Raw genomic sequence first — 115,343 nt, forward strand, 5'->3', positions numbered from 1 at the left:
GGAGAGTGTTTTAAAGTGTTATACCCGAAGCTTTTTCAGGGCCGCCTGCAGGCGGCCTTGTTCTTTTTCCCGGAGCTTTCAACCTTTCCAATGCATTTTTGCATGTAACCTAAACCCGTTTTTTCCGTATATAGGCATATAAAACACGCTGTTGCTTTCAAAGCAGCCGGACGCGTATAGTGAGATTGGTTTTCTTTCATTTTAAAAAATCCAATGGCATGGGAGGGAAATGATTGATTTCGACTACCGATCAGGATTGCATTCATGAACGCGCCGATCGGCGTATGGAGCCTTTTTACTGGATACTGACCTTCGAGGTCATGACGTTCGTGCTGGCGCTTGGCGCCGGGCTTGTCATCGGCCCGCTGTATTGGGCCTACAGGTACCAATCCTGGGCCTTCCTGCTGCTGATCCTGCTGGTGCCGGGGTTCTGGCTGATCCGGTTCTCCGTCCGCTACTTGCGGTCCGCGATTCGCAAAAACCGTCTTCTAAGCCGGTACAGATTGTGCCGCGACCGGATCGAATACCGGATATACCATCATCCCGATCCCGAAGTCAGCGAAGGGACGATCCCGCTGGATCGGGTTGAACGGATTTACGTTTCGTATTATGTGGCGCCGTACCATTATGCCTACCGGAAAAGCAAATTCAACGAACACCAGCCGATGTATCATATTTTGCCGATGATCAACGTCGTTTACCGGGAAGAAACGGACCGGCGCGTGCTGGGCGTTCCCTTTTTCGAATATTTCGACGCCGAGCAATGGCTGAAAGAGCTGCAAAGCCGGGACATTCCGATTTGGGCGACCGCCGTGATGCCAAATGCCCTGCCAAAAGAGGAGCAGCTGCCGCAGCTTGAAGACGAATCCAATTCAAGGCCTTTTCCTTTCCACCATCATTTGCAAAAGGAACTGGAGCAGCTTGTCAGGGAAATCGAACACGGCAGACCGGGGCAAGCCGCCAGTGCAGAGGGCCCTCCCCAACAGGAGGCCGGTGCTCGCCATCCCGCAGGGATCAAGAGATTCAAGCCGCAATGGACGACCCCGATCATTTTTGCGCTTTTATTCGCTTTCGTATACGTTTTTCTTAAAATTGCCTTCAAGGGGAGCATTGCATCGGACGGCGTCGGCATTTGCTTTGCCGTTTCACTCGTCGGCGGAATAATCTATCTGTTTTTGGCAAAACGACTGACGTACTGGGTTCCGCTGCGTTATGCCCTCCTGTTGTTTTTCGGATGGGCCCTGATCGGCGCAATGATGCCGGAAACCGATACCGGGACCGGCGAAGAGTATTACGTCTCCACGTTGACGGCCGCCATCTTCGCAGCGTTTGCCATCTGGCCGGTCTTCGGCATCCTGTACTGGATTCGCCGCAAGCGCCGGGGCCGCTCTTAACATGAAAAGCCGGTCGGACTTGAAGCACAAGCAAAGCAAGATGAAAGGAGGCGTCGGCACTGTCGCTCTTTACGGAAATGTTTTTTTCCAAGTGGCATCTGATTACCCTTGTCCTGATCGTGATCGCTTGGGTGGCGCTGATTGCGGGCGGATATGAACGGCGCGTGGTGCTCCGCAGCGGTTTCGGGGCGGTCGTCATGCTGTACATCGTTACGACGATTCCCATCGCTACGATCACGTACAACGAAAAATCGATGGAAATGAAAATGCGCGCGGAAGTCGCCCGCCACTATGAATATAAAATGGAGCAGCTCGGCGATTCCGTGCGCGATATCGACCGTTTGGCGCTGGCCGCCGGGTCGTTCCGCGATGACAAATCATTCAAAATCAAATTATATGCCGGAAATTACAACGATTCGTGCCGATTCACGGGAACCTTGATCGTCACAACCTATGATGAGCAGGACAAAGAGCTGGATCGGAGAACCTACGAAAAGGTGACCGTTGAACCCGGCGAAGTCAAGGAAATCGATACGTATTATTCCTCAACGTCGTTCGAAAGGTATAGATACGAATTTATACCGCAAAATGAATGAAGCGCTTGGATGGGTATCGATTCGTTACATGCATGACGCAAGGGGCGCCCGTCGGGTGCCCCTTGGCTTTATTCTGGTCATTCATGTGTTTCTCCCATCTTTCGCCGCAGTGTCTTGCGAAATCACACTTATTTTTTTAAAAAAATCGGCCTAACCTTAACGTAATGTTCGTAACCATCCATTCATGAAAAACAGCCCCCGCAGTAACCCGCGAGGGCTGTTTCGATTTTGCCAGATCGTAAAAAACACAAGGCTTAGTCAATCAATTTCGTGACTTTCAATAGGCGTTCCATCAAGGCCACCGTCTCGGCGCGCGTCATTGGCGATTTCGGAGCCAAATCCTTTGCGTTGCCTTGGGCAATGCCTTCGGACAGCAGCGTCGCCACGGATGGCTTCGCCCATTTGGCTACATTGGACCCATCCTGGTATCCTGCAAGCAGGCTATTGATCTCGGCCTCGCTGATGGCGTGGCCCGGACGGATCAATTGATAACCGCGGGCAATCATCGCCATGCCTTCTTCACGCGTGATATTCTGGTTGCCACGGAACGCGCCGTCGTCGTAACCGAGGACGATGCCGAATTCGCTGGCGATGGAGATGGCGCTGCGGTACCAAGCATCGGATCGTACATCGTCAAACGTATTCTTCGGTTCCTCCTGGCGCATCAATCCGAGTCCCAAAACAACGATTTCCGCAAATTCGGCGCGGGTTACGTTGCGGTTCGGCGAGAACGTATTGTCGCCATTTCCTTCCAAATCGAGCCGGGCCGCGATGTTGTTGACGTTGCGCTGTGCCCAGTGGGTTCTCACATCATCGAAATCTTGAGGATTCCAAATAACGGAGTAGGTTCCGCTGCTGCGCAGATCATGGATTTCCGCATAATAACGGTTGCCGATTTTCGTGACGACCGTCGGCAAATGGAATACAGTTCCGTCCGGGTTGACGACCACGCCGGTCGTAATCCGGTTCGGATCGATGCCCTCAGGCAGTGCGATGTATTTCGCGGCATATCCGTTTAACTGCCCGGATCTTACCGTAGAGCCGTTATGCGTAAAGGTCATGTCCAGGTCGACCGGATCGACCAACAGGTCGTATCCTTTGGTTTTCGCCTGGTTTTTGGCGTTTGCGATGACCGCGTCCGTAGAACGTTTAATGTCGATATGCACGGCGATATCGCCTGCTGCCGCGTTGCCCAGCTGCTGGACGATTTTGCTTACATCCAGCTGCCCGCCCGGAACCGGATAAATGGCGAGCTGGTTGCCGATTTCAAGGCTGGCTTTTTTGTCGGCCAATTTTTGCACATCGGCTGCCGTCAAGCCGTCGACGCTCAGGCTGCCTTCGTTCGGGGATTGGATAGCAAGTTTTTGCCCATTTCCGCCAGATAAAATATCGTTCAGTTTAGAAGAGTCGACTTGAACGGACGTCTGCTTTCCGTTATCGGTTGTGGTCGTTTTGCCCGTGGCAAATGGCGTATCGTTGCCGTTTACGGACGTATCAATCCCGGAATTGCCGGATGGCGGTGTAGGCGTTGGGTTTGTCGTGCTTCCGCCGCCGTTATTCCCGCTGTTGCCGCCGTTGCTTCCGCTGAATTCTCTATAGATCGTAATCGTATATTCTTTGACATTGTTATCCGCATCCGTTACCCGAACGACGATCGTATTCTCGCCTGCATGCAGCGGAAGCTTGTCGCTTGCCGTGCCATTAGCCGTTTTCGTGAACGGAGCGCCGTTGAGCGAGATTTCGATTTTGGAATTCGGATCAAACAACTCAGGGTTAATCGTCACGCTATAAACATCGTTCGTAACGGAAGCCTGATATTTTGTTGCGCCATTAAATGGTGGAGACAACGGGATTTTCGTTCCGTCCCAGCTGTTTACCTCCAGCCCGGCAAGCGCAGTATGATCCGTCGTGTCGACTTGAATGTCTTTTGCGGCTTTGGACACCTTGGTGTCTTTTTCGGTTGCTGCTTCTACTTTATAATTTTTTCCGTTTTCCAGCGGCTTGGATGGCGTAAAGCTCCAGTTGCCGTTCGGATCGGCCGTCACGATTTGCACATCGATCTGCGCCCCGGACTCATCGTAAACGGCAACGGTTACCGTCGCGCCCGGCTCGGCCGAACCTGTAATTTCCGGCTGCGCGGACGTTACCTTCTCGCTGGCAGGCCCATCAATGGAAAGTTCGGGCAGGACGGTATTGACGGTCAAATCTTTGCGTCCCGTCGAGGTCTCGAGCTGATCCCTTTTCGCGCTGACCTCGTAAGTGTATTTGCCGTCTTTTAATCCCGGTTCGGGAACGTAGCTCCACTCCCCGTTCGGGCCGGCCGTCACCTCGACCGGTTGTCCAACGACGTTGCCGGCTTCGTCATAGACAGCGACCGTTACCGTCGCGCCAGGAGCGGATACGCCGCTAAACACCGGTTTTTCTGTATAAACAGTGTCGCCGCCCGGTTTTGTGACCTCCAGCTTGAGCTTCAGGTTGCCTTGCGCCATTTTCACAGCTTTCGTAGCCGCGTCCACATCGGCTTGGGTTTTGCTGGTTTGGTTCAGGATGTTTTTCGCGTCTTCCAGCGCCTTCTGGTACTCCTTCCAGCTGGCTTCGTCATAATCCGCTTGTTTCAGATCATCGCCGTTTTTGATCGCCTGGTTCAATTCGGTGACATCGACGAAATTGACCGTTTTGGTGGCGCTGATTTGGATATTGTTATCGTTAGGCATGCCGCCGTACTCGACGATGTAGCCCGTAACGGACTTCGTGGGAGCATAGTCATTCCATTTCCCCGGTTTTGAACCCGGTCCGAAAATATGAGCGACGTATTCACCGCCAGTGTCATTGGGCTCGCCGTTATCCCAGTTTGTATATCTGTTCTCTACTGGGCCATGTACTGGTGTTACATAATACCCCTGATAAAATTGCAAACCTTTGCCGCCATCCTCCAGTCCTTCCGGACCCGTGACCCAGCGCCAATCTCCATTTTGCCTCGCTTCGCCGTTTTTCCGTTCAATGTCCTCCGCACCAATCCAGCCGAGACCTTGCGCCTTTTCCGTTACGAAGTTGTTTTCTTCCTTGGAGGTAATCGTCACTAGATACCCTTTACGCCCGAAGTATTCCATCTTTTCTGCGGCCGTTTTCGCATTATTCCAGGTAATGGCGGAACCATTGTTGATATATTCATAAAAATGCCCGTTCACGTCAAACGGCAGCGCGCTGCCAAGCGAAAACTTAATGGTTCTGTCCGATACCTTGCCTGAAGCAGGCGTAAACAAAACGCTGTTCAGCGCATCGATGTACTGCTGAGCGGTTGCGGCTCCCGTTAATTTAAGGATCCCGTTCTGAGCGTTATACTCGCCCTTGATTTCGTTGGTATCCGTAAATTCCAGCTTGTCCCCCGGTACAAATCCTTCAATGATTACCGTTGCCGCATCCAAAGGCTTATCGTAATCAATGGACAAATTTTTATCGATGATTACGCTTTGGGCTGACCCATTTCTGTCGTAGTTTACGCTGGTTGTCCCAACCGACGTCTTGATGGCCTCACCTGCCGCTGCCGCGTTTGCCGTTAGCGGAGCAAACCCCGCAGGCAGTCCGCCTACGGTTAGCGCGCAGGTCAACAATACTGCCGCCGGCTTTTTCCATTTCAACTTACTTTTTCGTGTAGACACGATCTCTCGTCCCCCAATCATATTTTCGGAGAAATCGCCTTGCTCTTGATGAGTGGCTCTTTCGACCGAATGCCGCAATTTCTCCCTTCTTACAGTGTAGCAACCGGGGCTATACAAAACCTATACAGGCTATTCTGTGAGCATTTAGAGAGAAAGGGATGCCCCAATTTAGTCGGAGCATCCCTTTTTTCAATTTCTATAGCTGCTTACACACATACGCACGTCACTGGGCTCCGATCTCCCGATCCCCTACTCGTCCTCGCCAAACACCGGCTGAATCGTCACCTCGAACGTAAACGACTTTTCATTCAGCCGATATTTCTCCATGAGACGCGGTCCGCAGGAGTTGGAGCCGACGCCGCTCATTTTGTAGTCGAGATGGACGATCGTTTCGTCGCGGCGCACCAGTTCGACGTTATGCCGGGCTGCCGTCAGGTCTTCCGGCGTATAATGGCTCGCATTGAAGGAAAAGCGGTCAGGCCCCGTAAATCGCAGCCCCATGCCCAGAGGATTGCTCACCACCGCCCATTCGGTATGATAACGGGAGCCGTTTTCCTGCGGCATGATGTAATCGGTATGCATCTGGTCGACGCTCGTATCATACACGTCCCGCTTCACGCTCAGCTTCTTATCGATGTAGCTCTCATGCGGCCCCAAACCGTAATAGGTGACGGCCTCGTTTCCTTTTGGCATCGTAAGCTGCAGGCCGAACCGCGGCAGGAAATCGACCGTTCCCCCGACTTCGACGTCGGTTCTAAGCGTGATGGATCCATCCGCGAAAACGGACCATTCGGCCGTGCCCCTCAGGATGTTCCGGATCGAATATCCGCCCAAGGAATAACTCACTTCGATCGTCACCCGGTCGGAAGCAGGCTGCTGCCAGCTTACGCTGTACACCTTCGTCACGACCCGGTCCAGCCCGGCGTTCGCCCAGGCATGTTTTTCGTTGCGGTCATTATCGGTGGGCGCCCGCCATACCTCGAAATGCGCCGGAGCGGCAAGCATGTTGACGCCGTGCTTCGTGATCCCCGTGAAGGTACCCAGACTCAAGTCGAACGTGTGCTTGAAATCGAACCCTTCGATGACGAGCAGCCGCCCTTCTTCAGCGGCCTGAACCGATTTTGCAGGACCCCATGCCCCGCCTTGCTCCGCTGCTGCACGAATCGTCCGCGGCCTGACTTCAAATTGCATGCTTGCAATCCCGTATCCCGCTTCCGCCCAAACCTGATCTTCGTTCAGGACCACGATAAACTCCAGATCGACGGCCGCAGCTATCGAGGCGGGAATATTCAAGTCGACCGTCACCTCCGCGCTTGCATGCGGGGCAAGCTCCGGCACGGCGAGTTCCCCCTGCCCAAGCAGCGTGCCTTCGGCTTTCAAGCGGTAGCGGATCGCAAGCTTGCCCAGCGTGCTGAAATCATAGCGGTTCGTGATGCTGAAACGCCCTTTCGCCGCATCGATCGCTTCGATCTGTACCGGAGCGTAAATCGCCTTCAGTTCCAAAAGCCCGATATTCGGCTTGCGGTCCGGGCTGACCAACCCGTCGAGGCAGAAATTGCCGTCATGCGGTTTCTCGCCGAAATCGCCGCCGTATCCATAAAACGGCCTTCCGTCCTCGGTATAGGTTTGAATGCCGTGGTCCACCCATTCCCAGACGCAGCCGCCCATCAGCTTCGGATAAGCATAAATGATCTCCCAGTAGTCTTTGAGATCGCCCGGGCCGTTGCCCATCGCATGGCTGTATTCGCAGAGAAACATCGGTTTTCGTTTGCCGCCGTCCTTCGCATAAGCCTCCAAATCGGGGACGGACATATACATGCGGCTTTCCATGTCCAGGCAGCTTTGATCGAATTCTTGCTCCGGATCATGGGCTGCGCTTTCGTAATGTACGAGCCTGGACTGATCGCGGGCATGCGTCCATTCGGCCATCGCGACATGGTTCGCCCCGTAGTAGGATTCGTTGCCAAGCGACCAGATGATGACGGAGGCATGGTTTTTGTCCCGCTCCACCATGCGGATTTGGCGATCCAGGAAGGCTTCCTTCCACTCCGGATTTTTCGGGAAGCTACGGTTGTCTTTCGTGCCGTAATAAAGCGAAAAATCGCCGTGGGACTCCAAATCGGCCTCGTCGATCACGTAAAAGCCGTACTCGTCGCAAAGATCCAGAAAACGCGGATCATTCGGATAATGGGAGGTGCGGATCGTGTTGATGTTATGCCGCTTCATCAGCTTCAAATCCTCGATCATATGCCGGAGCGGTATCGTTTGGCCGAGCTCGGGATGGGAGTCATGACGGTTGACACCTTTGAGTTTGATGTCTTGTCCGTTAATACGGAATACCCCGTCTTTGATTTCGATACGGCGGAAACCGACCTTGAAGCGCAGAACTTCCTCCCCGCTCGAAACAATAACCTCGTACAAATGCGGATGTTCGGCGTTCCAAAGCATGGGCGAATCCACCGGAAGGTCGAAGGCATGTTTTCCGTCCACGTCACCGCGCTGATTCAGCAGTTCCCGCCCGCTTGGATCCGTCAGCTGAACGTCAACGGACGCGGCGCCGGTGGTATCCACCTCCACCTGGATCCGTGCCGACTTCAGATCCTCGGCAAGCTCTGTTCGGCAGAACACGTCGCGGACATGGGCTTGATCGCGTGCCAGCAGGTACACGTCCCGGAAAATGCCGGTATAACGCCATTGATCCTGGTCCTCCAAATACGAGCCGTCGCACCACTTCAGCACCATCACGGCGATTTTATTGCTGCCTTGGCGCACGTGGGGGGCGATGTTGAACTCCGCCGGGACGCGGCTCCCTTGGCTGTATCCGACGTATGCGCCGTTTATCCACAAATAAAAGCAAGCGTTTACACCCTCGAACATAATATACGTGTCTTTGCCGGACCATTCCGGACCGATCCGAAACTCCCTGACGTATAATCCGGCGGGATTGTCGTCCGGCACGTAAGGCGGATCATAAGGGAACGGATAATTGACGTTCGTATATTGAAGCTGGTCGTAACCCTGCACCTGCCAGCAGGAAGGAACCAGCAGGTCATCCCAACCCGATGTATCGTACCGTTCCCCGGTCCAATCGGTGTCGACATCCTTTGCGCGCGGGCGATAATTGAATTTCCAGCTGCCGTTCAGCGTTTGGTACCATGGCGAGCGTGCCCGTTTGCCGGAACGCGCGCTTTCCGTGTCTCCGTAAGGAATATAGGAAGCGCGGGCCTCTTCGCGGTTCTCTTGCAATATTTTAGGATTCTCCCAATAAGGTTTTAAGGTCACTTGGATTCCGACTCCTCTCGTAAGCGAACGATGGACGCATGCATTCCCAAGGGCATCGTCCCCGCTTCAGCGTTATGTTATATTAACATTATAAAAGGGGCGTACCGCTTGATACAGAACGCGATTTTCTTATTTATTCAACGATTTTCACATCATGCCGCTATCGCCTGAGGGGTGGGAACATGGCAAACAAACTTGGATTTCTGATGCAAACCGACACGGTCATGAAGCTGCCCGTCTATATGACGGGCGCCGGACATTGGGATCACCAGGACCCGATCCACAGACCCGGCGGTTATCCCCAATTCCAATGGCTGCACTGCGTATCCGGCCAAGGAGAACTGGCGGTCCGCGGGCAAACGTACCGGGTCAGACCCGGTTCGGGCATGTTTTTGTACCCGGATGAGGAGCATGCCTATTACGGCGTTGAAAAACCTTGGGAAGTGTATTGGATGACCTTCTTGGGGCCGGAGGTGGAAGCGCTGGCACGGCTTGCCGGCATGAACGAGTCCGCGGTCTATCCGGTACACAGGCAGGAGCTGATCCTCAACCACATGAAAAATGCGCTGTCCCTAACGTTTTCCGACAAACCGCTTGCGGGGCTGGAATGCTCAAAGCTTGCCTACATGTTTTTTATCGATCTGATGATGGACATGACCATGCACGCATCCTCCACCGATCAAGGATATTTGCGTCTTCAGCCCGTGTTTGACTACATGGAGGAACATTACGCCCGGGATCTTCCGCTGCAGGAGCTTGCCCTGCAAATCGGGGTGTCCGCCCAGCATCTGTGCCTCCTGTTTCGGAAAATACTGAACAAACGCCCGATGGAGTACCTGAACCAGCTTCGCATCCATAAGAGCAAAGAACGCCTGCTGGAATTTCCCGAAGCCCGAATCGGCGAAATCGCAAGGCAGGTCGGATTCACGACGCCGGGGTACTTCAGCACGTTATTCAAACGAACCGAGGGGATGACCCCGGAGGCTTTTCGCAAGCTGAACGGAGTAAGGTAACATATGTCTTACAAAAAAAGGACGCGCCCGGGCCCCTATCGCACTTAAAGCGACAAGGGAAATTGCCCGTACGCGTCCCTATTGATTTAAGGTATGGAAACGGCCCGTGGCCGATTACAGCACGATCTCCCGTCCGCGTTCCGCGGACTCGTAGATGGCGCTCAAAATTTTGATCATGTCGACGCCCTGCTCCGGCGTGAAAATCGGCCGCTCATGGCCGAGCACGCAGTCGATGAAATGCTGAATGTTGGCCGTATGCTGCGGAATTTCGTCCTTAAAATACGGCTGCTGGTTGATCAGCGCTCCTTCGTTCTCCAAGTAGAGGTTGAGCTTGTCGTTGACTAGACTGAAGCCGCCTTCGGTGCCTCGCCACTCCAAAAATTTTTCCTCTTTTTCGATATTGGACGCCCAGCTGAATTCGATCTGCAGCGACGCTCCGTTGTCGAACCGGATGAAACCGGCCGCCAAGTCCTCGACGTCGAACGTGCCTTCCGGCACCTTGCCGGACGCATCCGGACGGTCGGCGAATTTGCGGTACGTCGAGCCCGATACGGTAACCGGCTTTGGATTGCCGCTCAGCCACATCGCGAGGTCGATCATATGTACGCCCAAGTCGATCAGCGGCCCGCCTCCCGACAGCGCCTTCGTCGTAAACCAGCCGCCGCGCCCCGGAATGCCCCGGCGCCGGACCCAACCGCAGCGGCCCATGTACAGTTCGCCCAGCTGGCCTTTTTCGACCAGCCTTTTAACGTACTGCGCCTCCTGCGAAAATCGGTTGTTGCGCATCACCATCAGCAGCTTGCCGGTTTCCCGGGCCGCATCGGCCATTTTTTGCGCTTCGACCGGATTGACCGCATCCGGCTTTTCGCAAAACACATGCTTGCCCTGCCGCAAGGCGGCGACGGCGATTTCCGAATGGAACACGTTCGGCGTGCTGATGCCGATGATGTCGATCGACGGGTCCGCCAGCACTTCGCTGAAATGGTCGTACACCTTCGCTCCCGGAAAGTTGGCGGCCAACGCCTCCGCGGAAGCGCGCAATGCGTCGCAAAAGGCGACGATCTCCACCTCGGGCCGGGAAAGCCAGCCCGGCAAATGGGCCGCTTTAAACATGCTTCCTGTCCCGATAATGCCTACCTTTAATGTCATTCTAGTCTCTCTCCTTCATATGTTCTACGGCTATGCCGGAGCCTGCATAGACCCCCCGAAAATAATAGAACTGATCCCGACGCGATGTCGCGAATGCCCCGCATTTTTTTTAAAATAACACATCTTCCCCCATTATTCACCAACGAAAAATTCAGCAAACCAAATATCGAGTAGAAGGGGGCGGCAAACCCCCGTCCTCTCACACCACCGTACATGCGGGTCCGCATACGGCGGTTCCAAAAGGTTAACGAAGTTCCAAGTAACGAGAAAGCAAACTTTTCAGCCCTTTCGCTTCCCAATAGGTTGTCGGAAGGGCGTTATTTATGTTTCGGGACATTTCCCAAGCTCCTTTGCGGGAGTTGGCCATCATAAAAGCGGCCCATTCTGGCACGCCCAGGGCGCGGAGTTCTCGAATACGTGTACGCACTCGCTTCCATTGTTTCCATAAGCACATGCGCAGTCTTCTTCGAATCCATTTGTCGAATCTCTCGCAGTGGCCCTTGGCAGAAGCTATCCGGAAGTATCCAATCCATCCCATGAGGTAGCGGTTCAATTTTAAAATTCGCTCTTCCATCGATATGGACCGGGAACGATTCGTTAGCTCCCGGACTTTCTCCTTCAATCGGGAGATCGTCTTAGGGGACAGACGAATCGTCGCCTGTCTATTCCTCAGAAAGCTAAAACCAAGAAATCTCCGATTCCACGGCCTGTCTACGGCACTTTTGTCCCGATTCACCTTCAGTTTCAACTTTCCTTCTACATAGTGAGTTATCGATCTCATGACACGTTCACCTGCCCGTTTGCTTGCGACAAAGATATTGCAGTCGTCCGCATAGCGGACGAAGCGCAAGCCTCGCTTGGTGAGTTCTTTATCCAGATCATCCAGCAGAATGTTTGCCAGCAGCGGACTCAGCGGACCGCCTTGGGGGGTTCCTTCCTCTGTCTTTTGGCAAACTCCGTTTTCCATCGCTCCGGCACTCAGGTAGGCTCGGATCAGCTTCAGTACTCGCTTGTCCTTCACCTTCCGCGCCACCCTTGCCATGAGCATGTCGTGATTCACTTGGTCAAAGAACTTCTCCAGGTCCAGATCTACGACCCATCTTCGGCCGCTTTGGATGTACCGCTGCGCTTGCTTCACCGCGTCATGCGCCCGCTTTCCGGGTCTGAAGCCGTAGCTGTACCACGAGAAGTCTGCGTCGAATATCGGATTCATCACTTGCAGAAGCGCTTGCTGGAGGAAACGGTCCATCACGGTCGGGATGCCCAGCAGCCGTACGCCGCCTCCGGGTTTGGGGATTTCCACCCGTTTGACTGGCGCCGGCCGGTAGGTTCCCGCCAGAAGTTCGGCTTTCACCGTTTCCCAGTGGGTTTTCAGGTAAGCTTGTAGCTCGGCTACCGTTACGCCGTCCACACCAGGAGCTCCCCCGTTTTGAACCACTCGTTTGTAGGCGAGCCGAAGGTTATTTCCTTCGAGCATCTTCTCCAGCAAATCGTTTTGATCTTCGCGAGGGGAAGGGGCGACTTGTGCCGGTGAAGAGCTCGGCGCTCCAACATACCCTTGCGGCTTCACCGCTCCTCTTTGTCGGCAGCTCCCTTGCGGGATATTCGGCTTTCTTTGCTCCTCACTCGAACGCATCGGTTTCCTCTCTCCTTTCGGTTCGGTCCTTCCGCTTTCCGGCGTCCCGTACTCACGTACTATGACCTCTGCTGACTCCTGCGGGTTCAGCGCAACCTCTCGGTTACGGTTACGAAGTGACTTCGCATTTTTTTTCCTCCCGCAGGCCTCCCCAGATAAGAACGTCATCTTTCCGCCCGCGACCACTGGAGTTTACAGAAATAGCTCTTGGCGGCTTGGGATTTCGCTGTGTTCGGGCAGCTCATCCGGCTATCCCTGCCTCAAATCCAGTTCGTGTACCTTGGCCCGTGCTTTTGCCTCCGGCTTCCTTCAGATTCTGCCTCGCGGCAGACACCCTTGCCCTTGGCTAACGGTAGGCGCTCGCCAGCCCCCGTTCGGGACTTTCACCCTAGAGATGACGCCCATGCTGGGCGTACCGAAAAAGGAGCATGGGGGCGATATTCCCCATGCTCCTTCCCAGCCGATCAAAAGATGTTACGATCGATCTGGTTGACGCACTTTAGTTTTTCAAGAAATTCGGTTGGGCGAAACTGGGATTCGGATATTTGTAGAAGCCTTCTCCCGTCGCTCTTCCCAGCTTCCCTTTGTCGATATATTCCGATTTCAGCAGGTCGGCTATCTTTTGGAACTCTTCGTCCCCTGTCGCCTCCGCTTTCGCGCGCCCGATATTGTATGCGGTGTTGATGCCCACCACGTCCAAAATCGCAAACGGTCCCATCGGCGCTCCCGTCGCCACCATCCAGGTTTTGTCGATCGTTTCGACGTCGGCCACTTCTTTGATCAACAGGCGCTGAGCCGCATCCAGCAGCGGAACAAGCAGAGAGTTCAAAATATACCCCGGCTGCTCTTTATGCAAAGGCAGCGCAACCATGCCGATCGCTTTCGCGAACTCGACCACGTCCTGGAACACGCCCATGTCCGTTCCCGGATGTTTCATGATTTCCGCCGTATTGTTTTTCCAAATCTCGTTGGCGAAATGCAGCGCCAGAAATTTCTCCGGACGGCCCGTAGCTTCAGCAAATTGGCTTGGCAGTAGGGTGGAGGAGTTGGTCGCGAAAATCGTCTTTTCCGGGGCTGTTTTCCCCAGATTCGCATAAAAATCGTTTTTGATCGAAACGACTTCCGGAATGGCCTCGATCACCAGATCGGCATCCGCCACCGCTTGCGACAAATCGCTGCTGAACGACATCCGGCCGTATGCCGCCTCAACCTCTTCCTGCGTTGCTCCCAGATCCGCCTGATAATGCGGTTTCAGCTGCGAGATTCTCTCTTTGGCGCGTTCCAAAGCTTCATCATTGATATCATATACCGTCACCTGAAATCCCTTAAAAGCGGTTTGGTACGCGATTTGGCTGCCTAAAACGCCGCTTCCGGCAACCGTGATGTTTTTATAGTTCATGATCGGTTCCTCCCAAGTCATAAGTCTGTTGATTCATGCGGAGACGGGCAATCCAGGTCACCCTTCCGCTTCGGGTTCGTCCTCCCGGCGGAGTTTCTCGAATCCTCCCCGCAGCTTGGCCAATCCTTGAAGCAGCGAGTCGATGTCGCTTTCCCCGAATTCCGACACGAGCTGGTTCATTAAGGAAAGAAACAACGGCGTCATTTCCTTTACCTTGCTTAAACCGGCCTCCGTAATGGAGATGACCATGCCGCGCCGGTCGCGGTCGTCCAGCTCGCGCGCCACATATCCGCCCTTTTCGAGGGCGTCGATCATGGAGCTTACCGCTGCCCGGGTTACCTTCAAATGGTCGGCCAACGCCGAAGGGTTGGACCGGCCCTCCGGTTGATAACGGAGCACGCAGAGCAGCATGTATTGCCCGTAGGAGATGCCGAATTCCCGCGCGCGGCGCTCCAGGTCCTTCTGTATTTCGGTGGTGAGGAAAAACAGGTTGGCCAACACCCTCCCCGTTTTGTATTCCGTTTCCGAAACATTCAATTTGCCCGAGTATCGTTCGATCGCATGCAAGAAATGAAACATCTGGTCCCCCCACGTATATAGTTTACTTTTTAATAATAAACCAGTTAACTAATTTTCGTCAACGTGAAGGGAACACATCCTTTTCATGAACCACGGCCGTTCCTTTTGACCTTTCGCTATCCTCAAGTCTGCAAGCCGTTTTGCCGCGACGGCTCAACCGATTATTCGTTCCCGCCGCGGTCCACCATTTGCTGCTGCGCCAGCCGGATCATTTCGCGCACCATCGAGCCGCCGATTTTGCCGCCGATCTGGCCCGCCGACTCCGTGGTTAAATTGCCGTTGTTGCCCGGCTCAAGCGGAACGCCGAGATCCTTCGCCACTTCGTATTTAACGTCGTCCGGACGGCTGGGATCCACGTTGTAGCCCTCGCGCCGCATCACTTCCGCTTTAAACGACTGCATGCCGCGCTCGGCTCCCGGGACCACGTATCTTCTGTTTCTTCTGGACATTGCGCTCACTCCTATACTCCTGTTTTTAACTAAGTTGCCCGAAACACGGAGCCGCCATCCTTGCTAGTTTCTGGCCTGGCGATCCGGATCGGGAACGAACATGAAAAAAAGGATGCCCCCAAAAGTCGCAAACGACTTTCAAGAACATCCTTTGTTGTTTTCACCCGTTTAGGCTTGCGGCTTGTTAGCCGCCCATAAAGACTCGAGGTCTTCCAGGGATTTTTCCTTCGTCTCCGGAACGACGCGCCAGCTGAACACGACGGTAATCAGCGACATGATGCCGAAAATCCAAAACGTCATCGCCGGACCCGCCGAGGACAGCATCGGAGGGAAGGCCTGCGATACCACGTAGTCGGCCGCCCACAAGGCCATCGACGAAATCGAGGTGGCAATGCCGCGCACGCGGTTCGGGAAAATTTCCGAAATGACGACCCATACGACCGGTCCAAGGGACACGGCGAAGGCAGCCACGTAGATCAAAATGAAAATAAGCACAAGCGGTCCGGACGTATGTCCCGTTTGGAAAGCGATGCCGATCACGGCCAAGCAAATCGTCATGGCGGCCGAACCTACGAGGAGCAGCGCCTTGCGTCCGACTTTATCGATCAGCCAGATGGCCAAAATCGTGAACAGCAAGTTGATCAAGCCGACCAAAATGGTCTGGATCAGCGCCGCATTCGTGCCCGCTCCGGTCTCTTTGAAAATTTCCGGCGCGTAATACATCACCGCATTGATCCCGGTAATCTGCTGCAGGATCGCAAGACCCACGCCGACGATCAAGGCCATGCGCAAGCCGGGCCCGAACAGCTGCCGGAACGATCCTTTTTCCTGTTTGAACGATTCCTTAATATCAAGCACTTCCTGCTTCGCCAGCTCTTCGCCGTGGATACGCAGCAGGATCGGAAGGGACTCGGCCGCCCGTCCCTGCTTGATCAGCCATCTTGGGCTTTCAGGCACCAAAAACAGCAGGACCAGGAACAATACGCCGGGAACAACGCCGGCTCCGAACATCCAACGCCACGCGGAGGATACGTCCCAAGCATCGTCCCCCAAACTTGCAATCCACAGATTGACGAAATACACGAGCGAAATGCCCGTAACCGTAGCCAGCTGGTTTAATGCCACAAGCCGTCCGCGGTATTTGGCGGGAGCGATTTCCGCATTGTAAAGCGGGCATAGGGTGGAGGTAATCCCGATGCCGATGCCTCCGATCATCCGGGCGACGATAAAACCGCTGAACGTGCTCGGAATCGCCGAGCCGACGGAACCGATGATAAAAAGAATGGCCGCCGTAATCAATATTTTTTTGCGTCCGAATTTCTCGCTGAGCACCCCGGTGCTCAAAGCGCCGACGACACAACCGATGATCAAGCTGGAAACGGCCCAGCCGACCTCGAATTCGCTTAAATCGAAACGTATTTGCATAAAGCCGACCGCACCCGAAACGACCGCGGTGTCAAACCCGAACAACAAACCGCCGAGAGCGGCGACGATCGAGACCAACGTGACGAACTTCATGCTGATTTGCTGTTGATCGCTTACTTGCTGTATGTTTGAGCTCATCATCCGATGTCTCCTTCTATGATGTAATAGGATTAACGAAAACTGCTGTTTCCATACTGCAGATTTCTTTAATTCCATTGTAACACCGGGGACTCTGCACTTATTTGTGTTATGACAGCATAAAATTGCCCGGGGTCCCGGTCCGTTCCGCAGGACTAGCATTATTTTTTCCCGGCCACAACAAAAAAGTCCATGCCATGCGGCATGAACTTTATCAGGATTGAAGATGCACCCGATATTCCGAGGGGGACACCCCCGTCACTTTTTTGAATACGCGGCTGAAATAATTCGGATCTTTATAGCCTACCGCGTAACAGACCTCCTTCAGGCTCAGCTCCCCGTTTTTCATCAAGTCCTTGGCCTTGTCGATGCGAAGCCTTGTCACATAGTCGATAAAGGTTTCGCCGGTCTGCTGTTTGAACACTTTGCTGAAGTAATAAGGATTCAGATGAACATGCTCCGCCGCATCCTCCAGCGACAGCTCCTCCTGGAATCTTTCGCGTATGTACGCCAGCGCCTTGTCCAGCATATTCGTGGTGTTCTGCTCCCGCTCTTCCCGGATCTGCCTGATCGCCAGCTGGACGTAGGTGCTTTCTTCGGCCGGTCCCTTCCCGTAGGGACCCTCCGCTCCGGCTCCGTCAGCGGCCTTTAGATCCTCGAAACGATAGAGGCTTCCCCATTTGTCCTCGAACTTGGAGGCAAACACGGCCTCATAATAGGACCGCCTGATCCCTGCCGCCTCGCTCTGCACGGAACCGATGCCGACGGAAATGGTGATCCCGCATTGGTTGGCAAGCGATTCGGCCAGCTTGGCACCTAATTGCGCGGCACCTTCCCGTAACGCTTCATCGCCGGCCTGCGGACCGGCAAGCAGAAATACGGCCATATGGCTGTGGACCATGGAGCTGACGACGGCGCCGCAGCGGTCTTTGGCAATGTCATGCGTTAGCGTTTTGACCGTGTCGTACACCTTTTTCTTCTGGTCGCCGATCTCCGGAAAGGCAAGCACGATGGCGCAGCCCTTGCCTGCAGGCAGTTTCAATATGTCGGCCAGCTGCGAAACCTCGGTCTCGTTGACTTGATCGGACATAAAATGGAGCGCCAATTCCGTTTCCGCAAGCGGCAGCAGCTGAAAGAACTTGTCCCGGACCGCCAGCTGCTCGTTGCGTTCCCGCCGGTCCTCCGCGATCTCATCCACCAGCCGTTTCAGGACGGCGGCAATTTGCTCCCGCTTGGCGGGTTTCACCAAATATTCGTGCACGCCAAGGGATAAGGCCTGTTTCGCATAATCGAAATATTCATAGGCGGTGATCAGGACCATTTTGACGCCGGGATTGTGGGCCTTGATTTCCTTCAGCGCCTCAAGCCCTTGAATGCCGGGCATTCTGACGTCCATCATGACGATATGGGGGTGGAACTCGGCCGCTTTCTGAATCGCAGTCCTTCCATTTTCCGCATGCATGATTTGAAACGTGTCCGGCAGCATCCGGTTCACGATCCATTCGATTCCTTCCCTCTCCAGGGCTTCATCATCCGCGATCAACAGGCGATACATGGTTTTCCTCCTTTCCCCGGACAGGTATCCTCAGAATGACCGTCGTCCCTGCTCCCGGCGCGCTTTCGATGCGGACCAGATCCTTTCTGTCGTAAAAAAGCTCCAGCCGTTTGAACACGTTGCGCGTGCCCAGGCCGGTGGAATGGCCGCTTTTGCCGTCCGCATTCTTCGGGGACGCCTCGTCGTAATGGAGCAGCGAATCCCGAATCTCTTCGCTCATTCCGGCCCCGTTATCCGATATCGACACCCATGTTTCGTCCGGCTTGCACTGAACCGCCAGTTTGATGACGGCTCCTTCCTCCATGCCCTCGATGGCATGCACAAACACGTTTTCGAGGATCGGCTGCAGCGTCAGCACGGGCACCAAAACGTCCAAGCCCGCCTCTTCGATCTCGGTTTCGAACCGGATCCGTTCCCGGAAACGGGCCTGCTGGATGATGAAATACTCCCTGGCATGCTCCACTTCATCCCGCAAAGGCACCGGACGGTCCAGCTGACGGAGGTTGTAGCGGAGCAGGTTGGACAAGGAGACCGTCAGATCGCTCGTTTTTTCGGCCCCTTCGATCAAAGCCAGCTTGGATAGCACGTTTAAGGAGTTGAACAAAAAATGGGGGTTGATCTGATTTTGCAGCACCGCAAGCTCCAGCTCCTTGACGAGCCGGTCCTTCTCAAGGCCTTCCTTTTCCTTTTGAATAAGCAGCTTCAAATTTTCCTGCATCTGCCGAAACGCTTCGGATAACGTCCGGAATTCGTCGTGGACTCCCATCGGAGGCGGGGTCGCTTCCAGATTGCCCTCTGAAATTTGCTCCGCCGTCCGGACGAGCCCCTGGATCGGTTTCGTGATCCGCAGCGAAATCCAATAAGCAAACACGAGACTGATCACGGTATTCGCCGCAAACACGGCTATCCCCCAATGATTCATCACATCGGTTTGCACGAGGATTTTCCGGTAAAACGGCTGATAGTAGCTGAGCTCCTGATCGATCAATTGATAGGCCTCTTCCCGGATGAACCCGGCCGTCGTCTCCGCGTCGGCATAGGAGGACGCATAGGCAAGCGGCGTACGGCTGTTTAACGCGTCCATCACGCTTTTTTCCTGCGATATAAACGTTGCCAGCATATGGCGGTAACTCCGGACGGCAAGCTCGACCGAAGCCACCGGCTGCTGTGCCGACAGGCTTGTCTGCAGCGCTTTCAGCTCGGCTCTTTGGTTTTCGAATTCCTTGAGGCTGCCGGGGCTGCGGTCCATGATATGGACGTTGATCGCCCGCAGGTTCTCGCGGGTCTTCTCGTCGATTTGTTTATATAATAATACCCGGTCGAGCATCATATTATAGCTTTGCTGCACGGTGCGACCGCTCTGGAATACGAAAAAGGACACCGCATTGTTCAAGATAAACAGCAGCGGGATAACGATGAACAACATTCGGCGCATATTCACGGCGCAGTCCCTCCCGTTTGCCCATGCTCCCGAACGAGAACGCTCGTCGCAATAAAATGCTGCGGCGGCAGCTTCTCCCCCCGAAACCATCGATCGAGCAGACGGATGGCTTGTGCGCCGATTTCCCGCGGCTCCTGCACGATCGAAGCTTCAATGTCTCCCGCCGCGATGCCTTTGCGGGTTGCCTCCAAATCGTCAAAACCGTATACGCGCACGTCTTCCCTGCCCGCTGCCTTCATGCCTTCGAGAATGCCTCCGGCATCAAGCGCGCTGAATCCGACGATGGTGCCGATCTCTGGATGCTGACGCAGCATGGCCTCTGCCTTTTTGGCCGCGCCGATCCGCGAGATGTTCGACGAACGGACATCGACGACTTGATAACCGGGTATCCCCGAGACATACGCCCGGAATCCTTCCAGCCGCTGCCTCTGGTTGTCCGCAAACTCGCTGCCGATGATGACGCCGATGCGTCCGCCGCCTTGGGCGCTTCCGACCACAAGCTCTCCCATCCGCTCTCCCGCCTTGCGGTTGTCCGTGCCGACGTAAGCCAGACGCCGGCTTCCCGGCTCGTCCGCATCGACCGTCAGCACCGGAATCCCCTGATCGATGGCTTTGGCGATGAGCCGGTCGTAATCGGCACTGCCGAGCCCTTGAACCAATATGCCGTCCGGTTTGGCGGCAATCGCTTTTTCCAGAAGCCTGGATTGCTCCGAAGGGTCGATCCGGATCGGTCCCGTGTAGTCGATTTTCATCCCGAGCCGCTCCGCCGCTTGATCCGCTCCCTGCTTCATTTCCCGCCAGAACGGATTATCGAGCTCCTGCGCGATCAGAACGATATGCTTTGCGGGCGGAGCCGCCGCTTTGCCGGGCTCCATGCGATGGATCAAATCATCCACCATCGTCGTCGAAGCGAAAAAACGAATCAGGACGTACCCAAAAACCAAAACGACCACGACCAGTCCGAGGGACCACTTCCTGTTTGACATGTTCTCCCTTCTTTCAGCGCAAGCGTTTCTATCGATCATTTTGCCCATTCCAATAGTATATCATCATGCGCCAAGCCGGGTGATGTTCCCGGTCGAAAATCAGGTCGGAATCGTAATGAGGAACGTCGTGCCTTTGCCCTTTTCGCTTTCTACCTCGATGAATCCCTTCAATTTGTCGACGGTGCTGTAAACCATCAGCATGCCCAGGCCCGTCCCTTCCTCCTTGGTGGAATAATACGGCTTGCCGAGCCGGGAGATTTCTTCCTTGGTCATGCCGACGCCGGTGTCCTCGATACGGATGACGATATTTTGCTTTTTCTCCGAAATGTCGATGAACAGTATTCCGCCGCCCTTATCCTTCATCGCTTCGATCCCGTTTTTGTACAGGTTGATGAGGCACTGCTGGACCTGGTTCCGGTCGTAATGTTTTTTCAGCGAATTGTTGAAACTGAACGCCACTTCAACCTTGTGGATGGACGCGTAAGGCATGATGACGCTTTTCGTGTATTCCAGCTCCTCGCTCATGTCGGAATAGACCATGTTGTCGGATTGCGGCTTGGCAAACGAAAGATAGTCGCTGACGATTTTTTCCGCGCGCCGCAGCTCCTGCAGGGACAATTCCACATATTCCTTTTCCTCCGGCCCGATCGCCTTCGATTTGCTTAACAGCTGGAGAAATCCGCTCGTAACCGTCAAGGGGTTGCGGATTTCGTGGGATACGCTGGCCGCAAGCTCGCTGACGACGTTCAGCCTCTCCGAATGCATGATGCGGTCGCGGTTTTTCATGTTGGAAATGATCTTTTCGATGAGCACCATCAGAACTCCCATAAACGCCACATACGTCGTTAAAGTGTTAAGGGCGAGCACCCCAAAGTGATTGTTTAATGCCCCCGTGGCAAAACTTAAAGTACACAGGTAAAAACCGATCGTCAAAAAAGAGGCGATCATCGCCCAAAGAATGCGCCCCCTGGAGCTTAGCTTCATAAATTTGGCGCTGTAATACGGCACGATGACCATGATTGTCGTCGAAAAAAGGAAAGACTGCATCGTCCCTTCCCCGCCCACGTAAAACCGGTACAGGTTCAAGATGATATATAAAAGGAATACGCTCCGATATCCTCCATATAACGCGACCACCAGAAAGGGAATGTATCTTAAATCCACGATAAACCCGATGCTGAGCTGAATCGGCATCGAAATGCAGAGAATCATCGACGCGGCCGACAACAAAACGAGGATCTTTCCATGGTAATCAGATGGACGGTTCTCGAAAAACACGAGAAAGACGATGACCGGAACCAATAAAAACAGGAAATTTAAAAGCAACGTTTCAAACAAAGGTTAACTTCCTTTCGGCCCTTATGCTGCATGACGTACACTGTCAGATTATATTGAATGATTACTATAAGACATTACGCCAAATCGATGTTATAAGTAAAGTCAAAAATGCCAATGAATGTCCCCCCTTATTTTGGAAAACGGATCGCAAACAAAAACCGCCCTTCGTTGGAGCGGTCTGTCGATGATTTCATAGCTTTGATGTCACATAAGTCTCAATATCATTTCCTTCGCATCATTCTTGGGCAAGTCCGGTTTTATACGCATTCTCATGGACCAGGCCACGGATGAACGCCTCGAAGTTCGGGGCCAGCTTGATCGCCTTATGGTTCCGTTCCTTATCGACGTACACCACTTCAGGCTCGCCGTCGTTGCCCGACGGGCGGTAGTCCAGCATGACGACTCCGGATCCGGAAGGACAAGGGCAGATCACGACGCCAAATTCCGGATACCCATCGGTTTCAATGATATGCCGGCTGCCTTCGGGGCCGCACAGCGAGAATCTTTTCTCCCTGCCGATGCCCATAATGCCGGAAATCATAATGTGATCCGGGTCTCCCGCTTCGGTTCCGCGGACGGGGAAACATCTGCTGCGCGGAATTCCCCCGTTATGCTGCTTCATCATCTCAATATAGGAGGCAGGCAGCTTGAATACCAGCGATTCCTCCACGGAAGCGATCAAATCGTCCGCGGGCGGACCGGATATGTAGTGTTCCGCGCCTTCCGCGCCGTCGTCCCAAAACCCGGCCGAATCGGGATCCACATCGGTTGCGGAAGCGGCGGGAGCGGCGGCAACGACCGGCTCCGCCTTGGACTCCGCCGGAACGGGTTCGCCGGCCGGTTCTTCGACGGGTTCCGATTCCGCCAGTTTCTGCCGAATGGAATCCAGGAACTCCAGCGTATCCTCATCGCCGGGATCCAGCTTGTCCGCGGCTTCAAACGCCCGCAAAGCCTCCTCGTAACGGTCCAAATAATAATAGGCAAGCCCGATGCGGTAATGCCAAAGAGGATCGTCTTGTCCTTCTTCGGCTACGGTCAGAAACTGCTCGACCGCCTCCTCGTAACGCTCCAGATTATTCATTGCCCTCCCCAGATGGCTGACCAGCTCGTAATCCCGCTCTTCCTCCGGAATGTCCGCGATCGCATCCACGATTTGCTCGAATTCATCTTCTTCATGCCATGTTTCCAGCTGTTCCAAAAGATCTTCACGCATATTTTTTTGCCTCCCACCAAAAGCCCTTTTTCAAATTATACCATTCGGAGGATGGCGTCTCCAGCATGGGAGGAAAAGCATAAATCAAGGGGGCTCAAAATAGGCCGTCCGTTGCAAAGGATTTTGGAAAAGACTATAGAATTTTATATCCAGCAGCTGGATTTCCCAATCATTTTCCAGTTTATTCCCTTATTCCATTTCCCGCCTGCCGTTACAATCCATCCTGAAGGAGATGATATCGATGAAAGCTTATAAGTGGAAATGGTTTGCTGTATTTATCGTCCTCTTTGTCGTTTACGGCTTGGGTTGGAGGGAGGACCAGGCCGAGGCGGCATCCGTCCTTACGCTTGGCAGCGAAAACCGCGAGGTCCGGGATGTGCAGTATCGGCTCAAAACTCTTGGCCTTTATGACGGAGCGCTTGACGGTACCTATGGCCCAGGCACGGCGTCCAGCGTCATGAAATTTCAAAAGGAGTACGGGGTTCATTCGGACGGGGCCGTAGGACCCGCCACATGGAGAAAACTTAAAAAATATACGCTCAGCGAAAGCGAAATGGAAATCATGGCCAAAATCATCTACAGCGAAGCCCGGGGCGAACCCTATAAAGGGCAGGTTGCCGTCGGAGCCGTCGTGATGAACCGAATCCAATCGGACGAATTCCCGGATACCATCCAAGGCGTCGTCTTCCAAAAAAATGCGTTTACGGCCGTCAGCGACGGGCAATACGGGATGAGGCCGAACCGGACGGCTTACCGTGCCGCCCTGGATGCCGTTCGCGGATGGGACCCGACCCTCAACTCGCATTACTACTATAATCCGAAGACGGCAACCGACAAATGGATCCGGACGCGCACCTCCACCCTGAAAATCGGCCGCCATTTGTTTGCGAATTAATCGAATTGCAGTCCTGGGGGCCATCCCCCGGGCTTCTGATCGCTCGGACGATCGCTGCAGGCATGGGAGCCGCCCGGCGCCCCGCCGAGATTATAAAAAAAGCACCCTCCCGGGTGCTATTGCAACGCTAGGGATTACGCTTCTTCAATTCACGGGGGTTAACGGGGTCAAGCGATTCGATATCCGCGCCCGCCTCTTCGAACGCATCCGCGATGTCCTCCCAAGCCACCAGCTTGAAGTTCTGGTTGACGACTTCCCCTTTTTCAACATTCTGATCGTCTTGCGCCACGAACAAACCTTCTTCGAACGCGTCTCCCAAATCGTAATTCAGGACGTCGATGCCGTCCGTCTCGGTCGTGCCGTCAATATCGCGGCCATCCGCGATCGTGAAGCTTCCGAGATATTCATTGTCGTCTTCCCGGTCATAAACCGCGTATCGGTTGCTTCCTTGGCTGGAAACGATGAGGTAACCATCGCCGTCCTTTCCGTAATACATCGTTAACCCTTCGACGTCGGCCGTCAGCCGCTTATTGTCAACCGCCGCGATCAATGTGCCTTGCGATCCCCCGCCGGGCTCCGCGTCAAATGCCCAAACCCCCACGTCCTCTTCGGCGATATACATGCGGCCGTATTCATCGTCCACCACGAGCCCTTCGGACTGGGAACCGAGCGTGAAGGAGCGGACAAGTTTGCCGTCGATTTTCCCGTTTCCGTTGTCATACAACTCGTATTGTTCAAATTCGCCGTTTTTCCCGAGCACAAGCGCATAAAATTTTCCGCTGCGCAGGCTGTGATACAAGCTGAAACCGTACACTTCGCTCATGGAAGACACGATCGGCTTTCCGTTGATCCCGGTCAGTTCCCCTTTTGAGGAAATCCGGAACAGATCGATGGAATTGGTGGTCCGGTTCGTCGCCCCGGCGATATCGATTTTGGCGTCTCCTAGTTTAAAATCGTATCGTACATCGACATTGTTCATGCGCCCCAGGGCGTAGGCATAATGTTGACGGCCTTCAAGATCGTAGACGAGCAGCCCCCCGGCTTTGTTGGTCGCAATGATTTTGCTGTCTTCCGGATCGGTTGGATGCAGCCAGATCGCGGGATCGTCCGCGGCATCGTCGCCATGGCTGACCGCTTCCGTCTCAACCTTCGCTTTGACGGAGACCGGTTCGTACGACGTGCCGGCATAAGCCGACGTTCCAAACATCAAACCCCCCCCCCCGATAACCGTCAGCATCGCTGATTTTGTCCATCTCAACATAAACTCACACTCCCAATGGATAGAAAATTTGGCATGCACCTCCAATGTAATGGACAAGCGTCAAACCCGCATCAAAAGATTGTAAACAACAAGTAAAAATATGAAATATTTGGATTTGTAAAACTGCTCATCCCGTGGAAAAAAAACGGGCCGCTTTTTGGCGGCCCGCTCTGACCGGGTGTTCCCGGCAGTTGCATGTTTATGCTGATTTTGATCCGTTCGCCTAATCCCGGCTCGCCAGCTTCGAAAGCAGGCGCAGAATTTCGACGTAAAGCCACACGAGCGTCACCAGCAGCCCGAAGGAGCCGTACCACTCCATGTATTTCGGAGCCCCTTGCCGGGCCCCTTCTTCGATAAAGTTAAAATCGAGCACGAAGTTCAAGGCGGCGATAATGACGATAACCACCGAAATGCCGATGCCGATCGGGGTGCTGTCATGCAAATACGGCACGGTCACGCCAAACAGCCCTAGCACGAAACTCAGCAGGTACACGAGCGCGATTCCCGCCGTAGCGGCGAAAAGGCCTTTCTGGAAGCCGGCGCTGGCTTTGACCAATCCCGTCTTGTAAACGACCAGCATAGCCAAAAATACGCACATCGTCAGCAAGGCAGCCTGCAAGGTAATGCCGTAATATAAAGATTCGTAAGCCGCCGATAAAGCCCCTAAAAAGAGACCTTCCCCAATCGCATAAATCGGCGCCAAAAACGGTGCCGTCGTCGGCTTAAAACTGATGACCAACCCAAGCACCAATGCGCCGATCGCCCCGCCGATCATGTAGGGATACATTTCGTACCCGTTAAAAAACATCACCCAGGATACGACCGCCGCCCCGATCAGGAGCGCCAGCAGCATAAACGATTTGTTGACCGTCCCGCCGATCGTCATGGTCTCTTGGCCGTTGTAATGTTCGCTTCTTTCAAACGTTTTTTTGTTAAGCGTCGGATTTCCGCTGCGACCGATCAAATTCATTTCCCCCCAACATTTTTAATGCTATTCTAGCATACGTTGGAATATTTTAGGATACCAAATCCGGATTCATCAAACGCCTTATTGCATTTCGTTTCGTTCTTTAAGGTAAGCTTCGATCACTTTCTTGTTGTTCTCGTCGATCCGCAGCGGAATTCCGGCACAATTCACGACGATGCCGTTCATGTTTTCGGACAAGGCCAACAGGTCGTCGAAACCGGCGACATTGCTGCTCCACACCGTTTTATCGTAAACCTTCTCGAATTCGGGCCAATCCGTAAATGCCGGGAGCCACGTCGTATCGTTTTCCGCGCCCAACATGCCAAACCGGATCTCCGTCCCTTCCCGGATCGTTTTGATGCCTTGTTCATCGGAAGGCGCCGGCTCTGTTTCAATCAGCTGCATCGGCAGCAAATATTTGGCCTGCAGGACTTCATCCAGCATTTGCCCCTCCAGCGCCTGAAGCAGCTGTTTATTCCCCTCGCCGCCCTGCCGCGCATGCAAGGTTTGGAAAAACCGGATCAGCGCATGCTGCAGGCGGGGATTGGTGACCGGAATATTGATTTCCGGAATGCCGGTCCAGTCCGGCGGCGGCAATAAATCGTCCCTGTCGATTTCGATATGGTATTGCCCGTTGTCCAAAAGGATTTTGGGGAGGCCAAGGGTATGAAGCTCGGCAAAGGCCCCGAGGATTTCCTCACGGCCGATTTTTTTCATCTCAAGCATCAGAAGCTGCTGCCGGAAATAATCTTCCGCGCTTGCGGCATATTCCTCTTGCGAGAACATCCATACCCTGTCATCGATATCGACGTACGGGTAGTTCGTATGCTTGTCGTAAGCGAGATATAGCGCTCCCGCCTCTTTGATCTTGTCTTTCAACACGGCGGAAAATGCTTGTATTTTCTCATCGGCATCCTGTCTGGTCAACGTCTGCTGCTGCCTGAAATGCTTGGCGGAATGAATCAAGAAAATCAATTCCTGTATCTCCAGTTCCCTGCATTCTTCCAGCGATACCCGTCCGTTCAACAAAAACCTTACCCCGACTTCATTTTTTCTTTCCTCGTTCATTGGCACGGCCGCCCCTTCCAACCTGTTTGCCTCATTATAGCTTTATATTCCAAACAAAAACAGGCGAAATACTCGCCTGCATTGTCAAGGATGCTTGCCGCATGGGGTCTAGCCGTTTACATTTCCTTGCTTTTCGTGGTTAATCAGCCACTGCTTGCGCGTCAGGCCGCATTTATAACATCAAAGAGTTAACATGATTGTTTTAAATAACTTTTATATATTAGTGCATCTATAACTAATTTTTTTAGTTGGTTCATTATATTTAAAGCTGCTTTTTCAATTACTTCATATTTCTCTTTGTCAATTCCCTCCTTTTGCACACCATGGGCAACGTTATTTCTTCTTTCTAACAAAAGATTAATCTGCCCCTCATATTCTTTAAATCCTTCATGGTTAAATCCTAATCTGTACAATATCTTCCTTAAAACTACAGGTTTTAAATTAGATTCCGTATCGACAATACTCTCTGGTATTTCTACTATTCCTTCCCATATATTATTCATTGCTTTTATGAAATCAACTTGGCGAGAAAATCGATGCAATTTTGAATCGTCTGGTAGCTCCTTATTAAAATAGGGCGACTTCTTAGATTCATTGTGGTAAGTAAGAAAGACCTCATTAAGTGAAGCAGTTGTGATATATTCATTTACTGAATCTCTAGTTAAGTTGGACTTGTTAATTGTATTCACATAAATCTGAAAGGCTGCTTTACAAAAACCTTCATAGTAAGAATACAGCATTACAACTAGTGATTTACGATATTTTTTTTTATCTTGTTCATCTGTCATATTTGAAAGTTGATTTGTTAAAAACCTTAACTCTTCAGTTCTCCAAGTTAGCTCCTCCTCAATTTGAGCAATTATATCCGCTAGATCCATTCTATTCCCCTCAACTTTTCTTCCACAAAAGATATTCTGTCATTTAGCGGTTTGGCATAGTTTTTACCTCCGCCAGTTGTAATTCTTTTAAATTCTGGATCATTTTTTATTTCAATAAATAATTCTGCTATTTGAGACATTTGGTCACTGTTATTCTCATCTATTCTATCTAAAAAGGGTTGGATTCCTATACAAAATGCCTCAAAATGATAAATTAGAAATCTTGAAACAAAGTTACCTTTAGTATTTGTTCCTGAAAAAGTTTGTTCTCCCAATGCATTATTTAAAATAGCAAAAGTTTTTTGGAAGTTCTTTTCTTCTTCTTCATAGTCAAATTTAAAGTCTTGTTTATCGGGATCTGACACATTCTCCATATACTCAGTCAAAAAATCGCTTACATCATGTACATAATAATCACGATAGTTTTTAAAAGCAAAAAATCGTAATACAAGTTCTTGATCGTACTTTTGCTCTATTTTTTCATCAGATAAATTATCAATACAATTTCTGAAGTCTGGATTTTGACTTAAATCGATGATCAGGTTATTAAATTTATCATCTAACAAACGAATTGTGCTATTCCGTATTTCCTGAGCGCTTAATTTCTCACCACCGGTGTTCAATCTCTTAAACATATAATAACGTAATCTTTTATCACTTTCTTTTCTTAGGATTTCAACTCGAATAAAATTACGCTTTAATTTAATTTCTAGGGCTTTGGGTAAACTATCGAAAGTTAAATTATTTAATTCGGGAACTATATCACAATCTGTTAGTACAAGTGAACTTGAACGACCAGGGAGTTTCCCCCTGAAGTGCAAATACGACGAAATTCTTTGCAACCCGTCTATTAATTCGTAAACACCCTCTTCAAGTTCTATAACAAAAATTGGGGGGACGGGCATTTCCAATATAAGAGATTCAATGAATCTAGATTGGCCACCTTCAGTCCATCTAAATAATCTTTGATATTCTGGAGATATTATTAGCTCTTCATTCTCATACATATCAAGAAGTTCATTGAATGATAAATCTAGGCTGCGTGTTCTTATCTTTTCAATTTTTCTTTCAACGGCTTTTATTAGATCCAAACCATCCATTTTTAATCTTCCTTTCTAAAAATAAGTGCTTCTTCTGTGGCACTCGAATTTTTTCGATATTTTAATTTTGATTTATTTATACCAGCTAACGTCTGAGATTGGTAATAAGATTCTTGATGAATTAACTTCCATCCTAATGTTTCGCCCATTTCGACAATAACTTGAGCTAAATCCAAATGAACATCTTTGTAATACGAGTCTTGAATGACTATTATCACCCTTCCCTTTTTCTTTAAGACTCTATTTATTTCAACTAATGACAAGAACATATTATGAAAATACTGGATGTAATGCTTTAAATAATACGACTGAGAAGCTTTTGAAGGGTGGTTTTTCACTCTATTCAAAAACTCGTTTGCAGTATTCCCCCAAATTACGGTATTTCCACTGACCTCCCTAGTAATCTTAGTTGTACCTATCATTCGAGTTCTTAGTTCTTCAAACTCCTTACCATTACCTATCCCTAAAACAGCTAATTCTAGTCTTGTAGCTATAACGTAATCTATTCTTGTACAATATGGAGGGGAAGTAATAACAGCATCGATACACGATTCACTTAATGGGATATTTTGTGAAGATGCAATATCTAGAAGAACACTGCTCTTCGTATGCGTATTTTCAAATGCTTTCGACGATTCAATCATTAAATCAACATATTTCCCGAAATATTCAAATATCCTAACATCATCAACCCTTACTTTTTGATTATCATCTTCTGGTTGTTTAATCCATGTTGGGTTAGAAGTTTTAAAAGTTCTTAGTAGTTCCTTTACCGTTTGAAAAAGAGCAACATAGAAAAATGCAAGTAGAGGCTGAGCGAGTACCTTTTTTAGTAAATCAGCACTCTTTGCGTATGAATATTGACTTTGTTGTAGGAGACTTTGTTGTATCGCCCGCTCTATTTTGCGTATCGTGATAACATTTTTATCACACAACCATACTAATAGAGGGTCTCCAGAAGGAATAAACTTGGATCTGTAGCGTTTAGCTTGTTTCGTAATTTTTTCCGCGTGTATTTCAATGTTCTCGAAATTATCAACTCTTCGGGAGTTGGCAATAATGGGCATTACTGGGTTAATATCAAACCCTATTGCATTGTACCCCTCTTTTTCAACAATGTGTGTCGTTGTTCCGCTACCATTCCAGGGGTCTAAAATAGACGCTCCCAATGGTAATTGTAAATAATTAAGTACATCCTCTACGAATTCTGCAGAATAACCTGCATAATAACTATACCAATTATGGGTATTCTTCGAAGCAGACTTTCGTTTGGGGCTTCGAAAACTAACCAGATTTTTATGTGGGTAATCCAAAACTAGCTCCCATCCTTTATAAACAGTATAAATTAACCTGAATTTCGAAAGTACTGCGCATTAAAAACATAAAAAGTGCTCCAAATCTTTGGTAGAATGGTGTTTGTCCAGGACAACATCACCCAAAGAGAGGAGCACCTTTTAGGTGAAGTCTACCACACCGGTCAGCAAAATCAAGAGCGAATTTTCGCTGCAGAACGCCACGAGTTTCGGCGGCGTCAAAATCTTTTTGGCCTATCTCGAAAAAATCAAGCTCGCCGAGGCCATGCAGCGCCTTTCCGGCGGCAAAGCGCACAACGCCATTTTTCCTGTTCATCGCATCCTGCTCTATCTAATGGTTGGCTGGATGCTGGGCTGCGGGCGTATTTTTCATTTCCGCAAGTTACAGCACGATGTGTTGCTTTGTCGTTTTCTGGGAGGCCGTCTGCCGCATCACAGTTTGCTGTACAAGGAGCTCGCGCGTCTGGGCAGATCCTGCCCGCAGCTCCCGACGGAACTGCGCAAGCTGAATATGGATATCATTCATCTCTGCTTGCCGTCCAAGCCAATCCTTGATCTGGACTCCTCGGTGGAGACGGTATACGGGGAGCAGGCCGGCGCGGCCAAAGGCACCAATCCGCATAAGCCCGGACGAAACAGCTACCATCCGTTGCTGGCTTTTGAAGGGCAAACCCACTTGAATCTGAATGCGAGGCTTCGCCCCGGCAACACGCATTCTTCAACCGACGCAATCGACTTTTTGCAGCAAACCTTCGCACTGCTCGGCGAGCGCCAAGTGGCGTACGCCCGGTTCGACAAAGGCTTTGGCGGCGAGGATTTCTACCAACTGTGGGAAGGCCGCAAGATCGGTTACGTCGGCAAAATGAAATGGACCAAACGCCTCGCAAGCGACGTGGCGGCTTGTCGCTACTGGACGCGCTATGTCGACGAGGACTGGATCATCGAGGGCATCACTTTGATTTACAAAGCTACGTCCTGGAAAAAGCCCCGTCGCGTAGCGGTCATTCGTAAGACGCAAGTCTGCGAAGACGGTCAAGGCCGCATCGTATTCGACGAGGACTGGCAGTATGAAGCGATTGTAACCAACCTGGAGTGGGAACCAATTGACCTATGGCGCTTTTACAACCAGCGTTGCTGCATGGAAAATTACATCAAAGAGGCGAAAGACGGTTTTTCCATGGACCGGATCGCGACCAGTGATTTTGAAGCGAATGAAGTCGATCTGCTGATCAAGTTGCTGGCCTACAATTTGTTCGAACGCTTTAAGCGCGATTGTTGCGAACCGATGCATCAGGGTTATACGATTGCAAGATTCCGACTGGAGTTCTTTCATTGCGCGGCGACGCTTGTTCGGCATAGTCGCGCGGTCGTGCTCAAGCTGATCAAGGATTTCGACGGTCGTCATGCATGGAAACGAATCGAAGCCAAAGTGGTTCAATTGGAGTGACGGCTTCCAACATTTCACATGGAAAACAACAATGCCCCTTTTCTGGGGAGGGGGGAGTTATCCCCATGTGGATATTGGTTTCAAAATTTCGCTGGTCCCACTCCCACTTATTCACAGTTGTTGATCCGCTCCTGGATGATCGCCACCGCATTCTTATGCGCTTTCGAAATTCAGGATTAATTATTATCCAATGCTTCTTCTTGGTAATTAGTCCTTATTTAATACAAAAGCTATAAGGTTATGTCCTGGACGCTTGCTTTTTCAAAAAATTTAACATAAAAAGCCGGATAAGATATTATATCGCATCTGGCTAATGAAAGACCTTTAGAATTTTGAATGTTAATGCACCAATTTCCCTGAAGTGCATTTATTACTTTTTTCCACCATCTTTGTTAAGTACAATTTCGACTAGATAACAAATAGTAGTATACCAATTCCCCATAATATATTGTAAGGTAATATTCGATATTTTGAAAATCGGAAGAAATTTATGACCAACGTTCAGATTTCCCTTGAAATTATTTGAGAGTTTACTCGAATTAAAATAAAAACAATTAAAACAAACCAATATAGGGATCCAAGACAGCTGCAAAATAGGATTGTCATGCTAGTCTTGTTTTTTATAATGTCTTCCTTGTCGATGAATTTGCTTTTCGTGGTTAATCAGCCACTGCTTGCGCGTCAGGCCGCCTCCATAACCTCCGCGGCCCCCGTTGCTGTTGATCACGCGATGACACGGCACGATGATCGCCAGCTGGTTCATCCCGTTCGCCTGGGCGACCGCGCGAAAAGCCGACGGCTTGCCGACGGAGACGGCCAATTCCGCGTAAGACCTGGTTTCGCCGGGCGGGATTTTCCGCAATTCATCCCATACCGAGGTTTGAAAAGGCGTTCCAAGATAATGAACGGGCGTCTTGAACCCTTTGAATTCCCCGTCGAAATATTGGCTCAGCTCCTGTTCGATCCTTTGGATCGGTTCCGCGGTACCCGGGATGATCGCGCATTTCGTCCGTTGTCTCAGCCGCTCCATCTCCCGCTCGAGTCCCCTCCGGTCCACGAACTCCAATAGATACAGCCCTTCGTCGTCCGCAATGGCGATCATCGGCCCCAGCCGCGTGTCAAGCCAGGCCGCTTTCAGGACTTTCCCGTTCCCCAACTGGCTCGGTGCCGAACCCACCATGCGTGAAAATGCCTCCCGAAAACCGCTGCCGGACTCGTATCCCGCCGAAAGTTGCGCATCGATCACGTGTTCACCCTCCCTGATTTGTTTTATGGCCAGTCCCATGCGCCGTGCCCGCGCGTATTCGACGAACGTCATTCCGAACCGTTTTTTGAATTGGCGGCGCGCCGTCGAAGCATCGATCGACAACGATTGAAAATCCCGCTCCCTCCAACGCTTCTCGGGGCTTTTTTCAATGGCCTCCACCAGCAGCCGCACGACTTCCGAGACCTGGTTCGGATGGGAAAGGGGACGGCATCGTTTGCAGGGGCGAAAGGAAGCAAGCAGCGCTTCTTTGGCCGTCTCGTAAAATTCGCAGTTCTCGAACTTCGGTTTCCTCGCCGGGCAAGTCGGGCGGCAAAATACGCCGGTAGTTTTGACCCCCACGTAAAACAGGCCTTCATATTCGGATTTTTTCTCGACCAACGCCTGGTAATACTCCCGTTTATGTTCGGCTGTAATCAATTTTTGCTTCCCCCGATCCGTCCAAGATTTCCTGAATGGTTTTTTTATTATAACCTCCCCTGTTCGGACTGTCCGCCGAAAATCAGGCATTTATTTTTTTGCCCCGCGGTTGCAAGCCCAAGGTTTATGCCGGCCCTTCAGACAGGCTATAATAGAAACATTCGAGAACAGGCAGGAGATGAACCCAATGTCCAAATCCATCGTAGAAAAGCTTGGCTTGCAAAAGTACAAGCATGCAGCGATATTGAATCAGCCTGATGGAACGGATTATTTTCCGGACCTGACAGGCTACGACACCGTGCTGAAGGACGGCCCTTACGACCTCATTTTTGCTTTTGTGCTGAATCTGGAATCGCTGAAGGAACTGGTTTATCGGATTATTGAGCAGAACCTTCTTCAACCCAAACGGCTATCTCTTTGCGGCTTACCCCAAAAAAGGAAATAAGACGTATCCCACGTATATTCACCGCGATGATTTGTTTCCGGGCTTAGGCAGCGACGAAGAAGGATATATCGGGGACAGCGGCATCAAATTTGCGCGCATGGTCGGGCTGGACGAAGTTTTTACGGTTGTCGGCTTCAAGCGGGACGCCAAGGGCAAAGCGAAGGAACAAACCTCTTCCCAGCCGAGTCAGCGCGTGGACGATTACATTGCGATGATTCCCCGCGTGGAAAAGGATTTGGAAGATACGCCGGAGCTGCTCGCGTTTTACCAAACGCTGACCGCCGGCTACCGCAAAGATTGGGCGCGGTATGTGTACAGTGCCAAACAAGAGGCAACCCAAGCCAAACGCCGGGAAGAAATGAAAATGATTCTGCAGGCAGGTTACAAAAGCCGCGATCTTTACCGCAAGGACCATCCGTAACCCGCGCCAACACAAGAATCCTCCATCCGCTTGGGATGGGGGTTCTTTCTTGTGGGCATTTTAACGACAAAAACACCTTCAAGATTGTTCCCCACATCGTTTGGACATGGCCGGCTCTCGAAGGTGTTTTTATGTTTCTCAATTATTGGCCCATTCTTAAACGGCTAAATGGAGCTTCCATTGCTTTTGCGGTTTAGTCGAACTTCAATTTTCCGGAACGGATGTCATCCGTCATTCCCTCATAAGGAGCTTGTGAAACGACTTTCTCATTATTCGTCCCCGGATTTCCAATATAAGTAATATCCGCAAACTCGGGCACCACGTACTTGGGATACGTCTCGTATTTTTCGCGGGATTCTTCCATCAAATCGATGAAATCGTTCTGATAACGGACCGTAATTTCGGGGTGTTCGTGCACCCATTTCGGGAAGAAGATGACCCCGTGCATTCTTTTATCATTCGGCATGAAATTCAGCGATACATCCGTGCCTGTAGGTTCCGTCCAGGAAACCTTATATACGCCGTCCACGAGTTTTACGATATTCACCTTTTGATCGCGAACCCAGCGGCCGCCGACCATTCCGCTATGAATCCGGTAATCGATCGTGTCTTCGTTTTTAATATATATTTCGTACTCCCATCCGTTTTCGTACGTGTAAATCATGTGGCTTCCCAAAAAATCCTCCAAGCTTTTCATCCATAAGTCCTCCTTCAACATGGTGCACCCATATAAACAGATGTGCATCCGAGATCATCATTAAACATACAACATGTAATATTGAACGTGTTAATGTTTACATATTTATTGTATGCCTGTGATATACTATTGTCAAATGAAGTTGCGCAAAATCGGAGTGATCATTTATGGGAAAACGAATTTTAAAACATGCGATCCTGGGGCTGTTAAGCAAAAAAGATATGAGCGGCTACGACATTACGGGAGAGTTCAAAGAGGAAATCGGACAATTCTGGAGTGCCAAGCACAGCCAGATTTATATCGAGTTAAAGAAGCTATTAAGCGAAAATTTAATCAGTCAATATATAGAGATGTCCGGGGAAAAGCTGGAGAGAAAAATGTATCGGCTGACTTCGGAGGGAAAAAAGGAACTGGAACAATGGCTGGTGGTGCCCGACGAAACGATCGAAACCGAAAAAGATGTTTTTATATTGAAATTGTATTTCATCAAGCATATTCCTAAAGATAAGGTGGAGGCTTTGTTTCGCAATCAATTTAATATAAGGTCCGCCAAATTAGCTTACTTGCGGGAGCAATATCAACAAATTTTCGGAGAGCAGCATCCCCTAGAAATCGATGCGGATCAGCTGGGTCATTATTTCGTTCTGACCAAAGCTATTTCCAGGGAAGAAAGCTATGTGAAATGGCTGGAACAAAGCCTGGAGATCATCAAAAAACGAGAGTACTGAAACAATCAAGTCAACCCATGCCCACAATAAAAAAAGCAGCGCAAGGCTGCCCTAGTTTTGATCCATGAAAGACTCACGCCATATACTCGGCCATGATAAGCTCGATATCGTACGGCGTGACCCCATGTTCCACCGAAAACACAGCCTCAGCCTGTTCCGGGGTGTCCACGAGCTCCCCTCTTGCTTTGGCATGAAGCATGAACAAATCGTACAGATCGGGTTTTCGGAGCTCAGTCATCGCTTTGCCCATCAAGACCATTCCTTTTTGGTTCCCCTCGACGTTGTTGACGTAATGCGGATATCTTGTCAGGGACAAATCGGTCCAGATCACCGTGCGCTCCACCAAATCTAAGATGACGGGGATCGCAATTTGGGTATCGGCGGTAATATCGATTTTATTGGCAACCGTCTTCGGTTCGAAAATCTCCCCGGAACCCGGTTTCTTGCGCATCATCCACCCCGCGAAGCACTCCGGCAAATCGCAATACGGTTGGCTCGTATAGGAATGGAGGGAAGCCACGATATACCGTCCGCCATAGTCAACCACGGAAGGGATATGGAGATCAATGAACTCGCACGCCCCCTGAGGGGCGGACACGATATCCCCGCTGTGCACGGCCCGGTATTTGGAGGAGCGCAGGTTCGTATACGATATATGCTCCACATAGTTCCAGTCGCGATCATACATCACCGCAGACAGGTCGATATCTACGCGGCCCGTCGGTTTGCCGTCGACCATTCCTTCTTTCCACCAGGTGAAAAAACGAACGGTGTCCCCCTCGCCCATCGGCACGCGGCTCCCCCGAACGATCGTACGCAAAGCTTTGCTTGCCGATCTTTGGGAGAACGGGACGTTGTAGCGCCGCAAGCGCTCATCGACGTAGGTTTTCCCCAGCGGAGGCAGCTCCGCGAAGCGCTTGAGCAGCGCCTTTTCGCATAAGGCCGTGATTTCCTCGCACACCGCTGCGTCGATCTCCGGGCGCGCGTCTGGAATGGCATAGGCCTTGGCCGCGTTGCCTTTCGGGAAAAAGACGCGAAGCCCGCGAGGCTCATGGCGGCAGGCAAAATGTTTTTTCACCTGCAGCAGCACGGGCGTCGATACCTGATCCGCAACCTCGCCGAACGCCAGCGCAACATAATCGGTGTATTCGGTCGACCGCAGCAAATGATCCAATCTTCTGGCCAATTCGCCCGGACGCCGCGTCAACAGATCGATCAACGTCCAGACGTTGCGATATTGAAAGGCAAGCTCGACGCTTCCCCCCCAGGTCGTCAATGGCTTGTCGTTCCGCAAAATATCAAAAGCTTCCCGGCAGCGCTTGAAACGGGCCCCGTATTCCGACGGATGCAAAATTTCGCCGAGGCGAACCCAGCGCTCCTTATACCGAAGCATATCCTCCGCAATCTGGCCGCCGCATTGTTCCAGCAGCCCCAGCAGCAGCCGTCTCTCGCGGCGTTTGAATTTACGGAAACGCGTCGCCTGCGCCAGGCTCACGTCGCCGTCCGACCAAGCCGCAGCCAGGCGAAGAACATCGGTCGCGGTTTTGAAGTATTTCCCGATGAGATGCAGGTTGGCCTTGTCATGCTTCATGAGGGAAGCCGCCACGAATCCCGCGTTTTCTTTAAACGGAATCTCGTCAGGAAGAAGGTCATCCAATTCATGCGGCTCCGCGTATTCGATCGCGGCATCGATATCTTTTTGATCCGTCTCGGAAATTGAACCCTTGGCTTGGATCACCCTGCGAATCATCGCGTGAAACTCCGCTTTGCTTCCCAGGTCGATGACTTTCAGGGCGGCCTCATCCGGCAAAGGCGGTCTGTCCGCAGGTTCGCCCTCCGGCAGGTTCAGCGTCAGGTAATGAAAGACGGCATTCAAGTACAGCTCGGCGTCCGTTTCCTCCATGACCTGCACCGGGAAGTCGGGATACATCGGGGTGTATGGGACATGAGCGCCTACCATCACTTTGAGGTCGGCCACCAGGCCGTCGTAAAACGAGGCAAACTCCTCTTGGGACATCGTACGTACGGCGTGCATCAGCGGAGGCGAAAACGCAAATCCAAGCTGCGCGATATTTTTCAAGGCCGTCGCCAAATGCGTTTTGGACACCGGCTCCGGATTTTGCCTCCGGTTTACGATCACTTTGCTTGCTCTTCTCAAATAAATGGTGTTTATCATCATCAAGACTCCAGGAAAGCCGTATCCCTAATGTGGTTTAAGTCAAAAAGAAGGAAGGAATACAATAGCCTGGATGCCTCCTTTCATGCCGGAAATCCTTCAGGAAAGCCGCGGCCCTAATTCGCCAATTTGAAAGAGAAGGAAGGACCGCAATAGCCTGAGGACCAAAGTTTCAAAGCCCGCGGCCTCGAACCTTTGATGCATCCATCATCGCATATTCCTCGGAGGGCAAACAGGGCGGAAGTATTACGACATGGAAAAGATATGTAAAAGGGCTGCAAGCAAAACAAAACGGCCTTCCTCCCCAAAATGCAGGGAAAAAGGCCGCTTGATCACGTGCCGCAATACGTCCGGTAAGGCGTGATCGTATTAGGAACGATACAGTATTCATCCTGTTCCGCAGAATACGCATACGGGTTCGACAACACCTCAAGAAGCTGTTCCATTACGCTGAAGTCTTCATCCTCCGTTGCGGCTTCCAGCGCCTCCTCCACCCGGTGATTCCTTGGAATGACGGCCGGGTTGCTGCTTCGCATCAGCTCCTTCGAGGAAACTTCCCCCTCCTGCTGTCTGCCGAGCCGCGCTTTCCAACGCTTATGCCACGCCCCAAACTCGGAAGATTGAAACAGATCCGTACCCTCTAGGGTATCCAAAGTTAACGCGCGGAAGGTGTTCGTATAATCGGCATGATACTGTTCCATGAGATCCAGAAGGTCGCCGATCAGTTCCTTATCCTCTTCTTCTTCGTTCAACAGCCCGAGCTTGGCTCTCATGCCCTGAAGCCAGTACCCTTCGTACACATCCTTAAAACCGGATATTTTGTCCTGGGCCAGCTTGACGGCCTGCTCCGGATCATCGTGCAAAAGCGGCAGCAGCGTTTCGGCGAATCGCGCCAGATTCCAGCCGGCGATCGGCGGCTGATTGCCGTAGGCGTACCGGCCTTGCGTATCGATGGAGCTGAACACCGTCGCCGGATCATAGGCATCCATGAAGGCGCAAGGGCCGTAATCGATCGTTTCGCCGCTAATGGCCATATTGTCGGTATTCATGACGCCGTGGATAAAGCCGACAAGCTGCCATTTGGCGATCAGCGAAGCCTGGCGTTTGATGACTTCCTCAAGCAGCGCAAGGTACCGGTCCCCTCCCGCTCCGATGTCCGGATAGTGGCGGCTGATGGTATAGTCGGCAAGGCTGCGCAGATCCTCGATCGTAGCGAAATGCGCCGCGTACTGAAAAGTTCCGACGCGGATATGGCTGGAAGCGACGCGCGTTAGAACCGCACCGGGCAATTCGCTTTCGCGGATGGCGGGCTGCCCCGTCGCGGCGACGGCCAGGCTGCGGGTGGTCGGAATGCCCAGCGCGTGCATGGCTTCGCTGATGATGTATTCGCGCAGCATCGGTCCAAGCGCGGCACGCCCGTCGCCTCCCCGCGAGTATGGCGTTCTGCCCGAACCCTTCAGCTGGATGTCCACCCTCTTGCCATTGGGGGAAATCTGTTCCCCAAGCAGCACGGCTCTCCCGTCCCCCAGCATGTTAAAATGTCCGAATTGATGCCCTGCGTAAGCTTGCGCAATAGGCGCGGCCCCTTCCGGTACTTGATTCCCGGCTAATACCGCTGCGCCGCCTTCGCTTTGCAGCGCCTGAACGTCGAGCCCGAGGGACTCCGCCAACGGGCGATTCAGAATGGCCAGCTGCGGCGCACGCACCGGAGTCGGCTCGATCCGCGAAAAAAAGGTTTCCGGCAGCCGGGCATAGCTATTGTCGAAGTTCCATCCTGCTTTTTTATGATTTTCCATAAACTCTCCTTATGTTTGAGGCATGTATGATCCTATTGTCCCATCGCTTTTTAAATGTCCACTTCTTCTCTTTATTATACCGTTTTCGGCAAAACCGTGCTTCGAGCAAGCGGCAGACCGGCCAAACAAAACGGCCCCCGTCCCGTGAGGCTTTGGACGAAGGCCCGTTTGAATCATCTATATATCGGCTACACGATGGTTTGCAGTTCGCTGTTCAGGCCCAGCGCCCGCGTGGTCGATTCATGAATTTCGCGGATCAGTTCAGGGTTATCCACCAGCGACAATCCGTAGGAAGGGATCATTTCCTTGATTTTCGGCTGCCATGCTTTGAGCTGGTCCGGGAAGCATTTTTCGATGACCTCAAGCATGACGGAAACGGCGGTAGACGCACCCGGAGAAGCGCCAAGCAATGCGGCGATCGATCCATCGGCGGCGCTGACTACCTCCGTACCGAACTGAAGCGTGCCTTTGCCGCCATCGACCGTATCTTTGATGACCTGCACGCGTTGGCCCGCCACCAGCAGGTCCCAGTCTTCGCTTTTGGCGTTCGGGATGAACTCCCGCAGCTCTTCCATCCGTTTTTCTTTCGACAACAACACTTGCTGGATCAGGTATTTGGTCAACGACAGGTTTTTGGCGCCTGCCGCGAGCATCGTTAAGATGTTGTCCGGTTTGACCGAGCCGATCAAATCGAACATGGAACCCGTCTTCAGGAACTTCGGCGAAAACCCTGCAAACGGTCCGAAAAGAAGCGATTTTTTATGATCGATGAATCTCGTGTCCAGATGCGGCACGGACATCGGAGGCGCGCCGACCTTGGCTTTGCCGTACACTTTGGCATGGTGCTGCGCGACGACCTCCGGATTGTTGCACACCATGAACAGGCCGCTGATCGGGAAGCCGCCGATATGTTTTCCTTCCGGAATGCCCGATTTTTGAAGCAAAGGAAGGCTTCCTCCCCCGCCGCCGATAAAAACGAATTTGGCCTTATAGCGTTCGACTTCGCCGCGGTCGTTCCGCACTTTCAGTTCCCATTTGCCGTCTCCGGCGCGTTTAATATCGTCAACGTGATGTTTGTAACGGATTTCCACGTCTTTCCTTTTCAAATGGTCGAACAGCATGCGCGTTAAAGCGCCAAAGTTCACGTCCGTTCCGGAGTCCATTTTGGTCGCCGCCATCGGTTCGTTCGATGCCCGTTCCTTCATGATCAGCGGAATCCATTCCATCAATTTTTTCGGATTATCCGAGTATTGCATGCCCTGGAACAACGGATTTTTGGACATGGCTTCAAAGCGCTTTTTCAAAAACGCTACGTTTTGCTCCCCTTGCACCAGACTCATATGAGGCAACGGCATGATAAAATCTTGCGGGTTGCGGATCAGCTTGCTGTTCACCAGATAGGACCAGAACTGCATGGAGACTTGAAACTGCTCGTTTACTTTTATGGCTTTGCTAATATCTATAGATCCGTCCGGTTTTTCGGTCGTGTAGTTCAGCTCGCACAGCGCGGCGTGCCCCGTTCCCGCATTATTCCATTCGTTGGAGCTTTCTTCTCCCGGGCTGGCCAGCTTCTCGAACACCTTAATGTCCCAGTACGGCACTAATTCCTTCAGCAATGTTCCCAAAGTCGCACTCATGATTCCGGCACCAATTAAAATAACGTCTGTTTCGGTTTGTCTGTTGCTCATGTTTACCGCCCTTATACGCTAATATTTGGAGAAAAGATGTAGGCGCTCTCACGGCAAGTCAGAGTGCGACCTGGTCAACACCTTTTCTGGATGAATGATTACCTGCTCCTAGTATATCACTATTTTATAGACTATTAAATGATTGTTATATGCCATTTACAACCCGATTACACGGAAGAAGCGTGAAACGAGGCACAAAACCTTGGGAAAACACAAAAAACCAAAGCTATAATCCGGTGCTTCGGTGAATAATAGCCTGGTTTTAAGCCAAAAATATCCATAACGCCTATTGGTATACAAAGGAGTTGAATCCATGAGGCTTTTCTTGCTGTTGTTGATGGGGACGCTCGTTTTTTCATCGCCCGCCATCGCTTTGGCGGCTTCCGAAGAGGTGCCCAGAGACGCAAATAGAGCGCTGCACAGGTTAAAAAAAGAAAGCGGGGATACGCTCACGATCCATTGGGATCCAAATGCCAACACTCCCTCCTTGCTTGCGGGAAACTTGTCAAAACCGTCGAAACATTCGCCCCAGTGGATCGCCTATGAGTTTTTGAATCATAACAAGGCCGTCTACGGCTTGAGCAACGCAAGAACCGACATGAAGGCGACCGAAGTCAACCGGCTTTCCGACGATACGATCCAAGTCAGGCTGCAACACCTTCTCTATAAAACGCCGGTCTGGAACGACGGGCTGGTTGTTCAAATGAACGAACGGGGCGTCGTTTTGCGCGTCGAGGGCAGAATCTATCGCGATCTGAAGAAAAGGACGCTGAACCGCCCCATGCACCCCTCATTTTCCGAAACAAAAGCCGTCGAACTCGCCTTGGCAGCCTCCAATATGGACAAAGCCAAGTTGGGAGGGTTTTCGGTCGAGAGGTATTATCATCCTTCGATCCCGGGTACGCCTCTGATTTATGCGGTGAATTTGCGAAGCGCGGATCCGGACGAGCCCAGGCATCAAATTTTGATTCACGCCCTTAGCAAGCGGATCATCGAACAAAAGACAATAAGAGAAAAGGGAGAGCCTTAGAGGCGCTCCCTTTTTCGAAGAGATATCCGACCTGCAACTAAACCAAGTAACGAAAGTAAACGTAGATGCTGGATAAAACGATCGAAAGCAGCATTAAAGGAAAACCGTACTTCAAAAATTGCACGAACCGGATCGGATGGCCTTCTTTCCCCGACATCCCGGCCACAATGAGGTTGGCGCTGGCGCCAATAAGCGATCCGTTGCCCCCCAAACATGCTCCAAGCGCAAGGCTCCACCAAAGCGGCTCCAAATTGCTGACACCCATATGGCCCATCTCCTGGATCATCGGAATCATCGTGGCTACGAACGGGATGTTGTCCAGAAAAGCCGATGCAATCGCGCTCAGCCATAAAATCAGCATGGACGTCGTTACCAGGTCCCCTCCGGTCAGTTCGATGGCTTGCTCGGCCAATTTGGCGATCACGCCCGTTTCAATAAGGCCGGACACCAGCACGAACAAACCGACGAAGAAAAAGATCGTCGTCCATTCTACCTTGGCGAATGCTTCTTCCATCATGTGTTCTCCGGTAAGCAGCAGCAGCAGGAAGGCCCCCGCCAATGCGACGGTCGCCGATTCCAGATGCAGCAGCTGATGGGTAAAGAACCCAAGGATCGTCAATCCCAACACGATCAGGCACTTCCGCAAAAGCCCGCGATCGGTGATCAGTTCGCTTTCGTCCATCTCCATGATGGTTTGTTTCAATTCGTTTGTCGTCTGAATTTTTTTGCGGAACAGGAAAATAAAAATCGGGATATACATGGCCATGACGAGGGCAGCAATCGGCGCCAAATTGACGATGAAATCCATAAAGGACAATTCTTTCACGGCGCTCCCGATCATAATGTTCGGAGGATCGCCAATCAAGGTGGCGGTACCCCCTGCATTAGAGGCAATGATTTGCGTTATGAGAAAAGGTACGGGATTGACGCGCAGCTGTTTGGTAATGCTGAACGTCACCGGCACCATAAGCAGAACGGTCGTCACGTTATCCAAAAAGGCCGATCCCACCGCCGTAATCAGCGCCAATGCGATCAGAATCCGGACAGGCTCCCCTTTCGCCTTTTTGGCGGCAACGACGGCAATGTACTTAAACAGTCCCGTTTCAGCCGTCACCCCTACGATAATCATCATGCCGACAAGCAGACCCAGTGTATTGAAGTCAATGTGATGCAGGGCCGTTTCTTGGTCAACGATGCCCAAGACGACCATTAACGTTCCGCCAATCATCGCGACGATGGTACGGTGGATCTTCTCCGCAATGATAAACCCGTAAATGACGAGAAAAATGCCGATTGCCAAAATTGCCTGGTTTTCCATAAACCCCTCCCGAAAGCGTTGTTTTCTTCAATATTCCCCAACATGTGGATTGTCATGAAAGAAACCTTCGGCAGGCCAAAAAAAGGCAAAAAGGAGCCTACCGATGGCAGGCTCCTCCGATAATCCGTATGAAGTTGATTATAACTAGTATAACAATACCCCGAATCAGTGTAAAGGTATCCGATGCATGACCCGAATCCGGACTGGAAACCCGTGGCTTGTATGCCGATTCATCTGTAACTTCAATACCCTTTTGGGCGTTATGTATCAATGGGAGTAAAAAGGAAAAGGAGGATGATTATAATTTTTAAGTACAAAAAAGTCACATATTCGTTATTTGCCGCTGCGATCCTCCTGATGTTGGCGCTCAGCGCCGCATGGCTGACCCAAGGGACGGAAAGCAAGGAAAGCACCGGCCAGGGTACGGGTTCCAGAACAATCTCCAAAATCGAGCCCTCCCTGTTAAAGATAAACCGACTGAATGACGACTTGTTTAAGTGGTTTCACAGCCTCGATCGGGCCCGGAAGTTTGCCGGATTTGATTTTAAAGTTCCGGATTACCTCCCGGCAGGTTACCAACTTCAAAATGTGGATTTGTATAAGTCATTTTCGAATGCCGACAGGTCAGATCTCTTAGATGCGGTCTCCATCCGATTCGTTTCCCAATTCGGCGGCAAAAACGAACAACAGATCGAAATGCTGGCGGTCAAAGGGAACGGCCATATATGGGAGCACGGTTTGCTGTGGGGAGTTCCTAGCACCCAACAAACGACAACGACACTTCCCTTCATTCAAGAGGCAGTTGCTGCCGGCCATGTCAAAGGCACGTTATTCTCGAAGACGCAGAGCTCCGATCGTAAGCGGGGAGGAGCCAGAAGCTTCGTCTGGCAGGATGGCGGCGTCACGTATGCAATCAACTATTACAGCGAAAACGATGCCTCAAAAGAACGGCGGCTGTTACGAGGCGGAATCCTCACGAATGAAGAGCTCGCGAAAGTCGTCCAATCCTTTGTATTCCCGGAGCAGACCCGGCACGTTCGCTACGATGGCGAGGGGAACTCCTTTCCCCTGTACGACGAGACGGATTTGAACGCAGCCAAAAAGATCCTGGGCATACCGTTGAAGTTCCCGACGGACTTGCCGGATACGCAGTTTACGCTGAGCAATTCGATTTTGTTGCGGACGAAGGATCACAATACCGGGTACGCGTTCAGACAGTCGGCGGATGCGCTGTGGAACACCTATAGCCCGCCGTACGATTCGACCATTTACGATCTCAACGACGAACTGTGGTTTTACCAGAGCAAAGCGCCTCTTTTTAATCCGGCCAAACTGTCGTATCTTCGCAAGCTGCAGATCCATGGCGTGGAAATTACCGCTTATGCCGACAACCATCAGGTCTATTTTGGGCCTCGTCATTCCGAACCGTCGAAATTAAAAAGCCAAACCATATATATGTGGAAGCAAGACGATGTCTATTATGCTTCGTTGTTTTTAGGCCAAGAGCAATACCAGGAAACAAACCTGGAAGCTCTGATACTCGCTCCCTACCAAAATTAAAAATCGGATCATCTCACGCCGGAAAATCAGCTCCGCTCCCTGAAAAGCGGCATCCTCGCAGATCAGCTGCTGAAAGAAGGGCAAGCCGGACCGCAAAACGGACATCGAAACTTCGCCCCTGAAAGGTTCGCTTATCTGGAGTAGATCTTTGCCGCACAAAAACAACCTTTGCCGGCCGTGCAGGGCAGCAAAGGTTGTTTTGGGTTCACCCCCAAATCAACTTGGGTGTTGATGCAACTTATGGCTTCACCTCATACAACGATGAATCCATCCCCCGAATAAACGGGGTCCATTCTCCCGTTCCGAAAAGCAAAAGCCGATGCATGGCACGCGTACACGCTGTATAAAAAAGCTTGCGTTCGCTTTCCCGATGATAGGTTTCCGAAGAGGCGTCATAAATGAGCACTGCGTCGAATTCAACGCCCTTGGCAAGGTAGACGGGAAGAATCAAAGTCCCCTTCTCAAAGGTAGGCGTGTTTTTCGTAATGAGCTTGATCCCCTCGGAGCCATGCTGCATCAAGAGGTTATAAGCTTCCTCGCTTTCGGCCGCCGTTTTCGTGATGACGCCGATGGAAGTCAAACCTTCCGCCCGCAGCGCGTCAAGCTGCTCGGCAATTTGCTCCGCCCGCTTTTCCTTGCTCTCCGCCTTAGAGAGAAGCGGTTTTCTGCCGCTTCGTTCAAACGGCACGATCTCTTGGGCGTTCGGCAGCAGCGACTTCGAGAATTCCACGATCTCCCGGGTAGACCGGTAGCTGCGAACCAGGCGGAACAAGCGCGTTTCCGTTGCTCCGTATAGCCGGGTAAGCGGCGAATCTCCACCGTACAGCTCCGTCGCTTGAGCAAAGATCGCCTGGCCGAAGTCGCCGAGAACCGTCATGCGGGCGCGGGGGAACAATCTTTTGAGGAACTCATATTGAAACATCGAATAATCCTGGCCCTCGTCGACGAAGACATGCCGGACTTCCGTATTCGTGCGGACGCCTTCGATCAACTCTTTTAAATACAGGTACGGCGTGGCATCTTCATAAAACAGTTCGCTGCGGCTTAGCTTTTCCCGGGTCTGCTCGCAGATTTCCGGCCAAAACGGGGGCGCTTCCGCTCCGCCCGTCATCTTTTTGAATGCATCTTCATTTTCGAACAACTGGACGTAGAGCCTGGCCATATCGATGAACAACATCCGCTTCACGCTTCGTCTCAGCGGCTTAAACTGCTCCTTGACGATCATCCGCCGCAGCAGCTGCTCCTCCCGATCGGCATAGTCGAAATCGCCTTCATCCGGCCTGCGCTCGCCTTGCAGCCTTTCGCGGATTTCCTCATATTGCTCGGCAAAATCGAAAACGCCCCTGTCTTTGTGCAGCTGCCGGTACGCTTCGGCGTATTGGTCCTTGTCGAGATAATCCAGCTCCTCCTGCACCCATAGCGCCTCCCGCTCTTTTCTCTCCAGCGCGGCCAGTTCGCCCAACAGCCACTCCTGCAGCATGGCCATGCGGTTGGTGATGCGGATGGAAGGATCATAGCCGTAAAACTTGGACTCCATTTGCTCCGCCGTGATCAAATCGCGGTCCCGAAAGCGAATGCTTTGGAATCGCATGCCCTCGCGCTCCAACCACCCTGCGTAATTTTGAAGGGCTTGCAGGAATGCTTCGGACGCCTTATAACGAATCCCGCTTAGCCGGGCCTCGTACCCTTGCGCGGACGGCTCCGTCAGCACGTATTCGATCTGATCAAACGGATCCTCCAACCGGAACGTCCTGCCAAGCCAGTAATCCAAATATTCCTGGAAGGTCGTTTGCTGCATGTTTTCTTCGCCAAGCTCGGGAAGAACGGTCGAGACGTAGCTGTTAAACATCGGATTCGGCGAAAACAACACGATTTGGTCGGCCTTCAGCCGCTCCCGATGTTTATACAGCAAGTACGCGACCCGCTGCAGCGCCGCCGAGGTTTTCCCGCTGCCGGCCGCCCCTTGCACGATAAGCATCCGGCTTTTATCCTCGCGGATAATGGCGTTTTGCTCTTTTTGGATCGTCGCGACGATGCTTTTCATCTGGTTGTCCGCGCCTTTTCCGAGCACCTGCTGCAGCAATTCGTCGCCGATCGTCAGGCTGGTATCGAACACGTTGTGCAATTGCCCCTCGCGGATCTGATACTGCCGTTTCAGCTTCATTTTGCCGGACACGTATCCGCCCGGCGTATCATAACCGGCTTCCCCCGGGGAGTAATCGTAGTACATGCTGGCGATCGGAGTGCGCCAATCGTAAACCAGAAACTCCATGCCGTCCGAATCGACGAAAGACGCGACGCCGATATAGACCTTTTCGGTAAAACCCAGGCCGTCTTCTTGGAAATCGATCCGTCCAAAGTAAGGGGATGACAGCAGCCGCTTCATGTTTTTCCATTGCTGCACGCGCTGCCGGTGGCTTCGCTCCCGCTCGGACAATATCGCCTCTTGCTGGCGAATGCTGTAGAAGGTTTCTTCGAAATCCTCATCCGTGCTCGTGTTGACGGTAACTTCCTCCCAAAATTGTTTGCGGATGTCCGTCACCTGACCATGCAGACCGGCCACCTCTGGCTCCAGTTCGGCGATTCTTGCCTGCAGTTTTTCCGTGACCATGTCCAGCCGCTCTTGCTCTTGCTTCCAATCCTTTGCGTTGATCAATTTCCAGCACACTCCTTCGCTCGATTTTGAAGAAAAAGAAGGTTTGACAGACTGCCATGTCCTGTGGTAAGATTAAAGTGTAAATAAGATGGGATTACTATGATGTTTGCAAAGAATGTTGACAGTTCTTTCATCATATCATAGTGTTTCTTTGTGTGCAACTTCATTTAGTCATAAGATAAACCCGGCAGAATCTGCCGGGTTTTTTTGGGTTTTTGCCATATACTACTCGCCGACGCGGGGCATAGGGCCGCGATGTTGAATGTTCGTCTCAGGGCATGAAGCGGCAGCCCTCTCCTCCCACTTCTCCCGCAATGCTTTCAAATCCTCGACAAAGAACTTTAGCAAATTGGGCCTTCTTCTTACTGCCAGTGGATGGTAGGTGAAGCCGATCGGGATCCCCTCAAACTCATGCCAGCTCCCCCGCAGCTCTTTGACGGTGGCATTTTCCATCTGCGGAAATAATCCTTCGGCCACAACATTTCCAAAACCGAACAGGACGAGCGGCTGCTTCTGAACAAGCTGCGACTGCAGATGCGGAAGGCACGCCGCTCGGGTGGCAGGCTTATCGTAAGCACGAACCGGCCGGCGTTTCAGCAAATAGGTCACGTAAACGGAGTGGATATCCATGCCCGCTTCCCTCATGCCGAGTTGAAGGGTTTCCCGGGTACCGCACAAAAACGGATTGCCTTCCCGGTCCTCCCGCGCCCCCGGATTATCCAGGATCATCATGAGCGAAGCCTGCGGATTGCCTTCCCCCCAGATGATGCGGGTCCGCTGTTTGAACAGCTCGCAACGTTCGCAATGCTGCATACCTTCGGGCGCTTGCTCTTCGGGCAGGATGATGCAGGGATGATTTGATTCCGCCGTCATGCAGCACCTTCCTTCCTCTTATATGTCATGATTCCATTATGCCCGGCTAAACCCGAAAAAACAGACCCCAAACCCAAAAAACGGTACCTGTTCATCGCAGGATGGTTTTCGATAGAATGAAGTCACTCCCGGTTGTAAGCGTTTTCCGATTCGCTCGTTAGCCGGGAATCCATTATGTTCAAGGGGGGTATTTATGAAGCGATCTTATGCTGCGAAAAGGCTGTTCAGGAGAAAGGCATGGAGCTTGTTTTTGGCAGTCCTCCTGCTGACCGGGGCCGGACTATGGCCAACTTCGCAGGTTCAAGCTGCCGAAACGGCCGGAACCACCATTTCCTCGATGACGTACTTCTCGGCGGCAGACGGGCCTGTCATCACGAAATCAGGGGTCGGCCAGGCCAGCTATGGTTTTGTGATGCCGATTTTTAACGGAGGCGCCGCCACTTGGAATGACGTGGCTCAGGATTTGGGCGTCAAGGTAAAAGTCAACGGCAGCTGGGTCGATATCGACAGCGTCGGCAGCTTTGTCTATAACCAGAATTGGGGTCACTGGAACGACGGCGGCTTTACCGGCTATTGGTTCACCCTCTCCGCAACAACGGAGATTCAGCTGTACTCCAAAGCAAACGGGGTTACGCTGGATTACAGGCTTGTGTTTCAAAACATCAACAAAACCACCATCACGGCGATGACCCCGACGCAAGGGCCGCAAATTACGGCGGGTTTTACGGGCGGTGCCGGCTTTACCTATCCGATATTCAACAACGATCCGGCCATTACCTATGAAGCGGTAGCGGATGATTTGAAGGTGTACGTGAAGCCGGTAAACGGCAGCGAATGGATCGATATCGACAACAATGCGGCCAGCGGCTGGATTTACGACCAAAACTTCGGCCAATTCACCGATGGCGGCGGCGGATACTGGTTTAACGTCACGGAATCGATCAATGTCAAACTGCAATCCAAAACCTCTTCGGCCAACCTCGTGTACACCATCACTTTTAATGAACCCGCAAGAAATGCTTATCTCCTTACGCCTTATGAAGGAACGACCTTTACGGCGGACGCGAACGGCGCCATCGGCATTCCGCTGCCCAAGATTGACGGAAGCGCCCCGATCGCCAAGGAGCTTGGCAATTTCGTTTACCAGATCAACATCAACGGACAGTGGGTGGATCTGGCTGATTCGAGCCGGAGCGGATTCGCATATTCGGCGAACGGCTACAACAACATGTCCGCAGCCAATCAGTGGGGATATTGGGCAGACCATATCTACGGCCTGTGGTTTCAGCCGATCCAAGAGAATATGCAGATCCGTATCGGCTATCCATTAAATGGTCAGGCAGGTGGGAACGTGGGCAACAACTTCGTCAACTATACTTTGATCGGCAATCCGGATGCTCCCCGCCCGGATGTCACCGGACAGGAGGATATTCCGATCGGAACGCCAAGCGACCCGGCCATCGAAGGCATGAACCTTATCTGGCAGGATGAGTTTAACGGAACGGCGCTGGATCGCAGCAAGTGGAACTACGAAACAGGGTATTATCTCAATGACGATCCCAATACCTGGGGTTGGGGCAATTCGGAGCTGCAGCACTATACCGATAGCGCGCAAAATGTTTTCGTGCAGGACGGAAAGCTAAATATCAGAGCCTTGAACGAGCCAAAATCGTTCCCGCAGGATCCCAATCGGTATGCGCAATACTCCTCCGGCAAAATCAATACCAAGGATCATTTTTCCTTCAAATACGGCAGAGTCGACTTCCGCGCCAAGTTGCCCACCGGCAACGGCATCTGGCCGGCACTCTGGATGCTTCCGCAGGATAATGTCTACGGGACATGGGCGTCCTCCGGGGAAATCGACGTCATGGAAGCTAGAGGGCGCTTGCCCGGCGCGACGAGCGGAGCCATCCACTTCGGCGGGCAATGGCCGGCGAACCGGCATCTTTCCGGCGAATACCACTTCCCTGCAGGGCAAACCTTCGCCAATGACTACCATGTCTATTCGGTCGTCTGGGAAGAGGACAACATCAAATGGTACGTGGACGGCAAGTTCTTCTTTAAAGCGACCCGGGATCAATGGGATTCCGCAGCGGCGCCGAACAATCCGAACGCTCCTTTCGACCAGCCGTTCTACCTTATTATGAACCTGGCGATCGGCGGGGCCTTTGACGGGGGCCGGACCCCGGATGCGTCGGATATCCCTGCCACGATGCAGGTGGACTATGTACGGGTGTACAAAGCAGGCCAGGGCGGGCAAAATCCAGGAAACGTACCCGTTACCGGCGTTACGGTGAATCCGAGCACGGCGCAGGTGGAAGTCGGGCAAAGCGTCCAGTTGAACGCCAATGTAGCACCGTCCAATGCAACGAATAAGCAGGTCACGTGGTGGGTTGCGGGCGGCAGTACCGCATCCGTAAGTCCGAGCGGTCTCGTGACCGGGCTCGCTCCGGGTACGACAACCGTCACGGCGACAACCGCCGACGGCAATAAAACCGCCAGCGCCACCATCACCGTTGTGCCGCCTCCTTCCACCGTCATCGTCATCGGCGATGGGGTGAAAGGGCTGAAGAAGATCGGTGATGACCTGCTGTTCTATGTGAACGGCGCCACCTTTGCCGACTTGCATTATAAGGTCAACAACGGCGTGCAGTTGAACGTTGCCATGACCCCGGCGGGGAACGGCAACTACACCTACTCCGTCCGCAACCTGAAGCAAGGGGATAAGGTCGAATATTTCTTTACCTATAATCCGGGGCAGGGGGCGCTGGACACCCCATGGCAGACGTATGTTCACGGGATAACTCAAGGAACGCCGGAATAATCCCGAGCGCATCATATGGCTTCAAATAAACCAGTTGCGTGCCAGGCATGCAAGAAAGCATAAAAAATCAGGGCGCCTTCCAACACGAAGGGCCCTGATTTATCTATTGGCTGCTTAAATTCCTACTTCCAAATCTCTTCCGCAATCTCCTTAATAAAAGCAAGCTTGCGCCACTGCTCTTCCTCGGTCAGATGGTTGCCTTCTTCGGTGGAAGCAAACCCGCATTGCGGGCTTAGGCAAATCCGGTTCAGATCGACGTATTGCGTCGCTTCTTCGATCCGCTTCAAAATATCCTCCTTGCTCTCAAGCTCGCCGAACTTGGATGAGAACAGCCCCAACACGACCTGTTGATGGTCCTTCAGGAATCGAAGCGGCTTAAAATCGCCTGCACGATCGGTATCAAACTCCAAATAGAAGCCGGAGTAGTCATCGATGCCGAGAAGCGTCTGGGCGATCGGCTCGTAACCCCCGCCTACGCCAGCATAAGTTGAAACATAATTCCCGCGGCATACATGCGTCGTGACAACGAGATCATCCGGCAGACCGGATACCACTTCCCCGTTCAATTTCGCAAATTCGTTCGCATATTCGGCGACATCCACGCCTGCCTGCTTCATGAATGCCATGAATTGCTCGTCGCACAGCGCTCCCCACGTGCAATCGTCGAATTGAAGGCTGCGGCAGCCGGCTTCATAAAAATCAAGAATCGCCGCTTTGTACGCTTTGGCAATGTCCGAAACCAGCTCTTCCCGATTCGGGTAGACAGCCTTCGTGCTTTCCTGATTTTCTGCCCGGTCCAGCTCGAACAGGAACTGCGCGGCCGCGGGAATCGATTGACGGGCCACGACGTCGTCGCCTGCCGCCTCTTTTAAAAATGCAAAGTGCGAAACAAACGGATGGCCGCTGTAACGGATTTTGCCGGTCAGGCGGGCGGTTTCGGGCCTCGACTCGGCGCCGTTGAATTGATAACCCTGATCAATGATGGTTCGTCCTACGCCGTCCAAGCCCCAAAAGAAGTCCAGATGCCACCAGGAGCGTCGGAATTCACCGTCGGTTACCGCTTGAAGGCCCACCTCTTTTTGTTTTCGCACGAGCTTGACGATTTCGGCGTCCTCGACTTCCTTCAGCTGCCCGGCTGTCATTTCGCCGCTCTGGAATTTCAATCTGGCCTCTTTTAACGCCTGGGGCCGCAGAAAGCTGCCGACGATATCATATCGAAACGGAGAAACGGTTCGCTTTTTAGGTTCGGTTTGAGTGGTCATCTGATTTATCTCCTCGAAAAAAAATATTAAAAATACTATAGCACACCCCATTGGTTATATCGTTCTACCAAAAGGTTATAGCACGTTATAGTTATTAGCTATAGCGAAATGGCTGTCCCTTTGAATTGTAAAAACCTTCAAGTTCCCGTATCCTTATTCTTGTTACGAGTCCTCTGACATCATGTACCAAGAAACGGAGACTGCACGTGCAATGAAATCATCGATATTAACCCGTCCTTTCTATTTTCTCTGGACCACCCAGACGGCTGCAAACGCCGCGGATGTGCTCTATATTATGGCGCTTACCGTCCTCGTATTGAACCAGACCGACTCGATCGTGTCGGCGGCGTTTATGCCGCTCATGCGCAGCGGCGCCCAAATGCTGAGCGGCCTGATTGCGCCGCTGCTGCTGAACCGCTTCAAACTGCCCGCGTTATTGCTTTTTTCGCAGACGGGCCAGTTTCTGCTGTTCGTAGGTTTGGCCGTCTACCTGCGGCTCAGCGGAAACGATGCGCTGTTTGCTCTTGTCTTTGCGCTGGTTTTTGCCATGTCCTTCCTGGACGGATGGACGGTTCCCGCCCGCAACGCGCTCGTACCGCGGCTCGTTGCCCAGGAGCAGGGTCTGCTCAAAGCAAACAGCCTGATCAGCGTCAGCGACCAGGTGGTGCAGTTTGCAGGCTGGGGGCTGAGCGGCGTTATCGTTGCTTTGCTGGGACCCGGCCCCACGCTGCTGTTGACGGCCGTCATCTACGGGCTGGCGGCGGCTTTTACGCTCGGGGTCAAGGAGCCGGCGGAAGCCCGGCCTGTACAGCGGCAGATCGACGTTGCGCCTGAGGGCAGCCGCGACAACCCGGGGGTACCATCTACCGGATGGCACACCCTGACCGAAGGCTGGAAAATGATCTGGCGGATGCCGAGCCTGCGGATGCTGACCTTTATGGACATGATCGACATGCTGGGCGGCTCGGTATGGGTCGGCGCCTTTACGCTGGCATTCGTTCAAACTGCGCTTGGGCAAGGCGAAGAGTGGTGGGGGTTCATCAATGCGGCGTATTTTGCGGGGTCGGTTGGCGGCGGGTTGGTTGTCCTGGCCCTAGCGCGGGCCATCGGCAGCCGCTTCCTGGCCGCCATGCTGATCGGCATGGCCGGATACGGCATCCTGGCCGCTGTTTATGCGATTAACACCCATCCCTTTTTGGCTCTTATTCTCGTGCTGCTGATGGGACCGTTCGCCGAGCTTTCGGTCATCAACCGGCGCACCTTGATCCAGCGAAGCGTGGACAAGAGGATGCTGCCCAAAGTGCTGTCGGCTCAAGCTTCCCTGCTGAACCTGATCTTCTGCATTTCGCTGCTGGCCATGGCCGCCCTCGCCGAAAAGTTCGGCATCGTGAACCTGTACCTGTTCGCGGCCGGCCTTACCTTGCTGGCGATGGGGGTTGGCTTGATCGGCCGCCGGGCTTTCCATGCCGTGACAACAACCAGTCCTGATGTCATAAGCGAGTAACTTCCCCGACCAGCTCCATGCTTAACCAGCAGGATAAGCCGCTTCGCTTATCCTGCTTTTTTCATACGGCCAAAACATAAATGGACATATCCAGGCCGCCGTGCCGCCCATCCACTTCATTTTCCAGCAGCCAGTCCTTTTCACCCGATAAAACCTCCTGTACCGGCGGCATGTTCGTTGAGCGAATCATCGATGTGCGTTACATCCATGGCGCCTGTATGGTAGAGGACATCAGCTACCTTCTTGCATCTCCGTAAAAAAGGGGCGCGCTCCGCAAGCAAAGCCGCCGTCCTCGGCAGGCGCGATCCTGAATTAGGAAGAAAAAAACAACCATTGACGACTTCCCATGTCATCAATGGTTGTTTTGGTTGTATTACTGATCGATCAAACGGGTCACCTCAGCATTCTAGCGATCCGTACGTCGACCCATTTATCCGGAAGAAGCCAATGGTCACGCACGCCCCGTTGCCCGGCAATCCGTTCGCGCTACTGCGCTTAAATCGATCAAGTTTCCATTGCCTACCTTGACTGCCTTAAATCTTGTACAACCCTCCATCGGAGTTGTTAAAATCTAAATTGCTGCTAACGGAGGGTTAGTCTCTCCAGTAAACGATCCTCATTGTTTTAATCCGTTCAGGAGCACGCTAAGGGCCTTCATCGACTCATCCAAAGCATTAGGCTGCAGGGACTCGTTGGCAAGCCAGAGCGCCGTCTCATTCAAACCGCCTGAAATAAAATGGGTCATTGCGTCAAGGGGAACCATCCGAAGGTATCCGCGTTCCTGCATGATTCCAAGCTGCTCTCGTAATAAACGCATGGAATGGTTCTTATCCATCGCTCTCCATACATCCCAACCAAGAATCGCAGGGCCATCAATCAGCATGATCCGCCTGTTTCGCTCTTCAACCGCAGCCATAATGAATGCACGGCAACCCAGGTAGAGCTGCTGCCATACATCCTCACTTGCCGATGCCTCCTGCTCCACCCTTGCGGCAACCTCTCGCTGGACATCATCAAGGACGATTCGAAATAGTTCCTTCTTGCTGCGAAAATGATGATAAACCGCTCCCCGCGTCAGATTCGCCTCGTGAACGATGGATTCCAATGCGGCTTGGGCATAACCGTAATTGGTAAAATGGGTTCTGGCGACATCGATCAGCTTATGAATCGTTTCCTCAGTCGCTGCCTTAGTTCTTCTCATGATCGATCCGTTCTCCATTCATTACATTACATTCTAATTATCTATAGCTCATTTAGCATAGGCAATGCACGCATCCGGATCCCCGGACTTAAGGATCCATGGCTGCCTTGTGAGTATTCCCTTATTTCCATATTTCTTCGGAATATTGGTTACTAAAATCGTTTGAAGGGGGGATGACAGTAATAATATCGATCAATATCCCGTTGGGATCTGAGGTCATGAAATGCCGCTGTCCAAAGTCTTCGCTTCGGATATCAAGCTCTAGTGGCAGCTTGGCTCCCCGAATGAGACGTTCGTATTCAGCATCAACATCGTCCACTTCGAAGTTCAGAATCAGTCCCCTTACTTTGGTCCGATATGCGTCGGGGATGGTCGAATGAGAAGCGTCAAGAATAGCCAGTTCGTACGGCGTATCATTGCCGTGCATTTTCAAGCTGATATACCAGTCCGCCTCAAACACCTTCTCGAATCCAAAGTGATCTTCGTAGAATGCTGCAGTGGAACTAACTTGATCTGTTAAAATGACGGGATAAAAACTGGATACTCTCATCATAATACCCCTCTCGATTATTATTGTACCCATCTTAACATACATACAGTATGTATGTAAAGTGTAATCAAGACAATGAAGCGATTGATAATTTTACAGGATGGGACGCAGGTTAATGATGAAATAATTAGAGCATCCTAATGCCCTTCACGGGCAGCCCTTGCCTTAAATATTATTTTTCAATGTAAACGAGCCGTTTCCCGCTTCGGTCCCAGCGCCATCCCATTTCATTCGTTACAGACAAGCCGCCGTACCACTCATCCACTTCATTTTCCAGCAACCAGTCCTTTTCACCCGATAAAACCTCCTGTCCCAAACGGGTTAATGCGACAGTGCCGTCTTTGGCGGAAGAGGGCCCGCCGAGAAAATAATCCGTCCCCTCGGCCTTAAGAAGCGGCTTCGGCAGCTCCGCCATCGTTTTTAAGCGGTACCGAAACTCCAAGTCCCCCATTCCCAATTCATGCAGCCGATCCCCCACTCTCTTAAACAACTCGGCAGGTTTTTGCACGCCGTTTTTTACAAGCTCTAACGTGGTTTGCTCAACGATTCCCAATCCATTGCCCGGCGACGGAAGCCGGTTCAAATGCATCGTAAATGCCGAATGCACGAAAGGAAGCACCGATGGATCCGACCTTAAGATCCCAACATGCTTTTCGACGTCCCGGGAAACGTACGCCTCCCAAATTTCGGCACCCAGCGTGAGTTCTTCCTCTCCAATTCGCCGCCACGTACCGGACAAGGTTTTCAGTTGCTCCGTCGTCAGCTGCCCCATTCCCCGAAACAAATCAATTCCGGGGTAGTCCCCGATGCACAGCAAATTTAATTTTGTATGGCCTAACGACTGCTTCGAGAACCAGTGCAATAGAAAGGCCAGCATCGTTTGATCGAATAAATCATGCTCGAACCACATCACGACCTCATCGTATTTGCTGAAATGTTGGAGACGGGTTTCCTGGGATTCGCAGCTTTTGATGTACTCCGATGCAGGAATGCCCAGGGTCTTTTCCAAATAGGCCGCCCTAAAAAGCCGCTCGTGGTTCCCGTCCATGCTCGCAAATGCCGGTCCGACGGGGTACACCTCCCTCCAAACCAAAATATCCCCCTGCACGTTTCCTTCCCTAAGCTTATTCCCCACATGATCGCCGTTCACGATATGAAGCATGTTTTCCCCTCCCTGGTATAAATCGTTCAACACCGATGCAAAGTCGGAGACAAGCAGCGAGGTTCTCAGCTTTTTCCGGGCATCGAAAAGCCGCTTTTTCATGGTGGAAACAGGCACGCCCAAAAAGCTCGATATCTCTTTAATCGAATACCCTCGATAATAAAACAGCTGCACCGCTATTCTTAAGGCGGGAGGCAAGCCTTCGACGGTCCGAAGCAGCTTCTCCTCCCATTCTCTTCTTTCTATAATGGAATCCACACTGTCCGGGTCCGCAATTTTGCCGGTGGTCTCCTCAATGGGCATCACGGCGTGTTTCTTTCTGCGAAGCATCCGGTAACATTGGCGTTCCACAATGACTTTAAACCATCCCGGGAATGCGTCTTCATCCTTCAGGCTGCCGAGATGGGAGAATGCTTCGACGAACGCTTCCTGCACCGCATCCTCCGCCAAAAACGGGTCGTTTAACCTGGCATAAGCCACCGTGTAGGCTAACCCCTTAAAATGGCTCACGATATGCTCGTACGCTCTCTGATCTCCTTGCCTGGCCTCTTCGATCCAATGCCGCAGTTTTCCTGCACCTCCTTTGTATCTGATGTTTACACCTACTAAGTGCCTTCATGACTGCAAAAGGTTACGCCATTTCCGGTGGGAGGGCAGGAAACTTGCCCCCGGTTCATGAGGAGTCCTTGATCACCAGTCTAACATTTGGTTCCCTGTTCGAAGCGCAACTTTTTAATCCGATGCGGCGTCCAATCCCATAACAGATACGGAGCCGAGAGAGGAGGACGTCATCTTGATCAAAAAGCTGACCGCCGGACTGCTGGCGGCTGTCGTGACCATGTCGTGTTTAATAGGCGTGGTCTCCGCAAAAGAAAACACGATCGTCCAAGTTCACGGGAAATATGTAAGAGGGTACACGATGATTCCCCTGCGGGCGGTTTCCGAAGCTCTCGGAGCGACGGTAACGTGGAGCAAGGAGACTTATACTGCGACCATCACGAAGAAGGATACCGTCATCACGATGCCGATCCATTCGCATCATGCAACCGTCAACGGTCAAGGCCAGATGCTGGGCGCCGCTTCCAGCTTGGATGGCGGCACGATGTACGTTCCGCTCCGCTTCGTCGCCCAGACGCTGGGAGGCAGCGTCAGCTGGGACGCATCAACCGGAACCGCCACCGCTTCGCTTGATGATCGCACGGTAACCATTTCCACACAGTACGGGAAGACATTCCCCGCGATGACGGCAGCCCGGATCAACGCGTTGGTCAAAGCCGCCAACGAGTCGGCCGACCTGTCCGCTTACAAGCAGGTCCGGGCCCATTTCCGTCCTTATTTTACGGATGCGTTCATCAATAAGCTGATCCAGAAAAACGGGGCTGTCACCCGGCACAAATTCGTTACCAAGCCCGTCACCCACTTCTATGAAGAGGAAGGTTTGGGTTATATCAAGCAGCTGGAAAGCCCGAATGATACCGGCGGCATGTTCGTCGAGCGAATCATCGATGTGCGTTACATCCATGGCGCCTGGATGGTAGAGGACATCAGCTACCTTCTTGCGTCTCCGTAAAAAAGGGGCGTGCTCCGCTAGCAAAGCCGCCGTCCTCGGCAGGCACGATCCTGAATTAGGAAGAAAAAAAACAACCATTGACGACTTCCCATGTCATCAATGGTTGTTTTGGTTGTATTACGGATCGATCAAACGGGTCGCCTCAGCATTCCAGCGATCCGTCACGTCGGCCCATTTATCCGGAAGAAGCCAATGGTCACGCACACCCCGTTGCCCGGCAATCAGTTCGCGCTATTGCGGTTAAATCGATTGACCGCGCTAAACAGCGCTTTTACCGACGAGGTCATAATGTCGGCGTCGATGCCGCAGCCCCAATATACGCTGCCGTCGGGCGCCGTGACGCCGATATAAGAGACGGCTTGCGATTTCGAGCCGGTTTCCAGCGCGTGCTCCGTATAAGTCAAATCCGTATAATTCATGCCTAGCTCGGTTTGCAAGGCATTGCTGATCGCATCCAGCCTTCCGTTGCCGGTGCCTTCGATCTCCTTGACTTCGCTGCCGGTCCGGATCGTGACGATGGTATGGAAATCTTCATGGTCCGTAAAACGGTATTTGACAAACTCGACGGGCGTTTTGATATTTACGTATTCCTTCACGAAAATATCGTATATTTCTTCGGGCATCAGTTCCTTTTGCTGCTGATCCGATACGTTTTTCACGAAGTACCCGAAGTTTTCGCGCATTTTCGCCGGGAGGTCGAGTCCGTACTTCAGCTGCAGCACGTATCCGATTCCGCCTTTGCCGGACTGGCTGTTAATGCGGATAATGTCGCCTTCGTATTCCCTGCCGATATCCATCGGATCAATCAGCAGATAAGGGACCGACCAATGCTCGGGTTCCTTCTCCTCGCGCCATTTCATGCCCTTCGCGATGGCATCCTGATGCGAACCGGAGAACGCGGTGAATACCAGCTCGCCTCCGTAAGGATGTCTTTCGGTTACCTTCATTTTGGTCAGCCGTTCATAAACGGAGATGATCGCAGGAATGTTTTCGAAGTTCAGCTTGGGATCGACCCCGTGCGAGTACATGTTGAGCGCCAGCGTCACGATGTCGACGTTCCCCGTTCTTTCCCCGTTGCCGAACAACGTTCCTTCGACGCGCTGGGCTCCGGCCAGCATCCCCAGCTCGGCGTCCGCCACGCCCGTTCCTCTGTCATTGTGTGGATGGACAGACAGAATCACGTTCTCCCGATAGTTCAGGTGCTCGCTCATATACTCGATCTGGCTGGCGTAGACGTGAGGCATCGACATGGATACCGTGGCAGGAAGATTGATGATGACCGGGTTCTCCGCCGTCGGCTGCCATACGTCCAGCACGCTGTTGCAGATGTCCAGCGCAAAATCGATCTCCGTCCCGGTAAAGCTCTCCGGCGAATACTGGAACTGAAAGTTCCCTTCCGTCTCCGCCGCGCATTCCTTCAACAGTTTGGCGCCGCTTACGGCGATGTCGATGATCTCTTCCTTGGATTTGCGGAATACCTGCTCCCGCTGCGCCACGGAGGTCGAGTTGTACAAATGGACGACGGCTTTTTTCGCGCCCTTCAGCGATTCGAAGGTTTTGCGGATAATATGCTCTCTCGATTGGGTCAGCACCTGGATCGTGACGTCATCCGGAATCAAATCCTGCTCGATCAATGTGCGCAAGAAGGCGAACTCCGTCTCCGATGCTGCCGGGAATCCGACTTCGATCTCCTTGAACCCGATATCCACGAGCATCTTGAAGTATTCCAGCTTCTCCTCCAGATTCATCGGAACGATCAACGCCTGATTGCCGTCGCGAAGGTCGACGCTGCACCAAATCGGCGCCTCTGTAATATATTCCTTTTGGGCCCACTTCAAACTGGTCTCCGCCGGCATAAAATATCCTCTGGCGTATTTGTTTACATTTTTCATGGATATCCTTCCCTTCATCGATTTCCTGCGTTGACCTGCCAAAGATCGAACGCACAAAAAAAGCCTTCCATCTCCACCAACAGAGACGAAAGACTTTGACATCTTACGCGGTACCACTCCGAATTCATGCCGTCGCCCGGCATGCACTCTACGGATACAGGATTAAAAAAAACGGACAAACCTGCATCCTCCTGATGATAACGGTCAGGGCTCCGGCTCCGCCTACTTTACAGGTTCAGCGGGCAACTCCAAGGCGAGTTCCGATCTTCTCCGCGGCTGTTTTGCACCGTCCAACAGCTCTCTGATCGCTTCAAAAACCGTACTATTCCTTTTCAACGTAGTTTGATTATTAGGATTAATGCTATATCACCAATACGATGGTGTCAAGGGGAATCTAAGACGTATTTTTCTTCAATTCATGCTTTTTTATTTTGCCGATGAGCTATGGGTTCATACGGGATTTAATTTAATTTCGTTTTGCCGTCAAAATGTAGGCGGAGTAGAAACTGCTATGAGCAGCATTTCACCGTCCCAGATATTCTTATAACTATGGGGGGTTCTGGCATCATAATAAATGCTGTCCCCTTCTTCGAGTGTATAACGTTCATTGCCAAGCACAAACTCCAGACGCCCGGAGTGAACAAATAGAAACTCCTCGCCATCGCTATGGCCAACGCTAACGTCGCCGTAAGATGCTCCTTCTTCCAGTACTCCCCATATCGGTCCCATTTTGTTGCTGCTTCCTTGGCTGAGCGCGTACCAGGTAATGCGGGAACCCTCGGAATGCACCAGAGGTTTGCGCTCGTTTTTTCTAACGACGATGCTTCGCTTCTCCTCGCCGAACAAATCCGTAAAATTCACGTTTAATGCGTTCGCTATGCGCTTAAGTACACTGATGCTGGGATTGGCCTTATCCCGTTCAATTTCACTGAGAAAAGACAAGGATACAGAGGCCGCTTCGGCTACTCTCTTGAGCGTTAATTTCTGTTTTTTTCGCATGTTTCGAATGGTTTCACCGATCGAATTCATGTGCCGTCCTCCCAAATTGCGGAAATGACACTTTGGAAAATAAATCTCGCTGGAGAAAGGCGAAGCAAGACATGAGTGCGGAAAAATTATGCTTGGATAGAAGTTTGGGGTATTAACGCACAGAGAGCAACCCAAGTGCATACCATGCTACGTGTCGTCATCTCCGTTTCCTTGGACCATTCCAGTTGATACCATTATTAGGTGTAAGGTCACTTTCTCAAGAGAATCTTTCACCGTCACTTGCGGTACGGTCCAGCTTAACGGAAATACCGACAAAAGACCGCTACGGCATGCTGAATACCCATAAATTGGATAGCTTATTGGTTCTCGACACCGCCAAAAATGCTTGTTTCAAATTTCCTCTTGCTCAATACCTCCTATCCTGCTATTATGGAGAAGCATAATTTTTGGAAAGCGAATATTCGATATATGTAGGATCTTTCCAAGCAGATAATCTTTGACCACTTCCTTCGGGTAGTTAAGGCCATACGGACAGCCGGGTCAAATGCCGATTGGCAACTTTCGTTGCCTTATTGATTGAGTTAAAAGCTCAAATTTTATAAGTTGGTAACTTTATAACCAGTGCATACGCACACAACTTGTGAAACGGTCAATAAGAGTGGTAAAAGTAATTATTTGCTATATAGACTCTGATCCTAGGTAATATATTTGAATATTAAGAGCCTTCCATGAAAACGATGCGTTTTATGGCTGACTGGCGAGCGCGCTAGAGCTTTGTCCTGTCATGCTTAATGGAACTATCTTATTATTCGACTATATCAAGCAAGTGTGATGCGCATGGTGCGTGTTTCGCTTGCTTTTTTGTTGCCGTTTTACAGAAAATTTTATTTTGGTGAGGAGATTGAGAAATGGGAAAAGCATTAATCATCGGCGCCGGCGGCGTAGCATCTGTAGCAGTTCATAAATGCGTTCAAAACAGCGAGGTCTTCGAAGAAATCTGCATCGCCAGCCGCACCAAGTCCAAATGCGACGAGCTGAAAGCCAAATTGGATGGCGGCAAAACGAAAATTACGACCGCACAGGTCGATGCCAACAACGTGGACGAACTGATCGCCCTGATCAACGAAGTTAAACCGGATATCGTCATGAACCTGGCCCTGCCTTACCAAGATTTGACGATCATGGATGCTTGCCTGGCTACCAAAACGCACTACATGGATACCGCCAACTACGAGCCGGAAGATACGGCGAAATTCGAATACAAATGGCAATGGGAATACAAAGAGCGCTTTGAAAAAGCAGGCATCACGGCACTGCTCGGCAGCGGATTCGACCCCGGCGTAACCGGCGTATTTTCCGCTTATGCGCTGAAACACTATTTCGACGAAATCGAATATATCGATATTCTGGATTGCAACGGCGGGGATCACGGTTATCCTTTCGCAACCAACTTCAACCCGGAAATCAACATCCGTGAAGTGTCCGCAAACGGCCGCTACTGGGAGAACGGGGAATGGATCGAAACGAAACCGATGGAAATCAAACGCGAGTATAACTTCGCCGAAGTCGGCAAAAAGGACATGTACTTGCTGTACCATGAGGAGCTCGAGTCCCTTGCGAAAAACATCCCTGGACTGAAGCGCATCCGTTTCTTCATGACGTTCGGACAAAGCTATCTCATGCACTTAAAAGCGCTTGAAAACGTAGGAATGACTTCCATCGAACCGATCGAATTCGAAGGAAAACAGATCATTCCGCTTCAATTCCTGAAGGCTGTCCTCCCGGACCCGGCTTCCCTTGGACCCCGCACGGTGGGCAAAACAAACATCGGCTGCATCTTCAAAGGGAAAAAAGACGGCCAAGACAAGACGTATTATGTCTACAACGTTTGCGACCATCAAGCGTGCTATAAAGAAGTGGGCTCCCAAGCCATCTCCTACACGACCGGCGTTCCTGCCATGATCGGCGCAGCCATGGTGCTCACCGGCAAATGGAATAAACCGGGCGTATACAACGTCGAAGAGTTCGATCCGGATCCATTCATGGAAGAGCTGAACAAATGGGGACTTCCTTGGGTGGAAGACTTCAATCCGGTGCTGGTCGACGCCTTGCCTGAAGAAACCAAAGAACCGGAGCTCGTGCGCTAATATGCGGTTCGAGGAATTGCCGACACCTTGTTTCGTCGTCGATGAAGCGCTCATCGAAAAAAACCTGAAAATTTTGAACGGCGTCATGCAGCGTACGGGAGCCAAAATCGTGCTGGCGCAAAAAGCTTTTTCCATGACGGAGATGTATCCGCTCATCGGAAAATATTTAAGCGGCACGACCGCGAGCGGCTTATTCGAAGCCCGGCTAGGGCACGAGGAAATGGGCAAGGAAAATCACGTCTTTGCCCCCGCTTACCGCGAAGATGAAATGGACGAAATTGTTTCCATTTGCGACCATATCATCTTCAACTCGTTCTCCCAGCTGGAAAAGTTTAAAGGGAAAGCTCTTGCAGCCGGCAAAAAGGTAGGCCTTCGCATCAATCCTGAATGCTCGACGCAAGTGGGGCATGAGATCTATGATCCTTGTTCGCCGGGATCCCGATTTGGCGTGAAGCGCGAGGATTTCCAGCCGGAACTGCTGGATGGCGTGACGGGACTGCACTTCCATACCCTTTGCCAACAGAATTCGGACGATTTGGAGACCACGCTGAACGCAGTCGAAGACAAGTTCGGGCCATGGCTGCCGCAAATGGAATGGATCAACTTCGGCGGCGGTCACCATATCACGAGGGAAGATTACGATATTCCGAGGCTGGAAGCCTGCATTAAGAGAATGCAGGAGAAATACGGTTTGGAGGTCTATCTCGAACCGGGAGAGGCCATCGCGCTGAATGCCGGTTATATGGTCACCTCCGTCCTGGATATCCATCGCAACGGCATCGAGATTGCGATCGTGGACACTTCGGCTACGTGCCATATGCCGGACGTTCTGGAAATGCCTTATCGTCCGCCGCTGATCGGATCGGGCGAAGCCGGGGAGAAGGCATATACCTATCGCCTTGGCGGGCCGACCTGCCTTACGGGCGACGTCATCGGAGACTATTCTTTCGATCAGCCCCTGAAGAGCGGCGACAGATTGGTGTTCGAAGACATGGCGATCTACTCCATGGTCAAAACCAACACCTTCAACGGCATGCCGCTGCCGGCCATCGCCGTGCAGGACAAAGACGGCAACTGCCGCATCGTGCGCGAGTTCGGCTATCAGGATTTTAAGATGAGACTCGCTTAAAGAATAACAAAGCCTTAGCCCTGTCATCGGGGTTAAGGCTTTTTGCATTTTCGCCGTTCCTTTTGATACGGTTCACTTAGATGTATCCCCTGAACGATCTGCTCCGTAGAGCATATTCATGTGCTCGATATGAGCCGCTCCCCAATCGTTTAATGCCTGTAATACTACACTTAAACCTTTACCGTAATCCGAAATCGAATATTCTACTTTCGGAGGGATTTGGTTATAAACCTCGCGATGTACAATATCGTTGTACTCAAGTTCCCTTAATTGTTGGGTGAGCATCTTTTTGTTTATATTCGGTATCGCTTTTTGAAGCTCGCTGAACCTCATTGTACCGTTTGAAATCAGTTGAAGCAGGATGACGGGCTTCCATTTCCCCACTAAAATATCCAGTGCCGATTCGAATTTACAATACTCTTTCATTGGATCCCCACCTCACTTTCCTTTGCTTATGCAAGGTAACTTTTTGTTTACTATGTTTAGATAAAGTGCCTACTTCCGAAGTCGAATACCATGGTCTATTATACCCTCAGAGGATGTCGAAAAAGCAATCAGGAGGTTGGCACCATTCATGAATTTTGTAATATGGATCATTCAAGGGCTTGTAGCCTTAGGTTTTGTCTACTCGGGGTGGCTGAAGGCATTTCAATATGAAAAAGCCAAAGGGTCATGGGGTTGGGTAAAGGACGTTTCCAAAGGATTCGTCGTTTTTATCGGGTTAGCCGAATTGGTTGGGGCACTGGGAGTTATTCTGCCCGAAGCGTTAAATATTGCGCCTGTATTGACGCCAATTGCCGCAACCGGGCTTGCCGCAGTCGTTTTTTTAGGCGCCTTATTCCATGTTAAACGCAAGGAATACCGGGATATCGGCATGAACATTGTCTTTCTCGCATTAGCTGTATTTGTTGCGGTCAGTCGTTTTTAAGCCGACGGGATCTTTCGGTCATGTTAGGGACTTGCCGTTACTTCTTTGTGGTCCGGTTTCATGGGGCGATCGGCGATAAAGCGATAAATTAAAGGGACCGGATTCACCCGGTCCCTCGTGTCTATGAATACCTATTTTATGCTTTTTTCTTTCTTAATAGGAACCACCCTGCAAGCAGCATGATGAATCCGGCCAGGAAATAGTTATACATGTTTGTGGCCGTATCTGGCAGTTTGTTGCCTGCCTCCTCGTTGTCACTAGCATCAGCGTTCTCCGGGTCGCCAGGAGTGCCGGATTGTCCGGATCCATCAGGCCCAGGGGCCGGATGGGCAGGATTCGTTTCCTTTTCGTCCGGGTTGTTTGGATTCTCGGAGGAAGAATCCGTGTCTCCCGGCAGGCCCGGATGACTAGAATTCCCGGAAGAAGGTCCGGCATCCTCTGGTTCACCGCCGGGATTGTTCTCGTTTCCGGACGGTGATCCTGGATCTGCTTCTCCCGGTACGCCAGGATAACTGCCGCTTTCACCGCCAATGGCAATGTCCTCAAATGGGCGATCGGTACGGATCAAATTGCCTCCGGTTACTTCAGCCGTGTTGCGGATCGTCAGGCCGGATTGCCCAGCCACTACTTTAGCCTGGAATACGATCGTGTGCCAGTTCGTATCCGTAATGTTTCCAAACTGTCCGTTGACCGTACCGTCGACGTATGCGCCTTTATCGTTATCGATGGCATCCGTCACCGATTTGCCGTCCACGCTCAAGCTGCCTGTCACATATTCCAGTTCTTTCGGCAGTTTGTCGGCAATGGCGAGGTTCGTAACCGTAGTACCCGGCACAGTGTTGCGCGACCGGATCGTATACTCGATCGTATCCCCGATTTCAATGCTGCTGCCGTTCAAATCCATTGCAATCTTCTCGGATTCAATGACAGGGGATGGCGGCGTACCGTTGTCGGTTCCGCTATTGCCGTCGCCCGGCGTGGGATTGACAGGGTCAGGTCCAGGGTTACCGGGGTTGCCGGGGCCAGGTCCAGTGCCGCCTGGAAGCTCTCTCGTATTGACGAACTTGGCTTCGGCAATTTCCCTCGCCACGATAACACCGGTATGAGTCCGATCCTCCGGATTCGTAGTGTAGCCGTCGGCTGTATAATTCGCTTCGGTCACAGTGTACGCGATATCCGGCGGCAGCCCCTCCACCGTAATGGCCTCGCCGTGTTTCAGAAGAATGGTATCTCCACTCTTTATCTTGCCCGTTGTCTTGTCAGATTTCGTATAGGAATATTCATCGCCTTCACCATCGCCTTCAAATGTTAACGTGAAGGCAAACTCCTTCTCCTTGTCACCACCGTTGCCTGCCACCGCATTGCCGACCAGCAGACCGCCGACCCGTATCCGTGTATTGACGAACTCGGCTTTGTGGTCGCCATTCCAGACGATGGTGCCGGTATGCACTCTATTCGCCGGGTCGGTGGTGTAGCCGTCTCCAGTGCAATCAGCCTCGGCGACGGTGTAAACCAGATCCTTGGGCAGTATCGGAATAACAGCCGTTTGTCCATGTTTCAATTGAATGGTGCCGCCGCTTTTGATCGTTCCGGTAGTGCCATCCGATTTAGTATAAGGATACTCGCCATCCTTGCCTTCTCCGTCGAAGGTAACGGTAAACGCGAATTCCTTATCCTGCTCCCCGTCTTTACCCGCCACGGTCTGCCCGATCGTCAGCTTGCCGGAAGCAGGGGTCGGCACGACCAGCGGTTTAGTTGCAGTCACGAGCTCGCCGTCCGCAAAGGTAGGGCTGTCTTTCACATCGGCAACACGCACCGGATAAACCGTTGTGGTAGGCAGATAAGTATTCTCATCGATATAAGTCTGCTTCAACTGGTAGAGCCCCGGCGTAGGGATCAACAGCATAAGTTTGCCGTTTGCGTCTGTGAATCCTTCGATGGTTTTGCCGTTTTGGTCTTTCGCCGGTGTTTTGCCATCGGCTTCATACAGCGTAAATTTGACGCCTGGCAGCTCCTTGTTTGCAGGGTCTACCTTTTGGATATACAACACGCCATTGGACCCAGCGCCGCCGCTTACGTCATTGACGTCCAACGTGCTTTCGCTGCTTGCTTCGATAGGCGGCAGGCTGTCATCGCCTAAAAGCTCGATTTTGTTGCCGACTTTTCCAGGAGACATACCGCTCGACTCGGTCTGATAGACGAACTGGTAGTACCGGTTCGGGTCCTTCATCTTGAAGATCAGCTTTGTCGGGTTGCCTGCGGATTTCTGCATCTCCACCGTGACCTCAGGATCAGGACCGGTTAAATCGAGCGCCGCGCCATCTCTTTCGAGAGCTCCGCTCGCGGTCATCGTGGCACGGTAGACCGCCATATCGGGAGATGTCAGCGAGAGCTTGCCGTTCTCATCCTCGCGCAGCTTCAATCCTGTTCCAAGAGTGTCCTGCAAATAGACGCCATCCGTCATTGCGAAGGACGGAGCGTAATTCACCGTCCATTCCTGAATGCCAGGGGCCGGCTTGGTTACCGACTTGGTCAGCGAACCGAGCGGAACAATCACCTTGCGTTCCTCAGTGGTCACTTTTTCAACGCCGCCCCACTTGATCTTCAGCTCGGCTTTATTATAACCCTGAAACCTCGCTTCGCCTGTCGCGAGGTAGGCGTCTAACGCCTCAGCCGTTGGTCTTGCCTTCAGCAAAATGACATAAGGGCTTTCCAGCTTGCCGAAGGTGAAGGTACCTACGTTGCCGCTATGGGAGAAGCTGACCACATGGGCATCAGAGTCTGGCGGAATGACCTTCTCAGCCCTAATTTGAGTACCGTACTGCGTGTCTGAATTATTGCTCGAATAGCCTTGATAAAGCTCATAGAACTTTCCACTCTCATCATAAGGGGCAAATTCCCAGCCCTCAGGTAAGGTGTCCACCAGCTTAATGTCGCTGGCCACCCGGTTACCACCGTACTTAGCCATCGCTACAGTGTCTAAGCCTTTATGATTGACCGCGAGACGGAAAGTCGCAGTTTTCGTCACCCGGTCGTAGCCCGCGATCGTCCATGCCTCGTTGCTGTCGTTTGTGATGTAGCTGTTAACATCGTTAGGCTTAACTTTTTCAGGCGTACCGTCTGCCTTCAAGGGCTTGGATGCGAAGAGCATTCCCTTGTCAAGCATATTCCCGTGACGATTCACATAACTTTGTGCACTTATATTCGCATTTTTATCGCCTTCGAACAAATATGCGCGGTTATACCTAGGGGCTGCGTAGCCTGTTTTGGAATACTGCCCTGCGAATTGCTCCGGATCCGTCATTAGTGTACGGAAATTAAAGGTCGCCTGCTTGTCTGTGTAACCGCTGACCTTCAATAGATCCGCCACCTGCACGCCGTCCTGATACAAGGGAATTACTTCCCCTTTTAAACCATCGCCGGTAGTAAATGAATCCTCAAGATACTGCTGCCCGATCAAATCTATATTTCCCCTAACTCCATTTGCAAGTGCCGTCAAAACCGCTGGAGCAACCTTGCCCTTCGAATCCAGCTTGCTGGGATCGATGAAGTTCGGGGTTCTGCTGTACACCAGCAGGTCATACACCACTGCGCCGGAGTCGCTATACTGCGGTGTCATAGTCACTGTCCATGTGGTGGCCCCGATCTTAAGATCGTCAGCGGTCAATGTGCCGCTTTTGGCCAAGCCATGCGCGCCAACGGTGACCGTCGCGAAAGCACTCACGGTTTTGGGGTTATCCCCCTCAGTCGCATCGTTGTCCTGCAGGCCGCTTGGCGGATTTTCCAGCGACCAGTTGGCGCGAGCCTTATTGGTGAAGCTGCTGCCGCTGTTTACTTTGGACTCGATGACCAGCCGGACAGGGCTGTTTTCACCGCCAGGAATAGAATAGGTATCATTGTTTGCGCCAGTCGGGGTGATCGGCGTTGTCGTAACGGACCAATTATTCGTATTAGTATCCCACAGTTGATAAGCTGCCGATTCGAAGCTCAGCCCGGCCGGCAGGGCGTCAGTGATAGTGAAGTTCTTTAGCCCCTGCTTGTTGTAACCTTTGTTCACATCGATGGTCCATGTTACAAAGGTGTCCTCCCCCCGCTTGCTCACTGCACCAGATTGCTGAATCCAGTCCGGATAGATGTTGACGCGATACGAGGACGCCTTGATCAACTCATTCCCGGTCTCATCCTTCAACTGAGCGATAGTGTCCATCTTCTGGCCGCCATCGTTTCCAGGGACTGGCTGGTACTCATAATAGTACAAGTTTTTGGGAATCCATGTTTTGAAGGTAATGGTTGCCTTATTGCCGGCGCTCGCCGGGAAGGTGTAAGACAGCGCACCGTTTTCGTAGACCGGCATTGCAGGCTGCCCGTCGACCGCGAACGAGCCATCCACATAGACGCCGGCAGCGTTGTGGCTAGCGCCCTTGCTAATATCGTCATAAAACGTCGTTCCGGTCAGCGGCAGCGGTATGGTGTTGTCAATCTGGTCAAATGCTTCGACATCCACCTTCCACGTGATTGTCCCCTCTACAAACGAGTTTTTACCTAGGTTAACGTAGGAATACTGACTCGGCTTAACGCTGTCCAGAGGGTTTATCGCGATTTTATACGCGGGCGTCAGCGGCGGGTTGTCGATGATGTAGTTCTTGCCGAATATTTCTGTTTGTCTATCCTCCCCGTCGCCTAGATCCGACAAATCCGCTTTTGCGGAGAATGTAAGACTGATGACGACCTTCCTTTTGTTACCGTTAAAAAACACATCATCGCCATCAAAGGTAATGGTGAGGGAGGTCTCGCTAAAAGTAGCCGTTGCGATTTTCTGGCCCCCCACCGTGATCGACTTGCTGCCTGCTGCCGCCAGGTCCACCATCGGGAAATAGGTTTCTTTATCAAAAATCACCTTGTCGTTCTTCTGGATAATTGATTCAGAAGGGGCACTTTGATTATCGCCAAACACCGGCACCTTGATGTTGCTCAGATTCAGGGTGAACGGCTGTCTGCCGTGAATGACGCCCGTACCATCATCCCGTACAGGTTTTCCGTCCTGTGTGACTTCCAGCGGAAAAGGCGTATTCGCCCCCACGAGCACCGCCGTTTTGTCCGCCGGTTCTGCCGCCATTGCTTCGGAATGGACCGCGTGCTCCCCCTCAGGTACCAACGACGGTTCGCCCGGCGTAGCCTCTTCCTCAGGCAACGAAGGTGGTTCGTTCGGCGTAACCACATCCTCAGGCAACGGTGACGGTTCATCCGGCGTAACCACGTCCTTAGGCAACGGCGACGGTTCATCCGGCGTAACCACGTCCTTAGGCAACGGCGACGGTTCATCCGCGCTTACGCTCGCCTCCGCCTTCCCGTAACCGTCCTGCGCACTCTCCGCGTAAACGGCAGTAGAAAACGTTAAGGTCTGAAAGACTAGCAAAAAGGTTAGGTAGATAGATAGAATAGTTTTACCAACACTGCGTTTTCGTTTCAATACAAAAATCTCCTCCGTTCCGAAGTTAAATTTCCCGAAATTTGTGGCGACCGCAAGACCATCTACCCGACACAACGCTCAAGCAAATCATCGAATGCGATTTGGTTGATCCCAGTGGCCCGGATTTTTGCGAGTTCAAGATAAAAGAATAAGTGCCGTGGGCGTTCAGGCGGATGACAATATGTAGTAAATTCCCCCTCTCATTCGAACATCTTCACCACGTATGAACTGAAAATGACAGATAACGCCAAGTTTACACAGCGTATTTCACCATTATATTACCGGGACCTATACCAAACCTATACAAAGCCCTCGCAGCACCCGGCAATGAGCCTCGATTCGGGAACACGCCTATTGTCCATGTAAAATAGCAAAGGAGAACGCGTAATCGCCGTTCTCCTGTAAGTATCGTAAACTCGCTTGTAAACTCGCTTCTTGAAAATGATCTAACGTGGCGGCAAGATGCGCAATTTACTAATTATACTGCCATTGTTCGTTGTGATCTTTCACATTCAACCCAAAGAAAGCTAAACAAGCCGGCATCGGTAAAGTTCCGGTGCCGGCTTGCAATTTAAAGGCTTTTCATTGTTTTCTGAAATGAGGCTCGATGCTTCCGTATGACCATGCCAAGCAGTCACCGTTCATTCGTCCCGTCTCCACAATATAGGAAAAGTCCCATCCGGAAAACGGCTGAGTCGCTTGCTTGATCCAATATTCAAATGGCTTGTCTTCTCTTCTCATTTAAAAGTCTCCAATATCGTGATCTGCAAATCAAATATGACTCCATTTACAGATGCATCCGGAGGGCAGCGCGCATAAGGAGATAAGATTTAGTATTCGTGCTCGATCGCATACAAGTGCTCCTCTCGATTGATGCAATCACCTTTTTGCCACCCTTAGAACAGGCTAACATATGCTGATAATCTGATGGTATCACATCAAGGAAGCATATTCATCATCACTAAGTTTGATTATGGATTTTGGAAATGCCTAAGGTACCTTTGCTGGCGTATCTTTCGTACATCAAAAGCGCTCAAGGTTCACAAATTTCGCCCTGCTCCCGGAACGGATCTCCGCGTTATCCACAACGGATTCGCTTTCGTTTTACTCCTCGTCTCCCAACGCAAAGTCAACGGCGGCCTCGGCATGAATTCGTGTCGTATCATAAATCGGAATATTACAGTCTTCCTGTGAGACGAGCAGCGTGATTTCCGTGCATCCGAGAATAACGGCTTCCGCTCCCTTACGGATAAGACCGTCAATGATGTCTAGATATTTTTTCTTTGATTGTTCATTTATAATTCCAAGACAAAGCTCATGATAAATGATATCGTGAATGACCACGCGATCGGCCTCATCCGGAACAACAACCTCCAGTCCAAACGGATTGATAAGTCTGCTCTTGTAAAATTCCTGCTCCATCGTAAAAGCAGTCCCTAACAATCCCACCTTTTTTATTTGATCGTTAACAATTTTACTTGCTGTTGCATCTGCAATATGAAGAAAAGGTATCGATACCGAGTTCATCACTTCGGGCACCATCTTGTGCATCGTATTCGTGCATATGACGATGACGTCGGCTCCGCCTGCCTCAAGTTTTTGAGCCGATTCAATCATGATTTTCGCTGCCTCCGTCCATTTCCCTTGATGCTGCAAATCCTTGATTTCTTGAAAATCCACGGAATACATCAGGCTTTTTGCCGAGTGGTGCCCACCCTTTCTTTCTTTTACCCGCTCATTGATGATTTGGTAATAGAGCATGGACGATTCCCAGCTCATGCCGCCTATAAGTCCTATTGTTTTCATGCCTACTCAACCCCCTTCTTTTTAGTCTTATTTTGGCATAAGTGTCTCGGGTTTGCATTATGATGGATCAAATCTTGCCCTTGCTCGATACGATTCAGTTTAACTGGACGATCGGCGAAAAAATGCCCAACTTTAGAATAGAATCAGCCTTTTACTAACTTTAATGCACGAATAAGCCCCTGCTTGCAATCTGCTTTGACAAATAAAGCGAGAGAGTGGTAGATTCTATCTATACTAATTTCCTTAATATGGTGGGCTTATGAGAAGAAAATTACAAATTTATATATCGGCTACTTACTACGATCTTATCGAGGATCGACATGCCGCTGTTGAATCCATACTCCGAGCCGGTCATATCCCTGCTGGAGTCGAGCAATTTTTCAATGAAAGTCCACTGAACATGAGGAAAAGATGGATCGACGATTCCGACGTATATATCCTGATTCTCGGCGGATTCTATGGTTTAACGCTCCCCGATGATGAATCCAAAAGCTATACGCAATGGGAATATGAATATGCCGGAGAAACGGGAAAACCTAGATTTGCTTTTGTTCTCACAGATGAGAGATTAAGACAACTGCCATACGATTTCACAGAAATTGAACACTATCAGGAGTTTCAAGCGTTTAAGCAAACGGTCATGGAAGAAGTCCCGATCTATTATGTTGATGATGTACGGCACATTAAAATGGTACTTCGTGATCAATTGCCGAAGTATGCAGCAAGAGACGATTTGTATGGCTGGGTTTCCGGCAAGGATATCCCGGACGTTCAAAAGCTGCTGGAAGAGAATGCAAGATTAAAGGCGGAGTTGGAGAAAAAGAAATGATCGAGGGGCTGGCCGAACCAGTCCCTTCTTAAAATTGAGTGTTTTGCATAATTCCGTTTCAGAGAAGAAGCGATAGCATATTCACTGTCGTTAAGGGGTAATTTTCGAAAATGGTATTATATGGATGAAGAAAAGGGCAGACTTGCAGAATTTTAGAACAGCTCGTTTTTTAAGCGGCAGCCCGTTTTGAATGATGAGAAACGGCGAGCGCAGATGCAAGCAGAACAATGGCATTCAAATACTGGTGAGTTGTGACTTTCTGAATGCCCCGGACATGTGCGGCGTCTGCCGTCAAATAGGTTTTCAATCGGGAGTTGCAGCGTTCTACGCTGGTTCGTTCATTGTAAAGTTCCTTCCAACGCTTTGTATCCCGATGAGGGATGCTGTATCGCCGGAGATCATCCTTCGCATTTACTTTGACGACCATTCCATAGTTTGAAGACGAGCAGGCAGCCATGCCAAGCGGACAGTCGACTTTACCCGTGGCATGCGGGCAGCGAAATTTATGCATATCGCCGTCAACTCCCCAGTATGTCATCGCATAACCCATGGAACAGCACGGTGTTCCGTTCGAGGTCATGCCAGCAGGCGGTTCCTTCTCCCCCCGAAGATTAAGGGGAATGATGGCTTGTGCCTTGACGTTGCGGGCGGCCTCATAAACTTTCATTTGGTCGTAGCCCGCATCGAGTATGAAAAATCGTGTGCTCGTCCTGGACGCTGTTTTCTCGATCAGGCCCGGCGCCATTTCTCCATCATTGACATGCGCCGGCGTTACTTCCAAGGCGATCGGCAATTCACTTTTCGTATCGACCGCCAGATGAATTTTGTAACCAAACCATGTGATTTTATTGCCGAAGGAATCAATTTTTGCGCCCCAGTTCGCATTACCCGTTTGCTCGCTTTTGCGTTTGGGCTGCTTTTTCTCGTAAGCGCGGAGAGCGGCGCTGTCTATGGCGACGTTACTGCCTTCTATGATACCTTCCTGCTGACAGCGTGTGACCAAATCCTCAAAAAGCCGTTTTGCCAAGTCCTTTCTCGTCAGTTCTGAGAAAACTCGGCTTAATGTGGATATGGAAGGAGCTTCTCGATCCAGCGGAAGACCACACTGATAACGAAACCGGAGATCCGTATCCAAACGCTTATGCAACCCTGAAAAGGTACTTATTCCTTCAAGCGGCGCAGCCAAGAGTGCTCGTAGAATACCTTGTCTGCAGTATCCCTCAGCGCCTCGGGGTGAACGGCTTCTCAGTTCCTTGGCATACGGTCTCAGATCGAGAGAGCTGAAGAAGATCGGCAATCTCTCCTTGGGTTGAATTTTTAAAAGTTCTTCGAAGGAAAACAGACATTCTTGGAGAATATACAAAGTGACTTCCTCCATCCTTGAGGTTTTTGGGTTTGGTCACTTGAAAACTTCTCCAAGTTGGGGTGAAGTCCCTTTTTTATGTCCGAAAATCCTTACGGCTCAAGGCCTCAGATTACTGCAAAACGCTCAAAATTAGAAGCCTCATGTCGAATCCCCTAATTTCCGCGAGTCCGCTGCAAGGCCCTTATGGTTTTTTAACTTGGTTAAGCTCAGTTACTTCCATATCCTTTTTACTGAATTCATAGGTTACTGTAACATTCTTGATGATCTCCGTATCCTGATAGGCAAGGGAACCCTCAAACTCCAACGTATCATTGTCCTTCCACTCTATGTTATTTGCGAAACTATAATTTTCATGATCAGAACGGATCCATGTATCTAACCGGTTTTGGGAACCAAATTTGACTCTTGCGGATTCAACTAATTCCGGGCTGACTCTACCTTTTTCAACATTTACAATTTCAATGAATTCACTTTTATTCGAACAGGTGACTACAGCGACCAGCTTCCGATCCGGCGAAGGGATGAGTTCTTTAATGTACATGGATGGTTCTGAAAAACTTAGATACACTTTAAGCACGTTGTCTTTTATTCTCCATAATACATTTTGGCTCCCGTAATCCGAATAATGATTAAACAACGTAAATATCACACTGCCGTCTGCCAATTTATATATATTGGGGTTTTGATAATTTTTCGAAAGAACATCGACCCGAAGGCGGCCGCATCAGCGATTTTTTTATTATCGTTTGCCACAAACGGCTTCAGCTCGTTTAACGCTTTTATTCTTAATTTTGGATCATTAAAGCATTCTACCAGCCTGTTAATGGCAATATACACATGCTCCTCATTATCGCTTTTTAGAGCTCGGAGAAATTTTTCCGCATCATACTCCTCAGCAGGCTCCAACTTCATGTCTTCCGCCGTTAAATATCGAATGTACAGCTCTTGACTTTGATGTTTATAATATTCCGTGGCTAATAAAACCGTGGAGGTAGAACTATACAAAACAAGGCATGCAACCAAGGCGGCAATCCACTTTTTCGAGATTCCTCTTTTTCCTTTCACTGTTTCACAGTTCCCGGCTGCCTCAATTAATTGATCATCAATGGATCCGATCTCCCTAAACAACTCTTCCCTTTTCACAGGTAACCCCCCCTCTTTGTCCAGATAAGCTCTCAGTTTTTTTCTTGTCCTAAATAAAATGGACTTCACTTTACTACTGCTCATATTGAACCTCACGGCCAGGTCCTCGATGGAATCGGAGTACCAATACCTTCGAATAAATATATTTCTTGCACGCACTTCGGTTTTATATAAAAATTGACTAATCAAATTTGCCAGTTCACCCGCTTCATACTCTTTCTCTACAGTACGGGGGGAAGCCAAACATCCCTCCAATTCGGTCAGCATGAATTCAAATTCACGATTACGCTTTTTCGCTGTATTATAACCATGTTTATCAAGCGCGATGTTGCGTGTAAGCCTCCCTAAAAATACAGGGAACTTCCTGGGCAGATGAGGCGGTATTGCGTCCAAGGCTGCCAGGTAGGTATCGTTCTCACACTCTTCAACATCGGAATAATTGAAAAGTATGTTCCTTGCAATTACTCTGCAGTATGCCCCGTATTTATTCTTAGTCTCTATAATGGCACGTTGTGAGCGTTCTAAGAATAAGTGGATTATTTCTTGATCCTCCATCCGGCCTTCTCCTCTTTTCAATCTTAATCCCTTTGATCTATATAGTAGAAAATTCGCAGAACACGTTGCATTTTCAAAATAATAAAAATTGAAACTGTTATCCGATTAAACGTCAACGCATGCCGATTACCAATAGCCGGCTAAAATTGATTCAAAAATTAAAACTGAGTGCGATTCGATCTAATTTGGCTAAGCGCAAGCAAAATGTATAAAGAGCCCCCTTTTCTTAAAATCCCCTGTTTCAGAGTTATCTTGCGTTCTACGCTCGATGTACGCTTGACACATTACGTTTACACATGTAAACTTTAAATATCGTTTACGCGTGTAAACAAAAATCTAGAAGGGTGAATACGATGCACGAGTCTCCACACATTACCGAGGCTGAAAGCGAAGTGATGAAGCTTCTCTGGCAAAAGGAGCCTATGACCGCCAGCGAGATCATTTCCGAATTAACCCAACAAATGCAATGGTCGGATCAAACGATTAAAACCTTCCTGAATAGGCTTCACAAGAAAAAAGCCATTCGATTTGAAAAATCCGGCCGGAATTACCTTTACTATCCGCTCGTTTCGCATGATGAATACTTAAAAGCCGAAAATCGCTCATTCCTGAATAGAGTTTATAAAGGAGCTGTGGGAATGTTGTGCGCGAAATTTCTCGAAGAAGAGTCACTTTCGGAGAAAGATATTGAGGAGCTCCAACAAATCTTGGAGAACAAGAAGAAGTCATGAAGTATCTGGAAACAGCCTTCTCTCTTCTGTTCAACGCTTCAGTGGCATCGACGGTAATCCTATTGTTATTGCTTTTGATCCGGAAGCTGTGCCAAAAGCATCTTAAACCAAGAATTGTTCATATATTGTGGTTTCTTGTGTTGATTAAGCTTCTGGTTCCCATTGCTCCGCAGAGTCCGGTGAGCCTGTTTAATGTGCTGCCGCAAACGTTCCCGATGGAATGGGATTCGGGTCAGAAGAGTAAGCAACCTATTCACCTTAGCGAGAACGGGTCCAACCCGGAAATTCAGTCCAATGATGCGGATGTACAAAAAAAGCTTCCCGAGTTCACCCTGAACCGTGCGGATGAACCCGTTCCTTCCGCCGTGCCGCGTTCTTCTCAAGATCATTCCCCAGTGAACAAGGATAGACAGACTTGGCTATCGATTGGCTCGCTGGTGTGGCTTATAGGGTTTCTAGGCTTGGGAGGATATTACCTGTTTTGCGCGCTCATTTTCAGAAATAGGGTCGGGAACTCCATAAAGATCGAGGATGCTGAAGTACTCACCGCTCTTGAGGCGTGCAAACGGAAGCTGAACATAAAAAAACGGATATACGCCTATGAAACAAGCTATCTTCGCAGCCCTTGTCTTTATGGCTTATGGAAGCCGAGAATTTATTTACCTGAAGATATATGCACGATCGCCGACCCAAGCCAGCTGACGCATATCCTGATGCACGAGCTGGTGCACTACAAACGTAAGGACCTATGGTTCAACTCCCTGTGGGCTCTTTCCGTAGGGATGCATTGGTACAACCCTTTGGTGTGGCTTTCCGTAAGAAAGATGAAGGCCGATCAGGAGGTGGCCTGCGACGCAAAAGTTCTTGAAACACTGGGAGAGCGCGAAGCTTTGCCATATGGCAAGACGTTACTCCTGCTGTCGCGTTCATTTTCCCAACAACCTCCTCCTGGGATCAACCTGTCGCATTTTGGGGACAGCAAATATGAAGCGAAACGGAGGATGATGATGATTACCAAGTTTAAGGAAGGTTCATACAAGCTATCCGCCGCTGCGATTCTTTTGGTTATTGTCTTGGGAGCCATCTTGCTTACCAATGCGTCGGATGCCGGGAAGGATACTAGACTGGATATGGCGGAACCATCCGTAAACCCTGGTTTGAATCTATATCCTGCATACAACGACAGATTCAGATGGTTTCATAGTCTGGATCGGGCTCTCGATTTCCCCAAATATAATTATAAAGTGCCTGACTATCTTCCTGAAGGTTATCATTTGGATGCTATATCATATTATAAGAATGTCACCAACATCAATGATACCGATCCTATTCTCGATGTAGCCTCCGTTACTTTTGTATCTAACTTTGGCCAAAAAAATGAACAGACCATAGAGGTCAAGGCTTCCAAGGGCAAGGGGAATTTGTTGGAGGAAGGTGAATTGCGAGGCGCTCCTTATGCTCAGATTCCCCCAAATCCGAACAAGCCGCTTGAATACCGACAGGAAGCTGTGACGATCGGCAATGTCAAAGGCACTTTATTCACGGAAATGAGACGCGACAAGAAAAAGCCGGAAACCGGCAAAAGCTTCTACTGGCAGGATGACAACGTATGGTACGCAATCGATTATTATAGCGGGTATATGTCGCAGGAAGACCTCACAAAAATGGTGCAATCTTTTGTTAAACCGAAGGAAGTACAGCATGTCCGCTACGACGGAGCCGGAAACTCATTTCCCTTGTATGATGAGAGGGATTTGCTTGCGGCGAAGAATATTCTCGGCTTTCAGGTGAAAATCCCTCAGGAATTGCCCGGACTTAACCTGAACGGTTCGGTACTGCTTAGAGCCGGCGACCAGAATACCAGGTACGGGTTCAGACAAACGACGGACGCTCTATGGACGACCTATCGCGGATCTGACGATTCCTCAACCAATGTCTCGCTATATCAGAGCAAAGAGCCGCTTTTCGATGCGTCCCAACTCTCGCTCACCCGGACACTGAAGATGGACGGCATTGCAATTTCGGCTTATGAAGATAAAAATCATGTCTACTTATCATCCGACGAAAACATAAAACTTCCTTATTACGTATGGAAGCAGAACGATATTTATTATACTGCCGTTTTCTGGGGCATGGACAAACTCCCGGAAGACAGCCTGAAGGCTATGATTTCGGCTCCTGTGCAATAGGCTCGAGGAGTGCTTTAGGAAATGGCTTCAATAAGCAAGCCCCTCTCGATCGTGATTCGAGAGGGGCTTGCTTGTCATCCTTTTACAGCATAGTTTACCTTCACTTGTGATATGACTCAGCGAGCTGAATAGATCGAGGGGTGAGCACTGGGCCGCCATAGATGTCCAGCCAAGCAGTGATAGGCGTCTCGTACTACAGTGAAGCGAGTACGCGTTTGATGATCGCCTTTACGAACTGCTCGTCGATCGGTTCGCGCGAGAACCAGCGGCGGTAGAAGAGCGGCCCCATCAGGGCTGCGACAATCGTTGACACATCGGTGTGTGCGGCCAGCTCGCCCCTCTCTATCGCGTGCTGCAGGGCCTCTCGCAGGGGCGCCGCGTGTCCCCGCTGAATCCGACTGTGGATTTCCGCGAACTCCGGATTGCGCTCGGCGGTGTCGACGATTGAGGGCAGGACGAAGGACCAATTCGCCGTGGGCAGCAGATGCGCAATTTCCATCAGGATTGCCGTGACATCACCTTCGAGTGAGCCGGTATCGGGAGTTTCCTGCTCGGCAATCATTCGTGAACAGGCGTCGATCACCAGAGCTTCCCGCGTCGGCCAGTGGCGGTAGATGGTCGTCTTCGCGACCCCGGAACGACGCGCCACCTCGTCGACGGTGAAGCCACCCACACCGCCTTCGCTGAGCAGTTCAAACGCAGTGGTCAAAACGTTATGTCGTGAACGCTCGACGCGACTATTCATCTTGGCCGACGGCACACGTTCGGATTTCTTTGACGTATTCACCATCTTCCCTCCAACATCAACATATTTAAACTAAGGTTCATTACTTTAAAACAAAGGTCCTTCACATTATACCATGAGGGCATCCCAGGCGCCGGATTCACGACCGCGCCAAGCTTTGTCATGCGGTCACTTGTACTTTCCAGGTGAATATGATACGATACGGTATCGTAGCGTATATCCCATATTGAAAGGTTGTTATCTCATGAATTTCGCTTCTGTACGCATCATTACCGACGATCTGGATCGACTCGTCATGTTCTATGAAAAGGTCACAGGCGTTTCGGCGAAGCGTCCCGCGCCTGTCTTCGCTGAGTTCGTTCTGCCATCGTGTACCCTGGCGATCGGCCACTCCCAGACGGTGCAACTGTTTGGCGCTGGTTCCGTGCGCCCGGCTGACAACCACACCGTCATCATCGAATTTCGCGTCCACGACGTCGATGCCGAATACACGCGCTTGAAGCCGCTTGTCGACGAGTGGGTACAGGAACCGACCACGATGCCATGGGGGAACCGCTCTGCATTGTTTCGCGACCCCGACGGCAACCTCGTCAACCTCTTCGCGCCGGTGACCGAGGAAGCAATCAAACGGTTCGAAGGCAGGCGTTGACGGATCGTTGAAGTGATGGACGATTGAGCCTGACTCCTTCAAGCGTCTCTCGCTTTTTTGCTTGCAGTCCTGCTGCCTGACTCTATCATTGAACCGGAGCCACCTACCGCCCCCAAGCGGTTGAGGCACTGTTACAGCGGTTGAATGAGATCAGCGAGACGATAAGAATCGTTGCGGGTCATGATATAATGGAGCAATCAACGAGCAGGAAGGAGCATGATTTCATGGAAGCAACCGCACAGGACGTCGCGGAATGGATGGTCAAGGAAATCAGGTTCACGGGGACGCTGCACCAGGCCGATGCAATTGAATATGCGAAGACCCATTTCGGCGAACAATTCGTATTCATCAATGAGAATGGAAATGCGTCGTTATCCAAAGAGGTGAAGAAGGCTTTCCGCAAGCTCCATGGCGGCAGAATTGCTTGGGACCGCGACCGGTTCCTGTGGGCCTGGACCTGATCGTCCGTTGCGTATCCTCCGTCATTAATCAGAATGAATGTAAGCATGAAAAAACACATCCTAAACTGGGATGTAGCAATCTCCTTGATAAACCTTTCCATGAATTAAAGGACGAATTGAGGTTTACCAATAGAAGAAAGCTTATTCACCAAATGGGATGTGTTTTTCTGACGTAATATAAGGTTTGAATAAGTTCTACATTATGAAGCTTTTGCTGCCACTGCTTTTTGAATTAAAGCTTTTGCATCGTCAGTAGACAAAGTTTGTTTAGGTTGAAGCAATTTCTTCTCCGCTGCACTTAGAATACCTTTATCAATCAGTTTTGCCATAGATTTAACCGCATAGGCAGAAACGGTTTTGCCATCTTCAAAACCTGCAAGGATCGCAGCAGCGTCTTTATCAGAAACCGGATTGTTCAACAATCTAGCAAGAATGGTAGCCGCTTCTTCACGAGTGATATCCCGATCCGGATTGAAGTTGCCGCCGTAGCCTTGAATAAATCCGGCATGAGCAGCTTCAGCAATAGCATCTGCATAGGCAGCGTTAACAGCAACGTCCTTAAATGCAGGTGCTGTGGCTACTTCGTTTAGTTTCAACATGTCTACCAGCGCACGTACAAATTCAGCACGGGAAATAGCTTCTGTGGTTACTGGTGTTTCCGGTTGTTCGGTAGATGCAGCCAGGTTCGTGATACGTCCTTCTTTTTTAGCCTCAATCTTACCGCCTTTAAACGTATCCACGATGTACTGATAGAATACATCCAGATCGATCGGACCTGCTAAGGATGATTTAGCATCCACCAGCACTTTGTAGTTATCTCCGCCTGCTGCCATAAAGTTGTTAACTACAGCCGTATACGTTTTTTGAGGATCAATCGGTGTACCATCTTCAAGAGTCAGACTAGTCACACGTTCTGCGACCGGCTTATTGAAATCTGCTGTATACTTCAAGCCAGAGACTTGCAGTGTTTTGGTGTTTGGTGTACCGTCCGCGTTTGTACCCCATTGTTGCTGCAACAAGGTTTGAATTTGTTTACCGGTCAGCTCCAGTTTCACTAAAGTATTGCCAAAAGGTTGGATTTTAGCAAGATCAGCAAAGGTTACATCGCCTTGCGGCAGATCCGCACGAATCCCGCCTGGATTCATAAATGCAAAGTCAGCAGCGCTTGCTTTATCACCAAAGTCTGCTTGACGCATTGCATCTGCAATGAGGTTTCCAAGAGGCGCTTCGTTATTATAAGCATCTGTACGAGTCACAGAACCATCTGTTGTACCTACCGGCTTCGTCAGCTCGGGATGCTTATCTAATGATTTTTTAATAATAGCTAAAGATTCAGGGTCTGCTTTGACGCCGTCTTGATAAGTCGTTGTAACTGTAGCTGATTTTTCCGTTACATCCCCCGTCGCAGGGTCAATCATCAACTTAATATCTTCAAATGCCGTACCATAAGAATAAGCCTGCACGATCAATTTTCCATTCACTTCACCGTTAGCCAAAGCATGATTGTCACCTGCAACGATCACATCGACAGGGGAATCGGCAGGCAAAGCTTTGGCCAAATCAGCCGCTTCTCCAGTGGTTACGCCTTCTTTGGTTGTTGCTGGATCATGCGCCAGGACGATGATCGTTTCTACGCCTTGACCTTGCAATTCTTTTGCATATTTATTAATGGCTGCAACTTCTTCTTCTGCGCTTAAGAAACGCACGCCTGCTGTGCCCGATGGGGATACCTTAGAAGGCGTCGCTTTCGTCACTAATCCGATAAATCCGATTTTGACTCCGCCTACTTCTTTAATCACATATGGCTTGATCAATGGTTTGCCCGTGGAGGTTTCAACGACATTTGCATTGACATAATCAAATTTTGCTCCGGCATGGGTTACCTTGCCTTCTTTTGGATCAAGGCCGCCAAAGATTTGTGCTTTTAATGCAGCGATACCTTGGTCGAATTCATGATTGCCCAAAGAACCTACATCAAAGCCCATCATATTCATCCATTCCATCGTGGGCTCATCACGATCCAGGGATGAAATTGGAGCGGACGCGCCGACAGAGTCTCCATTATGGAAAAGCAGGGAGTTTTTATATTTGGCTTGAGCTTCTTTTAGATATGTTGCTAGAATTGGAGCAGTTCCTGCCTTTTTATCGCCAACCATCGATGTGGTATCTAACTGACCGTGCAGGTCATTGATACCGATCAAGTGGACTTCGACATCGTTGCCTGCTGCCGAGACAGAACCTGCCGCGCCAAACAGTTGGGAAAGCAATAGAGCGGTAGTAGCCACGCGAATGGTGCTTTTACCCAGAACTTTTTTCCATAACATAAGTTAAAAAACCCCTCTCCAAATTCTGTTCTGAAATACTTTAACATAAAACAAGTCATAAAAATCGTAAAGTATTTAAAATCTATGTAAAAAGTTTGGAAGATGGGTGGAGAAAGATACAAAACTATTTTCACCAAATGCAGTGCTTGCCTGAGTTCGATCTTCTCTAAAGGAGGGGGGCCACGCCTAGAAGACACGGGTATAAGACTACGGGAGGGAGTAGAAGGCTTCGATTTTCGCAGCTTGCCCCTTCTAACGGGCAGATTGATCGTAACGGCCTTGCCGTTCAATAGATGGTCAAGGAATTCGGACGTGCACCGAATCCCTTGACTCTTTTTATATACTCTCAACGAGTCCATCGCTTGGGCGAAGCTTATACGCAACAAGTAGCAAGAGAGGGAACAATATATTTTTCTCAAAATAATACTTGATTTACATTTATTGTTTAGTAAATAATAGAATTATATATAATAAATTCTTAAGGAGGAATTAATATGTTTTTGAATTTAAGGAAGGTTTTATCAAGTATCGTTGTTCTATCAATGCTACTACTAAGCAGTCTATCAGTATATGCTGAAGGAACTCAACTGGATTACTCTGAATACGTAAAGGAACTTATTAAAAATTACCAATCTCCGATCAATTCTGCCCCTGTTGATAGTCGTTTTGTAAACGAAATGGTACTAATGCAAGAAGAGAAAAACGGTGTAATCAAGTCTAAAGTTAATCTGGCCCAATCACATGGTGAAGATATGTATTCACTGGATCAGATTTTAAATGCTGATGCTGTAGAATTTGGAATTAGTCAAGAAGACATGGATAGAATCAAAGAATCAATTCGAATGGAGAAAAGCCTGTTCGAAAATGTCTATGCAGCTTTTGAAGATTTAAGTCAAGAAAACCATCCATTGGCAAAGAATATAAAAGAAGAGCTTGAAAAGAAATATCCAGCCTCAATGATTTATGTTGATCATACTCTCGATACCCCGAAAGATGGACAAATTTCTGGAGGAGGATGGCCGAACTGTCTGGATGACAATGGATGGGGATACCAGAACTTTATTGGATCAGATTGTTCTCTTGCACTTGCCTTAGCAAAACTTTGTGCTATGGATAGCACTATTGGTGGCGACCTTAGATACTGTAAACCTAATGTTCGAAATTGCTCCCCTTTGATTTTTCATGATAAGTACTGGCATACGCACTAAATGATTTACATATAATAAAATTCCATGCCTAAGAAGCTGATATTCGCTATACTACCTATTAAGTGCAACCTTAGGCCATGATTATTAAACTATTAGACAGGGGGCCTCTGGAGGGCATGAGTACTCGCAAAAAACCGCAAAACTTAAGGACTTTGCATTGCTGCTAACCAGTTTATCATGTGCGCCACTCCATAAAATCGCAGCATATTTACCATGTCGAATAACAAGGAATCGAAGCTGCTGTGAGAAAAGTTTTCCGGCAGCTTCTGATATGTATTGGTCGGTTGCCTTTTTTATGATGTTGATTATGTTAATCACTTCAAAAATTCAAGATATTTTTGTTTTTCTCAAATTTTTAGCGAATAATTAACTGGAGTAGATAATAAAAATGAGTAAATTAATTTTTAAATCACAATTTATAGTACTTTATTTTTTTGTGTTATTAGTTGGGTGTTCTCGCATTTCAGAAATGGACCATGCAGAAATGAATCATACAGAGATGAATCATGCAGAGATGAATCATGCAGAAATGAATCATACTGTGATGAATCATACAGAGATGAATCACATGGGATCGGATAGACCCCTGCCTGTCACAAATAATATGGCAGAAGTTCGACAGAGAGAAATATCAGATAGTATTAATTATTGGCATAAAAAGAACATTAAGGGCTCAAATGTAAAAATAGCCATTATGGATACTGGTATTGATTTTAATAACAAGGACTTGGTTTATGTTAAAGGTATTAATTTTGTCGGAGAGAATAAAGAAGATTATAAGGATGATCAGGGACATGGAACTAAAATAGCAGGTATTATTGGAGCAAGGGAAAATAGCTTTAATTTGCTAGGAATTGCTCCAAAATCACAATTATATATTGCAAAGGTTGCTGATCATAATGGGAATGTACTATTTGAAGATCTCATTAAAGGGATAGACTGGGCAATAGAACAAAGTGTGGATATTATTAATATCAGTTTGGAATTTCCTGTTGAAAATGAAGAACTGCATAATGCAATCAAAAAGGCAGCTAATGAAGGAATTATTATATTGGCTTCCTCTGGAAATATTAACTATGAAGGAGATGCCCGCCTAATGTATCCAAGCGGATACCCAGAGGTTATTAGTGTGGGAATGTTGAACGTAGAAGGAAAGTTGTTTTCTAAAGAATTTGGAGAAAAAAAAGTGGATGTATTTGCTCCAGGAGAAGATATTATTTCTACCTATTTCGACAACAAGTTGACACTAGATACTGGGGTATCATATGCCACAGCATATGCAACAGGATACACCGCTCTTTTAATTCAAAATTTTAAGGAAGAAGCACAAGAATATAATAATAAGGTTATAATAGAATCTCTAAAAAAATACCTGGAGATGGATATGTAAAAAAAGGGGCGGAAATAGTGTCTAAAAATAAATTGAACTCCTCCTTATTAATAAGTTTATTGTTTGGTTTATTAATTTTTACATTGTTTACCAGTGGTTGTTCGCAAAATCGAATGGACTTTTATGAGAAAACAGATACTACAGATCTATCTAAAGAAAATATAGGTGGGATCAAGATCGGATCCATCGAAAATGATGTTATGAAAATTTTTGGTAAACCGAATTCTATCCATAGGTCACAAGAACCTGATACTTATTATTTGATTTACGGTAAAAATAAAGAGGTTCAATTCAAAATCGTAAATGGAGTTGTGAGAGAGTATTTTTTTTCGGATAAAAAGCTTGCAACGGAAAAAAATATCTCAATAGGGGACTCCAAGGCAGAGGTTATTGAGAGTTATGGCGAAAACTATTATACGAGAACTGATACAGGAGAAAAAAACAATGTTCTAGGTTATTTTGATAAAGAAAACAATATCGTATTGGAATTTATCTTTGAAAAGAACCTGGTAGTCATATTCTCAACATATAATAGTGCATCAAATAACTAATTGGTAAGCACAAAAAAATATAGGGATTTAAACCAATAAAATACCTATTGCAATAATAAAAAAAGCTGAAAATTCCAGTGCATTTTCTCATTACAAATCAAGGCCGTCCGAGTTATCCGGACGGCCTTGATAACCTTCTGCATCTGAACGCAACCTATGATTTATGCAACAGACTTTACGTGGATGTCATTATTCAGTCACGAAGGTTATGGAACGAAGGAAGTGCGCTGGTAGATATGGTTGGCCGTTCCCGATTCAAGATCGTCTCTCAGCGTCACCGTAGGTCGCCCGATCAGATCAGCTAAAGCGTTACTCGTTTGCGCGAAATCCCCGTTACGGCTGGAACGGAATAAACCCAAGGTGATTGCAATGCGCACTTCCGGAAAACCTTGGGCAGTCAGATACGCCCGATATTCTTCGTCAGTGGCGACTTTCGATAGATAGGCCGACCGACAATATCCGATACCATCACCGCAACCCCTTCCATGTCAATCGCCTCAAAGGCCGTAAGATTCGGAGATGGACCATCCCAGTTCTTCTCGGTTAAGATCATTGCAGTAGCTTGGGCCAAATCCGAGTGCGTTGTCCAGGCAATCGGACCGTCCTCGAGAACAATCAACTCGCCCGTTTTGACGGCGTCGCCTATTAATCCAACCAATGAGGAGGCGTAAAAACCGTTGCGAATAGACGTATGGCGCATACCCGACTCTTTAAGCAAATCCTCTGTCGCTGCATGGTGAACCATAGGCGGAAAATACGACGTCGAAGAAGAACCCATATGACTCGTGTACAGCACCCGGGTGGCACCAGATTTTATCGTTGATGCTGATGAATCTTCTTTAACTCTAATCCCGATTGAATTCCCACTCTGTACTGCTCTTCTTCCGTTAAAGTGGCAGTTCTTCAGATTCTGCTTGTTCAGGTAGGACCCCAATTTCGATGGGTCTAGAGCACTTTATCCAGTCGCGGAACTTGTTCATTTTCATTTGCGGCACCCATCACCAAGCTAAGCCCCCTTTTTCGGGGGCATTTTCTATTACACACATATACTCATGCCCAGTAAGGAATTCCGCAAAAAGCTTGCCCATGTGTGCGATACGGTTCACCTTATAGCCACCCCTCTGGAAGTTCCTGAGCGAAGGGTAAATATCAGTTCAAATGCTCTGCCGAAATCGTTTCACACCCGTTGAATAACGCGAATTTTTGGAAGCAACTGTTCAAGGCTGTTCGCAATTGCGTTGTTTGCTTCACACCGTTTTCGTACCAGATGTTTTTAACATTGAGAGTTCCCGTTTTTCGCTCCGCGACGATCTCGGCTCGTCCAATAAAGCTCTCTCCATATAATAGAGGCAGCACATAATAGCCGAATTTTCGTTTGATTGCAGGCGTGTAAATCTCCCAGGTGTAATCGAAGCCAAACAATTCGTTGATAAGTTTTCTGTCCCATATCAAATTGTCCAGCGGGGCAATCAGCTCGCAGCGAAATTCCGGCTCCGGATTTTGCAGGACGGCTTCAATAAGCGGCAAGTCCTCCGCCCGGCAGTACAGCGTATCCTTCATTTGTTCCACGGCAACAGCAACTATACGAGCTTCGTGTAATAGCTGACGAAAAACCTCGTTGCGCTGAGCTGCTTTTAACCCCCATATATTCAGCCATGCATCTGACGCACGATTCCATAAGAGGCCAACGGAGCCGATTCGACGCAGTACCCGCCACTTATGATGTTCAAGCTCATCCTCCAGCGGCTCTGATGCATTCAGCAGGTTTGGTTGTATGTACTTCTTGGCTATATCGTAGTATTTACGCGTTCCTTTTTTATGATGGATAATCAACTCACCCGTCGAATACATCTGTTCCAGCACCGATCGGGATGAATTGTTTCCGCCGCTCCAGTGGATGGCCGATCGCCATGAGAAATCTCCATCCAATTTTAAATCATCCGAACTTACTGCACCGTGATTTTGGATATGAGTCCGTACTTGCGCTGTCAGCGCTTCCATTTCGGGATAACGTTCGGCATGTTGCCTGGCGGCTTGCCTGTATCGCTCAAAATACGGCCAGTCCTCGACAGGGATAATAGCCAGGTTCTTGTCAGGATAATCGACAAGGCTTCTATCCTCATACAGCAACTCGGCGAGCATTCCCTTGGTAAATCCCTTGATTCGCGACTGCAGCACCAATTCGGCGTTTTTCCCGCAAACATCGATGGGGTCGTATTGAATGCAGCTGACCTGCCGAACGAAGTCCAGAACGCCCTGCTTCCCACTAAATTTATATTCGCCCAAGAGTCCATGCTTCAACAACAGAAATTGCCGTGCCTGGCGGTTTGTTAATTGGATCATGTTCTCACCTACCTCCAGTTTAGTATAGTATAAAAACGAAAAAACCAACCGATCAGCCTTCTTTGGTTGGACCCATCACCGGCGGTACGGGTAAGCCTGCTTGACGTAATAGCACCATCATTGGGCTGCCTCTTCCTTGACCGCCTCTACTGTTTTTGTAAGCTGCTGCAATTTCTCCTGCTGTCGCTGAAACAGGTTCATCTTGACCCATATCATACAAAGTATTTGCTCAAAAGAAAAGGAAAAATGCAAACATTAGTTCCTGCTCCAGAGATTCGTATACGATGGACATTCAGGTTCCTGCCTTTAAATACTCGGTTCAGAGGCTATATTTTCAATCTATGAGTAAACATGAAAATTTGGTAGACTTTTCATATGGGATTATCTACCTGATATCAAAGACTGTGTGCCTAGCGCATTCGCTTCGTATTTCCGCCTGATCATGAAGAAGAATTTACGGATCATATCATTTAGGCGATAGGCTATTTATCGGCAATACCAGACGCCATCATTTTTGATGAAAACCAACAAACGACCATTGGCTAAAATTCCTTAATCCATTCGAACAGAACAGGGGCGATCGCTTTGCAGCTCTCAAATTCCACTTATTCCGCAATTAGGGCTCTATGTAAACAAGGCGATGACTTCGTGAAGACAGGGGATCTTGATGCCGCCAAGCAAAATTATATTGCCGCCCTCCGTTTATTGCCTGAAAATCATCAAGAATGGGAGGCCGCTACCTGGATATATGCAGCTATTGGGGACGTCCATTATCGTGTAAAGAATTACGACAAGGCCTTCAAGTGCTTTTTTAACGCCGTGCAATGTCCGAAGGGGTTGGGTAATCCGTATATTCATCTTCGGCTGGGGCAGTTATATTATGAACAGGAAAACTTTGAAAAAGCCGCTGACGAGTTAACCCGGGCTTACATGGGAGCCGGTATTGAGATTTTTATGGAAGACGACCCAAAGTATCTTGAGTTTTTGGAGACAAAGATAGAGATTTGAAATTTCAGGCTACGCAAGAGCTGATTGCGATAACATTATTTTCGAATTGAACGAAGGACGTGCACGAACAAACATCCTATTTGCCGTCTGGTGCAGGCCTACTGCAGAAAAGTTCCGCTAAATTTCTGTTTATACATGAGCAAGAATTAGATTAATAGCGAAGTTGGAGAAAAAGAAATAAAAGAGGGGCTGACAAATCAGCCCCTTCAGGCTGTCGAGAAACCCCCTGTTTTTTTGCAGGGGGTTTAAAATTGCCTCGTCGGTCACTGAAGTAGGGTTCTCAGAGCGCTTTAAATCGATTTTTATTTTAAAAGATATGATTCCCCATATAAAAAATAGAGTGTCGAAAAGTCCGTTGGACTTTCTCGACACTCTGGAGGGGCTGACAAATCAGCCCCTTCTCCGTTTCGCATTTCCCTACACCTGGCAAGCAGCAAATATCAGAAATTTCTCCTTACTTATGATACGGTTCAGCGAAAAGATTTCCACATTTAGAATTAGTTGATTAATACTTTTGGTTCCTCATTTGCAGGCCCTACAATCGTGTTTCCGCCGAAACTGAGATGCTGACCATACTTCTCTACGATAAAGTCGTTAAACGATCCGTCTGCATCCACTGTGGCAATGACTGTGGGAGCCCCTTTTTTGGTGAACGTCATTTGATCCTTGTCCCATGCATTTGTTCCTCTTGCTCCCTTATATCCTTTCAAATCAAGATTTAGCATCGTTTTTGCGTCTCTCACTGCATTCTTCATTAATGTATCCAATGTCAGCTTCTTGATCTTTGCATCTTTTGCTTTTTCTTTCTTTTGGAATTCCTCGTAATTATCTATGCTTTTACCATCACTATGATATACGCCTGCTTGGAGCAGTTCCAGCGTTTGTTCTTCAATGGCAAAGCTCGCATTCATCGTTTTGGATTTATACTTATATTGATACACATTCGGTTTGCCATCACGGACAAACACACGATCCAACTTAGCCCCCTGCTTGACCTTTCCATTGGTAAGCTTGGATAATACCTGAGCAGCCGTCTTCTCCACGCTTGCCGGGGCATTGTCAGGGGCATAATTTACGCCGTGCACCTCGCCATTCTCTTCCATATAAACTTGTTTATTTTGCTTGGCATTCGATGAGATCGTACCCACACTGTAGTTTGACTCTGAGATACTTACATACTTTGGTGCTTCCCCTGGGAACAAAGCTTCCCACGTTTTCCCCAGCTCAGTTTGATATTTTCCGCCATTTAAATCTTCATAGTTGACGTTAATATTGATGCTTTCAAGCTTTCCATTCTTTTTATAAGTAATAACATCATATTTGAAATTCTCTCTTTTAAAACTCACAAGATCTTTCATGGCTGTTCCCTGAATTAACTTATAGGTATTTCCTGTCAGCTCTTTCAGTTTATCCTGAGCCTGCTGCATAAGCTTCTGATCCGCCTTAACATTCTGTGAAGCATTGGTATTTACTTTGTTAGGCGAATCTGCCTGAACAGGTGTTTGGCACCCCAGCAAACTTCCTGATAATAACGCTACCCCGAGCATAGGGAAAATTATCTTTTTGTTCATATCGATGAATTCCTTTCTTTGGCTACCTCATGGTTATACTGAAAAGTGCATCTCCAAGCTGCTTTTCCATGCATATCAGTCAATTAACAATTTGAGTTCTTCATTTGGGGGACCTACGATGGTCATTCCATAAAAATCGATTGTCTGACTATACTTATCAATGGTAAAGCTGCTAAACGATCCGTCTTTATTAAATCTAGCAGTAACTGAAGGAGCCCCTTCTTTGGTGAACGTCATATAACCCTCATCCCATTCATTCGCTCCCCTTGCGGCTTTATACCCTTTCAAATCCAGATTTAGCATCGTTTTTGCGTCTTTCACTGCGTTCTTCATCAAAGTGTCTAACGTCAACTTCTTAATCTTTGCACTTTTTTCTTTTTCTCTTTTCTGGAATTCTTCATAACTGTCTACCCCTTTACCATCGGTATGATTTACGTCTGCTTGGAGCAGTTGCAGTGTTTGTTCTTCAATGGCAAAGGTCACGTTCATCGTTTTTGATTTATACTTATATTGATACACATTGGGTTTGCCATCACGGACATACATACGATCCAACTTAGCACCCTGCTTCACCTTTCCATCGGTAAGCTTAGGCAGAACCAGATCAGCCTCTTTCTGCACGCTTGCCGGGGCATCGTCAGGAGCATAATTCACGCCATAAGCCTCGCCATTCTCTTGCATATAAATTTGCTTATTTTGCATAGCATTCGATGAGATTGTACCCGTATAGTAGATTGACTCTGATATATTCACATACTTCGGTTCTTCCCCTGGGAACAAAGCTTCCCACGTTTCCTTCAGTTTGGTTTGATATTTCCCACCGTTTAAATCTTCATAATTGATTTTAATGCTGATCGTTTCGAGCTTTCCGTTAGCTTTATAAGCGATGATATCGTCCTTGAAGTTCTCTCTTTTTAAATGGATAGATTCATTTGCAGCAGTTCCTTGAATCAACTTATACGTATTTCCTGTCAATTCTTTAAGCTTATCCTGGGCCTTTTGCATAAGCGTTTGCTCAGATTTAGCATCTTGTTCAATGCGTATATACTCGTTGTTATGCGAATTAGCTTGAATCGGTGTATCATATCCAAGCAGACTTCCTGATAATAAGGTTGCTCCGATGATAGGAAAAATTATTTTTTTGTTCATACGAATAAACTCCTTTATATTTTTTTACCCACAGCTTTTTAATGGAATGCTTCAGTCACGTTGAAATAAATCTATAGAAGCAGTAGTCATCACCCCCTCTCTAATTGAGCCTAATCCCTGCATTTCCTTGATTAGTCCGTTCCTTTTTCGGATAACTCCTGTAGCTCGATTTCAATACAATAGACCGTTCCTTTAGAGGTGAACAGCGCAGTCACGGCTGGGGAACCCGCTTTTGTGAAAGTTAATGTATCAAACCGTGATTCAAGTTTGGATACGTTATAATCAGTAAGGTCCAAATTCATCCATGCTTTAGCCTGTTTCACGGTTTCCTCACGAATCTTATCCAGCCCAATTGCTTTTGTTTTCTCAACAAGATCTTGATATTTATTTTTATCGTCCAATTTATAAAGATGATCCGACAACGGAAAAGCTAATACCCTTGTGATCTGATTGGTATCTTTTTGTACATCAATGAGGATAGAACCCTTGTTTGTTTCGTACACGAACTTATACACCGGGTTTTGATTGGGTCTTAAGATCATTTGACTTACTGACCGTTTACTTTGTTTAAAATCCCCGACTTTATGAAAAGCTTGATCCGCTGCATCTTTTGCGGCATCTGGAACCTGGTTCTCTCCAATCGTTTGTTTCGCATAAAACCAGTTACCTTGGTCAAATTCGATCGATCTGTTTTCGTTGCGCGCTTCTATATGAAATGTGTTCGCACGATATTCGTACACGATCACTTCATTAATTCCTTCTCCCTGGGGAAAAATCTCATTCCAAACCCTTTGCAGCTGGCTTTTAAATTCTTGGTCCTCAATATCATCAAAGCGAATCATCCCTGTATGAAAATGCTTATTCCCATCCAAATCCTGCGCATAAAGAGTATCCACCTTCTCATTTGGATTTTTTTTCACTTCTTTGACAAAAGGGTTGATATATTCAAGCAAGGATAGCCGCTCTATGGTTTGAGCCATGACAGGAGTTAGAAACACACAAAAAGCAACCAATGCCACGGCGATGACTCCCGCTCTTCTTGTGAAGACCGGCTTTTGGGGTGGCACGCTTTTTGATTCAAGCTTTTCTATAATCTGTTGACTCATGCTGTGCTCCGGCGTCTCCGTATCTCGAATCATTTGCTCCACCTGGTGAATACTTACGGTTTTAGATGGATTTGGTGATCGACGCATTCGCTGTTCCCCCTTCATTAACTTCCTTCGTCTGCAGTTTTTTGCGAAGACGTTCATACTTTTTGCGCACAGTTGCTGGTTTCATATTCATCATTTCACTAATCTCGTTAAAGTGATATCGATGAATCGCCCGGAGAACCAATATATGTCTCTCTTCCGTCGTCAGTAAATTTAGAATTTCCTTCAGTGTCGTTTGACTGTCGATTTGCTCAGTCGAGGCCTCAGGCTGATCATATCTATAACGATCTATAAAACGAAGCCACCTTTTTTTGCCCCTGATTTGATTCAGACTGTAATTGTAGGCAATTTTGTACAGCCATGCCGAGAAAGTCATATTTGGACGATACTTATGTATCTGTTCATACACTCTAATAAATATTTCTTGCAGCGCATCCTCGGCTTCTTCCTTGCTTTTGAGCATATGGTAACAATAGATATACATTGGTTTTTCAAATTTTCTTATAATTGACGCGAAAGCTTCCTTATCACCAAGCTTAGTCCTTTCAATCAGCATCTCAATTTCTTCTGAGTTTGATTTATACTCTCTTTGCTGTCTATCCAAAAATCATCCCCCCTCCTGGCTACACTCTTAATACACCAATGCAGCTCATTTTGTGACAGCAGCATCAAAAATAATACTTGATAACATCATCGGCTCGATCTTGAAATGATGAACAAGAAAAAAAATATTTACGGGTATAAAACACTAGGAAATCCTTGTTTTCCAATTGTAACGTACGAAGCCGGCAAATTATTCAGTACTCCTAGAGGGGCTGCTTTATCCACTTATTCACGGCCTGCTTGCAGACGGACTGATCGAGGTAGGTCCCCGATGAACAGACGGAGGACGATTGAAAAACATACGCATTGCATCACGGGAAGAACAGGAGATCTATTCGAATGGGGGAATGCGGAATTAGCGAACCAAATGCATTGTTTCGTAAGCGAATTGGCATGCCAGAAAACGAAAAATAACATTTGCCGCTACCGCCAGTTCCTTTGACCGGGGGAGACTGTAGCTTCGCGCAACGGGGCATTTCGGGCACGGAAAACGTACAGTGAACACGGGGACTATGTGTTGGAAATGAAACTGAAGCATAAGGATAACGAATGGAGACTTGGGTATGTCTTCAATTCCGGAAATCCGGTCGATGATGTGGCAGAATTAAAAGAAAATCAGACATCATCGCCGAATATCCGGATTCGCCATTCAAGGCTTAAGACAGTTGATTGTGAAGTACACGAAACTGAAAAAGCATCGTGCTATGCGATTGAAAGGATTTTCATGGGAATATCAATTTCTTGTTATGATTGCGAGCTTTCAAGAGCCGCGGTGCGGTAATTGTTATTTTGCTCAACGGTGGCTTCTGAAATTGCCTTCTTCAGCTCTATAGCGTTCAAATTCACGCCAGTAGTGGGGGTTCCAATCTGGACACGCCATGAATCGTCAATGGTACCCCCATCGACAGGATCGAATCCGAGTGTATCGATAAGCTTCATCACAACCGCTTTGGACGCAGGATCGTCTGCAAAAACCGACAGCGCAATTCGATTCTCAACGCCTTCGGGTTTTGCTAGATCAATAATACTCTGAGCCACGATGTGGTTGAACGCTTTGACGACTGGGGCTCCGATATGCTGCTCCACCCAACGGCTTTCCGTTTTAATGCTGCCATCAAGGAGCTGTTCAATTCTTCCATCCCGTTGTACAACATAATTGCTTGCATCAATAATAATAGCTTTATCCTGCCTAAGATCGAACACTCCGCGAGGAAGTGAAGCAATTTTGATGAAAGGGATTGCAAGAATAATAAGATCGGCTCCACGAACTGCTTCTTCAATAGTCACCGGACTCGCTCCGGTGAGGACTGCAACATCTGCCAATGTGTCCGGTCCGCGTGAATTTGAGATGTTAACCTGATAACCCAAAGCAACAAACTGTTTGGCCAATGTTGATCCGAGAACGCCAGCTCCAATAATTCCAATATTCATGCCTATACTCCTCCAATTCAAATTTAATATGGAAACGCTGTCCTAAACAGAACAGAACAGTTCTGTTCATTTTAAAGTATAGCTTTGTCCAATGTCAAGAAAGAAGAGAGAATGGGCAGACGCTGCACAACTATTGGTTAAGGTGCAGATCGATTAGGCTGACCGATGCTTTTTTTAATTGTTCTCCTGCAATGTCTGCTCCCATAATCGGTGCTGTGGATAAAGCGCCATTAATGAGCAGCAGAAGCTGGTCAGCCAATGTATCGTCTGTAGCCCCGGCTTCTTTTGTGAGACGCTGTAGGAGATTCCTTAACTTATGGATACGCTCTTGAACAAGATTTTGGATAGGATGCTCGCTTGAAAATTCGGCTTGGGCATTCAAAAAAACACAACCACGATTTCTAGGTTCTGTCAACGATGTCTTAACACTTTCCACTATCGCTAATATTTGCATACGTGGCGCCCCCTCGTAGACAGAGATGGCATCTTCAAATAGAACCCACGAACTTTCATTTTGTTCTTCTAGGTAAGCGATAATCAGATCATCTTTTGAAGGAAAATGACGATATAACGTACCTTTGCTCACTCCGGATACTTCCACAATTTTATCAACACCTACGGCACGGATTCCCTCGTTATAAAATAACTCAGAAGCTACGTCCAAAATTTTTTGACGAGCCGATTTATAGGTTTTGTTCATTTATAACCACCTGACCTATCTATAAAAATGAGAAAACTCCGCCTTTTAATGAGGCAGTTCTATAGTACCACCCCTTTCTTTTTACTACAATGAATGGATAATTTGACGATTCAGCTCCCGTTTAATTGTAAAATGATCATCACAGTTTCACATATTCTGAAACTAAGTTCCTGCGTCGAGCCGGGGCACTCACAACGTCCGCGACCTCGGCAACGTCGGGCTGAACCGTGAGGACGGCAGTAAAGAACCCCAATTTTCCGCCGTCACTTATGATACGGTTCAGCTTAACGGAGCTATCGGTGAAAAATACTAAGGGGGTTCCCTTCCGCTGTTCTTTATAATATGACAACGGTCTGTCATACATCTTCATTTCAATCGGTTCAGATGGGCACCTGTCCGTTATACATATGCTTTCTACCCGTCACCCACTATATATCCCTCATGCTTTACGAACAGATGGCGAATAAAATACGTCACTATGCATATGAAGAATTCTGTCCCAGTTGCCGGGATTCGTCGTATCTGGAGAGCGGTGCTCTAGAATGTCCTGATATAGGGTTGTTTTTTCCTCCAAATGGGCAACGTGCAGTTTAGCTTCCTCGAGCTTAGCAAGCGCCGCCTCTTTATGCTCCATCATGAGTTTGTAGCGCTGAGGAATGGTCGAATCCCCTTCGAGGCATAAATCGATGTACTTTTTTATGAGTTCAATGGGCATCCCGGATTGCTTGAGGCATTTGACGCCATGCAGCCAGTTGATCGATTCTTCATCGAACATCCGGATATTATTCTCATTGCGCTGTACACTCGGCACCAAACCTTTATCTGTGTAAAAGCGCACGGCGTGCTCGGTGAGTCCTGTTATCTGGGCGGCGTCTTTAACCGTATGCATGCAGAATCCTCCTAGGAAAACAATTTTTAAAGACAGCTTGACTTCGTGTAACGCGAAGGTTCTAAGCTGATTGTAACGCAAATTGGTTATAAACGGAATCTCCGCTCTGTAGTACCGTCCCCACGGGATTCGCTGCCGTTTGCCGTTATTTATTTGAACAATAGGAGGAATTACAATGCAAACCGTAACGTTGAACAACGGAGTGAAAATGCCGATCATCGGCTTCGGGGTCTACCAGGTTCCTGATGCCGAGGAATGCGAGCGTGCAGTATATGAAGCACTAACGACCGGTTACCGCCTAATCGACACCGCCGCCGGTTATCTGAACGAGGAAGCGGTCGGACGCGCGATTAAGCGCAGCGGCGTACCGCGAGAGGAGCTTTTTATTACGACCAAACTTTGGGTTCAGGATGCCGGCTACGAGAGTGCCAAGCTGGCGTTTGCTAAATCCTTGAAGAAGCTGCAACTCGACTATCTCGATCTGTACCTTATACATCAGCCGTTCGGCGATTACTACGGTGCTTGGCGTGCAATGGAAGAGATGTACAGTGAAGGCAAAATTAGGGCAATCGGAGTCAGCAACTTCCTGCCCGACCGTCTGATGGATCTCATCGTGCATAATGAAATCGTGCCCGCCGTCAACCAGATTGAAACGCATCCGTTCTATCAGCAGACGGAGACCACCGATTTTATGAAAGAGCAGGGAGTTCAACACCAGTCGTGGGCGCCGTTCGCTGAAGGACGGGGCAACATGTTCGGCAACAAACTGCTGACCTCGATTGCTGTTAAACACAACAAGTCCGTCGCCCAAGTCGTATTGCGCTGGCTTGTTCAGCGCGAAGTCGTTGTCATTCCAAAATCGGTGCGCAAAGAGCGGATCGTAGAAAACTTCGATATTTTCGACTTTGAGTTAAGCGCGGATGACATGAAACAAATTTCCACCCTCGATACGCGGGAAAGTCTCTTCTTATCGTACCGCGACCCAGAAGTCGCCAAGATGATGGGCAGCTGGAGAGTCGATCTGTAACCTCGCTGAAACACAAATTCATTACGCGTATATCTCCATCTATTAAGAAAGTACAGGGCTGATGCCCTGTACTTTCTTGTATTAGAGTTAGCTTTAATCATGGAACGTATTTCGCGCCCCAAAGCATGCTAAGGGGAATGCAAATGGTCGAGATCTCTGTTTCATGGTATTTTAGAACGTTTGCTTCGCCCTACTTATGATATGGTTCACCGCACTGTCAGTAACGGCAAGTTTTAAGGCCATCCACATGGGATGGCCCCTTCTTTTGTTTGCTAATTGTTCACAGGAAGCGTAAATTCTAGTTCCGGGATGTATTCCTTGCCCATTCCTTCTTTCAAGAGGTATGGTTTGACCGTGACCATCTTCGGAAAACTAGGGAACGGAGTAAATTCGACCGTGCTCACATACGTCCCGGAGTCTGCTCCAGGACTACCGCTTCCGGACATAACATTGGCGTATTCCCCGCGTTCATTCTGTATGTCGTACTGGAGGGAGTCTCCTATCTCTGCATCCACTTTGCCGGAAAGGTTTACTTCTAGTTGCGAGGTAGCCTCTGTCATCTCGAGCTTTGTGATACGCATGGCTAGTTCGTTGTAGGACTTCGTCTCCTCGGATGCTAGTACGATCGACTGGCTTGTTGTTTTCTTGACCGGGAATGATAGCGTAAAATACTGCCCAATAGTTGCATCCCGAATCACTACTTCCAGATTGAACGCATCTGGCAATTCAAACGAAGTCGTATGCGTCTCCGAAACAGACGGCTGTATCGTCAATATGGACGAATTGTGGTGTAGAATATCTGAAGCCAGAGCCGTTGCCACTTTCAGCTTCTTGCCGTTCGCCCGAACTTCGATCATGCTGGATTCTTTACCCTGCCTCTTCCACATTTCCGTCAATTCCTCGAGCGTAGCATTCGTCCATTTCTTCAGAGGCGGATTCTTGCCATCGTCCGTTTCCCTGGTCAGCACCATGGACATACGGGTCCCGTCGTACATCATCTCGGATATTTTAAAGGTTACGCCATCATGCGACTCGCTCGCATTAATCTTTGCGGTCATACCTTGCTTGGACGCAGTCTTCAAACCGGTATCGCCTGCCTCGACGAACAGACTGCCAACTAGCGGCAACTTGCTCAATGCATTGGCCATTGCCGGATTGACGAACCCTGCGCCAAGGATGCATAATAACACCACTGCTGTAGACGCTGTGATCAAACTTGCTGTGCGCACCCGGCGTCTGACCGGTTGCACGCGACCGATCTTGGGCATCCCCTGCAGTCTTGCCATAACCGCCTCAGCCGTGCGCTCCGGATCAGCGTGTATATAGGTTGGCTTTGCTTGACGAATACGAATTTCCAAGATCATCCGACTCCCCTCTGGTTAACATTGACTTCAACTGCTCTCTCCCTCTCGCCAGCCGTGTCTTGATTGCACCTTCACTTAACTGGAGGGCGTAAGCGATCTCCCTGACCGACAAGTCCTCAAAATAATACAAGATGATCGGCGTTCGAAATTTCTCGTCCAGATCTATGATGGCTGCATAAACTTCCTTGTCCCTGCTCTGTTGCAGGTAAATGTCTTCCGTGCTCTTACTCCTCTGCTCAGGCAGAAGGTCAGTCGGTTGCTCTCTCCGATATTTGCGTTTTGTATTCAGACACAGGTTAATAACGATACGTACCAGCCACGGGTACGGACGCTCAGGATCTCTTAATTGTCTAATCGAGAGATACGCTTGCACCATTGCTTCCTGCACAATATCCTCTGACCTGTTATGATCGCGCACGTATGTGTATGCGACATAACGTAATCGGTCATTGTAATCCCGGATCCATTGATTAAGTTGATCCATCTTTTCCAATTGACTCTCACCCTCTTCCTATCATAATGACAAATGAACTCAGGAAAAGTTTCATATAAAATTTACCTATATTAGATTGAGCGTCGGTCTGTATTTAAGACCTGCCTTTAACGAAGAACCGATTCAAACACTTTTCAAGACATATATCATAATCTTGATCTTGCTCTAAGCCCCTTTTCGAAGGGGTATTTTCTTTTTCAGGAGGGATTCAGAAATGAAGATCATCAAGACCCCTCACGACCTTGTCGTCCTGCGCCAAGGTGGAACACTTCCTAAGGAGCTCCTCGACCTGATCGACGACTACTTTCTACAATTAAGGGACGAACTGAGGAGGATAGCGAGTTTCGGTTGGACAAGCACGGCTACATCGTAGTTCTCGAAGCGGGGGACAACGTCCGCGATCTCGGCAATGTCGAGCTCAAGCGCGAAAATAGCGGACTGCTGGGCAGTTGCCCCGAGTACGCCGAACTGCTCGATGTTGGCGAAATCCTTCAAGCGTACAAAGTCGCGGTGCTGTACGACAACGACTACCTGATGACGTTCTTCACACAGGCCGGAGTACACGATGAGGAGGTGGAACAACGGCTGAAAAATCAAGCGGAAAGAAACTGACGGCAAACGAACTGATTCTCCAGAAGTTGAAAGAAACGTTCGATCAAGACGAAAACGTAGCCAATGACTGATCGGAAGCCGACGCACCGCGTCCGCGTTGTCCTGCGAACTACGGACGCCCAAACAGGAACGAATCCCTATGTTGACGGCTCTGACTTCTTCCTCGCCGTCGACGAGCAGGAACAGACGGCGGACTTTGTTTGGGAAGACGTAAGCTTCGGGGATGCCCCTCTTTTTCACGGAGGAGACCTTCCCAGCGCCGTCCGCTGGGTGAAAGAACTGGGCGAGCCTTTCCACTGTCTGTACGATGACCCCTTTCTCTCAACAACCCCGGGAAACATTGCCGACCAAGAATAGAGAAAAAAGCGAAAGTACTGTCTTGCCGCTTTGGGCGCAACTGACGCTTTTGTTGCCGCCTCCATCTGCCTGGTACAAGCCCAGGCTCTTTTTTTCTACGAAAAGTCCCCAATTACAAATAGATATTATTAACTAGCATATAGAATTGATGCCTAATCGATAGGCAATCTTGCCGGATCATAGGGAACGCAGAAGAAAAAGTGAGATATAGCGAGATCTCGGGGACCATCCTCCGTCCATGAAGTCCTGTTCCTTCCGTGGGATGTGACGAGGATGTTCCATCAAAAAATGATAACCCTATGTACCTTTTCAGTGTTTCCATAGCCCGAGACCTGCACACATATATACAAATCCATGCCCGCAAGGAATTCCGCAAAAAAACTTGCCCTTATTTATGATACGGTTCAGCTTAACGGAGCTATCGGCGAAAAATACGAAAGGAGCTTACCGTAGCAGCTCCTTTTTTGTAGATATGAACTTGATCTTACTATCAACGAACGGTCGGCGCGCTGTTATCTTAGTAAGAAGTTTTCATAAGAGCTTCTCAAGGACTCTATGACAGTTACAATAACGCTCAGAAACTGGCGCTCCTTCCCTGTATCAATAATGTTTTTCTAATCATGGAACTTCAAATCTCTATTTTTGTCTCCAGAAACTCACGGTACTTTGGGTCATCTTCCATAATGGACATCCCCAATAGCCACATAGATCCACGTTGCGGCCTCCCATTCTTGATGTTTTTCCGGCAATAATCGGAAGGCCGCAACATACTTATTCTTGCCCTCCTCAAGAAGGCCTTCTCTCACCAAATCATCACCTTGTTTACACAGCGCGGGTAATTTCTCTGCCCTGTTCATTATACTTAAAGATGCGAACCGTGCCGCCCAGAACAAAAACTGCATGCTGAAATATATGACCCTCGCGATGGACAGGGGCGTACTTGGCCAGACGGTTCTAATTTCGCACTGCAACCAATACGAGTCAGGAATAGAGGTCAAGCAGGGGAACATTATGGATGCTTTATTTTTAATGGTAGTATACCGATGCTGGGCGTACACTGCCAAAAGGATCGTTAAGCTCTGGCTTACGCTTCAAATGCAGTACGAAGAAGAAATATTGAAGCTATGAATCTTAAAAGCTCATTTTCCCCTATATATGCCCACTCAATAGTATCCTAATAAGCACGTAACACTTCTGTTTTATTACACTATAAGATTCTACCGTTTTTTTATACTCTACCAAAGCCCTCGTAGGCTCTGTTTTTCGGATGAGGACGAAACCACGATGCTGCAAGGGCCAATAGGGAAGTCCATAGCAATGCAATGATGACCCAGTGGTAGCCGTGAAGGATGAAAGCAAAATCAACGTTCGAAATCACAGCGTTTTTTCCTGAGTACAGCACGTTCTTCATATGGGCCGGTAGGGCAGCACTGACAATGGTTAAAGAAAGGGCCGTACTCAGCACCTGGCCCAAGTTATAGAGCATGGACCGCAGCCCATTGGCCATCCCTCGGCTGTTCTCAGGAACGGACGACATGATCTCCATCGTATTGGGCGTAAGAAATAAGCCAGTCCCGATCCCGATTAACAGCATCCCGCATGCGGTGGCCCCGTAAGGGAAATTCCCCCCGATTACGAATAAGAGCATCAGTAGCCCTGCTATCGATAGGAGTATTCCAAGCGAGGATAGGAGTCGAAGGGCGATTCTCTTGGTTAACAAGCCGGCAATGGGGGATATAATCAACATCCCTATCGTAATTGGAAGAATCCTTAGACCGGCATCAAGTGCGTTTTGATGGAAGGCAAATTGGTAGTACAGCGCGAAAAGCACGGCAACAGCCGTGCGAGCAAAGGAATGAAAGAAGGTGGCGATATTCGCCATACCGAACATCCAATTTTTAAAAAGGCTTATATCCAGCAAAGGTGAAGCTGATCGATGCTCATACCATAAAAATATAGGGGTTATGATCGCGAATACAGCAAAACCTCCAATCACTTGCTTGTCTCCCCAGCCCAACTCTCCCCCCTTGGATAGAGCAATAATTAAACCAGCTAAAGCGATAAAGACCAAGATACCCCCATATCGATCGACTTGGGTACGAGGCTCTGTTAGCGGCTTCTCCTTTAGAATCCGGAGGCCCCAGATGAAGGCGATGATCCCGAAGGGGACATTGAACCAGAATACCCACCTCCAGCCCCAAGCAGTGGTTACCAGGCCACCTGCGACGGGGCCTAGCACCTGCGCGATGGAAGCGGACAAAATATTCAGGCCTAGACCGGTGCCAAGCTTCGATTTGGGAAAAGCATCGGTTATCAGCGGCGTTGTGTTCGTCACCACGAGAGCTCCTCCGGCAGCCTGTATGATGCGGAGAAGAATGAGTACATCTGCGCTCGGGGAATAGCCAAGAAGCAGACTCGCTACGGTAAAGACGGCCAATCCTATTAAGTACATCCTTCTTCTTCCGAAGATATCCGAAATTTGACCGAAGACCAAAATCAGAATGGTGTTGACCAGCATGTAGGAAAGTAAAATCCAGCTGGAGCTTGCTGCATCTGCATGAAAATACCGGCTTATTTCCGGCAAGGCGACATTTAGCGTTCCGATATTGATCAGAACCAGAAACGCACCGAGACTGGTTACGGATAGGACATACCAGGGGTACATCCGGTCATTCTGGGGTCTTCCCCTTGAGCTCATAGAGATCGACCTCCTGCAATAGCCTTAGGATTCCGCTTCAGAAAGGGCAGTGATGATTTCTTGTGTGGTACGAATACGCCCGATGCGCGGGAAAATATAGTTCTTCACGTAATCATGCTCGGCTTGGGAAAATCCGGTCATCGCATCAATCGCAAAAATCTGCTGATAGCCACGCATAAACGCTTCCCGCGCAGTTGTATCAACACCAAGTCCGGTTGCGATACCGCATAAGACGATGGTGTCGATTCCCCTGCGGCGCAGCTGCAGGTCCAGCTCTGTACCGTAAAAGGCTCCCCACTGCTTCTTGGTAATGATGTGGTCTGAATCGGCGACCCGCATTTCCGGGACGATCTCATCCCATCCCTCAGGCAGATTCAGTGCAGGTGCAGGGGTATCCAGCTTCGGTTTAGGGATATCCTTCAGGTCTTTGCTGGATACCCGGACCAGGGCAACCATAGAGCCTTGCTTACGGAATACATCTGCCAAGACGGCGGCGTTGGATACCACCTGCTCGGCGGAATAAGGGGCGTATTGGTTCCCTAACCACTTTTGCAGATCAATGACAACCAGCGCTGTTTTTTTCGGATCAAGTAATTTTTCCATACCGACATTCTCCTCATTATTTTATTTGACTGAAGATTAAAAAACGTGAACAAATGGTCATTTGACTTCATGTTTCATATTTTGTACTATGATTCATAGTATGTCAAGGAGGGAGAATCATCTTTATGGTTGTGACAAGGGAAGAGGTCGTTCAATCAGCAACGAGGCTTTTTAAGGAACGCGGGTTTCTTTCGACGACGATACAGGATATTGCCGATGATTGCGGCATTTCCAAAGGATCGGTCTATAAATACTTTCCTTCCAAAGAGGATCTCTTTAGCGAGGTATTTAATCAATGTCATAACAACTATTTTGATCAAGTCGATGAGCTAACACGCCTTCCCGGACTATCGCCGGAAGAACAGTTTGTTCAGCAGATCGTTTTGCGATTCCGCTACTTTATGGAATACAAACATATTCTGGTCGAATTTACTGAGCTCCCTATTCAACAGGATCCCAAGTTCCAGCCGCTCAGACACAAGGTTAGGGGACGGCTTATCCGATGGCATAGAGAGTGCTTGCTGCATGTGTATGGCGAGGAAATCCAACCGTATCTATGGGATTTGGTAGCCATCTATCGGGCGATTCTGAAGGAATATCTATTTTGGATTGTATATGAGGAGAGGTCGTTATCACTCGAGGAAACGGCGAGGTTCATCTTGGACAAGCTCCATGTGCTCGTTAAGCATATGATGACGTCCGATCTTAAGCCTATGCTAAACCAAGCTTCATTCGAGAGGTATCTAAACTGGGGATTCGAGGATCGCCAGAGTGAGAAGGAGCAGATTCTTTCAGAACTGTTTCGGGAGATGGATACAGCCATTAACACGATTCCGGCCGGTGCCGTACATCGTTCGGAAATAAGGGAGCTTTACCGTTTTATCCAGACGGAGGTTAACAAGGAAGCAGCGAATCATTCGTTAATACAGGCCTCGCTGTACTATTTGGAGAGGGAGAAGGAACTTAAAAGTCTGGTCGTTCAGTTAAGGAATATTATATTCTCGGGCATTTAGCCTGATGGAATGGTACTTATACGTTCTTATAATGAGGATATAGTACGAATAGTACCTGAGACGCACAAATTTGACATTTTACTTGCGTGGGTACGGCCACCATTACGAAAGGAGAAGAAATAAGGACTACTTATGACACGGCATTTTTGCAGACCAAATTTCTAGTATAGGGTCGATTTGCAAGTGAGCACATTCGGAATCATTCTCGGCCTCATTGTTGGTATTGTCCTATTTATCGTGCTGAATCGGATGTTCAGCATTACCTTCGGCGGGTTCAACAGCATGATCGTCGTTTTCGGCATCTGCGTCATGATCGGTTTCGCCATTGTAGAGTTAGGAATCGGCTTTATCAAACACCATTACATCTGGACTGTCATCATTGTCGTCGTCCTTGCGCTAATCGCTTATGGAGCCAAGAAGGGAGTTCCAGAGAACCAGCAGGAATAACCCCAATGAATTATGAATTTCCCAAACCAGACGGAAGGATTTTCCTGACATGTCGAGAATTATTGTTCGATGTCGAAAAAAAACAAAGAGGGGATACTAGAAAATGAAGTTTTCGAAAGTCAAAGTCATTGTCGCCTTAATCTGTGTGTTTTTGCTTGGGTTCGGAGTAGCCACAGCAGCCACGAACCCCATTCTCAAGATTGGGCTGGACGGGTTTACCCTAAACATGACTTCAAGTAAGGGGAAGATTCAAGTCGGAAACAAAATGGTTCCCGCAACGATCGCTCAGAACGGGACTACATACATCGCTGCACCAGCCATCGGAACGGTCTTCCAGGCAAATTATGCATTCGACTCCAAGACGAACACCTTCATGTTCAATAGCTATAAGAAAGATCAGGACAAAGCGCAAATTCAGAAGCTTCAAGGCCAGGTCTCGACTCTTAAGCAGCTTCTCGCCCAGGCACAATCAACCAAAAATAAGGCAGAAGGCTGGTTGGAATATCATTCAAAGCATTTTACGCTACTATACACGAAGCAATATGAAAAGGACGTAGAAAAAGCCGCTGCCGATTTCGAACAGGGTTACAACGTCGCAACCACAGAGTTTGCATCTCTCGTGCCAGAGATCGGTAGCATTCTGAACGACGGTCTTCATCCAATCTATATTTATTTGCATCCTGTTGCGATCGATAATATTGATGAGGGAAACGCCTATAATAAAACCTATGGCACTGACAATGTATTGAAGACAGAGATTCACGTTCTGACGCCGTCCGCTTATCAGAAAAAGTGCTGTACGCTCGCGGGAGACACCTACGATGACCCGTCTTACTTCACCCATTTGTTCAAGCACGAATACCTCCACACGCCGCAAACTCTTTTACAAGAAACAATTCGCCGGGGAGATAAAACAGGATGGTTTACCGGTGGAGAAGAGATGCAGTGGATCAAGGAAGGACAAGCAGAATACCTGGCGGCAAAAGGTACCGACGATCTCAAGAAAGACAAGATGCACTGGAAGCCAATCATACTTGAGAAGCCTCAGGAGCATATCATCATTTATAAAGACAATATTTCCGTGAAAACACAGTATATCGGCGGTTACATGTTTACAGCATTCTTGTACGAAACCTACGGTAGCGACAAATTCAACAGTTTCCTGGCTAGCACACAGCCGACGATGGAAAAGGCCTTTGTTCAAACGTTTGGCAGCCTCGAACAAGTCAACACGAAATGGCTGGAGTGGTTGAAAAAGTAGGCGCTAGCCGACATGGTGAGAAGATCCGATTCTTCCTATTTGGGAATCGGGTTTTCTTTTTTTCGTTTTGGTGAGATCACCCCTCCCTTCCAATTCTCTGACTCGATCAAGACGGGTAACATAGCCTACCAGCGTCATACACCTTCCAAAATGCACTCTCCCCAACCGACATATATAATAAAGAAAGAATAGGAACGAAAAAGGGAGGAAGCATTATCAACATGAACAGTAACATCCTTAGATTATCACCAAAGGGCCGGAACCTGAAAAAGTTGGTTGAGAAGTGCCACTGCTTATACGATGAATTCGGTAAGATGTGACCCAAAAACAACAAGCGCGAAAATTTGTTGCACCCAGCCGCATTCCTACTCTCCACAAAATTCTCACTACCGATCAAACCATGAATCAGCTCTTCCCGGATCGAAGTGAATGTGAGCGTGCCAAGATCGTATGCAGGGAAATGGCAAATGATCTCGCTAAGGCCCTCTTGATGATTTAACTATCGTATCCGTTAGCTTAACCTTGGGATGATCTATTGATTGATAATGCGATCGCCTTCTTATTCGTAGTATCCTTCGGTTGATTTGCGAAATTGTTTGAATTGATTGTCATCATGTCCGAACCACACTTGGGAGTTTGTTCGGGTAGCCAGTGTACGGATTCTCTCAACTGTGTTCCGGTAACCGATTGAATCATAGATAATGCCCGGTGGCTTAACTGGAGGGCCGTAACTCTCAGCCGTATAAACGGTATCCGAAGCGAGGATGATCCCGCCTGTTTCGGGCATTTCAATGTGCAAGCCTAACATACCCCAAGCATGCCCGCTTCCAAAATTCAAAATTTTGATTCCTTCAGCCAGATCGAGATAATCTTCATTGCGTTTGACCGTTTTCCATTGTAAATGGTTTTTGATCCAAGCATCGATGTCTGCCCAAACATAGGCCCCTTCTTTTTCATTACGGGCATAGCTCTGCAGTGTGCCATTCAGTTCATCTTCGTGGACGATTATCGTAGCATTCGTGAACATCTCTAGGCAACCCGCATGATCCAGATGCAAATGAGAGGCAATGACGTATCGGATGTCCTCAGGTCTTACACGGAGCTGCTCTAGTCTGTTATGCAGAAAACATTCCTCATACGCCACCCAAGGGGACGATTGTTGGGTGGATTCCGCCCAACGTCCTTCAACGCCCATGGAATTCGGATTGCAAGCCGTATCAAATAGAATCTTCCCCTCCGGATGGTCAATCAACACCGTATAAATCGGAAATTCCACAAATTGCGCCGCCGCGTTAGGATTGCTAACCGTGGCTGGGTTATGCATGTTAATCAACCAGTTTTTGTCCATGCTCATACGGCCGTTATCCATCACATACAGTTTAGGGCGGGGCTTTATAATATTCGACATGTTCATTTCCTCCTACTAGATTAATTTAGTTATCATCCTGTTCAAAATGTCAACCTTCGTAATGAATCAGGCGCTTTTGGCGTAAAGCTCAATGCTTGCTTTGCCCTTGATATAGTCATACAATAATGCATAAACTAAACCTACATAAGTAGGCACTTTAAAGTGTCCTGGGAACTTCAAGGTGCAGAGGAGGGAAATCATTTGACATCTTTGGTCAAACCAAAACACCCCAACATCGCGCTTGCGGTGTGTGGCTACAGTAAAGTGCTTGATATTATCTCTAATAAATGGACCGCGCTCATCATTTACGCAATGGAAGACGGAAGCATCCGTTACGGGGAAATGGTGAGAAGAATCGAGGGTATTTCCAAAAAAATGCTGACTCAAACCCTACGTAAGCTTGAACGCGATGGACTGGTCCAACGTCATATCACACCATCGGTTCCTCCAATGGTTGAATATTCACTCACTCCTCTAGGGGAATCTTTACTCCAGCCGATGAGAGAGCTACGGCAATGGGGAAGAGAAAATTATGTACGTGTCGAGGAAGCAAGAGTCAACTTCGATCTAACTTACAGTGATGATTAACTATCTCAATAAGTTAAGGTCCATATAAGCTTTTACTTGTCGCACCGCTGAACAAATCCTTGCCGAAATCGGAACGGATGTAGGTGCCCGATTTCCGAGTGCTGCTCACCTTTGCTCATGGATTGGACTTGTTCCTGGGCATAACGAAAGCGCCGGTAAACGCGTTGCCCTCCTTTGCGAGCTGCAATACGTCGGTATTGGGCACCAAGATAGTTGTCTGACCCAACGGACTCACGATGGAACTGCTCCAGTCCAAGCTTCATGAGGAGAGCATGGAGAGAAAGATTGACGGGATGAAGAAGGCGTACACAAAGGCACACCAGCAACGCAAGGAGAAGCGTGCTCAAACCAAGGTGAAGATTAATCAGGAACTAGCAGACCAAGACAACCCGAAGCGCATCAGGCACGACATGGAGCTACTGAACGAAGTAATTCAGAAGGACTTCGACACGTTGAGCAAGATGGAAGTGATTAGCCCTGTTATGGCTATCAAGGCTATGGAAATGAAGCACAAGCTCACCAATGGCAGTGCTGGCGGCTATACACACTATGGGTTGGAGGAAATTAAGCTACGCGAATCAGCGCGTGAACAGGCAATCACAGAATAAAAGGAATCTATGTCGACGAGGTAAAGTCCAGCTTTAGAGGGATAAGCATATCTCTCTAAAGCACTTTTCTCTATCACTCTTGCAGGCCTTTACATTCTTTTTATTGAAAATTTTTCGCTGTCACTTATGATACGGCTCAGCTTAACGGGTCTATCGGCGAAAAGTGCGAAAGGAACATGCCGCAGTGCATATTGGCCAACCTTTCAGGAACCAATTGACGGGAGAAGCTTCGCCTTACTTGGAGATCTCCAGAATAATATCTACCTTATGAAGATCGTCCCTTAAATGCTTTACCGATGCGAGGGTTGGCAAATTTCTATTGTTAGTAAGTGGAACTTTCAATCTTAAAATCTAAATTGATGTCAAATTCCGCTGGCCCCTTCCTTTCTGTCTTTTGTAAAACAAACTCAAATGTGGGTTCATAATATGAATCCTGCAACGTTTCCCCACCCAATATTTCTATGCTGTACCAGCCGTTTTCAATTTCGATCATCGGCTTTTTGTATTGCCGGTAATGATTAAGTAAAGCGTTGACTCTTTCGTTAGTGAATTGTTCTAGTATTCGCCAAGTAAACAACATCAGTATGTTGTTCTCAACTTTAAGCGAATAGCCACCACGTCTAAATTGTAAATGGCTATCTGATTTTAACAATTCCGGTGTATTACCAGAAAGATTAAATATAATTGTATAGGGATAGTTTTCAATCCCTGCCATTGGAAGTACGATACCATCAAGCACGGCACGATCGCCGCTTTCGTTTGTTGTAAATTCCATTGCTAAGTTGTCAGAATGATGATTGGCCTGTTTCCAGCTCTCCAGCAGCAGAATATCCCCGAGAATGAAATAGTCTATCAGATCATTCAGCACTTCTGTAAATTTGTAGATCATTTAAAGCCCCTTCTTCCTCTTTTATGCGTTCCCATTCGGGAACGAAACGATTGGAACGTTTACAAGAAAACTTCGGCGCGCTACAAGTGAAGCTGACAGCTGACGATCTGGCCGAGATTGAACGCCTATCCCCCAAAGGCGTGGCCGCAGGCAGCCGCTTTGGATCCTTCTAATACAGTACCGAACCTTTTGCGACTAAATACGTGACTTTGGCAGTACGGCCTAATTTCGCCGTCACTTGTGATAAGGTTCAGCTTGACGGGGCTATCGGCGAAAAATAGTCGAGGTGCGAAAGTACATAGCATCGCAATTCCCTGTAGCATAGAATTGCTCGGTCCCACTCCTTTATATCATGGGAGCATTTGGGGAGATTGAGCGTAAGACAATAGTTGAGAATGTTAAAATGGGCATGAAACAAAGAGCGCTCGAAGGGAAATGGAACGGTGGTGCTGTTCTAGGCTACAAAAGTGTTGAGATTGAAGGCAGTAACCATCGTAAGCGCACAGAAACTCATCTGGAACTTGTCGAAAATGAAGCCGCCGTAGTCAAGATGATATTTGAAAAATATGCTGGCGGGCAAGGGTTCAAATCAATTACCAATGAGCTAAACCATCAGGGCTATAAGACCAAAACAGGCGGGCTATAAGACCAAAACAGGCGGTGCTTTTAGTGTTACGACTATCAAAGGCATCCTGTCCAATCCGCTCTATATCGGGAAGATCAGATTCAATAAGCAGCAGGACTGGAATACCAAGCGGCGAAAGGGTACGAACCCCGCTCCGATCATCACAGATGGAGAACATAAAGCGATAATAACTCAGGAACTATGGGACAAGGTACAGGCTCGCTACGCCAATGCCAACAAACATCCGGCCAGGGTCTATTACGGTAGTTTTCCGTTTACTGGTGTTATGCGCTGCCCCGTATGTGGCCACGGAATGGTAGCTCAACGGGCTACGCGCAAGAGTAAGAAGACCGTTGAGATCAAATACACGCCATATTACCAATGCGGGCAATTTGCCAATAAAGGCACCGCCGTATGTCGTGCCAATAGCGTCAGAGCCGACTATGCAGAGCTCGAGGACTTAACAGCATCTATTAACGGCAAACGGACAGTCGATAAAAAGCCGCTGGAGCAGGAACTACAACGGATTGAAAAAGAAATAGCTGACATCGAACGTAAGAAGGAAAAATACTACAGGCTTTATGAAGAAGACATGTTGGAGCCGAAGGAACTGAAAGCCAAGATCAATGAGCTATCAGAGATTGGGCAGCGATTAGAGCAGCGGCAAGCAACCTTGCGTAAAGAAATTAGCCTGTATAGTTCTGCCCCTGTATCGTCCGAGGCGGTTAGAGGACTGTTAGCTTCCTTCGGCACTATCTTCGAGAACATAAGCCATGAGAAGCGTAAGCAAATTGTGCACACGCTAATAAGGCAAATAACGATTACTAACGATAGAAAAATCGACCGGATTGAGCTACGACTTAAAAGTCAGCAATTGCTCATGAACGAAGAACACGGTATATGTGAACAAAATCTGGCTCTGTAATGGGTCTGTGACTAATGGGCATGTCTTGCACGACCGGGCATGCCTTCATTATTCCTCTTTGCCCTCGGCAACTTCGAACTGCCACTGGATCGGCTCTTTCATACTGCCATCATCGGGCATGCTCTTGTCCCACTGAGTTCCGTAGAACTTCTAAGCCTCGACTAACACAATACAAACTCAGCCCATCACTTCTGCATTATCAGTTCAAAGATGTCCGTGGAGTCCAGTAAAGCAGACGACTCCGCATTGTCTGTACGGCAAGTCTCATAAAATATAAATAGCCCCTTTAAAGGGGCTAGGGTTTGGTTTAAAACCTAGAATATACCGTATCTATTTGTCCACCAGTTAATCTTTTACAATTGCTTCCATCCCTAATATACATCTCATTCTCGTTATACCATGTTGGGCGTTCTCCACAAACAACCTCCACCATCAATACGGTGTGATTTTTATAATTAATTGGAATAATACTTGATGTAACATTCGCCTTTAACGTAGCAGGAAGCTTTGATGCAGATATTTTTTCTGTAATAAAGGTCACATACTGATCTAAGGATACATTTCTAATAATTGCTTCACGCTCCAATCCAGGTACACCAAAATCGCCAACCCGCGGAACTTTAATCCTATCAAGTTCCTCTACTCGTATCGTATGTTCCTCTCTATCAGTAACACCAATGAACAAATAACCCTTCTTCCCTCTACCTAGATTAGCCAAGGCTGCAATATTGTGCATAACTTTCTCGAACGCTTCTTCGTCAAATCGACGAACTCCAGAATTTAGAGTATAGAATCCTTGCTTAAAGTCGTAGAATGGTGCCTCAACTTTCGATCGTCTTAAATAATTCTCAAAATCCAATGCTAATGTTCCCGTGCTTCTTATTGGACTTTTTGAATCAATAAAGTATGTCTGGATTAAGCCGATTGTTGAATTTATGTTTCTTACACGATTCTCTGAAACAATATGGTGTGAGCCACTGGTAATCTTTGAAGCAAGGTTGTCTATGCTGCTTATTATTTGAGCAAAATCGTGCGGCACTTTTCCCTCATTCACCATTAAATGGAACCAGGCCATATAAAGTGTATAGAAAGGTTCCTTTACCGGGTTGCTCCCTGCATTGGGGTTAAGTATAGATTTCAGGAAAAACCTTTCTTCTGAAATAGCTGTTACAGTTGTATGAATAGTATCAAATACAAGTTTAATATCATGTTTTAAATTTTCAGCACCATAGGCTATTATAGCGGATTCAATTTCCTGCCTCTTCTTATCATTATCTCCCTTACCATAATACAAATCGAAATTTTCTTTGCTTGATGCAAATGGCTCTTTCAGTGCAATAGATAGCACAAAATCAGCTATTAATTGTTCATCTTCACTGTCACGCAATTGAGTCGTTCTCAAGATTCCATGTTTACACCAAAAGGTTTCCTCCGCGGAAACACCATAACCCATAGGAGTAACCCTTGTCTCAATACTAATTTCCGGCATCTCTGTAAATGGTAAAATATCACGTGATACATCTCCACGTATTTCTGCACCGAGTTCTCTAACAAGGTTTGAGAAAATACCTGTGCTTCCCGCTTGTCTTACTTCTTGGGGAGATAGATGTTTACCATTTGAATTAATTCTTCCAAAGACTTCATTAATATTTCTCTCCGTCCCTTGAAAGGTTGATACTGGTAACTGGTATTCTAGAAATGAGGCACCAGTCGCAGGATCAATAAACTGGGTCCCTTCTCTATCAATAGGT

93 protein-coding genes, 3 pseudogenes and 1 other annotated feature (2 of these 97 only partly in view) are annotated in these 115,343 nt (G+C 49.1%); of the genes and pseudogenes, 37 read left to right on the forward strand and 59 right to left on the reverse strand.

Translation table 11 applies throughout. From position 1 onward, the window contains the following. The 3 genes from NYE48_RS26835 to NYE48_RS26845 all read left to right on the forward strand — a co-directional run. A protein-coding gene (locus NYE48_RS26835) for a C40 family peptidase (RefSeq protein ID WP_036706114.1) crosses the window boundary here: on the forward strand, window positions 1-14 show its 3' end. The gene continues 1,030 nt to the left of window position 1, outside the view; 14 of the gene's 1,044 nt are visible here — the last part of the coding sequence; its start codon lies off the left edge, out of view; its stop codon occupies window positions 12-14. A 219-nt stretch (window positions 15-233) separates the two neighbouring features. Beyond that, window positions 234-1,394 carry a hypothetical protein gene (locus NYE48_RS26840; protein ID WP_341000494.1) on the forward strand — a complete coding sequence of 387 codons (1,161 nt, stop codon included), beginning with the start codon at window positions 234-236 and terminating at the stop codon, window positions 1,392-1,394. A gap of 77 nt (window positions 1,395-1,471) precedes the next feature. Further along, window positions 1,472-1,990 (forward strand): hypothetical protein, encoded by a 519-nt coding sequence (locus NYE48_RS26845; RefSeq protein ID WP_341000495.1) that lies wholly within the window; start codon window positions 1,472-1,474, stop codon window positions 1,988-1,990. A gap of 254 nt (window positions 1,991-2,244) precedes the next feature. On the opposite strand, the gene NYE48_RS26850 is transcribed toward NYE48_RS26845, so the two are convergent. Together NYE48_RS26850 and NYE48_RS26855 are read right to left on the reverse strand one after the other, a co-directional pair. Further along, entirely contained in the window at window positions 2,245-5,649 is a 3,405-nt protein-coding gene (locus NYE48_RS26850) for an S-layer homology domain-containing protein (protein ID WP_212951487.1), read from the reverse strand. A 249-nt stretch (window positions 5,650-5,898) separates the two neighbouring features. Continuing rightward, the gene (locus NYE48_RS26855) at window positions 5,899-8,931 is read right to left on the reverse strand and encodes a glycoside hydrolase family 2 TIM barrel-domain containing protein (RefSeq protein ID WP_341000496.1); all 3,033 of its coding nucleotides are present in this window, start codon (window positions 8,929-8,931) and stop codon (window positions 5,899-5,901) included. Window positions 8,932-9,113: 182 nt separating this feature from the next. On the opposite strand from NYE48_RS26855, the gene NYE48_RS26860 reads away from it, so the two are divergent. Beyond that, the gene (locus tag NYE48_RS26860; protein ID WP_341000497.1) at window positions 9,114-9,944 is read left to right on the forward strand and encodes a helix-turn-helix transcriptional regulator; all 831 of its coding nucleotides are present in this window, start codon (window positions 9,114-9,116) and stop codon (window positions 9,942-9,944) included. A gap of 114 nt (window positions 9,945-10,058) precedes the next feature. On the opposite strand, the gene NYE48_RS26865 is transcribed toward NYE48_RS26860, so the two are convergent. From NYE48_RS26865 to NYE48_RS26915, 11 genes are all read right to left on the reverse strand, one after another. After that, window positions 10,059-11,093 (reverse strand): Gfo/Idh/MocA family protein, encoded by a 1,035-nt coding sequence (locus tag NYE48_RS26865; protein WP_341000498.1) that lies wholly within the window; start codon window positions 11,091-11,093, stop codon window positions 10,059-10,061. A gap of 244 nt (window positions 11,094-11,337) precedes the next feature. Next, window positions 11,338-12,729, reverse strand: coding sequence for a group II intron reverse transcriptase/maturase (gene ltrA, locus NYE48_RS26870; protein WP_340996822.1), 1,392 nt, complete (start codon window positions 12,727-12,729; stop codon window positions 11,338-11,340). A gap of 499 nt (window positions 12,730-13,228) precedes the next feature. Further along, a complete protein-coding gene (locus tag NYE48_RS26875) occupies window positions 13,229-14,128 on the reverse strand; it encodes a 3-hydroxyacyl-CoA dehydrogenase (RefSeq protein ID WP_341000499.1) in 900 nt (299 codons plus the stop codon). 57 nt (window positions 14,129-14,185) lie between these two features. Then, window positions 14,186-14,707: a MarR family winged helix-turn-helix transcriptional regulator gene (locus tag NYE48_RS26880; RefSeq protein WP_212951498.1), complete on the reverse strand. Its 522-nt coding sequence runs from the start codon at window positions 14,705-14,707 to the stop codon at window positions 14,186-14,188. Between the two features lie 161 nt (window positions 14,708-14,868). Continuing rightward, a complete protein-coding gene (locus NYE48_RS26885; RefSeq protein ID WP_341000500.1) occupies window positions 14,869-15,156 on the reverse strand; it encodes an alpha/beta-type small acid-soluble spore protein in 288 nt (95 codons plus the stop codon). Between the two features lie 168 nt (window positions 15,157-15,324). Next, complete coding sequence (locus NYE48_RS26890; RefSeq protein WP_052147325.1) at window positions 15,325-16,719, reverse strand: sugar porter family MFS transporter; 1,395 nt, start codon at window positions 16,717-16,719, stop codon at window positions 15,325-15,327. Window positions 16,720-16,933: 214 nt separating this feature from the next. After that, window positions 16,934-18,274: an AraC family transcriptional regulator gene (locus NYE48_RS26895; RefSeq protein ID WP_212952619.1), complete on the reverse strand. Its 1,341-nt coding sequence runs from the start codon at window positions 18,272-18,274 to the stop codon at window positions 16,934-16,936. Beyond that, entirely contained in the window at window positions 18,249-19,709 is a 1,461-nt protein-coding gene (locus tag NYE48_RS26900; protein ID WP_341000735.1) for a sensor histidine kinase, read from the reverse strand. The genes NYE48_RS26895 and NYE48_RS26900 overlap by 26 nt, the downstream gene beginning before the upstream one ends. 2 nt (window positions 19,710-19,711) lie before the next feature. Next, the gene (locus NYE48_RS26905; protein ID WP_036714414.1) at window positions 19,712-20,701 is read right to left on the reverse strand and encodes a substrate-binding domain-containing protein; all 990 of its coding nucleotides are present in this window, start codon (window positions 20,699-20,701) and stop codon (window positions 19,712-19,714) included. A gap of 99 nt (window positions 20,702-20,800) precedes the next feature. Next, window positions 20,801-22,039, reverse strand: a complete 1,239-nt coding sequence (locus NYE48_RS26910) for an ATP-binding protein (RefSeq protein ID WP_036714417.1) — start codon at window positions 22,037-22,039, stop codon at window positions 20,801-20,803. A 235-nt stretch (window positions 22,040-22,274) separates the two neighbouring features. Then, window positions 22,275-23,252 carry an SMI1/KNR4 family protein gene (locus NYE48_RS26915; protein ID WP_341000501.1) on the reverse strand — a complete coding sequence of 326 codons (978 nt, stop codon included), beginning with the start codon at window positions 23,250-23,252 and terminating at the stop codon, window positions 22,275-22,277. Window positions 23,253-23,493: 241 nt separating this feature from the next. Here NYE48_RS26915 and NYE48_RS26920 point away from each other — a divergent pair, with 241 nt between their 5' ends. Next, window positions 23,494-24,147, forward strand: coding sequence for a cell wall hydrolase (locus NYE48_RS26920; protein WP_341000502.1), 654 nt, complete (start codon window positions 23,494-23,496; stop codon window positions 24,145-24,147). A gap of 127 nt (window positions 24,148-24,274) precedes the next feature. On the opposite strand, the gene NYE48_RS26925 is transcribed toward NYE48_RS26920, so the two are convergent. The 6 genes from NYE48_RS26925 to NYE48_RS26950 all read right to left on the reverse strand — a co-directional run bounded on the left by NYE48_RS26925 (window position 24,275) and on the right by NYE48_RS26950 (window position 30,734). Then, window positions 24,275-25,405 carry a phytase gene (locus tag NYE48_RS26925; protein WP_445324089.1) on the reverse strand — a complete coding sequence of 377 codons (1,131 nt, stop codon included), beginning with the start codon at window positions 25,403-25,405 and terminating at the stop codon, window positions 24,275-24,277. A gap of 226 nt (window positions 25,406-25,631) precedes the next feature. Next, window positions 25,632-26,372 (reverse strand): Bax inhibitor-1/YccA family protein, encoded by a 741-nt coding sequence (locus tag NYE48_RS26930; protein ID WP_036714448.1) that lies wholly within the window; start codon window positions 26,370-26,372, stop codon window positions 25,632-25,634. An 84-nt stretch (window positions 26,373-26,456) separates the two neighbouring features. Continuing rightward, window positions 26,457-27,443 carry an SseB family protein gene (locus NYE48_RS26935; protein WP_341000504.1) on the reverse strand — a complete coding sequence of 329 codons (987 nt, stop codon included), beginning with the start codon at window positions 27,441-27,443 and terminating at the stop codon, window positions 26,457-26,459. Window positions 27,444-27,631: 188 nt separating this feature from the next. Next, window positions 27,632-28,321: an MAE_28990/MAE_18760 family HEPN-like nuclease gene (locus NYE48_RS26940; RefSeq protein WP_212952607.1), complete on the reverse strand. Its 690-nt coding sequence runs from the start codon at window positions 28,319-28,321 to the stop codon at window positions 27,632-27,634. Then, complete coding sequence (locus tag NYE48_RS26945) at window positions 28,312-29,421, reverse strand: DUF262 domain-containing protein (RefSeq protein WP_212952605.1); 1,110 nt, start codon at window positions 29,419-29,421, stop codon at window positions 28,312-28,314. The genes NYE48_RS26940 and NYE48_RS26945 overlap by 10 nt, the downstream gene beginning before the upstream one ends. 2 nt (window positions 29,422-29,423) lie before the next feature. After that, window positions 29,424-30,734 carry a DNA methyltransferase gene (locus NYE48_RS26950; RefSeq protein WP_212952603.1) on the reverse strand — a complete coding sequence of 437 codons (1,311 nt, stop codon included), beginning with the start codon at window positions 30,732-30,734 and terminating at the stop codon, window positions 29,424-29,426. A 145-nt stretch (window positions 30,735-30,879) separates the two neighbouring features. Between NYE48_RS26950 and NYE48_RS26955 the strand changes: the two genes are divergently transcribed. Next, window positions 30,880-32,181, forward strand: a complete 1,302-nt coding sequence (locus tag NYE48_RS26955; RefSeq protein ID WP_340997041.1) for an IS1380 family transposase — start codon at window positions 30,880-30,882, stop codon at window positions 32,179-32,181. 607 nt (window positions 32,182-32,788) lie between these two features. Here NYE48_RS26955 and NYE48_RS26960 read toward each other — a convergent pair. Continuing rightward, a complete protein-coding gene (locus NYE48_RS26960; RefSeq protein WP_212952602.1) occupies window positions 32,789-33,865 on the reverse strand; it encodes a bifunctional transcriptional activator/DNA repair enzyme AdaA in 1,077 nt (358 codons plus the stop codon). Window positions 33,866-34,052: 187 nt separating this feature from the next. On the opposite strand from NYE48_RS26960, the pseudogene NYE48_RS26965 reads away from it, so the two are divergent. After that, window positions 34,053-34,731, forward strand: a pseudogene (locus NYE48_RS26965) (YdeI/OmpD-associated family protein). 193 nt (window positions 34,732-34,924) lie between these two features. On the opposite strand, the gene NYE48_RS26970 reads toward NYE48_RS26965, so the two are convergent. Next, window positions 34,925-35,419, reverse strand: a complete 495-nt coding sequence (locus NYE48_RS26970; RefSeq protein WP_212952621.1) for a phenolic acid decarboxylase — start codon at window positions 35,417-35,419, stop codon at window positions 34,925-34,927. A 176-nt stretch (window positions 35,420-35,595) separates the two neighbouring features. Here NYE48_RS26970 and NYE48_RS26975 point away from each other — a divergent pair, with 176 nt between their 5' ends. Then, a complete protein-coding gene (locus tag NYE48_RS26975) occupies window positions 35,596-36,156 on the forward strand; it encodes a PadR family transcriptional regulator (protein ID WP_341000505.1) in 561 nt (186 codons plus the stop codon). A gap of 73 nt (window positions 36,157-36,229) precedes the next feature. Here the strand turns inward: NYE48_RS26975 and NYE48_RS26980 are convergent, their stop codons facing one another. The 3 genes from NYE48_RS26980 to NYE48_RS26990 all read right to left on the reverse strand — a co-directional run bounded on the left by NYE48_RS26980 (window position 36,230) and on the right by NYE48_RS26990 (window position 41,816). Then, window positions 36,230-38,335 carry a TerD family protein gene (locus NYE48_RS26980; RefSeq protein WP_341000506.1) on the reverse strand — a complete coding sequence of 702 codons (2,106 nt, stop codon included), beginning with the start codon at window positions 38,333-38,335 and terminating at the stop codon, window positions 36,230-36,232. A 329-nt stretch (window positions 38,336-38,664) separates the two neighbouring features. Next, complete coding sequence (locus NYE48_RS26985; protein WP_341000507.1) at window positions 38,665-40,128, reverse strand: protein adenylyltransferase SelO; 1,464 nt, start codon at window positions 40,126-40,128, stop codon at window positions 38,665-38,667. 188 nt (window positions 40,129-40,316) lie between these two features. Further along, window positions 40,317-41,816, reverse strand: coding sequence for a malate:quinone oxidoreductase (locus NYE48_RS26990; protein WP_036714430.1), 1,500 nt, complete (start codon window positions 41,814-41,816; stop codon window positions 40,317-40,319). A gap of 313 nt (window positions 41,817-42,129) precedes the next feature. Here NYE48_RS26990 and NYE48_RS26995 point away from each other — a divergent pair, with 313 nt between their 5' ends. After that, entirely contained in the window at window positions 42,130-42,846 is a 717-nt protein-coding gene (locus NYE48_RS26995) for a hypothetical protein (RefSeq protein WP_341000508.1), read from the forward strand. 37 nt (window positions 42,847-42,883) lie between these two features. Here NYE48_RS26995 and NYE48_RS27000 read toward each other — a convergent pair whose 3' ends face one another. After that, window positions 42,884-44,164, reverse strand: coding sequence for an ArsB/NhaD family transporter (locus NYE48_RS27000; protein WP_341000509.1), 1,281 nt, complete (start codon window positions 44,162-44,164; stop codon window positions 42,884-42,886). A 294-nt stretch (window positions 44,165-44,458) separates the two neighbouring features. On the opposite strand from NYE48_RS27000, the gene NYE48_RS27005 reads away from it, so the two are divergent. Continuing rightward, on the forward strand, window positions 44,459-45,724 hold the full coding sequence (locus tag NYE48_RS27005) for a peptidase M56 (protein ID WP_341000510.1): 1,266 nt from the start codon (window positions 44,459-44,461) through the stop codon (window positions 45,722-45,724). Between the two features lie 238 nt (window positions 45,725-45,962). On the opposite strand, the gene helD is transcribed toward NYE48_RS27005, so the two are convergent. Both helD and NYE48_RS27015 read right to left on the reverse strand, forming a co-directional pair. Further along, a complete protein-coding gene (gene helD / locus NYE48_RS27010) occupies window positions 45,963-48,377 on the reverse strand; it encodes an RNA polymerase recycling motor HelD (RefSeq protein WP_341000736.1) in 2,415 nt (804 codons plus the stop codon). Between the two features lie 228 nt (window positions 48,378-48,605). Continuing rightward, entirely contained in the window at window positions 48,606-49,253 is a 648-nt protein-coding gene (locus NYE48_RS27015; protein ID WP_341000511.1) for a uracil-DNA glycosylase, read from the reverse strand. Window positions 49,254-49,446: 193 nt separating this feature from the next. Between NYE48_RS27015 and NYE48_RS27020 the strand changes: the two genes are divergently transcribed. Next, on the forward strand, window positions 49,447-52,077 hold the full coding sequence (locus NYE48_RS27020) for a family 16 glycosylhydrolase (protein WP_341000512.1): 2,631 nt from the start codon (window positions 49,447-49,449) through the stop codon (window positions 52,075-52,077). A 122-nt stretch (window positions 52,078-52,199) separates the two neighbouring features. On the opposite strand, the gene NYE48_RS27025 is transcribed toward NYE48_RS27020, so the two are convergent. Further along, entirely contained in the window at window positions 52,200-53,339 is a 1,140-nt protein-coding gene (locus tag NYE48_RS27025) for a 5-methyltetrahydropteroyltriglutamate--homocysteine S-methyltransferase (protein WP_341000513.1), read from the reverse strand. A 211-nt stretch (window positions 53,340-53,550) separates the two neighbouring features. On the opposite strand from NYE48_RS27025, the gene NYE48_RS27030 reads away from it, so the two are divergent. Beyond that, window positions 53,551-54,843: an MFS transporter gene (locus tag NYE48_RS27030; RefSeq protein WP_341000514.1), complete on the forward strand. Its 1,293-nt coding sequence runs from the start codon at window positions 53,551-53,553 to the stop codon at window positions 54,841-54,843. 61 nt (window positions 54,844-54,904) lie between these two features. Here the strand turns inward: NYE48_RS27030 and NYE48_RS27035 are convergent, their stop codons facing one another. The 4 genes from NYE48_RS27035 to NYE48_RS27050 form a co-directional block, all read right to left on the reverse strand. Continuing rightward, on the reverse strand, window positions 54,905-55,033 hold the full coding sequence (locus NYE48_RS27035; RefSeq protein ID WP_341000515.1) for a hypothetical protein: 129 nt from the start codon (window positions 55,031-55,033) through the stop codon (window positions 54,905-54,907). Window positions 55,034-55,459: 426 nt separating this feature from the next. After that, entirely contained in the window at window positions 55,460-56,044 is a 585-nt protein-coding gene (locus tag NYE48_RS27040; protein WP_339322746.1) for a TetR/AcrR family transcriptional regulator, read from the reverse strand. Between the two features lie 121 nt (window positions 56,045-56,165). Then, entirely contained in the window at window positions 56,166-56,594 is a 429-nt protein-coding gene (locus tag NYE48_RS27045) for a VOC family protein (protein ID WP_341000737.1), read from the reverse strand. 172 nt (window positions 56,595-56,766) lie between these two features. Then, a complete protein-coding gene (locus NYE48_RS27050) occupies window positions 56,767-58,323 on the reverse strand; it encodes a sigma-70 family RNA polymerase sigma factor (protein ID WP_341000738.1) in 1,557 nt (518 codons plus the stop codon). Between the two features lie 226 nt (window positions 58,324-58,549). Here NYE48_RS27050 and NYE48_RS27055 point away from each other — a divergent pair, with 226 nt between their 5' ends. After that, entirely contained in the window at window positions 58,550-59,326 is a 777-nt protein-coding gene (locus NYE48_RS27055; protein WP_341000517.1) for a copper amine oxidase N-terminal domain-containing protein, read from the forward strand. A 221-nt stretch (window positions 59,327-59,547) separates the two neighbouring features. Here the strand turns inward: NYE48_RS27055 and leuA are convergent, their stop codons facing one another. Continuing rightward, complete coding sequence (gene leuA, locus NYE48_RS27060; RefSeq protein ID WP_339322748.1) at window positions 59,548-61,218, reverse strand: 2-isopropylmalate synthase; 1,671 nt, start codon at window positions 61,216-61,218, stop codon at window positions 59,548-59,550. A gap of 78 nt (window positions 61,219-61,296) precedes the next feature. After that, window positions 61,297-61,563 (reverse strand) — a binding site (T-box leader). Between the two features lie 138 nt (window positions 61,564-61,701). Continuing rightward, a complete protein-coding gene (locus NYE48_RS27065; protein WP_341000518.1) occupies window positions 61,702-62,247 on the reverse strand; it encodes a helix-turn-helix domain-containing protein in 546 nt (181 codons plus the stop codon). An 869-nt stretch (window positions 62,248-63,116) separates the two neighbouring features. On the opposite strand from NYE48_RS27065, the gene NYE48_RS27070 reads away from it, so the two are divergent. Both NYE48_RS27070 and nspC read left to right on the forward strand, forming a co-directional pair. Then, entirely contained in the window at window positions 63,117-64,355 is a 1,239-nt protein-coding gene (locus NYE48_RS27070; RefSeq protein WP_339322750.1) for a saccharopine dehydrogenase family protein, read from the forward strand. 1 nt (window position 64,356) lies between these two features. After that, the gene (nspC, locus tag NYE48_RS27075; protein WP_339322751.1) at window positions 64,357-65,484 is read left to right on the forward strand and encodes a carboxynorspermidine decarboxylase; all 1,128 of its coding nucleotides are present in this window, start codon (window positions 64,357-64,359) and stop codon (window positions 65,482-65,484) included. A gap of 72 nt (window positions 65,485-65,556) precedes the next feature. On the opposite strand, the gene NYE48_RS27080 is transcribed toward nspC, so the two are convergent. Further along, window positions 65,557-65,910 (reverse strand): winged helix-turn-helix transcriptional regulator, encoded by a 354-nt coding sequence (locus NYE48_RS27080; protein WP_341000519.1) that lies wholly within the window; start codon window positions 65,908-65,910, stop codon window positions 65,557-65,559. Window positions 65,911-66,058: 148 nt separating this feature from the next. On the opposite strand from NYE48_RS27080, the gene NYE48_RS27085 reads away from it, so the two are divergent. Further along, on the forward strand, window positions 66,059-66,412 hold the full coding sequence (locus NYE48_RS27085; RefSeq protein WP_341000520.1) for a DoxX family protein: 354 nt from the start codon (window positions 66,059-66,061) through the stop codon (window positions 66,410-66,412). A gap of 136 nt (window positions 66,413-66,548) precedes the next feature. Here the strand turns inward: NYE48_RS27085 and NYE48_RS27090 are convergent, their stop codons facing one another. The 3 genes and pseudogenes from NYE48_RS27090 to NYE48_RS27100 all read right to left on the reverse strand — a co-directional run bounded on the left by NYE48_RS27090 (window position 66,549) and on the right by NYE48_RS27100 (window position 73,688). Further along, window positions 66,549-71,882: a DUF7601 domain-containing protein gene (locus NYE48_RS27090; protein WP_341000521.1), complete on the reverse strand. Its 5,334-nt coding sequence runs from the start codon at window positions 71,880-71,882 to the stop codon at window positions 66,549-66,551. Between the two features lie 609 nt (window positions 71,883-72,491). After that, window positions 72,492-72,623 (reverse strand): annotated as a pseudogene (locus NYE48_RS27095) (class I SAM-dependent methyltransferase); the annotation flags it as partial. A gap of 363 nt (window positions 72,624-72,986) precedes the next feature. Further along, window positions 72,987-73,688 carry an aspartate/glutamate racemase family protein gene (locus tag NYE48_RS27100; protein WP_341000522.1) on the reverse strand — a complete coding sequence of 234 codons (702 nt, stop codon included), beginning with the start codon at window positions 73,686-73,688 and terminating at the stop codon, window positions 72,987-72,989. 259 nt (window positions 73,689-73,947) lie between these two features. On the opposite strand from NYE48_RS27100, the gene NYE48_RS27105 reads away from it, so the two are divergent. Then, on the forward strand, window positions 73,948-74,517 hold the full coding sequence (locus NYE48_RS27105) for a DUF4062 domain-containing protein (protein WP_341000523.1): 570 nt from the start codon (window positions 73,948-73,950) through the stop codon (window positions 74,515-74,517). A gap of 169 nt (window positions 74,518-74,686) precedes the next feature. On the opposite strand, the gene NYE48_RS27110 is transcribed toward NYE48_RS27105, so the two are convergent. From NYE48_RS27110 to NYE48_RS27120, 3 genes are all read right to left on the reverse strand, one after another. Continuing rightward, window positions 74,687-75,880, reverse strand: coding sequence for a transposase (locus NYE48_RS27110; protein ID WP_016311143.1), 1,194 nt, complete (start codon window positions 75,878-75,880; stop codon window positions 74,687-74,689). Between the two features lie 184 nt (window positions 75,881-76,064). Further along, window positions 76,065-76,460 (reverse strand): hypothetical protein, encoded by a 396-nt coding sequence (locus NYE48_RS27115; protein ID WP_341000524.1) that lies wholly within the window; start codon window positions 76,458-76,460, stop codon window positions 76,065-76,067. Window positions 76,461-76,528: 68 nt separating this feature from the next. Next, window positions 76,529-77,581, reverse strand: coding sequence for an RNA polymerase sigma factor (locus NYE48_RS27120; protein ID WP_341000525.1), 1,053 nt, complete (start codon window positions 77,579-77,581; stop codon window positions 76,529-76,531). Window positions 77,582-77,934: 353 nt separating this feature from the next. On the opposite strand from NYE48_RS27120, the gene NYE48_RS27125 reads away from it, so the two are divergent. Both NYE48_RS27125 and NYE48_RS27130 read left to right on the forward strand, forming a co-directional pair. Next, window positions 77,935-78,312, forward strand: a complete 378-nt coding sequence (locus NYE48_RS27125; RefSeq protein ID WP_341000526.1) for a BlaI/MecI/CopY family transcriptional regulator — start codon at window positions 77,935-77,937, stop codon at window positions 78,310-78,312. After that, window positions 78,309-80,501 (forward strand): M56 family metallopeptidase, encoded by a 2,193-nt coding sequence (locus NYE48_RS27130; protein WP_341000527.1) that lies wholly within the window; start codon window positions 78,309-78,311, stop codon window positions 80,499-80,501. Before NYE48_RS27125 ends, NYE48_RS27130 begins: the two co-directional genes overlap by 4 nt. 193 nt (window positions 80,502-80,694) lie before the next feature. On the opposite strand, the gene NYE48_RS27135 is transcribed toward NYE48_RS27130, so the two are convergent. Beyond that, window positions 80,695-81,291: a TetR/AcrR family transcriptional regulator gene (locus NYE48_RS27135; RefSeq protein WP_341000528.1), complete on the reverse strand. Its 597-nt coding sequence runs from the start codon at window positions 81,289-81,291 to the stop codon at window positions 80,695-80,697. Window positions 81,292-81,490: 199 nt separating this feature from the next. Between NYE48_RS27135 and NYE48_RS27140 the strand changes: the two genes are divergently transcribed. Both NYE48_RS27140 and NYE48_RS27145 read left to right on the forward strand, forming a co-directional pair. After that, window positions 81,491-81,895, forward strand: a complete 405-nt coding sequence (locus tag NYE48_RS27140) for a VOC family protein (protein WP_341000529.1) — start codon at window positions 81,491-81,493, stop codon at window positions 81,893-81,895. Between the two features lie 224 nt (window positions 81,896-82,119). After that, window positions 82,120-82,356: a DUF6953 family protein gene (locus NYE48_RS27145; RefSeq protein WP_339322762.1), complete on the forward strand. Its 237-nt coding sequence runs from the start codon at window positions 82,120-82,122 to the stop codon at window positions 82,354-82,356. 200 nt (window positions 82,357-82,556) lie between these two features. Here NYE48_RS27145 and NYE48_RS27150 read toward each other — a convergent pair whose 3' ends face one another. After that, entirely contained in the window at window positions 82,557-84,680 is a 2,124-nt protein-coding gene (locus NYE48_RS27150) for a bifunctional metallophosphatase/5'-nucleotidase (RefSeq protein WP_341000530.1), read from the reverse strand. A gap of 494 nt (window positions 84,681-85,174) precedes the next feature. On the opposite strand from NYE48_RS27150, the gene NYE48_RS27155 reads away from it, so the two are divergent. From NYE48_RS27155 to NYE48_RS27165, 3 genes are all read left to right on the forward strand, one after another. Continuing rightward, on the forward strand, window positions 85,175-85,888 hold the full coding sequence (locus tag NYE48_RS27155) for a hypothetical protein (protein WP_341000531.1): 714 nt from the start codon (window positions 85,175-85,177) through the stop codon (window positions 85,886-85,888). Window positions 85,889-86,276: 388 nt separating this feature from the next. Then, a complete protein-coding gene (locus NYE48_RS27160) occupies window positions 86,277-87,278 on the forward strand; it encodes a S8 family serine peptidase (protein ID WP_341000532.1) in 1,002 nt (333 codons plus the stop codon). A gap of 17 nt (window positions 87,279-87,295) precedes the next feature. After that, window positions 87,296-87,829: a hypothetical protein gene (locus NYE48_RS27165; protein WP_341000533.1), complete on the forward strand. Its 534-nt coding sequence runs from the start codon at window positions 87,296-87,298 to the stop codon at window positions 87,827-87,829. Window positions 87,830-88,226: 397 nt separating this feature from the next. Here NYE48_RS27165 and NYE48_RS27170 read toward each other — a convergent pair whose 3' ends face one another. After that, window positions 88,227-88,607, reverse strand: coding sequence for a hypothetical protein (locus tag NYE48_RS27170; RefSeq protein WP_341000534.1), 381 nt, complete (start codon window positions 88,605-88,607; stop codon window positions 88,227-88,229). Between the two features lie 371 nt (window positions 88,608-88,978). Then, complete coding sequence (locus NYE48_RS27175; RefSeq protein WP_341000535.1) at window positions 88,979-90,172, reverse strand: winged helix-turn-helix domain-containing protein; 1,194 nt, start codon at window positions 90,170-90,172, stop codon at window positions 88,979-88,981. 585 nt (window positions 90,173-90,757) lie between these two features. On the opposite strand from NYE48_RS27175, the gene NYE48_RS27180 reads away from it, so the two are divergent. Further along, on the forward strand, window positions 90,758-91,180 hold the full coding sequence (locus tag NYE48_RS27180; RefSeq protein WP_341000536.1) for a tetratricopeptide repeat protein: 423 nt from the start codon (window positions 90,758-90,760) through the stop codon (window positions 91,178-91,180). 497 nt (window positions 91,181-91,677) lie between these two features. Here NYE48_RS27180 and NYE48_RS27185 read toward each other — a convergent pair whose 3' ends face one another. The 7 genes from NYE48_RS27185 to NYE48_RS27215 all read right to left on the reverse strand — a co-directional run bounded on the left by NYE48_RS27185 (window position 91,678) and on the right by NYE48_RS27215 (window position 98,674). Then, a complete protein-coding gene (locus NYE48_RS27185) occupies window positions 91,678-92,751 on the reverse strand; it encodes a hypothetical protein (RefSeq protein WP_341000537.1) in 1,074 nt (357 codons plus the stop codon). A gap of 75 nt (window positions 92,752-92,826) precedes the next feature. Then, window positions 92,827-93,900 (reverse strand): hypothetical protein, encoded by a 1,074-nt coding sequence (locus tag NYE48_RS27190; RefSeq protein ID WP_341000538.1) that lies wholly within the window; start codon window positions 93,898-93,900, stop codon window positions 92,827-92,829. Window positions 93,901-94,031: 131 nt separating this feature from the next. Next, window positions 94,032-95,093: a hypothetical protein gene (locus NYE48_RS27195; RefSeq protein ID WP_341000539.1), complete on the reverse strand. Its 1,062-nt coding sequence runs from the start codon at window positions 95,091-95,093 to the stop codon at window positions 94,032-94,034. After that, window positions 95,068-95,655 carry an RNA polymerase sigma factor gene (locus tag NYE48_RS27200; protein ID WP_339322767.1) on the reverse strand — a complete coding sequence of 196 codons (588 nt, stop codon included), beginning with the start codon at window positions 95,653-95,655 and terminating at the stop codon, window positions 95,068-95,070. The genes NYE48_RS27195 and NYE48_RS27200 overlap by 26 nt, the downstream gene beginning before the upstream one ends. Before the next feature lie 743 nt (window positions 95,656-96,398). Next, window positions 96,399-97,085 (reverse strand): NADPH-dependent F420 reductase, encoded by a 687-nt coding sequence (locus tag NYE48_RS27205; RefSeq protein ID WP_339322769.1) that lies wholly within the window; start codon window positions 97,083-97,085, stop codon window positions 96,399-96,401. A gap of 130 nt (window positions 97,086-97,215) precedes the next feature. Continuing rightward, complete coding sequence (locus NYE48_RS27210; RefSeq protein ID WP_339322770.1) at window positions 97,216-97,785, reverse strand: TetR/AcrR family transcriptional regulator; 570 nt, start codon at window positions 97,783-97,785, stop codon at window positions 97,216-97,218. Between the two features lie 439 nt (window positions 97,786-98,224). After that, on the reverse strand, window positions 98,225-98,674 hold the full coding sequence (locus NYE48_RS27215; RefSeq protein WP_339322775.1) for a MerR family transcriptional regulator: 450 nt from the start codon (window positions 98,672-98,674) through the stop codon (window positions 98,225-98,227). 175 nt (window positions 98,675-98,849) lie between these two features. Between NYE48_RS27215 and NYE48_RS27220 the strand changes: the two genes are divergently transcribed. Next, entirely contained in the window at window positions 98,850-99,701 is an 852-nt protein-coding gene (locus NYE48_RS27220; protein ID WP_341000540.1) for an aldo/keto reductase, read from the forward strand. Window positions 99,702-99,973: 272 nt separating this feature from the next. Here NYE48_RS27220 and NYE48_RS27225 read toward each other — a convergent pair whose 3' ends face one another. Together NYE48_RS27225 and NYE48_RS27230 are read right to left on the reverse strand one after the other, a co-directional pair. Beyond that, on the reverse strand, window positions 99,974-101,059 hold the full coding sequence (locus tag NYE48_RS27225) for a DUF4179 domain-containing protein (RefSeq protein ID WP_341000541.1): 1,086 nt from the start codon (window positions 101,057-101,059) through the stop codon (window positions 99,974-99,976). Further along, the gene (locus NYE48_RS27230; RefSeq protein ID WP_341000739.1) at window positions 101,013-101,549 is read right to left on the reverse strand and encodes an RNA polymerase sigma factor; all 537 of its coding nucleotides are present in this window, start codon (window positions 101,547-101,549) and stop codon (window positions 101,013-101,015) included. Before NYE48_RS27230 ends, NYE48_RS27225 begins: the two co-directional genes overlap by 47 nt. 357 nt (window positions 101,550-101,906) lie before the next feature. Between NYE48_RS27230 and NYE48_RS27235 the strand changes: the two genes are divergently transcribed. Together NYE48_RS27235 and NYE48_RS27240 are read left to right on the forward strand one after the other, a co-directional pair. Further along, window positions 101,907-102,170, forward strand: a complete 264-nt coding sequence (locus tag NYE48_RS27235) for a hypothetical protein (protein ID WP_341000542.1) — start codon at window positions 101,907-101,909, stop codon at window positions 102,168-102,170. Between the two features lie 63 nt (window positions 102,171-102,233). After that, entirely contained in the window at window positions 102,234-102,527 is a 294-nt protein-coding gene (locus tag NYE48_RS27240; protein ID WP_341000543.1) for a hypothetical protein, read from the forward strand. A gap of 1,228 nt (window positions 102,528-103,755) precedes the next feature. On the opposite strand, the gene NYE48_RS27245 is transcribed toward NYE48_RS27240, so the two are convergent. Both NYE48_RS27245 and NYE48_RS27250 read right to left on the reverse strand, forming a co-directional pair. Then, window positions 103,756-105,225 carry an MFS transporter gene (locus tag NYE48_RS27245; RefSeq protein ID WP_341000544.1) on the reverse strand — a complete coding sequence of 490 codons (1,470 nt, stop codon included), beginning with the start codon at window positions 105,223-105,225 and terminating at the stop codon, window positions 103,756-103,758. Between the two features lie 24 nt (window positions 105,226-105,249). Next, entirely contained in the window at window positions 105,250-105,828 is a 579-nt protein-coding gene (locus NYE48_RS27250) for a hydrolase (RefSeq protein WP_341000545.1), read from the reverse strand. Window positions 105,829-105,953: 125 nt separating this feature from the next. Between NYE48_RS27250 and NYE48_RS27255 the strand changes: the two genes are divergently transcribed. From NYE48_RS27255 to NYE48_RS27265, 3 genes are all read left to right on the forward strand, one after another. Further along, window positions 105,954-106,841, forward strand: coding sequence for a TetR/AcrR family transcriptional regulator (locus tag NYE48_RS27255; protein WP_341000546.1), 888 nt, complete (start codon window positions 105,954-105,956; stop codon window positions 106,839-106,841). Window positions 106,842-107,024: 183 nt separating this feature from the next. Beyond that, window positions 107,025-107,288, forward strand: coding sequence for a hypothetical protein (locus NYE48_RS27260; protein ID WP_341000547.1), 264 nt, complete (start codon window positions 107,025-107,027; stop codon window positions 107,286-107,288). Window positions 107,289-107,391: 103 nt separating this feature from the next. Next, on the forward strand, window positions 107,392-108,549 hold the full coding sequence (locus NYE48_RS27265) for a hypothetical protein (protein WP_341000548.1): 1,158 nt from the start codon (window positions 107,392-107,394) through the stop codon (window positions 108,547-108,549). 559 nt (window positions 108,550-109,108) lie between these two features. Here NYE48_RS27265 and ahlS read toward each other — a convergent pair. After that, entirely contained in the window at window positions 109,109-109,957 is an 849-nt protein-coding gene (gene ahlS, locus NYE48_RS27270; protein WP_341000549.1) for an AhlS family quorum-quenching N-acyl homoserine lactonase, read from the reverse strand. A 201-nt stretch (window positions 109,958-110,158) separates the two neighbouring features. Here ahlS and NYE48_RS27275 point away from each other — a divergent pair, with 201 nt between their 5' ends. The 3 genes and pseudogenes from NYE48_RS27275 (at window position 110,159) to NYE48_RS27285 (ending at window position 111,153) form a co-directional block, all read left to right on the forward strand. Continuing rightward, window positions 110,159-110,545 carry a winged helix-turn-helix transcriptional regulator gene (locus NYE48_RS27275; protein WP_341000550.1) on the forward strand — a complete coding sequence of 129 codons (387 nt, stop codon included), beginning with the start codon at window positions 110,159-110,161 and terminating at the stop codon, window positions 110,543-110,545. Window positions 110,546-110,585: 40 nt separating this feature from the next. Further along, a pseudogene (locus NYE48_RS27280) lies at window positions 110,586-110,708 on the forward strand (transposase); the annotation flags it as partial. 109 nt (window positions 110,709-110,817) lie between these two features. Continuing rightward, window positions 110,818-111,153 (forward strand): hypothetical protein, encoded by a 336-nt coding sequence (locus tag NYE48_RS27285; RefSeq protein WP_341000551.1) that lies wholly within the window; start codon window positions 110,818-110,820, stop codon window positions 111,151-111,153. A 322-nt stretch (window positions 111,154-111,475) separates the two neighbouring features. Here the strand turns inward: NYE48_RS27285 and NYE48_RS27290 are convergent, their stop codons facing one another. Then, window positions 111,476-112,042, reverse strand: a complete 567-nt coding sequence (locus NYE48_RS27290) for a hypothetical protein (protein WP_341000552.1) — start codon at window positions 112,040-112,042, stop codon at window positions 111,476-111,478. A 50-nt stretch (window positions 112,043-112,092) separates the two neighbouring features. Between NYE48_RS27290 and NYE48_RS27295 the strand changes: the two genes are divergently transcribed. The 3 genes from NYE48_RS27295 (at window position 112,093) to NYE48_RS27305 (ending at window position 113,592) form a co-directional block, all read left to right on the forward strand. After that, a complete protein-coding gene (locus NYE48_RS27295; RefSeq protein ID WP_341000553.1) occupies window positions 112,093-112,215 on the forward strand; it encodes a hypothetical protein in 123 nt (40 codons plus the stop codon). Between the two features lie 230 nt (window positions 112,216-112,445). Continuing rightward, a complete protein-coding gene (locus NYE48_RS27300) occupies window positions 112,446-112,688 on the forward strand; it encodes a recombinase family protein (protein ID WP_341000554.1) in 243 nt (80 codons plus the stop codon). Window positions 112,689-112,734: 46 nt separating this feature from the next. Next, window positions 112,735-113,592 carry a recombinase zinc beta ribbon domain-containing protein gene (locus tag NYE48_RS27305; protein WP_445324090.1) on the forward strand — a complete coding sequence of 286 codons (858 nt, stop codon included), beginning with the start codon at window positions 112,735-112,737 and terminating at the stop codon, window positions 113,590-113,592. Window positions 113,593-113,899: 307 nt separating this feature from the next. Here NYE48_RS27305 and NYE48_RS27310 read toward each other — a convergent pair whose 3' ends face one another. Continuing rightward, window positions 113,900-115,343, reverse strand: partial view of a GmrSD restriction endonuclease domain-containing protein gene (locus tag NYE48_RS27310; RefSeq protein ID WP_341000555.1) — the 3' portion only. Its footprint extends 344 nt past the window's final position; 1,444 of the gene's 1,788 nt are visible here — the last part of the coding sequence; its start codon lies beyond the right edge, outside the window; the stop codon is at window positions 113,900-113,902.

It is taken from the genome of Paenibacillus sp. FSL M7-1455, assembly GCF_038004655.1.
Classification (GTDB): Bacteria; Bacillota; Bacilli; order Paenibacillales; family Paenibacillaceae; genus Paenibacillus_AQ; species Paenibacillus_AQ cookii.

Excerpts from the sequence above, each read along its gene's own strand:
- NYE48_RS26845 (WP_341000495.1), top strand. The coding sequence starts at position 1,472 with ATGTTTTTTTCCAAGTGGCATCTGATTACCCTTGTCCTGATCGTGATC.
- NYE48_RS26860 (WP_341000497.1), top strand. The coding sequence starts at position 9,114 with ATGGCAAACAAACTTGGATTTCTGATGCAAACCGACACGGTCATGAAG.
- NYE48_RS26865 (WP_341000498.1), bottom strand. The coding sequence starts at position 11,093 with ATGACATTAAAGGTAGGCATTATCGGGACAGGAAGCATGTTTAAAGCG.
- ltrA (WP_340996822.1), bottom strand. The coding sequence starts at position 12,729 with ATGCGTTCGAGTGAGGAGCAAAGAAAGCCGAATATCCCGCAAGGGAGC.
- NYE48_RS26875 (WP_341000499.1), bottom strand. The coding sequence starts at position 14,128 with ATGAACTATAAAAACATCACGGTTGCCGGAAGCGGCGTTTTAGGCAGC.
- NYE48_RS26880 (WP_212951498.1), bottom strand. The coding sequence starts at position 14,707 with ATGTTTCATTTCTTGCATGCGATCGAACGATACTCGGGCAAATTGAAT.
- NYE48_RS26885 (WP_341000500.1), bottom strand. The coding sequence starts at position 15,156 with ATGTCCAGAAGAAACAGAAGATACGTGGTCCCGGGAGCCGAGCGCGGC.
- NYE48_RS26890 (WP_052147325.1), bottom strand. The coding sequence starts at position 16,719 with ATGAGCTCAAACATACAGCAAGTAAGCGATCAACAGCAAATCAGCATG.
- NYE48_RS26895 (WP_212952619.1), bottom strand. The coding sequence starts at position 18,274 with ATGTATCGCCTGTTGATCGCGGATGATGAAGCCCTGGAGAGGGAAGGA.
- NYE48_RS26900 (WP_341000735.1), bottom strand. The coding sequence starts at position 19,709 with ATGCGCCGAATGTTGTTCATCGTTATCCCGCTGCTGTTTATCTTGAAC.
- NYE48_RS26905 (WP_036714414.1), bottom strand. The coding sequence starts at position 20,701 with ATGTCAAACAGGAAGTGGTCCCTCGGACTGGTCGTGGTCGTTTTGGTT.
- NYE48_RS26915 (WP_341000501.1), bottom strand. The coding sequence starts at position 23,252 with ATGCGTGAAGATCTTTTGGAACAGCTGGAAACATGGCATGAAGAAGAT.
- NYE48_RS26920 (WP_341000502.1), top strand. The coding sequence starts at position 23,494 with ATGAAAGCTTATAAGTGGAAATGGTTTGCTGTATTTATCGTCCTCTTT.
- NYE48_RS26935 (WP_341000504.1), bottom strand. The coding sequence starts at position 27,443 with ATGAACGAGGAAAGAAAAAATGAAGTCGGGGTAAGGTTTTTGTTGAAC.
- NYE48_RS26940 (WP_212952607.1), bottom strand. The coding sequence starts at position 28,321 with ATGGATCTAGCGGATATAATTGCTCAAATTGAGGAGGAGCTAACTTGG.
- NYE48_RS26945 (WP_212952605.1), bottom strand. The coding sequence starts at position 29,421 with ATGGATGGTTTGGATCTAATAAAAGCCGTTGAAAGAAAAATTGAAAAG.
- NYE48_RS26975 (WP_341000505.1), top strand. The coding sequence starts at position 35,596 with ATGGGAAAACGAATTTTAAAACATGCGATCCTGGGGCTGTTAAGCAAA.
- NYE48_RS26980 (WP_341000506.1), bottom strand. The coding sequence starts at position 38,335 with ATGATGATAAACACCATTTATTTGAGAAGAGCAAGCAAAGTGATCGTA.
- NYE48_RS26985 (WP_341000507.1), bottom strand. The coding sequence starts at position 40,128 with ATGGAAAATCATAAAAAAGCAGGATGGAACTTCGACAATAGCTATGCC.
- NYE48_RS26990 (WP_036714430.1), bottom strand. The coding sequence starts at position 41,816 with ATGAGCAACAGACAAACCGAAACAGACGTTATTTTAATTGGTGCCGGA.
- NYE48_RS26995 (WP_341000508.1), top strand. The coding sequence starts at position 42,130 with ATGAGGCTTTTCTTGCTGTTGTTGATGGGGACGCTCGTTTTTTCATCG.
- NYE48_RS27000 (WP_341000509.1), bottom strand. The coding sequence starts at position 44,164 with ATGGAAAACCAGGCAATTTTGGCAATCGGCATTTTTCTCGTCATTTAC.
- NYE48_RS27005 (WP_341000510.1), top strand. The coding sequence starts at position 44,459 with ATGATTATAATTTTTAAGTACAAAAAAGTCACATATTCGTTATTTGCC.
- NYE48_RS27015 (WP_341000511.1), bottom strand. The coding sequence starts at position 49,253 with ATGACGGCGGAATCAAATCATCCCTGCATCATCCTGCCCGAAGAGCAA.
- NYE48_RS27020 (WP_341000512.1), top strand. The coding sequence starts at position 49,447 with ATGAAGCGATCTTATGCTGCGAAAAGGCTGTTCAGGAGAAAGGCATGG.
- NYE48_RS27025 (WP_341000513.1), bottom strand. The coding sequence starts at position 53,339 with ATGACCACTCAAACCGAACCTAAAAAGCGAACCGTTTCTCCGTTTCGA.
- NYE48_RS27030 (WP_341000514.1), top strand. The coding sequence starts at position 53,551 with ATGAAATCATCGATATTAACCCGTCCTTTCTATTTTCTCTGGACCACC.
- NYE48_RS27035 (WP_341000515.1), bottom strand. The coding sequence starts at position 55,033 with ATGATTCGCTCAACGAACATGCCGCCGGTACAGGAGGTTTTATCGGGT.
- NYE48_RS27040 (WP_339322746.1), bottom strand. The coding sequence starts at position 56,044 with ATGAGAAGAACTAAGGCAGCGACTGAGGAAACGATTCATAAGCTGATC.
- NYE48_RS27045 (WP_341000737.1), bottom strand. The coding sequence starts at position 56,594 with ATGAGAGTATCCAGTTTTTATCCCGTCATTTTAACAGATCAAGTTAGT.
- leuA (WP_339322748.1), bottom strand. The coding sequence starts at position 61,218 with ATGAAAAATGTAAACAAATACGCCAGAGGATATTTTATGCCGGCGGAG.
- NYE48_RS27065 (WP_341000518.1), bottom strand. The coding sequence starts at position 62,247 with ATGAATTCGATCGGTGAAACCATTCGAAACATGCGAAAAAAACAGAAA.
- NYE48_RS27070 (WP_339322750.1), top strand. The coding sequence starts at position 63,117 with ATGGGAAAAGCATTAATCATCGGCGCCGGCGGCGTAGCATCTGTAGCA.
- nspC (WP_339322751.1), top strand. The coding sequence starts at position 64,357 with ATGCGGTTCGAGGAATTGCCGACACCTTGTTTCGTCGTCGATGAAGCG.
- NYE48_RS27080 (WP_341000519.1), bottom strand. The coding sequence starts at position 65,910 with ATGAAAGAGTATTGTAAATTCGAATCGGCACTGGATATTTTAGTGGGG.
- NYE48_RS27085 (WP_341000520.1), top strand. The coding sequence starts at position 66,059 with ATGAATTTTGTAATATGGATCATTCAAGGGCTTGTAGCCTTAGGTTTT.
- NYE48_RS27100 (WP_341000522.1), bottom strand. The coding sequence starts at position 73,688 with ATGAAAACAATAGGACTTATAGGCGGCATGAGCTGGGAATCGTCCATG.
- NYE48_RS27105 (WP_341000523.1), top strand. The coding sequence starts at position 73,948 with ATGAGAAGAAAATTACAAATTTATATATCGGCTACTTACTACGATCTT.
- NYE48_RS27120 (WP_341000525.1), bottom strand. The coding sequence starts at position 77,581 with ATGGAGGATCAAGAAATAATCCACTTATTCTTAGAACGCTCACAACGT.
- NYE48_RS27125 (WP_341000526.1), top strand. The coding sequence starts at position 77,935 with ATGCACGAGTCTCCACACATTACCGAGGCTGAAAGCGAAGTGATGAAG.
- NYE48_RS27130 (WP_341000527.1), top strand. The coding sequence starts at position 78,309 with ATGAAGTATCTGGAAACAGCCTTCTCTCTTCTGTTCAACGCTTCAGTG.
- NYE48_RS27135 (WP_341000528.1), bottom strand. The coding sequence starts at position 81,291 with ATGGTGAATACGTCAAAGAAATCCGAACGTGTGCCGTCGGCCAAGATG.
- NYE48_RS27140 (WP_341000529.1), top strand. The coding sequence starts at position 81,491 with ATGAATTTCGCTTCTGTACGCATCATTACCGACGATCTGGATCGACTC.
- NYE48_RS27145 (WP_339322762.1), top strand. The coding sequence starts at position 82,120 with ATGGAAGCAACCGCACAGGACGTCGCGGAATGGATGGTCAAGGAAATC.
- NYE48_RS27150 (WP_341000530.1), bottom strand. The coding sequence starts at position 84,680 with ATGTTATGGAAAAAAGTTCTGGGTAAAAGCACCATTCGCGTGGCTACT.
- NYE48_RS27155 (WP_341000531.1), top strand. The coding sequence starts at position 85,175 with ATGTTTTTGAATTTAAGGAAGGTTTTATCAAGTATCGTTGTTCTATCA.
- NYE48_RS27160 (WP_341000532.1), top strand. The coding sequence starts at position 86,277 with ATGAGTAAATTAATTTTTAAATCACAATTTATAGTACTTTATTTTTTT.
- NYE48_RS27170 (WP_341000534.1), bottom strand. The coding sequence starts at position 88,607 with ATGGGTTCTTCTTCGACGTCGTATTTTCCGCCTATGGTTCACCATGCA.
- NYE48_RS27175 (WP_341000535.1), bottom strand. The coding sequence starts at position 90,172 with ATGATCCAATTAACAAACCGCCAGGCACGGCAATTTCTGTTGTTGAAG.
- NYE48_RS27185 (WP_341000537.1), bottom strand. The coding sequence starts at position 92,751 with ATGAACAAAAAGATAATTTTCCCTATGCTCGGGGTAGCGTTATTATCA.
- NYE48_RS27190 (WP_341000538.1), bottom strand. The coding sequence starts at position 93,900 with ATGAACAAAAAAATAATTTTTCCTATCATCGGAGCAACCTTATTATCA.
- NYE48_RS27195 (WP_341000539.1), bottom strand. The coding sequence starts at position 95,093 with ATGCGTCGATCACCAAATCCATCTAAAACCGTAAGTATTCACCAGGTG.
- NYE48_RS27205 (WP_339322769.1), bottom strand. The coding sequence starts at position 97,085 with ATGAATATTGGAATTATTGGAGCTGGCGTTCTCGGATCAACATTGGCC.
- NYE48_RS27210 (WP_339322770.1), bottom strand. The coding sequence starts at position 97,785 with ATGAACAAAACCTATAAATCGGCTCGTCAAAAAATTTTGGACGTAGCT.
- NYE48_RS27215 (WP_339322775.1), bottom strand. The coding sequence starts at position 98,674 with ATGCATACGGTTAAAGACGCCGCCCAGATAACAGGACTCACCGAGCAC.
- NYE48_RS27220 (WP_341000540.1), top strand. The coding sequence starts at position 98,850 with ATGCAAACCGTAACGTTGAACAACGGAGTGAAAATGCCGATCATCGGC.
- NYE48_RS27230 (WP_341000739.1), bottom strand. The coding sequence starts at position 101,549 with ATGGATCAACTTAATCAATGGATCCGGGATTACAATGACCGATTACGT.
- NYE48_RS27240 (WP_341000543.1), top strand. The coding sequence starts at position 102,234 with ATGACTGATCGGAAGCCGACGCACCGCGTCCGCGTTGTCCTGCGAACT.
- NYE48_RS27245 (WP_341000544.1), bottom strand. The coding sequence starts at position 105,225 with ATGAGCTCAAGGGGAAGACCCCAGAATGACCGGATGTACCCCTGGTAT.
- NYE48_RS27250 (WP_341000545.1), bottom strand. The coding sequence starts at position 105,828 with ATGGAAAAATTACTTGATCCGAAAAAAACAGCGCTGGTTGTCATTGAT.
- NYE48_RS27255 (WP_341000546.1), top strand. The coding sequence starts at position 105,954 with ATGGTTGTGACAAGGGAAGAGGTCGTTCAATCAGCAACGAGGCTTTTT.
- NYE48_RS27265 (WP_341000548.1), top strand. The coding sequence starts at position 107,392 with ATGAAGTTTTCGAAAGTCAAAGTCATTGTCGCCTTAATCTGTGTGTTT.
- ahlS (WP_341000549.1), bottom strand. The coding sequence starts at position 109,957 with ATGTCGAATATTATAAAGCCCCGCCCTAAACTGTATGTGATGGATAAC.
- NYE48_RS27285 (WP_341000551.1), top strand. The coding sequence starts at position 110,818 with ATGGAGAGAAAGATTGACGGGATGAAGAAGGCGTACACAAAGGCACAC.
- NYE48_RS27290 (WP_341000552.1), bottom strand. The coding sequence starts at position 112,042 with ATGATCTACAAATTTACAGAAGTGCTGAATGATCTGATAGACTATTTC.
- NYE48_RS27300 (WP_341000554.1), top strand. The coding sequence starts at position 112,446 with ATGGGCATGAAACAAAGAGCGCTCGAAGGGAAATGGAACGGTGGTGCT.